This is a genomic window from Enterobacter cloacae complex sp. SHL018 (assembly GCF_049237905.1).
Taxonomy (GTDB): domain Bacteria; phylum Pseudomonadota; class Gammaproteobacteria; order Enterobacterales; family Enterobacteriaceae; genus Enterobacter; species Enterobacter hormaechei_C.
The window spans coordinates 226,799-341,786 of record NZ_JBMKJE010000005.1; the positions used below are offsets into that span (position 1 = coordinate 226,799).

The window sequence follows — 114,988 nt, forward strand, 5'->3', positions numbered from 1 at the left end:
TCGTTTGACCTTCAGCACGACTATAATCCCTGTAAAAACAACAGGTAATGTCGAATTTGTCGCGGTTGATTCGCTTCAGAAGCTCAAGCATACTGTTGGTACCTCCCCCCCATTCTTTGCCCGTGTCCAGGAGGAGGATTTTACGTTTTTGCGGCATGTCTGAATCCGTATACTACCCTTCATCTGACCGCATTATAAAGAATTTACTGAAATAAAATAGATTTTTTGTATTCATTTGCCTTTTTATAAGCAAAGGTTTTAAACACGCTTATTTTAAAAGTGCGATTTAAGACTTTAATCGCCTCTTCTCAATTCGATAGTATGAGTGCAAAAATTTTATGTCGTTATTGAGAGAGTGAAAATATGTTTAAAATAACGGTCTGCTTATTAACGTTTAACTCCGAAAGAACGTTGCACGATGTTATTCCTCCTCTTTTAAAAATAGCAGATGAATTCGTTATAGTGGATTCCGGAAGTACAGACTCGACGATATATATTTGCCAGAGTTATGGATTGTCGCCCATATTCAAAAAATATAGCTGGCACGGCGAGCAGATGAACCATGCCGTATCCCATGTGCACAACGACTGGGTGCTGTGCATGGACAGTGACGAAATACTCGATCAAGAAACCGTTGATGCTATTTTAAAATTAAAAATGGGCGATGAACCCGAACCGGATATGGCGTGGCGGATATGTCGTCACTGGTTTGTTTTGGGAGAAAATGTCCGAACGATTTATCCCGTCTCATCACCGGATTATCCGGTGCGTCTTTTTAACCGTACGCAGTCGCGATTTAATAACCGGCCAGTAGACGATCAGGTTGAAGGTTTTCTCCGTTCTGAACGTATTCCAGGTTATGTCAGACATGATACGTTTTATTCGCTGCATGAACTTTTTAATAAATTAAACGGATATACCACTCGCCTGGTTCAATATCAGACGATACGTCCCTCTCTTGGTCGCGGCGCGATCAGCGCTATTGGCGCATTTTTCAAATGGTATCTGTTTAGCGGTGCGTGGCGTCAGGGCAAAGTAGGTGTGGTGACAGGGTTTTATGCCACGGCGTACAGTTTTTTGAAGTATTTCAAGGCCTGGTATCAGGATCGGGAAAAGAGAGAGTCCGTTGCAAAAGAGCAGTCGGACTCTTATCTGGCAGAATAGGCGTTAGCCGATCAGGCTTTTTTTCCCCAACCCTGCCACTGTTGCTGGACGTATTTAACCAGTGTACTGCTGCTGATGCTTTCGCCAATCACCGAGAAGAAGCGGGTTGCATAGACCGGTTCAGGCGGCTGTTTCAGCGTGCAGTTCTTCACGCCGCGGAATGGATTACGCGGCTGCGTTGCGGGTGGTTGCGCGCTACCCGGACGAGAAGTATCCACCTGAGGTTCATTGAGCAGATCGCTCGGACGCACCAGCGTAATATCGGCGGGTAAGCCCGACAACATTTGCTGCAAAACGCGAACGGTAGACGGATGCGGATGCCCAATGGCAATCGCCGAACCGTTACGGCGCGCCAGCTGTACCGCGCGGTTAAACTGCACGCGGATATCCGCTTCGTTCTGGGAGTCGTCCAGGAATACTTTGCGCTTGATCACTTTTACACCTGTCCCCTGAGCGGCACGCATCGCCTGGCTGTTGCCGATGGTCATGCTGTCGAGGAAATAGAGATTGTAACGCTCCAGCGCCTGCATCACTTTCAGCATACCGTACAGGCTGGAGGTCATCGCGCTGCCCATATGGTTATTCAGACCCACGGCATACGGCACTTTATTGTACGCATCGCGGATGATGCGATCGATCTCGTCGCTGCTCATGTCCGGGCGCAGGGTATCTTTTTCCAGCGGCTGCTTGCTGAGGGGGGCCATCGGCAGATGGATGAGGACCTGATGGCCGCCATTGTGCGCTTTAGTCGCCATTTCATGCGCATGAGGCGCATTAGGCAGGACGGCGACAGAGATGGCTGACGGCATCGCCAGCACCTGATTTTCATAGTGTGGTCGATAACCGAAGTCATCAATCACAATCGCGAGTTTGCCTGCATAAACCGGTGCAGCCAGCGCCAGTGCGCTGACTACGGAAACAACAATTCGACGAAATTGAAGCAAAACCTATCTTCCCAACCACGGCTGTGGATTGACCGCCTGACCCTGACGACGAATTTCGAAATAGAGTGACGGGCGGCCCTGACCGCCACTGCTGCCCACAAGGGCAATGGGTTGACCCGCGCGCACCTGGGTGCCAACGCTGACCAGCGCGCTCTGGTTGTAGCCGTAAAGACTCATATCGCCTTTACCGTGTTCAACCACCACCACGAGCCCATAACCCTGTAGCCAGTCGGCCAGGATCACGCGGCCATCGGCGATGGCTTTCACTTCGCTACCTTCAGACGCACCGATAACGATCCCCTTCCAACGTAGCTCACCCTGCAACTGTTCGCCATAGCGATGCAGGATCGTACCGCGAACGGGCCAGTAAGCCTGACCACGCGGGGAGCCGAGGCCGCCGGTACGCGACATCAGGGAACGTTCATTTTCAGTCGGTTTGTAGGTGGTGCCTTTCCGGGAGGCTTCCTGCTGCTTATTACGCACCGCCTGCGCTTCGCGCGCTTCTTTTTCGGCGCGCGCTTTGGCCGCGGCTTCTGCCCGGGCAATGCTGTTACGCAGTCTGGATTCGTTGGCGCGCATTTCGCTCAGCTGGCTTTGTCCTGCCTGGATAGAGGACTCCAGCCCGGCGAGCGTCTTCTTACGCTCATTGCGCGCCTGCTCAAGCTTCTCCTGCTGCGCCTGCTGATCGTAGAGCAGCGTTTGCTGCTGGCTCTGCTTCTCTTCCAGCTCGGCTTTTTGCGTGGTGACTTCTTCGCGCGTCTGTTTCAGCTGCGCAATGGTCTCCTGACGCGCCTGGTTTAGATAGCCGAAATAGGCCTGTAAACGCTGACCACGCTGGCTCTCTTCACCGCTGAGGATCAGCTGAAGGCCTGTGTGCTCACCCTGACGGAAAGCAGCATCAAGCTGTGCAGCAAGGTTCCGCTCCTGGGCATCGCGCTGACGCTCCAGTCTCGCAATCGACGCGTTCATTTCATCGATTTGCTTATTGAGCTGGGCAAGGGTGTTTTGTGTTTCACGCAGCTTACGCGCGGCGGCGGAAATGGCCTCTTCCTGCTTTTTAAGCTGGGCGAGCAGGGTGGCGCGCTGCTGTTGCTGCTGACGTACCGCACGCTCTTTGGCGGCGATATCGGCCTGAATGGATTTAAGCTGATCGCGGTCATCCGCGTGGGCGGATGCGGCGCACAGCAATACGCCAGCGCTGAGTGCGCTGGCGCAAAGCAGAGGTCTGACTGATAACCGAAGCGGCTTCACGACCCATGTGATTGAAAAAATCGCCTTTCCCCTCATGGGGAGCGATTATTCCACGATGAACAGCGGCTTGCCAGTCATCTCTTCAGGGATTTCCATACCCATCAGCGACAACATGGTTGGCGCGATGTCGGAAAGCTTGCCGCCTTCCACAGCTTTCACTGATTTATCACCTACATAAATCAGTGGAACAGGCAGGTTGGTATGGGCGGTATGCGCCTGACCGGTTGCCGGATCACGCATCTGTTCTGCGTTACCGTGGTCAGCAGTGATCAGCAGCTGGCCGCCCACGGATTCAACCGCTTTCGCGACCTGCTCAACGCAGTGGTCCAGCGCTTCAACCGCTTTAACGGCTGCTTCCATCACGCCGGTGTGGCCCACCATGTCGCCATTCGGATAGTTACAGATGATGGTGTCGTATTTACCGCTTTCGATCGCGGCCACCAGTTTTTCGGTCAGCTCCGCAGAGCTCATTTCTGGCTGGAGATCGTAAGTGGCGACTTTCGGCGAGTTAATCAGGATGCGGTCTTCGCCTTTAAACGGCTCTTCTACGCCACCGTTAAAGAAGAAGGTCACGTGCGCATACTTCTCAGTTTCGGAGATGCGCAGCTGCGTTTTATCGTTTTTCGCCATCCACTCGCCGAAGGTATTTTCCAGGGAAGCGGGTGGATACGCGCATGGGGCTTTGATATCCGCTGCATACTCGGTCAACTGGATGAAATCGATCTTCGCCACTTTCTTACGGGCGAAACCGTCGAAATCGCTGTTGACGAAGGCGCGGGTGATTTCGCGCGCGCGGTCAGCACGGAAGTTCATGAAGATCAGCGCATCGGCATCTTCCATGGCGGCATCGGCCTGGCCTTCAGCGCGGATCACGGTTGCCTTCACAAATTCGTCGTTTTCATCACGCGCGTAAGCCGCTTCCAGGCCTTCAACGGCGGTCGGGAACTGGAACTCGCCTTTTGCCAGGGTCAGCAGATCATAGGCTTGCTCAACGCGGTCCCAGCGGTTGTCGCGGTCCATGGCATAGTAACGGCCAATGATGGACGCCACGCGGCCTTTGCCCAGTGCGGCAAATTTATCTTCAAACGCTTCAAGAGAACCTTTTGCGCTGCGTGGCGGCGTATCGCGACCATCCAGGAAGGCGTGCAGATAGATTTTTTCCGCACCGCGCTCAGCGGCCAGTTCTACCATCGCCATGATGTGATCTTCGTGGCTGTGAACGCCGCCCGCAGAGAGCAGACCCATAATGTGAACGGCCTTACCTGCGGCAACGGCTTTATCAACCGCTCCGGTGAGCGTTGGGTTGGCAAAGAATGTACGTTCTTTGATTTCAACGTCCAGGCGCGTCAGGTCCTGATAAACGATACGGCCCGCACCCAGGTTAACGTGACCCACTTCTGAGTTGCCCATCTGACGATCCGGCAGACCCACTTCCAGGCCAGACGCATCAATCAGGGTGTGGGGACGTTTTGCCCATAGCGCATCCATCACCGGGGTTTTGGCGTTGAAAATGGCGTTATCCTGTTGATCTTCACGGTAGCCATAGCCATCCAGAATCACCAGTACCATAGGTTTTTTAGAAACCGACATTGCGACAACCTCATGCTCAAGAGACAAAAAATTTGCGTAATTTTACTACAGCTGAATCGATAAAATAGCCGCAGAAGATCAAAGAAAGCGCGGGGGCAAGGCTGTTCTCAGGCCATTTTGAGGCTTTTTTTACGTGGCATGCCGCAGAAAATAGATTAGCTTTATGTCGCTGGCTGTATTTGCCACAGCGCACAGGTATACTCCTGTCCTGGTTTTTTTAATCACTTAGTCGGGAGTTGTTACCCCCCATGCAAGAAATTATGCAATTCGTTAGCCGCCACCCGGTTCTGAGCATCGCGTGGATTGGCCTGCTGGTCGCTGTACTGTTCACCACATTTAAGGGACTGACGTCTAAAATTAAGGTGATCACCCGCGGTGAAGCGACACGTCTGATCAACAAAGAGGACGCCGTGGTTGTCGATCTGCGTCAGCGCGACGATTTCCGCAAGGGTCACATCGCAGGTGCTATCAACCTGCTGCCCGCGGAAATTAAAGCGAACAACATTGGTGAGCTGGAGAAGCATAAAGCCCAGCCGATTATTGTTGTTGACGGCACTGGCATGCAGGCGCAGGAATCTGCCAGCGCACTGCATAAAGCAGGCTTTGAAAACGTAACGGTGCTGAAAGAAGGCATCTCCGGCTGGAGCGGGGAGAATCTTCCTTTAGTGCGCGGTAAATAAGGAGTTAAGTGATGGCCAATATTGAGATCTACACCAAAGCAACGTGCCCGTTCTGCCACCGAGCGAAAGCGCTGCTGTCCAGCAAAGGCGTAACGTTCAAGGAACTGCCGATCGATGGTGACGCGATTAAACGCGAAGAGATGATCCAACGCAGTGGTCGCACAACGGTTCCACAGATTTTTATTGATGCGCAGCACATTGGCGGCTGTGATGACTTGTATGCGCTCGACGCTCGTGGCGGACTCGATCCGCTGCTGAGCTAGAGACTTTAGGACAATTAAAAAGGGTTTTTCCATGTCAGAACAAAACAACACCGAGATGACTTTCCAGATCCAGCGCATCTACACCAAGGATGTCTCTTTCGAAGCGCCAAATGCGCCGCACGTTTTCCAGAAAGACTGGCAGCCAGAGGTTAAACTTGATCTGGATACCGCATCCACCCAGCTGGCGGATGATGTGTATGAAGTCGTACTGCGTGTCACCGTGACCGCCTCTCTGGGCGAAGAAACCGCATTCCTGTGCGAAGTTCAGCAGGGCGGTATCTTCTCCATCGGCGGCATCGAAGGCAACCAGATGGCGCATTGCCTGGGTGCATACTGCCCGAACATCCTGTTCCCGTATGCCCGTGAATGCATCACCAGCCTGGTTTCTCGCGGTACATTCCCGCAACTGAACCTTGCGCCAGTAAACTTTGATGCGCTGTTCATGAACTATCTACAGCAGCAGGCTGGCGAAGGTACCGAACAACATCAGGATGCCTGATGAGCACTGTTAATGCGTCAATGACTGTGATCGGTGCCGGCTCTTACGGCACCGCTCTTGCCATCACCCTGGCAAGAAATGGTCACGACGTGGTCCTGTGGGGCCACGATCCAAAACATATCGCGACGTTGCAACACGACCGCTGCAATGTGGCGTTTCTCCCGGACGTTCCGTTCCCTGACTCCCTGTATCTGGAAAGCGACCTCGCGACCGCGCTGGCGGCCAGCCGCAATATTTTGATTGTGGTGCCAAGCCATGTGTTTGGCGAAGTCCTGCGTCAGATTAAGCCGCTGATGCGTGCGGATGCGCGTATTGTGTGGGCGACGAAGGGGCTGGAAGCGGAAACCGGACGTCTGTTGCAGGACGTTGCCCGCGAAGCGCTGGGAACAGCGATCCCGCTGGCGGTGATCTCCGGGCCGACGTTTGCCAAAGAGCTGGCTGCGGGCTTGCCGACGGCGATTTCGCTGGCGTCCACCGACCAGGCATTTTCCGACGATCTTCAGCAACTGCTGCACTGCGGCAAAAGCTTCCGCGTGTACAGCAACCCCGATTTTATCGGCGTGCAGCTGGGCGGCGCGGTGAAGAACGTCATTGCCATCGGGGCCGGGATGTCTGACGGCATCGGTTTCGGCGCGAATGCGCGTACTGCGCTGATCACCCGTGGCCTGACCGAAATGTCCCGCCTGGGCGAAGCGCTGGGTGCCGATCCGGCCACCTTTATGGGAATGGCAGGGCTGGGCGACCTGGTGCTGACCTGCACCGATAACCAGTCGCGTAACCGCCGCTTTGGCATGATGCTCGGACAGGGCAGCGATGTAAAAAGCGCGCAGGAGAAGATTGGTCAGGTGGTTGAAGGCTATCGCAATACCAAAGAAGTTCGCGAACTGGCGCACCGTTTCGGTGTTGAAATGCCAATAACCGAGGAAATTTATCAGGTATTGTATTGCGGAAAAAATGCGCGCGAGGCAGCATTGACCTTATTAGGTCGTGCGCGCAAGGACGAGCGCAGCAGCAATTAGCCGGGAAGTATCGTCACCTGAATGACCCAGCCAGCGCAGAACTGGCTGGTCATTAACTATCGTCTGGAGCAAGCAATGCCGTGTGAAGAACTGGATATCGTCTGGAATAATATTAAAGCCGAAGCCCGAGCGTTGGCCGACTGTGAGCCCATGCTGGCCAGTTTCTATCACGCGACGCTACTTAAGCACGAAAATCTCGGCAGCGCCCTGAGCTATATGCTCGCCAATAAACTGGCTTCCCCTATCATGCCTGCTATTGCGATTCGCGAGGTGGTGGAAGAGGCCTACGCCGCAGATCCGGAGATGATTGCTTCTGCCGCCTGCGACATCCAGGCTGTGCGCACGCGAGACCCGGCGGTGGATAAATATTCCACGCCGCTGCTGTATCTCAAAGGCTTCCATGCCTTACAGGCGTACCGCATCGGCCACTGGTTATGGAATGAGGGACGCCGCGCGCTGGCCATCTTCCTGCAAAACCAGGTTTCCGTGACCTTCCAGGTCGATATTCACCCGGCGGCGAAAATTGGCCGCGGGATCATGCTCGATCACGCCACCGGCATTGTTGTTGGTGAAACGGCGGTGATCGAAGATGACGTGTCGATCCTGCAATCCGTTACGCTGGGCGGTACCGGTAAAACCAGCGGCGATCGCCATCCGAAAATTCGTGAAGGGGTGATGATTGGCGCGGGCGCTAAAATCCTCGGCAATATTGAAGTCGGACGCGGCGCGAAGATTGGCGCGGGGTCGGTTGTGCTCCAGCCTGTACCGCCGCACACCACCGCCGCTGGCGTCCCGGCGCGCATCGTCGGTAAGCCAGACAGCGATAAGCCGTCAATGGATATGGATCAGCACTTCAACGGTATTCACCACACCTTCGAATACGGCGACGGCATTTAAACGCGGGTACAGCCAGATAAAAAAGCCCGGTGAGTCAATGCACCGGGCTTTTGATTAGTTGCGGTATAACACTTTGATAATGTGATAGCCGAATTGTGTGTGCAGTGGGCCAGTTGGCTCCAGCACCGGGCAGGAGAAGACCACTTTATCAAACGCCGGGACCATCTGGCCCTGGCGGAACTCGCCTAAGTCACCACCGCGTTTGCCTGACGGGCAAATCGAGTGTTTCTTCGCCAGTTTGCCGAAGTCGGCGCCGTTTTTAATCTGTTCGAGGAGATCCTGTGCCAGTTTCTCTTCTTTAACAAGGATATGCAGTGCTGCTGCTGTTTTTGCCATGATCGTGCCTTGAGTCGACTAGTTTACGATCGGTATACTACCACGCGTTTTTCCTCCTCTCCCGACTTTCATTGAGTGATCATTTATGCGTTTAAACCCCGGACAACAACAAGCTGTCGAATTCGTCACCGGACCCTGCCTGGTGCTGGCGGGAGCGGGATCCGGTAAAACACGCGTGATCACCAACAAAATCGCCCACTTAATTCGGGGTTGTGGATACCAGGCGCGCCATATCGCGGCGGTCACCTTTACCAACAAAGCGGCGCGTGAGATGAAAGAGCGCGTCGGCCAGACGCTGGGCCGTAAAGAGGCGCGCGGGCTGATGATCTCCACCTTCCACACGCTGGGTCTGGATATTATCAAGCGCGAATACGCGGCGCTGGGCATGAAGTCCAACTTTTCTCTCTTCGATGACACCGACCAGGTGGCGCTGCTTAAAGAGCTGACGGAAGGGCTGATCGAAGATGACAAAGTGCTGTTGCAACAGCTGATCTCGACGATCTCGAACTGGAAAAACGATCTGATGACGCCGGCCCAGGCAGCGGCAAGCGCCAAAGGCGAGCGCGACCGCATCTTTGCCCACTGCTACGGACTGTACGACGCGCATATGAAAGCCTGCAACGTCCTGGATTTCGACGATCTGATCCTGCTGCCGACGCTGCTGCTTCAGCGGAATGAAGAGGTACGCGAGCGCTGGCAGAACAAAATTCGTTACCTGCTGGTGGATGAATACCAGGATACCAACACCAGCCAGTACGAGCTGGTGAAGCTGCTGGTAGGGCAGCGTGCGCGCTTTACCGTCGTAGGCGATGACGATCAGTCGATTTACTCATGGCGTGGCGCGCGTCCGCAAAACCTGGTGCTACTGAGCAAAGACTTCCCGGCGTTGCAGGTGATTAAACTGGAGCAGAACTACCGTTCTTCCGGGCGTATCCTGAAGGCGGCGAACATCCTGATTGCCAATAACCCGCACGTCTTTGAGAAGCGCCTGTTCTCCGAACTGGGTTACGGCACCGAGCTGAAAGTGCTCAGCGCCAACAACGAGGAGCACGAAGCGGAGCGCGTAACGGGCGAGCTGATTGCCCATCACTTCGTCAACAAAACTGAATACAAGGATTACGCGATCCTCTATCGCGGAAACCACCAGTCGCGCGTCTTTGAAAAGATGCTGATGCAGAACCGCATCCCCTACAAAATCTCCGGCGGTACGTCGTTCTTTTCGCGTCCCGAAATCAAGGATCTGCTGGCCTATCTGCGCGTGCTGACCAACCCGGATGACGACAGCGCTTTCCTGCGCATCGTGAACACGCCGAAACGCGAGATTGGCTCTGCGACGCTGCAAAAACTGGGTGAATGGGCGATGACCCGCAACAAAAGCCTGTTCACCGCCAGCTTCGATATGGGGCTGAGCCAGACCCTGACCGGGCGCGGCTATGACGCCTTAACCCGCTTTACCCACTGGCTGGGTGAGGTGCAGCGTCTGGCAGAGCGCGAGCCTGTGGCGGCAGTACGCGATCTGATCCACGGCATTGATTACGAATCCTGGTTGTATGAAACCTCTGCCAGCCCGAAAGCAGCCGAGATGCGGATGAAAAACGTGAACCAGCTCTTCAGCTGGATGACCGAAATGCTTGAAGGATCTGAGATTGACGAGCCCATGAACCTGACGCAGGTGGTCACCCGCTTCACGCTGCGCGATATGATGGAGCGCGGCGAAAGCGAAGAAGAGGCCGATCAGGTTCAGCTGATGACGTTACATGCCTCGAAAGGGCTGGAGTTCCCCTATGTCTATCTGGTGGGGATGGAAGAGGGCTTATTGCCGCACCAGAGCAGCATTGATGAAGATAACGTCGACGAAGAGCGCCGTCTGGCCTACGTGGGGATCACACGTGCGCAGAAAGAGCTGACGTTTACGCTGTGCAAAGAGCGCCGCCAGTATGGTGAGCTGGTGCGCCCGGAGCCGAGCCGTTTTCTGCTGGAGTTGCCTCAGGACGATCTTATCTGGGAGCAGGAGCGTAAAGTCATAACCGCTGAAGAGCGTATGCACAAAGGGCAGGCAAACGTGGCAAACATTCGCGCGATGCTGGCAAAAGCCAAAGAGAAGGGATAACTATTTGCAGGCCGGGTAAGGCGAAGCCGCCACCCGGCACGCTTCAAAGGGTCACTTCACATCAAGCGCCCAGTGCACATAGCTCTGCCACTGGTACTCCTGCTCAATCAGTTCCGCCCCAAGCGGATGATCCTCAAGCCAGTTTTCCGGTAGCGTCAGCGTCAGTTTCTCATCGTCTGCCGCCAGCGTAATGGCTGGCAGCAAATCATCACGACGCCGGCTGGCAAACAGGATCGCCAGGCGAAGCAGACGACACAGATGCTCCGCCACGCGCGGCGGTACAGCGTTCTGCTGGTGAAGGGAAGAGAGATCGACGGCGTTAGTCTGATTTAGCAGCAGGGTGGCCAGCAGCTTCTTCTGGGCGGGCGTATAGCCCGGCAAATCGAGATTACGCACCAGCCAGGCCGCGTGCAGCGGTGCCTGCTTGTACTCCACGCTGAGACCAATTTCATGTAGCGCACAGGCGCTTAGCAGCAGATCGCGGCTTAACGGTTCAATATCCCAGCTTTTTTTCACCTGATCGGCAAACAGTGACGCCAGTTGACTCACTCTGTGTGCCTGGTCGATATCAACAATAAAGCGGCGCTGAACGTTACGCAGCGTACGGCTACGGATGTCCTGATCGACCGACTGGTGCAGCATTCCGTAGACCAGACCTTCGCGCAGCGCACCGCCTGCCAGGGTCATACACTGGATATTCAGTTCAGTAAAAATGGCGATCAGAATGGCGAGCCCACTGGGGAAAACCAGCGCGCGTTCGAGCGTCAGCCCTTCTATTTCAAGCTCTTCCAGACGACCACACTGGATAGCGCGCTGTTTAAGCTGCTGGAGTTTGGCAAGCGTGATCCGCTCGTCCATTCCCTGTGCCATCATGATTTCCTGCAACGCCTGAACGGTTCCGGACGCGCCGACACACACTTTCCAGCCGTGATAGCGCAGTTCGTCCATAACCGGGCGCAAGACCGCACGCGCCGCGTTTTCCGCCTCGTCAAAATTCTCTTTGGCAAGGTTTCGATCGGTAAAGTAACGTTCCAGCCAGGTCACACAGCCCATCGACAGGCTGAACAGTGACGTCGCCTGCGCGCCTGTGCCCGTGACCAGTTCGGTACTGGCGCCACCGATATCGACCACCAGACGACGATCGTCGCCGCCGGTCGTGTGCGCCACACCCTGATAAATCAGACGCGCTTCTTCTTCACCGCTGATGACCTGCACCGGGCAGCCCAGAATTTCCTGTGCTCTGGCAATGAAATCGCCAGCGTTAACCGCCAGACGAAGGGTCGCCGTGGCAACAACGCGAATTTGACTGAGCGGGATATCCTGCAAACGTTCTGCAAACAGACGCAGACACTGCCAGCCACGTTCCATGGCTTCCGGGGAGAGGTGATTATCGCTGCTCAGGCCCGCCGCGAGGCGGACCTTGCGCTTAATGCGCGTCAGCGTTTGTATGCTTCCCGCCACCTCGCGCACAACCAGCATATGAAAACTATTCGAACCGAGATCAATTGCCGCATAAAGCGAGGTGGAGCTGAGCATATTTTTTAACCTGAACGACGACGATTACGCGGTGCACCGCCGGAACGACGCGGACCATTGCCGGAGCGTGGACGGGTAAGGCGCTTAGGTGGCGGCAGCTCGCTCAACAGCGCGTCCGGATTGTATTTGCTCTGTGGAATAGAGTGACCGATGTAGGTCTCAATGGCCGGAAGATTCAGCGCATACTCTTCACACGCAAGGCTGATGGAGTGACCGCTTGCGCCGGCACGACCGGTACGACCGATACGGTGTACGTAGTCTTCACAGTCATCTGGCAGGTCATAGTTAAAGACGTGCGTCACGGCTGGAATGTGCAGGCCACGGGCCGCCACGTCGGTCGCGACCAGAATATCAAGGTCGCCACGAGTAAATTCGTCGAGAATGCGCAGGCGTTTTTTCTGCGCCACGTCGCCGGTCAGCAGGCCCACACGGTGACCATCTGCCGCCAGGTGACCCCAGATATCTTCACAGCGGTGTTTGGTGTTCGCGAAGATAATCGCGCGATCCGGCCACTCTTCTTCGATCAGGGTTTGCAGCAGGCGCATTTTCTCTTCATTAGAAGGATAGAAAAGCTCTTCTTTAATGCGGTGCCCGGTTTTCTGCTCCGGTTCTACTTCCACATATTCCGCATTGTTCATCTGCTCGAATGCGAGTTCACGTACGCGGTATGACAGGGTTGCGGAGAACAGCATGTTCAGACGCTGGTTTGCCGCAGGCATACGGCGGAACAGCCAGCGGATGTCTTTAATGAAGCCCAGATCGTACATACGGTCTGCTTCATCCAGCACCACGACCTGGATTGCGCCGAGGTTGATATGGTTCTGTTTGGCGTAGTCGATAAGACGGCCGGTGGTCCCAATCAGGATATCGACGCCGCTTTCCAGCACTTTCAGCTGTTTATCGTAGCCGTCGCCGCCATAGGCCAGGCCAAGTTTCAGGCCGGTGGCTTGCGCCAGGGGCTCAGCGTCTGCGTGGATCTGTACCGCCAGTTCTCGCGTCGGGGCCATAATTAGCGCGCGCGGCTGGTTAACTTTGCGGTCTGCAATCGCCGGGTGAGAAAGTAAATAATGAAACGTTGACGTTAAAAACGCCATCGTTTTGCCAGTACCGGTTTGCGCCTGCCCTGCAACGTCGCGACCGGCCAGCGTCAGCGGCAGGGCGAGAGCCTGAATGGGCGTGCAGTTATGAAACCCTTTAGTTTCAAGGGCTTCGATCACCTTTGGGTGCAGGGCGAAGTCGGAAAACTTCTGTTCTGTTAAATGTGTTTTGCTCATAGTGTGGTAGAATATCAGCTTACTATTGCTTTACGAAAGCGTATCCGGTGAAATAAAGTCAACCTTTAGTTGGTTAATGCGACATCAACACGTCGTTGGTGGAGACAAAACCAACGTACCAGGCTTATTCCTGTGGAGTTATATATGAGCGATAAAATTATTCACCTGACTGACGACAGTTTTGACACGGACGTACTTAAAGCTGACGGGCTGATCCTCGTTGATTTCTGGGCTGAATGGTGTGGTCCTTGCAAAATGATCGCTCCGATTCTGGATGAAATCGCTGACGAATATCAGGGCAAACTGACCGTTGCCAAGCTGAACATCGACCAGAACCCGGGCACCGCGCCAAAATACGGTATCCGTGGCATCCCGACCCTGCTGCTGTTCAAGAACGGTGACGTGGCGGCGACCAAAGTGGGCGCACTGTCCAAAGGTCAACTGAAAGAGTTCCTGGACGCTAACCTGGCGTAAGGTTTCTCAGCCGAGCGTCCAGAACGCCTAATTAACGGCGAGCTCTGGACGCCCGGCTTTAGTCGTGCTAAGTTAGCTATGACTACGTTTTAAACATATCTTGTTGTTTGAATCTTGTTTTACCCGATACTTCCCGTTGTTAACTTAAACAGTGCGTGAAGTTGCTAGATTCCGGGCTTGTCACTCAATCCGTCTTGTCGTTTCAGTTCTGCGTTCTTTCCCTGTGACCAGACAGCGAACAGACATGAGGTGATGGCCGCTAAACAGGCATGGATGACCCTGCCATACCATTCACAACATTAAGTTCGAGAATCACCCCGAGTTTAAGAACCCACACCATTATGAATCTTACCGAATTAAAGAATACGCCGGTTTCTGAGCTGATCACTCTCGGCGAAAATATGGGACTGGAAAACCAGGCTCGTATGCGCAAGCAGGACATCATTTTCGCCATCCTGAAGCAGCACGCTAAGAGTGGCGAAGATATCTTTGGCGACGGTGTGCTGGAGATACTGCAAGACGGATTTGGTTTCCTCCGCTCCGCAGACAGCTCCTACCTCGCCGGCCCTGACGACATCTACGTATCCCCTAGCCAAATCCGCCGTTTCAACCTCCGCACTGGTGACACCATTTCAGGTAAGATTCGTCCTCCAAAAGAGGGTGAACGCTACTTTGCGCTGTTGAAGGTTAACGAAGTTAACTACGACAAACCGGAAAACTCCCGCAATAAGATCCTGTTCGAGAACTTAACGCCGCTGCACGCTAACTCTCGTCTGCGCATGGAGCGTGGTAACGGGTCTACTGAAGACTTAACCGCTCGTGTGCTGGATCTGGCATCGCCGATTGGTCGTGGCCAGCGTGGTCTGATTGTGGCGCCGCCAAAAGCCGGTAAAACCATGCTGCTGCAAAACATCGCGCAGAGCATTGCTTACAACCATCCAGACTGTGTGCTGATGGTGCTGCTGATTGACGAACGTCCGGAAGAAGTGACCGAGATGCAGCGTCTCGTGAAAGGGGAAGTGGTTGCGTCTACCTTCGACGAGCCTGCTTCTCGCCACGTTCAGGTTGCGGAAATGGTTATCGAGAAGGCGAAACGCCTGGTTGAGCACAAGAAAGACGTGATCATCCTGCTCGACTCCATTACCCGTCTGGCGCGTGCCTACAACACCGTGGTGCCGGCTTCCGGTAAAGTACTGACCGGTGGTGTGGATGCTAACGCCCTGCATCGTCCGAAGCGTTTCTTCGGTGCGGCGCGTAACGTGGAAGAGGGCGGTAGCCTGACCATTATCGCGACGGCGCTGATCGATACCGGCTCCAAAATGGACGAGGTTATCTACGAAGAGTTCAAAGGTACAGGCAACATGGAACTGCACCTTTCTCGTAAAATCGCAGAAAAACGCGTCTTCCCGGCGATCGACTACAACCGTTCCGGTACCCGTAAAGAAGAGCTGCTTACCACTCAGGAAGAGCTTCAGAAAATGTGGATCCTGCGTAAAATCATCCATCCAATGGGCGAAATCGACGCAATGGAATTCCTCATTAACAAACTGGCGATGACCAAAACGAACGACGATTTCTTCGACATGATGAAACGCTCGTAACGCAAATAATCCCAGTAAACGCCACGTTTTTACGTGGCGTTTTTTATTTATGGACTATACGCTATTACCACACACTCCCAATTTAGACCTGTCGGTGCGACAATAAGAAGGTTTGCACAGTCAAAGAAATAATTGATTGAAAAACATACAAAGGGAGTTGTGATGAGCCATCTTTAATCCTTCTGAGGCAGAGGCTTCATGGTTATACTTCCGGGACTAACATTTGTTGAGAGCAATCCATTGTGAATCTACTCACTGCTGTAACTGAGCTGATCAGTATTTTTTTATTCACAACCTGTTTTTTGTTCATTGCGCGCAAGGTAGCAAAAAGAATTGGGTTAGTGGACAAACCGAACTTCCGTAAACGTCATCAGGGGCTTATTCCGCTGGTGGGCGGCATTTCGGTATACGCAGGCATCTGTTTCACATTCGGGATCGCGGATTACTATATCCCCCATGCCGCACTCTACCTGGCATGTGCCGGTGTGCTGGTACTGGTCGGCGCCCTTGATGATCGTTTTGATATCAGCGTGAAGTTCCGCGCGACGGTACAGGCGGCCATTGGCATCATTATGATGGTGGTAGGCGGCCTCTATCTCAGAAGCCTGGGCTACGTGTTTGGTCCCTGGGAGCTGGTGCTTGGGCCATTCGGCTTCTTCCTGACGCTGTTTGCCGTGTGGGCGGCTATCAACGCCTTTAACATGGTTGACGGTATAGACGGTCTGCTCGGTGGGCTGTCCTCTGTTTCGTTTGGCGCTATCGGCATCATCTTATGGTTTGACGGCCAGTACAGCCTGTCAATGTGGTGCTTTGCCATGATTGCCGCCATTCTGCCTTACATCTGCCTGAATCTGGGTGTGTTAGGGCGTCGCTATAAAGTCTTTATGGGCGATGCGGGCAGTACCCTGATTGGCTTTACGGTTATCTGGGTCCTGCTGGAAACCACGCAGGGTAAAACGCACCCTATCAGCCCGGTAACGGCTCTCTGGATTATCGCCATCCCGCTGATGGACATGGTCGCTATAATGTACCGCCGTCTGCGTAAAGGGATGAGCCCGTTTTCTCCCGATCGGCAGCATATTCATCACCTGATTATGCGCGCCGGCTTCACGTCTCGTCAGGCATTTGTGTTGATTACGCTTGCGGCTGCTATTCTGGCTGCGATTGGCGTAGCCGCGGAATACGCACATTTCATTCCTGAATGGGTAATGTTGGTATTATTCTTGCTTGCATTTTTCATGTACGGTTACTGCATCAAGCGTGCATGGAAAGTCGCGCGTTTTATTAAACGTTTAAAACGCAGGATGCGTCGGAACAGTGGCAAAAACACAACATTAACTAAGTAAAACCGGGACTATGATGACTCAACCGTTGGCGGGAGCGAAATCAGTGGGCACTGAGAACGAGCTGGATATTCGTGGTTTGTTTCGCGTGTTATGGCAGGGCAAACTGTGGATTGTGGGGATTGCCCTGGGGTTCGCGCTGTTAGCGCTTGCCTACACCTTCTTTGCAAAACAAGAGTGGAGCGCCACGGCGATCACAGACCGACCAACGGTGAATATGCTTGGAGGCTACTACTCCCAGCAGCAATTCCTGCGTAATCTTGATATCAAGGCCAATCTGGCGACCCCGGATCAGGCTTCGGTGATGGATGAATCCTACAAAGAGTTTGTGATGCAGCTGGCGTCGTGGGATACACGTCGCGATTTCTGGTCCCAGACGGACTACTACAAGCAGCGTATGGTCGGTAACAGCAAAGCGGATGCCGCGCTGCTGGATGACCTGATTAATAACATTCAGTTTATGCCTGGCGATGTACTCCGTAACGTTAGCGACAGCGTGAAGCTGATTGCGGAAACGGCGCCGGACGCCAATAACCTGTTGCGTCAGTACGTTGCTTTTGCCAGCCAGCGCGCGGCCAGTCATCTGAATGACGAGCTGAAAGGCGCCTGGGCTGCGCGTACTATTCAGATGAAAGCGCAGGTCAAACGTCAGGAAGAGGTCGCTAAGGCTATCTTCGCCCGTCGCGTACATAATATTGAGCAGGCGCTGAAGATTGCGGAACAGCACAATATTTCCCGTAGCGAAACGGATGTTCCGGCTGACGAACTCCCGGATTCAGAAATGTTCCTTCTTGGTCGCCCAATGCTTCAGGCACGTCTGGAAAATATCCAGGCCGTTGGCCCTGACTTTGACCTTGATTACGACCAAAACCGCGCCATGCTCAATACGCTCAACGTCGGTCCAACGCTGGACCCGCGTTTTCAGACCTATCGTTATTTAAGAACGCCTGAAGAGCCTGTAAAACGCGATAGTCCGCGTCGCGCATTCCTGATGATCATGTGGGGGATTGTGGGCGCACTGACTGGCGCTGGCGTAGCGTTATTGCGTCGCCGCACAAACTAAGAACGCCGTCTACGATGAAGGCTGCGGCCTTCATCGTCTAATCGAAGAGAATCGATGTGAAAGTACTAACCGTATTTGGCACCAGGCCGGAGGCCATCAAGATGGCGCCTCTGGTTCATGCGCTGGCCAGAGATCCTGATATTGAAGCGAAAGTGTGCGTGACTGCCCAGCACCGTGAGATGCTCGATCAGGTCTTAACCCTCTTTTCTATCGTCCCGGATTACGATCTCAATATAATGAAACCGGGACAGGGACTGACGGAAATCACCTGCCGTATTCTGCAAGAATTAAAGCCTATTCTGGAGTCGTTCAAGCCGGATGTGGTGCTGGTGCACGGCGACACCACCACCACCGTGGCGACCAGCCTGGCCGCGTTCTATCAGCGTATCCCCGTTGGTCATATAGAAGCGGGTCTGCGTACCGGCAATCTCTATTCCCCGTGGCCGGAAGAGGCCAACCGTACGCTCACCGGTCACCTGGCGATGTACCATTTTGCGCCAACCGAGAACTCACGTCAGAACCTGCTGCGCGAAAATATCAGCGACAGCAAGATCTTCGTCACCGGCAATACGGTCATTGATGCGCTGATTTGGGTGCGTGACCGCGTGCTGGCTAACAGCGAGCTTCAGGCAGAACTTGCTGCGCGCTATCCGTTCCTGAACAACGGCAAGAAAACGATTCTGGTGACGGGCCACCGCCGCGAAAGCTTTGGCCGTGGCTTTGAGCAAATTTGCCACGCGCTGGCTGAAATCGCCGCGCAGAACGAGGATGTGCAGATTGTCTATCCGGTGCACCTCAACCCGAACGTCAGCGAACCGGTCAACCGTATCCTGGGCCACGTGGAAAACGTGCTCCTGATCGAGCCGCAGGACTATTTGCCATTTGTCTGGCTGATGAACCACGCCTGGCTGATCCTGACCGATTCTGGCGGCATTCAGGAAGAGGCGCCCTCCCTCGGTAAGCCGGTACTGGTGATGCGTGAAACCACCGAGCGCCCGGAAGCGGTTACTGCCGGTACCGTGCGTCTGGTGGGAACGGATCCGCGTCGTATTGTCGAAGAGGTCACGCGCTTACTGCATGACGATGAAGAGTATCAGGCGATGAGCCGGGCCCACAATCCGTACGGTGACGGGCAGGCTTGTGGTCGTATTTTGCACGCACTTAAACACAATCGGGTAACGCTATGAGTTTTTCTACCATCTCTGTTGTTGGTCTTGGCTATATCGGGCTGCCTACTGCGGCGGCCTTTGCCTCTCGTCAAAAGCAGGTCGTTGGCGTAGATATCAACGCGCACGCGGTGGAAACCATCAACCGTGGCGAAATTCATATCGTGGAGCCCGATCTCGATCGTGTGGTGAAAAAGGCGGTGGACGGTGGCTTCCTGCGCGCCAGCACCACGCCGGTAGAAGCCGATGCGTACCTGATTGCGGTTCCAACGCCCTTTAAAGGCGATCATGAGCCTGACATGGTTTACGTCGAGGCGGCGGCAAAATCCATTGCGCCTGTGCTGAAGAAAGGGGCGCTGGTTATTCTTGAGTCCACTTCACCTGTTGGGGCTACCGAGCAGATGGCGCAGTGGCTGGCCGAGGCGCGTCCCGATCTTAGCTTCCCGCAGCAGGCGGGCGACCAGGCCGATATCAATATCGCCTACTGCCCTGAGCGCGTACTGCCCGGCCAGGTGATGGTGGAACTGATTAAAAATGACCGCGTGATTGGCGGCATGACCCCAGTCTGCTCCGCGCGCGCCAGCGAGCTGTATAAAATTTTCCTTGAAGGCGAATGTGTGGTGACCAACTCCCGCACCGCCGAGATGTGCAAACTGACCGAAAATAGCTTCCGTGACGTTAACATCGCGTTTGCGAATGAACTGTCGTTGATTTGCGCCGATCAGGGGATTAACGTCTGGGAACTTATTCGCCTTGCCAACCGTCACCCCCGCGTGAACATCCTTCAGCCGGGGCCGGGCGTGGGTGGGCACTGCATCGCGGTCGATCCGTGGTTTATCGTGGCGCAGAACCCGGAACAGGCACGCCTGATTCGCACCGCACGCGAGGTAAACGACCACAAACCGCACTGGGTCATCAACCAGGTCAAAGCCACGGTCGCGGATTGCCTGGCCGACAGCGGCAAACGCGCCAGTGAGCTGAAAATTGCCTGCTTTGGTCTGGCATTCAAACCGAATATTGACGATCTGCGCGAAAGCCCGGCGATGGAAATTGCCGAAATGATCGCTGCCTGGCACAGCGGTGAAACGCTGGTGGTTGAGCCGAATATTCATGCGCTGCCGGCAAAACTTGCCGGTCACTGCACCCTTACCGCCCTGGATGACGCGCTGGCGACGGCGGATGTGCTGGTGCTGCTGGTGGATCACAATGCGTTCAAAGCGGTTTCCGGTGATGCCGTACGTCAGCAGTATGTTGTTGATACCAAAGGCGTGTGGCGTTGAGTATCCTCAACGGCGTGCTGGAGTCCCTTGAGTGGGAAAGCGCATTCTTTGCGCGTCCCTCAGCGATAGTGCGTCTGCGCGACAATGCCCCTACGTTGCAGGAAGCAGACTTCAGCGCCTGGCAGCGCGTACAGGCTAAGATCCCGGCGGACCGCGCCGATCTGCTGGACGCCCTCCAGCAGCACGGATTCCGGCTGGTCGAGGGTGAGGTTGATCTCTCTGTTACCGTGGCTCTCCACACCTCACCGGGCGCGGAAATTGCAACGGAGCAGGATATCCCCGCGCTGCGCGAGATGGCGGCGCTGGCCTTCGCTCAGAGCCGTTTCCGGGCGCCCTGGTATGCGCCCGATGACTGCGGCCGCTTTTATGCCCAGTGGATAGAGAATGCGGTCAAAGGCACGTTTGACCACGTCTGTCTGGTGTTCCGTACTGCCGGGGGGCAGATTCAGGGTTTTGTTTCGCTTCGCAGGCTCAACGAGCACGAGGCGCGCATCGGATTGTTAGCCGGGCGCGGCATGGGCGAGAAACTCATGCAGGCGGCGCTGCACTGGGCGGAGCAACAACAGGTATCGACGCTGCGGGTCGCAACCCAGATGGGCAACACCGCTGCGCTTAAACGTTATATTGCGAGTGGTGCCAGCATCGACGCCACCGCCTACTGGTTATACAGGTGATAAGATGATTCCATTTAACGCGCCTCCCGTTGTGGGCACTGAACTTGATTACATGCAGTCTGCTATGGGCAGCGGCAAGCTCTGTGGCGACGGCGGTTTTACCCGCCGCTGCCAGCAGTGGATGGAGCAACGTTTTCACAGTGCCAAGGTACTGCTGACGCCGTCCTGTACCGCATCGCTTGAGATGGCGGCGCTGTTGCTGGATATCCAGCCCGGCGATGAAGTGATCATGCCGAGCTACACCTTCGTCTCCACGGCGAACGCGTTTGTCCTGCGCGGGGCGAAAATCGTGTTTGTGGATATCCGTCCGGATACTATGAACATCGACGAAACGCTGATTGAAGCGGCGGTCACCGATAAAACGCGGGCGATTGTGCCGGTGCATTACGCGGGCGTGGCCTGTGAGATGGACACCATCATGGCCATCGCTAAAAAGCACAACCTGTTTGTGGTGGAAGACGCCGCGCAGGGCGTGATGTCCACCTACAAAGGGCGCGCGCTGGGCACCATTGGTCATATCGGCTGCTTTAGCTTCCACGAAACCAAAAACTACACCGCAGGCGGCGAAGGCGGCGCGACGCTGATTAACGATCGTGCCCTGGTAGAGCGTGCGGAAGTGATCCGTGAAAAAGGGACCAACCGCAGCCAGTTCTTCCGCGGTCAGGTGGATAAGTACACCTGGCGCGATATCGGCTCAAGCTACCTGATGGCGGATTTGCAGGCCGCGTATCTCTGGGCGCAGCTGGAAGCGGCAGAGCGAATCAATCTGCAACGCCTCTCCCTGTGGCAAACCTACTACGACGCGCTGGAGCCGCTGGCAAAAGCCGGACGTATTGAACTGCCGACTATTCCGGCAGACTGCATCCACAACGCTCACATGTTCTACATCAAGCTGCGCGATAACGACGATCGCAGCAAGCTGATTGCCTGGCTGAAAGAGGCGGAAATTATGGCGGTATTCCACTATATTCCGCTGCACTCCAGCCCGGCGGGCGAAGCCTTCGGGATGTTTGCCGGTGAAGACCGCTACACCACCAAAGAGAGCGAACGTCTGCTCCGCCTGCCCCTGTTCTACAACCTCGCGCCGGTGAACCAGCGTACGGTGATCAATTCGCTTCTGAGTTATTTCGCCTGATATGTCTCTGGCAAAAGCGTCGGTGTGGACGGCAGCGTCCACGCTTGTAAAAATTGGCGCCGGGTTACTGGTCGTCAAGCTGCTGGCCGTCTCATTTGGTCCGTCAGGCGTTGGGCTGGCAGGGAACTTCCGCCAGCTGGTCACGGTGCTTGGCGTGCTGGCGGGAGCCGGGATATTCAATGGCGTCACCAAATACGTCGCGCAGCATCATGACGATGCCGAAAAGCTCCGCACGGTGGTGGGCACCTCCTCTGCTATGGTGCTGGGCTTCTCTACGTTGCTGGCCGTCGTCTTTTTGCTGGCGGCGGCACCCATCAGCCAGGGACTGTTCGGACACACACACTATCAGGGGCTGGTGCGCCTGGTGGCGCTCGTTCAGATGGGGATCGCCTGGGCAAACCTGCTGCTGGCGCTGATGAAAGGCTTCCGTGATGCCGCTGGGAATGCGCTGGCGCTGATCCTCGGCAGCAGCATCGGCGTTATCGCCTACTACTTTTGCTATCGGCTGGGCGGCTATGAAGGCGCGCTGCTGGGGCTGGCGCTGGTGCCTGCGCTCGTTGTCATTCCGGCAGCGTTTATGCTGATGCGCAGAGGCAATGTCCCGCTGAATTACCTGAAACCGCAGTGGGACAAGATGCTGGCGGGGCAGCTAGGAAAGTTTACCCTGATGGCGCTCATCACTTCGGTAACGCTTCCCGTTGCCTACGTGATGATGCGAAACCTGCTGGCAGCGCATTACAGCTGGGATGAAGTGGGGATCTGGCAGGGCGTGAGCAGCATTTCAGATGCTTACCTCCAATTTATTACGGCTTCCTTTAGCGTCTATTTACTGCCAACCTTATCGCGCCTGACTTCCAGGCAGGATATTACCCGCGAGATTTTTCGCTCCCTGCGTTTTGTATTGCCGGCGGTTGCGATCGCCAGCTTTACCGTCTGGTTACTGCGTGATTTCGCCATCTGGCTGCTGTTTTCGGCGAAGTTTACCGCCATGCGCGATCTGTTTGCCTGGCAACTGGTCGGCGATGTGCTGAAAGTGGGGGCATACGTTTTCGGCTATCTGGTGATTGCGAAGGCTTCGCTGCGGTTGTATATCCTGGCAGAGATCGGCCAGTTTGCGCTGCTGACGGCATTTTCTCACTGGCTGATCCCCACCCACGGTGCGCTGGGGGCGGCTCAGGCCTATATGGCAACTTATATCGTTTATTTCGCTGCCTGTTGCGGCGTATTTTTACTTTGGCGTAAACGCGCATGACTGCACTGATACACATACTGGGATCGGATATCCCGCATCATAACCAGACCGTTCTGCGGTTCTTCAACGATGAACTGGCATCCGGCACGCCCGATGCGCGCGAGTTTATGGTCGTTGGACGCGATAACGGCCTGAGCGCGGCGTGTCCGGCATTGCACATCACCATCTGGCCAGACAAAGCGGCCCTGACCAAAGCCGTTGTCGCGAAAGCCAAAGCGGACCGAAGCCAGCGTTTCTTCTTCCACGGACAATTCAATACCGGGCTGTGGCTGGCGCTGTTAAGCGGCGGGATAAAACCTTCCCAGTTCAGCTGGCATATCTGGGGAGCGGATCTCTACGAAGTCTCCCACGGCTGGAAGTTCCGTCTTTTCTATCCGCTGCGTCGTCTGGCGCAGGCGCGCGTGGGCTGCGTTTTTGCTACCCGTGGCGACCTCAACTATTTTGCTAAACAGCACCCGAAGGTTCGCGGGGAACTGCTCTATTTTCCGACCCGTATGGATCCGGCACTGAATACCATGGCGAATGACGCGGTTCGTGAAGGCAAACTGACCATCCTGGTGGGAAATTCCGGCGATCGCAGTAACGAGCATGTCGCGGCGCTGCGGGCGGTGCATCAACAGTTTGGCGATACGGTGAACGTGGTGGTGCCGATGGGCTATCCCGCCAATAACGACGCCTACATCGATGACGTTCGCCAGCAGGGGCTTGGGCTGTTTAGCGCGGAAAATCTGCACATTCTCAGCGATAAGCTGGAATTTGATGACTATCTCGCGCTGCTGCGAAAATGCGATCTGGGCTATTTCATCTTTGCCCGTCAGCAGGGGATTGGTACGCTGTGTCTGCTGATTCAGGCGGGCGTACCGTGCGTGCTCAACCGCGAAAACCCGTTCTGGCAGGACATGGCCGAACAGCATATTCCGGTGCTGTTTACCTCTGACACGCTTAATGTCGAGGTGGTACGGGAAGCGCAGCGTCAGCTCACGCTGGTGGATAAAAATAGCATCGACTTTTTCAGCCCGAACTATCTCACGCCGTGGCACCGCGCGCTGCGTATTGCTTCAGGAGACAACGCATGAGCCAGTTGCAATTTAGCGGCTTGCTGGTGGTCTGGCTGCTGAGTACGCTGTTTATCGCCACGCTCACCTGGTTTGAGTTCCGGCGCGTACGTTTTAACTTCAACGTATTCTTCTCGCTGCTGTTTTTGCTGACCTTTTTCTTTGGCTTCCCGCTGACCAGCATCCTCGTGTTCCGCTTTGATGTTGGCGTCGCTCCGCCGGAAATCTTGTTGCAGGCGCTGCTCTCTGCGACCTGCTTCTACGCGGTGTATTACGTCACCTATAAAACGCGCCTGCGCGCGGCGAAAGACACCACACCCCGTCGTCCGCTGTTTACCATGAACCGGGTAGAAACCCATCTGACGTGGGTTATGCTGATGACCATCGCCCTCGTCAGCGTGGCGATTTTCTTCATGCATAACGGCTTTTTACTGTTTAAGTTGCAGTCCTATAGCCAGATTTTCTCCGCCGAAGTCTCCGGCGTCGCGCTCAAGCGTTTCTTCTATTTCTTCATTCCGGCGATGCTGGTGGTCTTTTTCCTGCGTCAGGACAGCAAAGCCTGGCTGTTCTTCCTGGTCAGCACCGTCGCATTTGGCATTCTGACCTACATGATCGTCGGCGGCACCCGCGCCAACATCATTATCGCCTTCGCGATTTTCCTGTTTATCGGCATTATTCGCGGTTGGATCTCGCTGTGGATGCTGGCGGCGGCAGGCGTCTTTGGCATTGTGGGGATGTTCTGGCTGGCGCTGAAGCGCTACGGACTGAACGTGGCGGGCGACGAAGCGTTTTATACCTTCCTGTATCTGACGCGCGACACCTTCTCGCCCTGGGAAAACCTGGCATTGCTGCTGCAAAACTACGACAAAATCGAATTCCAGGGGCTGGCGCCGATTGTTCGCGATTTCTATGTCTTTATACCGACGTGGCTGTGGCCTGACCGTCCCGGTATTGTCCTGAACACGGCGAACTACTTTACCTGGGAAGTGCTGAACAACCATTCGGGCCTGGCGATTTCCCCAACCCTGATTGGCTCGCTGGTAGTGATGGGCGGAACGTGGTTTATCCTGCCGGGCGCGATCGCGGTCGGGCTGATAATAAAATGGTTCGACTGGCTATATACGCTGGGTAATCAAGAGACCAACCGCTACAAAGCCGCTGTTTTGCACAGTTTCTGTTTCGGTGCCATTTTCAATATGATCGTTCTGGCGCGCGAGGGACTGGATTCGTTCGTCTCACGCGTGGTGTTTTTTATGGTCGTTTTCGGTCTCTGTCTGCTGCTGGCAAAACTGCTGTACTGGTTGTTTGACAGTGTAGGGCTTGTGCACAGACGTGAGCCACAGGGCAGCACAACGCTGTCGCAAGTCTGAGTAGGGATTATCATGACGGATACAACTTCAGCCCCGCGTTATGCGCTGCGTGGGCTACAGCTTATTGGCTGGCGTGACATGCAACACGCGCTGGATTTCCTGTTCGCGGACGGGCAGATGAAATCGGGCACGCTGGTGGCCATCAACGCAGAAAAAATGCTGGCGGTTGAAGATAATGCGGAAGTGAAAAGCCTGATTGAAGCCGCGGAGTTTAAATATGCCGACGGTATTAGCGTGGTGCGTTCAATTCGTAAAAAGTTTCCTGACGCTAATGTGTCTCGCGTGGCGGGTGCTGACCTTTGGGAGCGACTTATGGAACGCGCAGGCGCTGAAGGCACGCCGGTATTTTTGATTGGCGGCAAACCAGAGGTGCTGGCGCAGACCGAACAAAAGCTGCGTAGCCAGTGGAATGTTAACATCGTGGGCAGCCAGGATGGCTATTTCAGGCCGGAAGAACGCCAGGCGTTATATGAGCGCGTGCGCGACAGCGGGGCGAAAATTGTCACTGTCGCCATGGGGTCGCCGCGGCAGGAAATTCTGATGCGCGATTGCCGTCTGGTCAGCCCGGATGCGCTCTATATGGGCGTTGGCGGCACCTACGACGTCTTTACCGGCCACGTTAAGCGGGCGCCCAAAGTCTGGCAAAACCTGGGGCTGGAGTGGCTCTACCGCCTGCTCTCTCAACCGACGCGTATCAAACGACAGATTCGTCTGCTGCGCTACCTCGCCTGGCACTACACCGGGAAAATGTAATCAATATGCAGCGCGATCTGCTGTTCGCGCTGCAGCCCCCCCTGTAAAACTGCTGGATTTCTGTACAATGCATTCATTTTTTTAATGCATTGTTTGCCATTTGCCAGAATTTAAGAAACCATTCGCTCCGTATTTCAGTACCCCTCAAAACAATACCCGGCAATAAGTCGGGAAACAGCAAACACAACCGAGGATTTATGGCAGAGAAAAAACCGGAGCTTCAGCGTGGGCTGGAAGCTCGACATATTGAATTGATCGCGCTGGGCGGGACTATCGGCGTTGGCCTGTTTATGGGCTCGGCAAGCACGCTGAAATGGGCGGGGCCTTCCGTCCTGCTGGCGTATATTATTGCCGGGCTGTTCGTCTTCTTCATCATGCGCTCAATGGGCGAAATGTTGTTTCTGGAGCCGGTAACGGGCTCTTTCGCCGTTTACGCCCACCGTTATATGAGCCCGTTCTTTGGCTATCTCACGGCCTGGTCGTACTGGTTTATGTGGATGGCCGTCGGGATTTCGGAGATCACCGCCATCGGGGTCTACGTGCAGTTCTGGTTCCCGGAGATGGCCCAGTGGATACCCGCGCTCATCGCCGTAGGGCTTGTGGCGCTGGCGAACCTTGCCGCCGTTCGCCTTTACGGTGAAATCGAGTTCTGGTTTGCGATGATCAAAGTCACCACCATTATCGTGATGATTGTTGTGGGTCTGGGTGTCATCTTCTTTGGTTTCGGTAACGGCGGGCACGCGATTGGTTTCGGTAACCTGACCGGACACGGCGGCTTCTTTGCCGGCGGCTGGAAAGGCTTCCTGACCGCACTCTGTATCGTTGTCGCCTCTTATCAGGGCGTTGAGCTGATCGGCATTACCGCAGGTGAGGCGAAAAACCCGCAGGTCACGCTGCGTAGCGCGGTAGGCAAGGTGCTGTGGCGTATCCTGATTTTCTATGTGGGCGCGATCTTCGTTATCGTGACCATTTTCCCATGGAACGAGATCGGCACCACCGGCAGCCCGTTTGTCTTAACCTTCGCTAAGATTGGCATCACGGCGGCGGCCGCCATTATCAACTTTGTGGTACTGACGGCGGCGCTCTCCGGCTGTAACAGCGGGATGTACAGCTGCGGGCGTATGCTTTACGCGCTCTCGCAAAACAAACAGCTGCCGGCGGTGATGGGTAAAGTCTCCCGCGTGGGTGTACCGGTGGCGGGCGTAGCGGTGTCGATTGTGATTCTGCTGATTGGCTCTTGCCTGAACTACATCATCCCGAATCCGCAGCGCGTGTTTGTTTACGTCTATAGCGCCAGCGTGCTGCCGGGAATGGTACCGTGGTTTGTCATTTTGATTAGCCAGCTGCGTTTCCGACAGGCGCACAAAAAAGCGATCGCCAGCCATCCGTTCCGCTCCATTCTGTTCCCGTATGCGAACTATTTGACGATGGCGTTCCTGATTTGCGTATTAATTGGAATGTACTTTAATGAAGATACCCGCATGTCGCTGTTTGTCGGGATGATCTTCCTGGCTGCCGTCACAGCTGCATATAAACTTTTTGGCCTGGGCCGCCGTGGCTCCGCCCATAAAGTGGAGGAATAAGCGGCAAAATGTGCAAACCATAACCAAACGCGCATTTTTTTCAAAAAAGCACTAGACAGCGGGGACGGAGGTACGTAATATCCAGCCCCGCAACGGCGCTAAGCGCCCGTAGCTCAGCTGGATAGAGCGCTGCCCTCCGGAGGCAGAGGTCTCAGGTTCGAATCCTGTCGGGCGCGCCATTTTAGTCCCGGCGCTAGAGCTGCGGTGGTCTGAGAAGTAGTCAGAACCGCGTGAAAGAATACAGTGGTGGCTATAGCTCAGTTGGTAGAGCCCTGGATTGTGATTCCAGTTGTCGTGGGTTCGAATCCCATTAGCCACCCCATTATTGAAAGAGTTGTGAATTGCGAAGGTGGCGGAATTGGTAGACGCGCTAGCTTCAGGTGTTAGTGTTCTTACGGACGTGGGGGTTCAAGTCCCCCCCCTCGCACCACGACTTTTAATGAGTTGAACTAAAAATTCAAAAAAGCAGTACATCGGCGAGTAGCGCAGCTTGGTAGCGCAACTGGTTTGGGACCAGTGGGTCGGAGGTTCGAATCCTCTCTCGCCGACCAATTTTGAACCCCGCTTCGGCGGGGTTTTTTGTTTTCTGCGTTTTTTATCCTGTAGCCTTTCCCCGACAACACGCTATATCCTTGTCGCGATTCAGCGACATATAACCCGTTAATATTTAAGAATTTATTATTTTACCTCTTAACCTGTCTCCTGGTGACGACATATCGCCGCCTTCAGCGCGATGTTGTATGGCTTCAGGCGGTTCTTAACAGCATAATTTCCTTTTATCTTAAAATGTTGCGCGATGTAAAAGTTCTGCGTGTAAACCTGGCACATTACATGCAATAATATGCGTGTAGATGCTCATTCCATCTCTTATGTTCGCCTTAAGGCCTCATAAACTCAGGAATGACGCAGAGCCGTTTACGGTGCTTATCGTCCACTGACAGATGTCGCTTCGGCCTCATCAGACACCATGGACACAACGTTGAGTGAAGCACCAAATATGTTGTCTTACAGACCTGTTTTAACGCCTGCTTTTATAGCAGGCGTTTTTTTATGGGCGTAAAAAAGGAGGCCATCTGGCCTCCTGTTAATTACTGCTGCGTTCCGTTATTTTGCAACGTCAATAACAGCCCATCACGGCGCATAGCTGCGGCCTCTTCCGGCTTATGCTGCTTGTCCAGCGAATCAGCAAGCCAGGCGTAATCAAATGCGTCCGGACGTTGCTTCAGCGCGGCGCGGAAGGCGAGACTCGCCTCCTGCCACTCGCCGTGTTTCATCAGAGACTGGCCCAGCGTACTCCACAGCAGCGGACGATCGCCCACGGTTTTGATCTGCTGGCGCAGTGCTTTTTCAATTTGTTCCGGATTGTTGGTTTTCAGACGCGGGATGACCATCACCAGGCGGTCATCATACTGTCGCTTGAGACCGTCGAGGAGGATCTCCTGCGCGGTGTCATGGTCGTCACACTCAATCAGATGTTCTGCCATCGCCACCTGAAGAGGAACCTGCTGGCGCGTTTTGCGGCTCTGGTTTTTCCACCAGGTTTTCAGGCCGTCGCTGCCGAGATCGGCGCGCGCCTGATCCATCAGGCCAATCCAGGCCAGACGCTGAAGTTCATCACGATGTTCATCATCGCCCACGTCGGCTTTCGCCATGGAAGGGATAATGTCCAGCAGCGAGCCCCAGGCACCGGTCCGAATATATGCCTGCTCAGCCAGACGCAGCACTTCCGGGTGACGAGGGGTAATTTCCAGCAGACGGTCAACGCCGTGACGGGCGGCATGGTTTTCATTGCGCGCCAGTTGCAGACGAACGCGGGTGATCTCAACCGGAATCGGATCTTTAGTAGAGAGCTCAGACGCGCGTTCAAGATGCTGATTGGCGCGGGCCTCATCGCCTCGCTGTTGCGCCGCCTCAGCGGCCAGCAGATAGTTAACAACCGGCTGTTCTGCATGGTCGGCATTTTTCGACATCAGCTTTTCAACCTGCTGATAGTCGCCTTCGGCCAGCTTCAGCAACGCTTGCTCGGTCTGCTTGCGGGCGCGACGGCGCTTACGGCCAACGAACCAGCCGCGCGTATGTACGCCGGTACGGAAAATACGACGCAGGAGCCACTCCACTGCCAGCAGAACGACCACACCCAGGATCAGAATAATTACCAGCCCTGTTACGCTGGTTTCGATATTGTAGTTATCGGTCTGGATCAATACATAACCCTGGTGACCCGCGAGCATCGGCCCCAGTACAATCCCGGCGATCAGCAGGATGAAGAGTAAGAAGACTTTTAGCATCATTACTCTCCTTGCGGCGCGCTTTCAGGCGCTGGCGCGGCGGCAGGTGCTTCAGCCGGACGCTCTGCCGGAACGCCCGGCTGGGCCAGCAGGTTACGCACGCGCGTCTGCATGAGCTTCTCCAGAATCGGCTGGCTTTCCAGCTTGTCCGGCACGTTCATGGTGATGTTTTGCTGGCTCAGCTTGTCGATATCCTCAAGGAACGCGGTCGTGGTTGCGTCATTGGTATCGTAGTAAGCACGTACCCAGGTTGAAACGTTATCCAGCGCCTGTTTGTAGGTCTCTTCCTGGTGACGCGGTACGGCCTGGGCAGCCACCAGCAGGCGGGAGCGGATGTTTTCACGCAGATAGACGTCCTGGTTCGGCGCCAGCAGCGGCACGGCAGTTTCATCACGGCGGCGAATGGTAATAAAGCTGTCCATAAAGTTCTGCCAGCTCTTTTGCAGGTTGATACGCCATTCGCTCAGGGAGCTGGACAGCTCGGTGCCGTCAGAATCCATCGGGGAGTCATCGTCGTTGTTATCGGCCAACTGAAGGTTATCAATCTGGTTGGAGAGCTGATTTACCTTAAGGATGATACCATCGTAATCGACCTGAGAAACCGCGGACAGGCTGGCGATATCTTCCGTAATAGCGCGGCGAGCGTTGATGAGGCTCGGATCGTTCATGTCCGCCAGGCTTGCGTCGGCGCTTTTCAGCAGCGCGGCGGCGGTGGTGACATCCTGATCGCTCCAGAGCTTGCGCCCGGCCAGTTTCACCAGAAAATCGGCCTGTGAAAGTAGCCAGGTTTTGGCATCGGTTCCCGAAATTGTGGCGACTTTTTCCTGCACTTCGCTCAGCTGTTTGGTCAACTCTTCACGTTTGCTGTTCGCGTCGGCGAGGGCGGCAGCCTGCTGTTTGATCACGCCTTCCAGCTCAGCTTTTTGCGTCTCCTGCGCTTTCTGTAGGGCAGTGATTTGGTTAACCAGCGCGTCGCTGGTGGCCGTCTGGTTGGTGCCTTGTTTCTTCACCAGTCCGTAGAGTCCCACGCCTGCGGCCAGCGCAATCGCGATGGCAATCACGCTCAGCGTGAGGCTGGTTTTGTTGCTGCCGTTTTTCTTCTCAACGGTTGTGTCTGTCGTCTCTGGCTGTGACGTGGTGTCCACAGTCTCCCTGGTCTCTTCAACCACGGCGGAGGATTTTTCGTGTTCCGTCATTATGGCTTCCCATTTGAGAGTTATTGTAATGCGCGCAGCAGCGCATCGTTGTCGGCGTTTTCAGCGATCCGAATATCCTGCCAGCCCAGTTCCCGGGCGTGGTTCGCCAGACGCTCACTGACGACCAGAAGCCGACAGCGGAGTAACCAGTTTTCGCGATACCAAAGCGGAATCAGCGACCAAAGCTGTTGTAACATTTCACCGCTGGTGACCACCAGCGTATTAATACCGCGGGCGTGCCAGCGCATTGCTTCTTCCGCGCCATCATAGTGTTTCGCACAGCGCTGATAGCACTCCACAAACGTCACGTCTGCGCCGCGTTCGCGCAGCGTTTCGCCCAGCAGTTCGCGGCCACCGTTGCCGCGCAAAATGAGCGCGCGCTTTCCGGCAATGGTTTGTAATTCAGGTAATTGTAGCAAGACTTCGCTGATTTCCCGATCTAACGGGTAACGAACATCGATTCCGCTCGCGGTATGTAAGGCCAGCGCCGTGGTGCGCCCGATGGCGAAATAGCGGGGGGCGTGAGGCCAGCTAACGGCATGCTGTTGCAGCTGCGCATGGGCAAACTCCACGGCATGCTGCGACAGCGCAAAGAGCAGATCGCCTTCCTGCAAGAGACGCATCTGGTCAGCGAGCTCAGGCAGCTCGCGACCGGGGGAGAATTCAATCAGCGGAAAACTCCAGGCCACCTGCCCCAGTGCGCGCAGACGGCTCACTAACTGCTCTCCTGCGGGAGAAGGGCGGGTGACAAGTATGCTCATGCAGGGGGCTCTCCGTTATAGACCTCAGCCAGAATTTCACGCGCGCCGTTATTCAGCAGCTCTTCCGCCAGCGATACGCCAAGTGCCTCGGCATCTTGCGGCTTGCCGCGACGTTCACCGCGAACCATCTGTGAGCCGTCCGGCGCGCCAACCAGCGCACGCAGCCACAGCTCACCGTCAGTTAATTCAGCATAGCTGCCAATTGGCACCTGACAGCCTCCTTCGAGGCGAGTATTCATCGCGCGCTCGGCTTTTACGCGAACGGCGGTATCGTCATGATTCAGCGGCGCGAGCAGTGCCTGAGTGCGCGCATCATCCAGACGACACTCAATGCCAACGGCACCCTGGCCGACGGCGGGCAGCGACAGCTCCGGCGGCAACGCGACGCGAATGCGTTCTTCCAGCCCCAGGCGTTTCAGGCCCGCAACCGCAAGAATAATGGCATCGTAGTCGCCGTTATCCAGCTTGCCAAGGCGTGTGCCGACGTTCCCGCGCAGCGAACGGATCACCAGATCCGGGCGACGTTCAGCCAGCTGACACTGGCGGCGTAAACTTGACGTGCCGACCACGCTGCCTGCTGGCAACGCATCGAGCGAGTCATAGCGATTAGAGACAAACGCATCGCGCGGATCCTCGCGCTCGCAGATGGTCACCAGCCCCAGCCCTTCCGGGAACTCAACGGGCACATCCTTCATCGAATGCACGGCGATATCGGCGCGGTTCTCAAGCAATGCCAGCTCCAGCTCTTTGACAAACAGACCTTTTCCGCCCACTTTGGCCAGCGGCGTATCCAGAATGACATCGCCACGTGTGACCATTGGCACCAGCTCAACGCGTAACCCGGTGTGGCAGGCTTCAAGGCGCTGCTTAACATAATGTGCCTGCCAGAGTGCAAGAGGACTTTGGCGTGTGGCAATTCTCAAAACATTGTCTAACATGCTTGTTACCGTCATTATCAATCGCTAACCATCCTAACATTGTTGACACTCGGATGGCAGTTTTACGGTTGATGAAGAGTGAGAGGGACAGGGCGGCGTACTCGTCAGCCATCGCCGTATTCAGGAATTTACACGTCAAGAACGGTGCTACACTTGTATGTAGCGCATCTTTCTTTACGGTCAACCGGCAAGGTGTTAAATTGATCACGTTTTAGACCATTTTTTCGTCTGTACCACCAGAAAAGCAAAAGGCGAAAAAAGGGTAACGGTTATTTTTTGAAATACTGCGGGTCCGCTGCTTTTTGTGTTCTGACTGGCGTGCGACACCCGGAAACATCAGGCGATACGTCTTGTACCTCTATATTGAGACTCTGAAACAGAGACTGGATGCCATCAATCAATTGCGTGTGGATCGCGCGCTTGCTGCCATGGGCCCTGCTTTCCAGCAGGTATACAGTCTACTGCCAACATTGTTGCACTATCACCATCCGCTGATGCCGGGTTACCTTGATGGTAACGTTCCCCAGGGCATTTGCCTCTTCACGCCTGATGAAACCCAACAGCATTACCTGACTGAACTTGAACTCTACCGTGGTATGCCGCCGCAGGATTCGCCGAAAGGCGAGCTGCCGATTACCGGGGTTTACTCCATGGGCAGCACGTCATCGGTTGGGCAAAGCTGCTCTTCTGACCTGGATATCTGGGTCTGCCATCAGTCCTGGCTCGACAATGAAGAGCGCCAGCTGTTGCAGCGTAAATGCAGCCTGCTGGAGAGCTGGGCGGCGTCGCTCGGCGTGGAAGTGAGCTTCTTCCTGATTGATGAAAACCGTTTCCGCCATAACGAAAGCGGCAGTCTGGGTGGTGAAGACTGCGGCTCGACTCAGCACATCCTGTTGCTGGATGAGTTTTACCGTACTGCCGTTCGCCTGGCCGGGAAACGTATTCTGTGGAATATGGTGCCGTGCGATGAAGAAGAGAATTATGACGACTACGTCATGTCGCTTTACTCGCAGGGCGTTCTGACGCCAAACGAGTGGCTGGATCTGGGCGGCCTGAGCTCCCTGTCCGCCGAAGAGTACTTTGGCGCAAGCCTCTGGCAGCTTTATAAGAGCATTGATTCACCGTACAAAGCGGTGCTGAAAACCCTGCTGCTGGAAGCCTACTCCTGGGAATACCCCACGCCGCGCCTGCTGGCGAAAGATATTAAACAGCGTCTGCACGACGGGGAGATCGTCTCCTACGGGCTTGATGCCTACTGCATGATGCTGGAGCGCGTCACCGAATACCTGACAGCCATTGAGGACGCCACGCGTCTTGACCTGGTGCGTCGATGTTTCTATCTCAAAGTCTGTGAAAAACTGAGCCGCGAACGCGCCTGCGTGGGCTGGCGTCGTGAAGTCGTCAGCCAGTTAGTCAAAGAGTGGGGATGGGACGAAGAGCGTCTCGCCATGCTCGACAACCGCGCCAACTGGAAGATCGATCAGGTGCGTGAGGCGCACAACGAACTGCTTGATGCGATGATGCAGAGCTACCGCAACCTGATCCGCTTTGCCCGCCGTAACAACCTTAGTGTTTCTGCCAGCCCACAGGATATCGGGGTGCTGACCCGCAAACTGTACGCCGCGTTTGAAGCGTTGCCGGGCAAGGTAACGCTGGTTAACCCACAGATTTCGCCTGACCTGTCTGAACCGAATCTGACCTTTATCTACGTACCGCCGGGCCGCGCGAACCGCACCGGGTGGTATCTGTACAACCGTGCGCCAAGCATGGATTCGATCATCAGCCATCAGCCGCTGGAGTATAACCGCTACCTGAACAAGCTGGTGGCCTGGGCCTGGTTTAACGGCCTTCTCACCTCACGCACCCGGTTGTTTATCAAAGGCAACGAGGTGGTCGATTTAGCCAAGTTGCAGGAGATGGTGGCGGATGTCTCGCACCACTTCCCGCTGCGTCTGCCTGCGCCGACGCCAAAAGCGCTCTACAGCCCGTGTGAGATTCGCCATCTGGCGATCATCGTCAACCTGGAATACGACCCGACGGCGGCCTTCCGCAATCAGGTGGTTCACTTTGACTTCCGCAAGCTGGACGTCTTTAGCTTTGGCGAGCAGCAAAACTGCCTGGTGGGCAGCGTGGATCTGCTGTACCGCAACTCGTGGAACGAAGTGCGTACCCTGCACTTTAACGGCGAGCAGGCGATGATCGAGGCGCTGAAAACGATCCTCGGCAAGATGCACCAGGACGCCGCGCCGCCGGACAGCGTGGAGGTGTTCTGCTACAGCCAGCACCTGCGCGGCCTGATTCGTACCCGCGTTCAGCAACTGGTGTCTGAGTGCATAGAACTGCGTCTCTCCAGCACCCGACAGGAAACCGGGCGCTTTAAAGCGCTGCGCGTCTCCGGCCAGACCTGGGGGCTGTTCTTTGAGCGCCTGAACGTGTCGGTGCAGAAGCTGGAGAACGCCATTGAATTCTACGGCGCGATTTCACACAACAAACTGCATGGCCTGTCGGTTCAGGTGGAAACCAACCACGTTAAGCTGCCGCAGGTGGTGGATGGCTTTGCGAGTGAAGGGATTATTCAGTTCTTCTTCGAAGAGTCGGGCGATAACGCCGGGTTTAACATCTACATTCTGGATGAAACCAACCGTGCCGAGGTGTATCACCACTGTGAAGGCAGCAAAGAGGAGCTGGTGCGCGACGTCAGCCGCTTCTATTCGTCCTCGCACGATCGCTTTACCTACGGCTCAAGCTTTATCAACTTCAACCTGCCGCAGTTCTACCAGATTGTGAATGTGGATGGGCGAGCGCAGGTGATCCCGTTCCGTACGCAGGCGATTACCCCTGCGGCGCCCGCTAACCAGGAAACTGCGCCGCTGTTGCAGCAGTATTTTTCCTGAGGCTTTTCGCCGGGTGGCGCTATCGCTTACCCGGCCTACGTTTGAGCCGCTGTTGCCGGGTGGCGCTATCGCTTACCCGGCCTACGGTTTGAGCCGCTGTTGCCGGGTGGCGCTGACGCTTACCCGGCCTACGGTTCGAGCCGTTGTAGGCCCGGTAAGGCGTAGCCGCCACCGGGCAACGCAACTACCTGAAACTCACTGCCTCGCCTGCCTGCGCCGTCGCCGCCTGCTCCAGCAGATCCCAGAACGTTTCGCCGCTGCGATCGCAGACCCACTCGTCACCTTTCAGATCAAAGTGATAGCCGCCCTGTTTCGCCGCCAGCCACACCTGGTGAAGCGGCTCCTGACGGTTAATAATAATCTTGCTGCCGTTTTCGAAGCTTAAGGTCAGGATCCCGCCGTTGATTTCACAATCGATATCGCTGTCGCCGTCCCAGTCGTCGATACGCTCTTCGATGGTCATCCACAGGGTATCGGCAAGGCGATGAAATTCACTGTCGTTCATGGTTTTATTCCTGTTTTTCGTGATGGCGGCAGTATAACGCTAAATAATTCCCGTTGCAGGAAAGCGGCAAACTCTTGCTTTTGTGTCTTCTCCTGCGATGATAGAAACAGATTTGAACTTACGGGCAACCTCTACATGAAAAACGTCTTCCGAACGCTTGTCGTTCTTGTCACTCTGTTTAGCCTGACCGGCTGTGGACTGAAGGGACCACTGTACTTCCCGCCAGAGGATAAAAACGCACCACCGCCGACAAAACCGGTGCAAAGTGGTATCGAGTCATCTACGCCGGATACCAACGATCGCGGCAATAACGGCGGCCCGACTCAGGTCAATCTCTGACAATTACGTTCTGTACCCGCGCAATGGAGCAAATGATGCAGTTCTCTAAAATGCATGGCCTTGGCAACGACTTTATGGTCGTCGACGCGGTAACGCAGAATGTCTTTTTCTCCCCGGAATTGATCCGTCGCCTGGCGGATCGACACGTGGGCGTGGGGTTTGACCAGCTGCTGGTGGTGGAGCCGCCTTACGATCCTGACCTGGATTTTCACTACCGCATTTTTAACGCCGACGGCAGCGAAGTTTCCCAGTGCGGCAACGGCGCGCGCTGTTTTGCCCGCTTTGTTCGGCTGAAAGGGCTGACCAACAAGCGCGATATACGCGTCAGCACCGCCAACGGCCGGATGGTGCTCAGCGTCACCGACGACGAACTGGTGCGCGTGAACATGGGCGAGCCGAACTTCGACCCCTCTGCCGTGCCGTTTCGCGCCAACAAAGCGGAAAAGACCTATATTATGCGTGCCGCCGAGCAGACAGTATTGTGCGGCGTCGTCTCAATGGGTAACCCGCACTGCGTGATTCAGGTGGATGATGTGCAAACCGCGGCGGTTGAAACGCTCGGCCCGGTGCTGGAAAGCCACGAGCGCTTCCCGGAGCGGGCGAACATCGGTTTCATGCAGGTGGTGAAGCGTGAACACATTCGCCTGCGGGTTTACGAGCGCGGCGCGGGCGAAACCCAGGCCTGCGGAAGCGGTGCCTGTGCGGCGGTGGCCGTCGGTATCTCACAGGGGTTACTGGCAGAAGAGGTTCGCGTGGAATTACCGGGCGGACGTCTTGATATCGCCTGGAAAGGAGCGGGTCATCCACTGTACATGACTGGCCCGGCGACACATGTTTATGACGGGTTTATCCATCTATGAAGCAACCAGGGGAAGAACTGCGGGAACCTGTAACGGAGCTGGACGACAGCGCTGTTGTGGATTACCTGCTGCACAATCCTGAGTTTTTTATCCGCAATGCACGCGTCGTCGAACGGATGCGCGTGCCGCATCCGGTTCGCGAGACCGTGTCGCTGGTTGAATGGCACATGGCGCGCTCGCGCAACCACATCAATCAGCTCGAAGAGAACATGACGCTGCTGATGGAGCAGGCCAGCAATAACGAAAGCCTGTTCTACCGTCTACTGCACCTTCAGGCGCGTCTGGCTTCCGCGCACAGTCTCGAAGTGTTCCTCAACCGCTTCCACCGCTGGGCGCGCGAGCTGGGGCTGGCAGGCGCGACGATCCGTCTCTTCCCTGACCGCTGGCGCATTGGCGCGCCGTCCGGGTTTACCCATCTGGCGCTGAGCCGTCAGGCGTTTGAGCCGCTGCGCATTCAGCGTCTGGGCCATGAGCACCACTATCTGGGGCCGCTTAACGGGCCAGAACTGCTGGTGGTGCTGCCGGAAGCCAAAGCTATCGGCTCGGTGGCGATGTCGCTGATGGGGCGCGATGGTGACCTGGGCGTGATGTTATTTACCAGCCGCGACGCGCATCATTATGAACAGGGGCAGGGCACGCAACTGTTGCAGGAGATCGCCCTGATGCTGCCTGAGCTGCTGGAGCGCTGGATTGAGCGCGTATGACGCACGGATTGCTCGCCACTGACGTCAACCGCTTTCTGCGCTATCTGGGCGTAGAACGCCAGCTCAGCCCTATTACGCTGCTCAACTATCAGCGTCAGCTTGATGCCATCATGCAGCTTGCCGATGAAATCGGCCTGAAAAGCTGGCAACAATGTGACGCCGCCACGGTACGCGGGTTCGTCGTGCGTAGCCGTAAAAAAAATCTCAGCCCGGCGAGCCTGGCGCTCCGGCTCTCTGCCCTGCGCAGTTTCTTCGACTGGCTGGTCAGTCAGGGCGGTCTGAAAGCCAACCCGGCAAAAGGGATCGCCAAGCCGAAAGCCCCGCGTCATCTGCCGAAAAATATCGACGTCGACGACGTAAACCGCCTGCTGGATATCGATCTTAACGATCCGCTGGCCGTGCGCGACCGCGCGATGCTGGAGGTGATGTACGGCGCGGGCCTGCGTCTCTCTGAGCTGGTGAACCTCGACTTAAAGCACCTCGATCTGGAGTCCGGCGAGGTGTGGGTAATGGGCAAGGGCAGCAAAGAGCGCCGCCTGCCGATCGGCCGCAATGCGGTCTCCTGGATTGAGCACTGGCTGGACCTTCGCGGGCTGTTTGGCGCCGACGAAGATGCGCTGTTCCTGTCGAAACTCGGCAAGCGGATCTCGGCGCGTAACGTGCAGAAGCGCTTTGCGGAGTGGGGCATTAAGCAGGGGCTGAACAGCCACGTTCACCCCCACAAGCTGCGCCACTCCTTTGCGACGCACATGCTGGAATCAAGCGGCGACCTGCGCGGCGTACAGGAGCTGCTTGGTCACGCGAATCTGTCGACCACCCAAATCTATACCCACTTAGACTTCCAACACCTTGCCTCGGTGTATGACGCGGCGCATCCACGCGCCAAACGGGGGAAATAATGCGTTTTTACCGCCCACTCGGTCAGATATCAGCCCTGACGTTTGACCTTGATGACACTCTTTACGATAACCGCCCGGTGATCCTGCGTACCGAGCAGGAGTCGCTGGCGTTTGTGCAGAACTACCATCCTGCGCTGAAAGCGATGCAGAACAAAGACTTCCAGCAGCTGCGTCAGTCCCTGCGGGAAACCGAACCGGAGATTTACCACGACGTGACCGAATGGCGCCGCCGTGCGGTTGAGCAGGCGATGCTCAACGCCGGCCTGAGCGCGCAGGATGCGGCCACGGGGGCCGAAGCGGCCATGGAAAACTTCGCCAAATGGCGCAGTCGGATCGACGTGCCGCAGGAGACCCACGACACGCTGGCGAAGCTCGCCGAAAAGTGGCCGCTGGTGGCCATCACCAACGGCAACGCTCAGCCTGAACTGTTTGGTCTGGGGAACTATTTTCAGTTCGTGCTGCGCGCGGGCCCGCACGGACGCTCGAAGCCGTTCAACGATATGTATCATCTGGCAGCGGAAAAACTGGATTTGCCGCTCGGTGAGATCCTGCACGTGGGCGACGACCTGACCACGGACGTCGCCGGGGCGATCCGCTGCGGCATGCAGGCCTGCTGGATCAAGCCGGAAAATGCCGATCTGATGACTACCCCGGATAGCCGTCTTCTGCCGCACGTGGAAATTTCACGGTTGGCATCCCTCACGACGCTGATATAATCATCAATTGTTCTGTATAAATTAACAGGGTTTTGGCGAATGGAAACATTTGCCTGCCCGACATGACGTGACGGTGCCAATGGACGTTTCTTACCTGCTCGACAGCCTTAATGATAAACAGCGTGACGCGGTTGCCGCCTCGCGTACAAACCTGCTGGTACTGGCTGGAGCGGGCAGTGGTAAGACGCGCGTGCTGGTTCACCGTATCGCCTGGCTACAGAGCGTGGAGAACTGCTCGCCGTACTCGATTATGGCCGTGACGTTCACCAACAAGGCGGCGGCGGAGATGCGCCACCGTATCGCGCAGCTGATGGGCACCAGCCAGGGCGGCATGTGGGTTGGCACCTTCCACGGCCTGGCGCACCGTCTGCTGCGCGCGCACCATATGGACGCTAACCTGCCGCAGGATTTCCAGATCCTCGACAGCGAAGATCAGCTGCGCTTGCTGAAACGCCTGATCAAGGCGATGAACCTCGATGAGAAGCAGTGGCCGCCGCGTCAGGCGATGTGGTACATCAACGGTCAGAAAGACGAAGGGCTGCGTCCGCATCATATTCAGAGCTTCGGTAACCCGGTCGAGCAGACCTGGCAGAACGTCTACAAGGCCTATCAGGAAGCGTGCGATCGCGCCGGTCTGGTGGATTTCGCCGAGCTGCTGCTGCGCGCCCACGAGCTGTGGCTGAACAAACCGCATATCCTGCAACACTACCGTGAACGCTTTACCAACATCCTGGTGGACGAATTCCAGGATACCAACAACATCCAGTACGCCTGGATCCGCCTGCTGGCCGGGGATACCGGCAAGGTGATGATCGTAGGCGATGACGATCAGTCTATCTACGGCTGGCGCGGCGCGCAGGTGGAGAACATCCAGCGCTTCCTCAACGATTTCCCCGGCGCGCAAACCATCCGTCTGGAGCAGAACTACCGTTCTACCAGCAACATTCTGAGCGCGGCCAACGCCCTGATTGAGAACAACAACGGGCGCCTGGGTAAAAAGCTGTGGACCGATGGCGTCGACGGCGAACCGATTTCGATTTACTGCGCCTTCAACGAGCTCGACGAAGCCCGCTTCGTGGTGAACCGCATTAAAACCTGGCAGGAGAACGGCGGCGCGCTGGAGCAGTGTGCCATTCTCTATCGCAGCAACGCCCAGTCGCGCGTGCTGGAAGAGGCGCTGTTGCAGGTGAGCATGCCGTACCGCATTTATGGCGGTATGCGCTTCTTCGAACGTCAGGAGATCAAAGATGCGCTCTCGTATTTGCGTCTGATTGCCAACCGTAACGACGATGCGGCGTTTGAGCGCGTGGTGAACACGCCGACGCGCGGCATCGGCGATCGTACGCTGGACGTGGTGCGTCAGGCCTCGCGCGATCGTCAGCTCACGTTGTGGCAGGCGTGCCGCGAGCTGTTACAGGAAAAAGCCCTTGCCGGGCGCGCCGCCAGCGCATTGCAGCGCTTCCTGGAGTTAATCGACGCGCTGGCGCAGGAAACGGCCGACATGCCGCTGCACGTCCAGACCGACCGGGTGATCAAAGATTCCGGCTTGCGCACCATGTACGAGCAGGAAAAAGGCGAGAAGGGCCAGACCCGTATTGAGAACTTAGAGGAACTGGTGACGGCAACGCGCCAGTTCAGCTACAACGAAGAAGACGAAGACCTGATGCCGTTGCAGGCATTCCTCTCTCACGCCGCGCTGGAGGCGGGTGAAGGGCAGGCCGATACCTGGCAGGATGCGGTTCAGCTGATGACCCTGCACTCCGCAAAAGGTCTGGAGTTCCCGCAGGTGTTCATCGTCGGGATGGAAGAGGGGATGTTCCCGAGCCAGATGTCGCTGGATGAAGGCGGGCGTCTGGAAGAGGAGCGTCGTCTGGCCTACGTGGGCGTGACCCGTGCGATGCAGAAACTGACCCTGACCTACGCGGAAACCCGCCGCCTGTACGGGAAAGAGGTGTATCACCGTCCGTCGCGCTTTATCGGCGAACTGCCGGAAGAGTGTGTGGAAGAGGTGCGCCTGCGCGCCAGCATCAGCCGTCCGGTCAGCCATCAGCGTATGGGCTCGCCGATCTCTGAAACCGACACCGGTTACAAGCTGGGCCAGCGCGTGCGCCACTCGAAGTTTGGCGAAGGCACCATCGTCAACCTGGAAGGCAGCGGCGAGCACAGCCGTTTGCAGGTAGCGTTCCAGGGGCAGGGGATCAAATGGCTGGTGGCAGCCTATGCCAAGCTGGAAAGTGTGTAACTTTCAGAAAAATATCACTATTTTGTAATAATCTGCTAGCCTTATACGTTGAAGGTCAATTAATGCCCTTCAGCGTTCCGTTGCGTGTTGACGCCACAGTTATTGCTGGCGTAACATGCGCGCACGATTACGCTAAGAGGACATTCGCCTTGGACACACCCAGTAGATACTGGCTCAATTCCCTGTCATCCAGGAACAACTCCTAAGGCTATCTCCTCTTGCTGATGGCCTTAGTGGTTGTCAGCGACTGCATCATTCCCGTCGCGCTGAGTCAGGCTGTTTAATGGTCTGAAACCCAATTTGTTTCTGTGTGCCCACCGAACTGTCCGATATTTTTTGCATTGGGAGTCCCGGTCATGTTGAGCGCATTTCAACTCGAAAATAACCGACTGACTCGGCTTGAAGCCGAAGAGTCACAGCCCCTCATTGATGCCGTATGGGTGGATCTGGTCGAGCCGGACGACGATGAGCGCCTTCGCGTACAATCTGAACTGGGGCAAAGCCTGGCGACACGCCCGGAACTGGAAGACATCGAAGCATCCGCCCGTTTTTTTGAAGACGAAGACGGCCTGCACATTCACTCCTTCTTCTTTTTCGAAGATGCCGAAGACCACGCGGGGAACTCCACCGTGGCGTTTACCATCCGCGATGGCCGCCTGTTCACCCTGCGCGAGCGCGAACTGCCTGCGTTTCGTCTCTACCGTATGCGTGCCCGCAGCCAGGCGATGATGGACGGCAACGCTTATGAGCTGCTGCTGGATCTGTTCGAAACCAAAATCGAACAGCTGGCGGATGAAATCGAAAACATCTACAGCGACCTGGAAAAGCTGAGCCGCGTGATCATGGAAGGCCATCAGGGCGATGAGTACGACGAAGCGTTGTCCACGCTGGCTGAGCTGGAAGATATCGGCTGGAAGGTGCGTTTGTGTCTGATGGATACCCAGCGCGCGCTGAACTTCCTGGTGCGCAAGGCGCGTCTGCCGGGCGGTCAGTTGGAGCAGGCGCGTGAGATCTTACGCGATATCGAATCCCTGCTGCCGCACAACGAATCCCTGTTCCAGAAGGTCAACTTCCTGATGCAGGCGGCGATGGGCTTTATCAACATCGAGCAGAACCGCATCATCAAGATCTTCTCGGTGGTGTCCGTGGTGTTCCTGCCGCCGACGCTGGTGGCGTCCAGCTACGGGATGAACTTCGAGTTTATGCCGGAGCTGAAGTGGAGCTTTGGCTACCCGGGGGCGATTATCTTTATGATCCTCGCCGGGCTGGCGCCGTATCTGTACTTCAAGCGGAAGAACTGGCTGTAAAAATCTGGCGGGTGGCGCTGCGCTTACCCGCCCTACGATCGAATTCCCTCTCCCTGTGGGAGAGGGTTCCCCACAAAATAATGCCTGCACAGACGGCCCCCTCTCCCTTGAGGGAGAGGGCTGGGGTGAGGGGGAACATACGGCTCTGGTGGTCATTCCGTTCACTTTATGTTCCTTGCTACTCTGTCACGACATGACCGGTGAACGTGCCAGGGTGGCTCAGTCGCCACCACCCTGGCGACCCGGGCTTCCGGCGGAAAATCGCCGCTTCGCGGTGCCTTCGGCTTATTCCTTCCGGCTTATCGGGGACGGGCGGAGGTAACATCCCTGTAAAGCCCTCAGTTATTCTGAGGCAACGTTATCGCTTTTGCTTTCAAATTACTGGGGAACCCTCTCCCCTGTGGGAGAGGGTTAGGGTGAGGGCAACATCACAGCCCTTTGCGCACCCTGCGCTGGGTATAAATCGCATCCGCAACAAAGATGGCCAGCGCCACCCAGATAAAGGCGAACGTCACCATCTTATCCGCACCCGGCACCTCGCCGTAAAACACCACCGCCAGCAGGAACATCAGCGTGGGGCCAATGTACTGGAAGAAGCCCAGCGTGGAGAGGCGCAGACGCGTTGCCGCGCCGGTAAAGCACAGCAGGGGGATCGTTGTGACCACGCCTGCGGCCATCAGCATCAGGTTCAGCGACCATGGGTTGCTGCCCATGTGGCTGGTGGCGCTGTCGGCAATACCGAACAGGTAGATCGCGGCGACAGGCAGCAGCCACAGGGTTTCAAATAGCATTCCCGTCTGCGCTTCCACGGCAATTTTTTTACGCACCAGGCCGTAGAAGGCAAAGCTGAACGCCAGCCCCAGGGCGATAACCGGCAGTGAGCCGAAGGTCCACAGCTGTACCAGCACGCCGCAGAAGGCCAGAATCACCGCCACCCACTGCATCCGGCGAAAGCGCTCACCAAGGAAAATCATCCCCAGCAAAATATTGACCAGCGGGTTAATAAAGTAGCCCAGGCTGGCTTCGAGCATGTGATGGTTATTCACCGCCCAGATAAACAGCAGCCAGTTTCCGCCAATCAGCACCGCAGAGAGAGCGAGCAGGAAGACCTTCTTCGGGGTTTTCAGCAGCGTTTTGACGCCTGACCACTGACGGCTGATACTCATCAGCGCAATCATGAAGAAAAAGGACCAGATGACGCGGTGAGTGAGGATCTCGTCCGCCGGGACATAGGCGATAAGTTTGAAGTACGCCGGTGCGATACCCCAAATAAAATAAGCGGCAAGGGCGAGTAAAACGCCCTGCCGCGTCTGTTTAGCATCCATCGGGAAAATCCGTTACAAAAAAGTGAAGTAATTTTACCCGAATTTGCCGTCTCAACCCACCATATAAGTGGCGGTTGCGCTGGCGATATAAACCTGCTCCTCGTTATGCAGCTCAACGCGGGCGACGGCAACTTTATTCCCGGCGCGCAGCAGGCTGCTGGTGCAGGTGAAGCGGTTTCCGCGTCCCGGACGCAGATAGTCGACGCGTAAATCGATGGTGCCCATGCGCGACAGGCGCTGGCGTAACTCATCTTCGTTGATGGTGTCATGGCGCGTCAGCGTGCTGCCCACGCACACCAGACCGGCCGCCACGTCCAGCGCGGAGGCAATCACCCCGCCGTGCAAAATGCTTTGCGCCCAGTTACCGACCATCATTGGCTGATTATTGAAACTCAGCTGAGCGAAGTCTTTTTCGTATCGCTCCAGCTCAAGACCCAGTGCACGGTTGAACGGCATGTGGTACACAAAAATCTCGCCCACGAGCTTTAAGGTTTCTTCGGCAGTGAGTGTGGCTGACATCTGACGTGGCATCCTTGTTGTTAACAAAATGTTGATTTTATGCTTCAGGATAAAGGAATGCCACTTTAAGAAACGAGGAAGCGGAAGTTATCGCAGAAGTCTGTAGAATGCCCGGACAAAACTATTCATTAAATGTCACCATTTCAGGAGAACACCACCGATGCGGACGTATCTGGGTTGGTTACTGGCGGCGGTTGCGCTGCCCCTCACAGCATATGCGCAGGAAGCGACGATCAAAGAGGTGCATGATAAACCTGCCGTTAAGGGCAGCATCATCGCCAATATGCTTCAGGAGCATGACAATCCGTTCACGCTGTACCCGTATGACACAAACTACGTGATCTACACCCAGACCAGCGATCTCAACAAAGAGGCGATAAGCTCCTATAACTGGTCTGATAATGCGCGTAAAGATGAGGTGAAGTTCCAGCTCAGCCTCGCCTTCCCGTTCTGGCGCGGCATCCTGGGGCCGAACTCGGTACTTGGCGCGTCTTACACGCAGAAGTCATGGTGGCAGCTCTCCAACAGCGGGGAATCTTCACCGTTCCGCGAAACCAACTATGAACCGCAGCTGTTCCTCGGTTTCGCCACCGATTATGAGTTTGCAGGCTGGACGCTGCGAGACGTGGAGGTGGGCTATAACCACGATTCCAACGGTCGTTCCGACCCAACCTCACGCAGCTGGAACCGCATCTATACGCGTCTGATGGCGCAGAACGGCAATTTCATGGTGGAAGTGAAGCCGTGGTACGTGGTGGGCAGCATCGATGATAATCCAGATATCACCAAATATATGGGCTACTATCAGCTTAAAGTGGGCTATCAGCTGGGTGACGCGGTGCTGAGCGCCAAAGGCCAGTACAACTGGAATACTGGCTACGGCGGTGCAGAGCTGGGCCTGAGCTACCCGGTAACGAAACACGTTCGTCTCTATACTCAGGTGTATAGCGGGTATGGTGAATCGCTGATCGACTACAACTTCAACCAGACCCGCGTCGGTGTGGGCGTGATGCTGAACGATATTTTCTAAGCTGCTCGAATGTTTTTGCGTTAAACGTTGAAGTTTCTCTCTCAGGCGCTGAAAATAGCGCCTGTTTCATTTCTGGCATATGGGGTTAACGTGGCGCAGGCGGAAGTATTGAATCAGGAATCGCTGGCTAAACAGGTTTTGCAGGAAACCTTTGGCTACCAGCAGTTCCGCCCTGGCCAGGAAACCATCATTGAAACCGTGCTGGAAGGCCGCGATTGCCTGGTGGTCATGCCGACCGGCGGCGGAAAATCGCTCTGCTATCAGGTGCCCGCGCTGGTGCTTAATGGCCTGACGGTCGTGGTATCGCCCCTTATTTCCCTGATGAAAGACCAGGTCGACCAGCTGCTTGCCAACGGCGTGGCGGCGGCCTGCCTGAACTCGACGCAGACCCGCGAGCAACAGCAAGAGGTAATGACCGGGTGCCGCACCGGGCAGATCCGCCTGCTGTATATCGCGCCAGAACGCCTGATGCTGGACAACTTCCTCGATCATCTGGCGCACTGGAATCCGGTGCTGCTGGCGGTGGATGAAGCGCACTGTATCTCCCAGTGGGGGCACGATTTCCGCCCGGAATACGCCGCTCTTGGCCAGCTTCGTCAGCGCTTCCCCGAGCTGCCGTTTATGGCGCTTACCGCCACGGCGGACGACACCACGCGTCAGGACATCGTTCGCCTGCTGGGGCTAAACGACCCGTATATTCAGGTCAGCAGCTTCGACCGCCCGAACATCCGCTATATGCTGATGGAGAAGTTCAAGCCGCTGGATCAGCTCTTACGCTACGTGCAGGAGCAGCGCGGAAAGTCCGGCATCATCTACTGCAACAGCCGGGCGAAGGTGGAAGACACCGCCGCGCGTCTGCAAAACCGTGGCTTTAGCGCCGCGGCCTATCACGCCGGGCTGGAGAACCATATCCGCGCCGACGTGCAGGAGAAATTCCAGCGCGACGACCTGCAAATCGTGGTCGCAACGGTGGCGTTCGGGATGGGGATCAACAAGCCCAACGTGCGCTTTGTGGTGCATTTCGACATTCCGCGCAATATCGAATCCTACTATCAGGAAACCGGCCGCGCCGGGCGTGACGGCCTGCCTGCGGAAGCGATGCTGTTTTACGATCCGGCGGATATGGCGTGGCTGCGCCGCTGTCTCGAGGAGAAACCGCAGGGGCAGTTGCAGGATATCGAACGCCACAAGCTTAACGCGATGGGGGCCTTCGCCGAAGCGCAAACCTGCCGCCGTCTGGTGCTGCTCAACTACTTTGGTGAAGGGCGTCAGGCACCGTGCGGCAACTGCGATATCTGCCTCGACCCGCCGAAGCAGTACGATGGCCTGATGGACGCGCGCAAAGCGCTCTCGACTATCGGACGCGTGAACCAGCGCTTCGGGATGGGCTACGTCGTTGAAGTGCTGCGCGGGGCTAACAACCAGCGTATCCGCGATATGGGTCACGACAAGCTGCCGGTTTATGGCATCGGGAAAGACCAGAGCCACGAGCACTGGGTGAGTATCATCCGCCAGCTGATCCATCTCGGCTTTGCCACGCAGAACATTGCCCAGCATTCTGCGCTTCAGCTGACCGAAGCGGCGCGACCGGTCCTGCGTGGCGAGGTTGAACTGAAGCTCGCCGTTCCTCGCGTTGTCGCCCTGAAGCCGCGCGTGATGCAGAAATCCTACGGCGGTAACTACGATCGCAAGCTGTTCGCCAAGCTGCGTAAGCTGCGTAAAGCCATTGCGGATGAAGAGAACATCCCGCCATACGTGGTGTTCAACGACGCGACGCTTATCGAGATGGCCGAGCAAATGCCGCTCAGCGCCAGCGAGATGCTCAGCGTCAACGGCGTTGGCACGCGTAAGCTGGAGCGCTTTGGTAAAGAGTTTATGGCGCTCATCCGTTCCCACGCTGATGGTGATGATGAGGAGTAGTCAGCCGGGCGAAAAAGTGCCAGGATGGTGACTCACTGTATTATTTCCCCGCGAGCTAATTATGTTAATGCTATTTCTCACCGTGGCGTTAGTGCACATCGTTGCGCTGATGAGCCCTGGCCCTGACTTTTTCTTCGTGTCACAAACGGCCGTCAGCCGCTCCCGCAAAGAGGCAATGATGGGTGTGCTCGGTATTACCATGGGCGTCATGGTCTGGGCGGCGGTTGCGCTGCTCGGTCTGAACCTGATCCTGGCGAAAATGGCGTGGCTGCATAACATCATCATGGTCGGCGGCGGTCTGTACCTGTGCTGGATGGGCTACCAGATGCTGCGCGGGGCGCTGAAGAAAGAAGAGAAAAAGCCGGAAGAGCCAAAGGTTGAGCTGGCAACGGGCGGCCGTAGCTTTGTGAAAGGGCTGCTGACCAACCTGGCGAACCCGAAAGCGATTATCTACTTCGGCTCTGTGTTCTCGCTGTTTGTAGGGGATAACGTCGGCGCGGGCGCGCGCTGGGGGATCTTCCTGCTGATCGTTGTTGAGACGTTCGCCTGGTTTACCGTTGTGGCAAGCCTGTTTGCCTTACCGGCGATGCGTCGCGGCTACCAGCGCATCGCGAAGTGGATCGACGGCTTTGCCGGCGCGCTGTTCGCCGGCTTCGGCATTCATCTCATCATTTCTCGCTAAGCATGACGCGCTGACGCAAGCAGCGCGCCAACCAGCATAAACAGCGAACCAAAGACTTTGTTCAGGGCCTTCATCTGTTTAGGCCCTTTGATCCACGCCGCAATTCGCTGCGCCAGCGTCGCGTAACCAATCATCACAATGATATCGACAATAATGGTGGTCGCGCCCAGCACCACGTACTGCATCACCTGTGGCTGATGCGGCACGATAAACTGCGGGAACAGGGCGGCGAGGAACACGATGCTTTTCGGGTTGGTCAGGTTAACGAACACCGCGCGTTTAAACAGGTGGCCGCGTGTTTGCGTCCGGGAGAGCGTATGCAGATCAATCGAGCCTGCGGCGCGCCACTGCTGAATACCCAGCCAGATAAGATACGCTGCGCCAGCCCATTTCAGCACCTCGAAGGCCAGCACCGAACGGGAGAACAGCGTGCCCAGACCAATCCCCACCAGCACAATATGAATGCCAAGCCCGGTCTGTAAACCGGCGATTGACGCCGCCGCGCCGCGATAGCCGTGATTAATGGAGGTGGTCATGGTGTTGATTGCGCCCGAGCCAGGTGAAAGGCTGAGGATGATGGATGTCAGCAGGTAGGCGAACCACCATTCGAAGGTCATTTGAAACTCCCGGATCGTCTGTTTTTATGCCACAATACGCTATTGTTGAGTCATTTTGTGACCGGTGACGAAAAAAACGATATTCCCTGAATTACGGGGGGTGGAAACCCAATGTTTCAGCAGAAAAAGGACTGGGAAACACGAGAAAACGCATTTGCTGCTTTCTCCATGGGGCCGCTGACCGATTTCTGGCGCCAGCGTGAGGAAGATGAGTTTATGGGCGTCGGGGAAATCCCGGTGCGCTTCGTTCGTTTCCGTGATGAAAAAAATGACCGGGTGATTGTGGTCTGCCCCGGGCGCATCGAAAGCTATATCAAATATGCCGAGCTGGCGTATGACCTGTTCCATCTGGGCTTTGATGTGTTAATTATCGACCATCGCGGGCAGGGGCTTTCCGGCCGGATGTTGCCGGATACCCATCGCGGCCACGTGGATAACTTCAGCGATTACGTCGACGATCTGGCCGCGTTCTGGCAGCAGGAAGTGCAGCCCGGACCGTGGCGCAAGCGTTATATTCTTGCCCACTCCATGGGGGGGGCGATCTCGACGTTGTTTTTGCAGCGCCATAAGCACCAGTGTGACGCCATTGCGCTGACCGCGCCGATGTACGGCATTGTGATACGTTTTCCTGACTGGATGGTGCGCCATCTTCTCGACTGGGCTGAGGGCCATCAGCGCATTCGAGAAGGCTATGCCATCGGAACAGGACGCTGGCGGGCATTGCCATTTGCCATCAACGTGTTAACCCACAGCCGGCAGCGTTATCGCCGCAACCTGCGTTTTTATGCCGATGAACCGCGTCTGCGGGTCGGCGGCCCCACCTGGCACTGGGTGCGGGAAGGTATTCATGCCGGTGAGCAGGTGCTGGCGGGCGTAGGCGATGATGACACGCCGACGCTCCTGATCCAGGCGGAAGAAGAGCGTGTGGTGGATAACCGCATGCATGACCGCTATTGTGAACTTCGCGCCGCTGCGGGCCATCCCTGTGAAGGGGGTAAACCGCTGGTCATCAACGGTGCGTACCATGAGATCCTTTTTGAAAAGGACGCTATGCGCTCAGTCGCGCTCAACGCCATTGTTGAATTTTTCAACAGGCATAACTGATTATTGTTTTCCACCAGAGGTTGAAATCCCTATGTACCAGGTTGTTGCATCTGATTTAGATGGCACGCTGCTTTCTCCCGACCACACCCTGTCGCCTTATGCGAAAGAGACCCTAAAACTCCTGACTGCCCGTGGCGTGAACTTTGTGTTCGCCACCGGTCGCCACCACGTGGACGTGGGACAGATCCGCGATAACCTGGAGATCAAGTCGTACATGATCACCTCTAACGGTGCGCGCGTACATGACACGGACGGCAACCTGATTTTTACCCATAATCTCGATCGTGACATCGCCACCGATTTGTTCGGCATTGTGCATAACAACCCGGATATCGTGACTAACGTTTACCGCGACGACGAGTGGTTTATGAACCGCCATCGCCCGGAAGAGATGCGCTTCTTCAAGGAAGCCGTATTCCAGTACTCACTGTACGAGCCGGGTCTGCTGGAGCCGGAAGGGATCAGCAAGGTATTCTTCACCTGTGTAAATCATGAGGAGTTACTGCCGCTGGAGCAGGCGATCAACGCCCGCTGGGGCGACCGCGTGAACGTGAGCTTCTCCACGCTGACCTGTCTGGAAGTGATGGCGGGCGGGGTGTCCAAAGGTCACGCGCTGGAAGCGGTAGCGAAACGGCTGGGCTTTGATCTGAAAGACTGTATCGCCTTTGGCGATGGCATGAACGATGCCGAGATGCTCTCCATGGCGGGCAAAGGCTGCATCATGCAGAACGCGCACCAGCGCCTGAAAGATCTGCACCCGGAGCTGGAAGTGATCGGCACCAACGGCGATAACGCCGTGCCTAAGTATCTGCGCAAACTGTTCCTTGAATAATCTTCAATTGATTGTTTATTGTTCAGATGTCAACTAAAGAGTTCGCTACAATGCCTCTCCTTCTTTCTGAGAGACAAGCATTGTGGCGCTACTCATTATCACCACTATTCTGTGGGCCTTCTCCTTTAGTCTGATTGGCGAATACCTTGCCGGATCGGTCGACAGCTACTTCTCGGTACTGATGCGCGTGGGGCTGGCGGCGCTGGTGTTCCTGCCGTTCCTGCGTACCCGCGGGCAGTCGCTAAAAACGATACTGCTGTACATGCTGGTAGGCGCGATGCAGCTCGGCATCATGTACCTGTTCAGCTTCCGGGCCTACGTTTACCTGTCCGTCTCGGAATTTCTGCTCTTCACCGTGCTGACGCCGCTCTACATCACGCTGATTTATGACTTGCTCAGCAGGCGCCGTTTGCGCTGGGGATATCTGCTGAGCGCTGCGCTGGCAGTCATTGGCGCGGCGATTATTCGCTATGACAAGGTAAGCGATCACTTCTGGACCGGGCTGATGTTCGTCCAGCTCGCTAATATCAGCTTTGCCATCGGGATGGTGGGTTACAAACGTCTGATGGAGACCCGCCCGATGCCGCAGCATAACGCGTTTGCGTGGTTCTATATGGGCGCGGCGATTGTCGCGGTAGCGGCGTGGTTTCTGCTCGGCAATCCGCAAAAGCTGCCGACTACCTCCGTGCAGTGGAGCGTTCTGGTCTGGCTGGGCGTGGTGGCGTCGGGGCTGGGCTATTTTATGTGGAACTACGGCGCTACGCAGGTAGACGCCGGAACGCTGGGGATCATGAACAACGTGCACGTGCCGGCGGGGCTACTGGTGAACCTCGCCATCTGGCAGGAGCAGCCGCACTGGCCGAGTTTCCTTATTGGGGGAACGGTGATCCTGGCTTCGCTGTGGGTACATCGCCGCTGGGTCGCTCCGCGCTCCGCACAAACGGAAGATGGTCGCACGCGTGGTTCCGCGCTGAGCGAATAAACGCTTCCGTAATCGGCTGACGCTGCTCGCCGTCACGCACGGCGGCGTACAGCCGGCTCCACAGTCCTTCACCCAGAGTTTTGGTGACCACCAGACCCTGGCGTTCAACCGTCTCGACCACCCAGTGCGGCAGCGCCGCAATCCCCATTCTGGCCGCCACCATCTGAATTAACAGCAGCGTGTTATCCACGCTTTTCAGCTGTGGGCTGATGCCCGCGGGTTGCAGGAAATGGCGCCAGATATCCAGACGACTGCGCTGTACCGGGTAAATCAGCAGCGTCTCCGTTGCCAGATCTTCCGGCGTGATACGCGTTTTAGCGGCCAGCGGATGGTCCGGGGCCAGCACCAGACGCACCTCAAAATCAAACATTGGCGAATAGTGCAGACCGCTGCGCGGCAGAATATCTGAGGTCATCACCAGATCCAGCTCACCCTGCTGAAGCGACGGCTGTGGATCAAACGTGACGCCGGATTTGAAGTCCATCTCCACCTGCGGCCACTTCTGGCGGAAGTTCTCAAGCGCGGGGGTCAGCCACTGAATACAGCTGTGACACTCAATGGCGATGCGCAGGGTGGTCTGCTGCGGCTCGTTGCAGGACTGCAACGCGCTGGCAATCTGCGGCAACACCTGGTTCGCCAGCTGAAGCAAAATTTCGCCCTGCGGCGTAAAGCGCAAAGGCTGGCTCTTACGCACAAAAAGACGAAAGCCGAGGCGTTGTTCCAGATCGCTGAACTGGTGAGAAAGGGCAGACTGAGTCTGGTGCAGCGTGGCCGCTGCCGCCGCAAGAGAACCGCAGTTCCGCAACGCTTGTAGCGTTTTCAGGTGTTTTATCTCGATCATGAAAGTCCTTCACTTCGCCATGAACATTTTGCGCTTGAGGAATATACAGTACCTGCCAATTATAGAAGTGTAAACATCTGGACGTCTAAATAACGAATTTCTACAAGGGGTATGCCATGACAATCCGCACTCACACTCTCGGTTTCCCTCGCGTTGGTCTGCGTCGCGAGCTGAAAAAAGCGCAAGAAAGCTACTGGGCGGGTAACGCCACCCGCGAAGAACTGCTGGCGGTGGGGCGCGAGCTGCGCGCGCGTCACTGGGATCAGCAAAAACAGGCGGGCGTAGACCTGCTGCCGGTGGGCGATTTCGCCTGGTACGACCATGTTCTGACCACCAGCCTGCTGCTTGGCAACGTGCCGGCTCGTCATCAGAACAACGATGGATCGGTGGATATCGATACCCTGTTCCGCATCGGCCGTGGCCGCGCGCCAACGGGTGAGCCAGCGGCAGCGGCGGAAATGACCAAGTGGTTTAACACTAACTATCACTATATGGTGCCGGAGTTCGTTAAGGGCCAGCAGTTCAAACTGACCTGGACCCAGCTTCTGGATGAAGTGGACGAAGCGCTGGCGCTGGGTCACCAGGTGAAACCCGTGCTGCTGGGGCCGGTCACCTACCTGTGGCTGGGCAAAGTGAAAGGCGAGCAGTTCGACCGCCTCAGCCTGCTGAACGATATTCTGCCGGTTTATAAGCAGGTGCTGATTGAGCTGGGCAAACGCGGTATTCAGTGGGTGCAAATCGATGAACCGGCGCTGGTGCTTGAGCTGCCACAGGCGTGGCTGGATGCCTTCAAACCGGCGTATGACGCGCTCACGGGCCAGGTGAAGCTGCTGCTGACCACCTATTTCGAGGGCGTAACGCCGAACCTCGACACCATTACCGCGCTGCCGGTTCAGGGTCTGCACGTTGATCTCGTTCACGGCAAAGACGATGTGGCAGAGTTGCACAAGCGTCTGCCTGTGGAGTGGCTGCTCTCTGCCGGTCTGGTGAATGGTCGTAACGTCTGGCGTGCCGATCTCACCGGGAAATATGCACAAATCAAGGACATTGTCGGTAAACGTGAATTGTGGGTAGCCTCTTCCTGTTCCCTGCTGCACAGCCCGATCGACCTGAGCGTGGAGACCCGACTCGACCCTGAGGTGAAAAGCTGGTTTGCCTTTGCCCTGCAAAAGTGTGAGGAGCTGGCTCTGCTGCGCGACGCGTTGAACAGCGGCGACACGGCAGCGATTACCGACTGGAGCGCCCCGATCCAGGCGCGCCGTCACTCGACGCGCGTGCATAACCCGGCGGTGGAAAAACGTCTGGCAGCCATCACTGCCCGGGACAGCCAGCGCCAGAGCCCGTATGAAGTGCGCGCCGAAGCCCAGCGTGCACGCTTTAACCTGCCCGCGTGGCCGACCACAACCATCGGCTCCTTCCCGCAGACTACCGAGATCCGCGGCCTGCGCCTGGACTTCAAAAAAGGCAATCTGGATGCGAATCACTACCGCACCGGCATTGCGGAGCACATCAAACAGGCGATCGTCGAGCAGGAACGTCTGGGTCTGGACGTGCTGGTGCACGGCGAGGCCGAGCGTAACGATATGGTGGAATACTTCGGTGAACACCTGGACGGCTTTGTCTTTACCCAGAACGGCTGGGTGCAAAGCTACGGCTCCCGCTGCGTGAAGCCGCCGGTGGTGATCGGTGACGTCAGCCGCCCGGAAGCGATCACCGTGGAGTGGGCGAAGTATGCGCAGTCTCTGACCGACAAACCGGTAAAAGGCATGCTGACGGGGCCGGTGACCATTCTCTGCTGGTCGTTCCCGCGTGAAGATGTATCCCGGGAAACCATCGCCAAACAGATCGCCCTGGCGCTGCGTGATGAAGTGGCGGATCTGGAAGCGGCGGGGATTGGCATCATTCAGATCGACGAACCGGCGCTGCGTGAAGGCTTGCCGCTGCGTCGCAGCGACTGGGATGCTTATCTGACGTGGGGCGTGGAGGCGTTCCGCCTCAACGCGGCCGTCGCGAAGGACGACACGCAGATCCACACCCACATGTGTTACTGCGAATTTAACGACATCATGGACTCCATTGCCGCGCTCGACGCCGATGTGATCACCATCGAGACCTCGCGTTCAGACATGGAGCTGCTGGAGTCGTTCGAAGAGTTCGACTACCCGAACGAAATCGGGCCGGGCGTGTATGACATTCACTCCCCTAACGTGCCGAGCGTGGAGTGGATTGAATCGCTGCTGCAAAAAGCCGCTCGGCGCATTCCGGCGGAACGCCTGTGGGTAAACCCGGACTGCGGCCTGAAAACTCGCGGCTGGCCTGAAACCCGCGCGGCGCTGGCGAACATGGTGCAGGCGGCGCAGAATTTTCGTCAGGCGTAGTGGGGCTGGATTGCCCGGTTGGCGCAGCCGCCACCGGGCTTTTTGTATTACGCTTTCTTCCCGCCGTACTGGCTGAACCACGCCAGCATTCTCTGCCAGCCATCTTTCGCCGATTCTGCGTGATAGCTCGGACGATAATCGGCATTAAACGCGTGTCCCGCATCCGGGTACACCACGATTTCGGCCTTCGCGTTTGCCGCCCGCAGCGCGTGGCGCATGGTCTCGACGGTATCAAGCGGAATGCCGGTATCCTGGCCGCCATACAGCCCTAGCACCGGGGCATTTAAATCGGTGGCGATATCAACTGGATGTTTCGGCGAGTTCAGGGTCTTTTCACCCACCAGTTTACCGTACCAGGCCACAGCGGCTTTCAGCTGCGGATTGTGCGCGGCATACAGCCAGCTAATGCGTCCGCCCCAGCAGAAGCCGGTCACCATCAGACGGTGCGGGTCGCCACCGTTGCGCGCCGCCCAGCTGGCAACGTGGTCGAGATCGGCCAGCACCTGCGCGTCCGGCACTTTGCTGACCAGGTTGCTGAACAGCGTCGGGATGTCGCTGTAATCATTCGGATCGCCCTGACGGAAGTAGAGTTCCGGCGCAACGGCCAGGTAACCTTCCAGCGCCAGACGGCGGCAGAGGTCGCGAATATGTTCATGAACGCCAAATATTTCCTGCACCACGATCACGATGGGCAGCGGGCCATCGGCAGATTTTGGCCGCGCGTGGTACGCTGGCATGTTCTCCCCCTGGGAGGGAATGGAGGTCTCGCCTGCGGTAATGGCCTCTTCAGGGGTTGAGACGATGGTTGAAGCATGCGGGGCCGCAGCAGGTGCAAAACCGGTTTTTTCAGTCATGGCATTCTCCGTACCAATGAATGGATTAGCGCAAAGATAAATATAGACACCAGGTTAACAATCCACAGTGCCTTATAGCGTCTATCTTTTGTGCAGCACCCGGCGATATAACTTGTTAATGTGATGTGAATCACTATTTTATGGAAATTAACTGCAATCATTTTCATTCATGGTGAGGTGTGTCACGAAATAATGCACATTGCTTCTGTAAAGTACCGTTTTACTTCTTCTGACAAACCGACCCACAGAGGAGTCACCTATGTCTAAGTCTGATGTTTTTCATCTCGGCCTCACTAAAAACGATTTACAAGGGGCTACGCTTGCTATCGTCCCTGGCGATCCTGAGCGTGTGGAAAAGATCGCCGCGCTGATGGATAAGCCGGTTAAGCTGGCAGCGCATCGCGAATTCACCACCTGGCGCGCAGAGCTGGACGGTAAAGCGGTGATCGTGTGCTCTACCGGTATTGGTGGCCCGTCTACCTCTATCGCCGTTGAAGAGCTGGCGCAGCTGGGCATTCGTACTTTCCTGCGCATCGGCACCACAGGCGCCATTCAGCCGCACATCAACGTGGGCGACGTGCTGGTTACCACCGCATCCGTGCGTCTGGACGGGGCAAGCCTGCACTTTGCACCGATGGAATTCCCGGCAGTGGCCGATTTCGAATGCACCACCGCGCTGGTTGAAGCCGCGAAGTCCGTGGGCGCAACCACCCACGTGGGCGTAACTGCCTCTTCCGATACCTTCTACCCGGGCCAGGAGCGTTACGACACCTTCTCTGGTCGCGTGGTGAGCCGTTTCAAAGGCTCCATGGAAGAGTGGCAGTCGATGGGCGTCATGAACTACGAAATGGAATCTGCGACGCTGCTGACCATGTGCGCAAGCCAGGGTCTGCGTGCCGGTATGGTGGCGGGCGTTATCGTCAACCGTACTCAGCAGGAGATCCCGAACGCTGAAACCATGAAGCAGACTGAAAGCCATGCGGTGAAAATCGTGGTTGAAGCGGCGCGCCGCCTGATCTAATTCTCTCTTCAGTGCTGAAAGGCCGACATGCTCGGCCTTTTCTTTTTGCGTAACGCCTCGCAGGAAAACCCTTTCAAACTGGACGTTCATACAGCACAATTCTATTTTGTGCGGTAATACGTTGATGCAGGGGGCATTGTGGATATCTCAATCCTGATTTATGCAGTGATTGCGCTGGTGAGCGTGGGAATTGGCTGGCTCATTTCCGGCTACCAGCATGCGCAGCAGAAAGCCGAACAGCTGGCAGAGCGCGAGGAGATCGTCGCTGAACTTAGCGCGACGAAACAACAGCTTGCGCTGAGTGACCACTGGCGCGACGAATGCGAACTGCTCAATAACGAACTGCGCAATCTGCGTGATATCAATACCTCGCTGGAGGCCGATCTCCGTGAAGTGACCACCCGTCTTGAGTCCACCCAACTGCACGCCGAAGACAAAATCCGTCAGATGATCAACAGCGAGCAGCGTCTTAGCGAGCAGTTTGAGAACCTCGCGAACCGCATTTTTGAGCACAGCAATCGCCGTGTGGATGAGCAGAACCGCCAGAGCCTGAACAGCCTGCTGACGCCGCTGCGTGAACAGCTGGACGGCTTTCGCCGTCAGGTACAGGACAGCTTTGGTCAGGAGGCCCGCGAACGCCACACGCTGGCGCATGAAATTCGTAATCTCCAGCAGCTGAATGCGCAGATGGCGCAGGAGGCGGTTAACCTGACGCGCGCACTGAAAGGTGATAACAAAGCGCAGGGAAACTGGGGCGAAGTGGTCATGACGCGTGTGCTGGAGGCCTCTGGCCTGCGCGAAGGATACGAATACGAAACGCAGGTCAGCATTGAGAACGATGCGCGCTCGCGGATGCAGCCGGATGTCATTGTTCGTCTGCCACAGGGCAAAGATGTGGTTATCGACGCCAAAATGACGCTGGTGGCCTATGAGCGCTACTTCAACGCGGAAGATGACTACACCCGCGAAACAGCGTTGCAGGAGCACATCGCCTCCGTGCGTAACCATATCCGTCTGCTGGGCAGAAAAGATTATCAGCAGTTGCCGGGGCTGCGATCGCTGGATTATGTGCTGATGTTCATTCCGGTCGAGCCTGCGTTCCTGCTGGCGCTCGACAGACAGCCCGAACTGATCACCGAAGCGCTGAAAAATAACATTATGCTGGTCAGCCCCACCACGCTACTGGTGGCGTTACGTACCATTGCCAACCTGTGGCGCTATGAGCACCAAAGCCGTAACGCGCAGCAGATTGCCGATCGCGCCAGCAAGCTGTACGACAAAATGCGGCTGTTTGTGGACGATATGTCCTCGGTGGGGCAAAGCCTGGATCGCGCGCAGGATAACTACCGCCAGGCGATGAAAAAACTCTCCTCCGGGCGTGGCAATTTGCTGGCGCAGGCGGAGGCGTTTCGCAGCCTGGGGGTGGAAGTTAAACGCGAGATTAATCCGGAACTGGTGGAGCAGGCTACCGCTCAGGACGAAGAGTTTCGTCTGCGTGAAGGCGACGGTAAGCAAAATAGCCGCAATGAAGACAACGATTTAGCGGCGAGTTTATCCCCCGAAGCGCAGCCGGCGCGTTTCTTTCACGGTGGTTGAAACGTAGGGCAAATGCGCCCAATCTGTTACACTTCACGAACATTTGACTGATTAGCAGGCTCTGAGATGGTTGACGATTCACAAGACACAACGCACTTTGGCTTTCAGACTGTCGCCAAAGCGCAGAAAGCTGACATGGTGGCCCACGTATTTCATTCCGTGGCGGCGAAGTACGATGTGATGAATGATTTGATGTCATTTGGCATTCATCGCTTGTGGAAGCGCTTCACTATTGATTGCAGCGGCGTGCGCCGTGGACAAACGGTGCTGGATTTAGCCGGAGGCACAGGGGATCTGACCGCTAAATTCTCCCGTCTGGTTGGCGAAACCGGCCGCGTGGTGCTGGCGGATATCAACGACTCAATGCTGAAAATGGGACGCGAAAAGCTGCGTAATATCGGCGTGGTAGGCAACGTTGAATATGTTCAGGCCAATGCCGAAGCGCTGCCGTTCCCGGATAATACGTTCGACTGCATCACCATCTCTTTCGGTCTGCGTAACGTGACCGATAAAGATAAAGCGCTGCGCTCCATGTACCGCGTGCTTAAGCCGGGCGGTCGACTGCTGGTACTCGAGTTTTCTAAACCGATTATCGACCCGCTGAGCAAAGCTTACGATGCTTATTCCTTCCACGTTCTGCCGCGCATCGGCGAGCTGGTGGCAAACGATGCAGAAAGTTACCGTTATCTGGCCGAGTCCATCCGAATGCACCCGGATCAGGACACGCTGAAAGCGATGATGCAGGATGCGGAGTTTGAAAACGTGGAATACTTCAATATGACGGCGGGTGTCGTCGCGCTGCATCGTGGTTACAAGTTCTGAGTGGAGGTTTCCCGTGCCCATTAAACCCTTAGTCACCGCTGGCATCGAGAATGTGCTGAATGCTTTTCTGTATCGCGCTCCGGCGCTGAAAACCGCACGTCAGCGGCTTAACGGAAAGGTGCTGCGCATCGTTTTAAAGGAGTTCTCGACGCCGCTTGTGCTGGTCTTCAGCGAACGCCAGCTTGACGTTCTGGGGGAGTGGGAAGGCGAGGGTGACTGCTCGGTGATTACGCACATGAGCGTATTGCCAAAACTGCGTGACCGTCAGCAGATGACGGCGCTTATTCGCAGCGGTGAGCTGGAGGTCGAAGGCGATATTCAGGTGGTACAGAACTTCGTTGCACTTAGCGATCAGGCTGAATTCGACCCGGCGGAACTGCTGGCGCCCTATATCGGCGACATCGCGGCTGAAGGTATAAGCAAAACGCTGCGCACGGGTTCCGCTTTCCTGCGTAAAGGTCTGCTCCGTCAACAGCGCTACGCTGCCGAGGTGCTGACCGAAGAGTGGCGTATGGCGCCGGGGCCTTTAGAAGTCGCCTGGTTTGCAGAAGAGACCGCGGCAGTTGAGCGCGCAGTTGATGCGTTAACCAAACGGCTGGAAAAACTGGAGGGCAAATGACGCCTGGTGAAATTCGGCGCCTCTATTTTATCGTTCGCACCTTTTTGAGCTACGGGCTCGACGAGCTTATCCCCAGAATGCGTATCACCCTGCCGCTTCGGCTTTGGCGTCGCACGCTGTTCTGGATGCCGAATCGCCATAAGGATCAGGAGCTGGGCGCACGCCTGCGTCTTGCGTTACAGGAGCTGGGCCCGGTCTGGATCAAGTTTGGGCAGATGCTCTCAACACGTCGCGACCTTTTCCCACCGCAGATTGCCGATCAGCTCGCGCTATTGCAGGACCGCGTTGCTCCGTTTGACGGAGAGAGAGCGAAGAAACAAATCGAAGAAGCGATGGGCAATATCCCCATCGAGACCTGGTTTGATGATTTCGATATTCAGCCCCTGGCCTCTGCCTCTATTGCGCAGGTTCACACCGCGCGCCTGAAGGAAAATGGCAAAGAGGTGGTCATCAAAGTGATTCGTCCGGATATCCTGCCGGTTATCAAAGCAGACATGAAGCTGATTTATCGCCTGGCTCGCTGGGTGCCGCGTCTGTTGCCGGATGGTCGCCGTCTGCGTCCGCTGGAAGTGGTTCGGGAATACGAAAAAACGCTGATTGACGAGCTTAACCTGCTGCGTGAATCGGCGAACGCCATTCAGCTGCGTCGAAACTTTGAAGACAGCCCGATGCTGTATGTTCCTGAAGTCTATTCTGACTATTGCAGTCAGAACATGATGGTGATGGAACGTATCTACGGTATTCCGGTCTCGGACGTGGCGGCGCTGGAAAAACAGGGCACCAACATGAAGCTGCTGGCCGAGCGTGGCGTGCAGGTCTTCTTTACTCAGGTTTTTCGCGACAGCTTCTTCCATGCAGACATGCATCCGGGCAACATCTTCGTCAGCTATGAGCACCCGGAAGATCCGAAATACATCGGCATCGACTGCGGTATTGTCGGCTCGCTGAATAAAGAGGATAAGCGCTACCTCGCAGAGAACTTTATCGCTTTCTTCAATCGCGACTACCGTAAGGTGGCCGAGCTGCACGTGGATTCAGGCTGGGTTCCGCCAGATACCAACGTGGAAGAGTTTGAATTTGCGATCCGCACCGTCTGTGAGCCGATTTTTGAAAAGCCGCTCTCGGAGATCTCTTTCGGACACGTCCTGCTCAACCTGTTCAACACCGCACGCCGTTTCAATATGGAAGTGCAGCCACAATTAGTTTTACTTCAGAAAACATTACTTTACGTTGAGGGCGTAGGCCGCCAGCTCTATCCTCAGTTAGACTTGTGGAAAACCGCGAAACCGTTCCTCGAATCCTGGATTAAGGATCAGGTCGGTATTCCAGCCCTGGTTCGCTCGCTTAAAGAGAAAGGCCCGTTCTGGATTGAAAAAATGCCTGAAATTCCTGAACTGGTTTACGACAGTTTGCGTCAGAGCAAGAACCTTCAGCACAGCATGGATAAAATCGCGCACGAGCTTCAATCCAGTCGCGTGCGTCAGGGGCAGTCCCGCTATCTCTTCGGAATTGGCGCGACGCTGCTGATAAGCGGCACGTTGCTGTTGATCAATCGTCCGGACTGGGAAATGATGCCAGCCTGGATTATGGCTGCCGGTGTGGTTGTCTGGCTTGCTGGCTGGCGAAAAACGCGCTGAATTAGCGTCGCTATCGAGAGATTGCATACGTATAATGCGATCTGACTAATTAATCATCTATCACTGGGGAACACGCATGGGTGGTATCAGTATCTGGCAGTTAGTGATCATTGCCGTCATCGTTGTGCTGCTGTTTGGCACGAAAAAACTCGGATCGATTGGTTCCGACCTGGGCGCGTCAATCAAAGGCTTCAAGAAAGCCATGAGCGATGATGAGAATAAGCAGGAAAAAACCAGTCAGGATGCTGATTTTACCGCTAAATCCATCGCCGATAAGCAGGACGAAGCCAAAAAGGAAGAGGCTAAACGTCACGATAAAGAGCAGGTGTAATTCGTGTTCGACATTGGTTTTGGTGAGTTACTGCTGGTCTTTGTGATTGGTCTGATTGTGTTGGGGCCGCAGCGTTTACCCGTTGCGGTGAAAACCGTCGTGGGCTGGGTGCGGGCGCTTCGCTCGCTGGCAACTACCGTGCAGAACGAGCTGGCGCAGGAGCTGAAGCTTCAGGAATTTCAGGACAGCCTGAAAAAGGTTGAAAAGGCGAGCATGGACAACCTGACGCCGGAGCTGAAAGCATCAATGGATGAGTTGCGCGAAGCGGCGGAATCCATGAAGCGTTCTTACAGCATTAACGATCCTGAGAAGGCGAGCGATGAAGCAAACACCATCCACAATCCGGTGGTGAAGGGTAGCGAAGAGCAGCGCGAGGGTGTAACGCCTTCCAGCGCGGAGCATCAGGCTGCTTCGCCAGAGCAATCGCCGCAGGAGCCCGAAGTGAAAAAGCAGGTGCCGCCGGAAGAGCCCGTGGTCAAAACGGCTGAGGTAAAACCCGCCGCGCCCGTTTCCGAATCATCCCCCTCGTCGAGTGATAAAGCGTAAACATGGCAGTAGATGATACTCAACCGCTTATTACGCACCTCATTGAGCTGCGTAAGCGCCTGTTAAACTGCATTATTGCGGTTTTCCTCATTTTTTTATGTCTGGTCTATTTTGCCAACGATATCTATCAGGTGGTTTCCGCGCCGCTGATTAAACAGATGCCTCTGGGCGCGACGATGATTGCAACAGACGTTGCTTCACCGTTCTTTACCCCGATCAAACTGACCTTCTGGGTGTCGTTGATTGCCTCTGCGCCGGTCATTCTGTATCAGGTCTGGGCATTTGTGGCGCCCGCGCTGTACAAGCATGAACGCAAGCTGGTTATTCCGCTGCTGGTGTCCAGTTCGCTGCTGTTTTATATCGGCATGGCGTTCGCCTACTTCGTTGTCTTCCCGCTGGCCTTCGGCTTCCTGACGCATACCGCACCGGAAGGGGTACAGGTGTCGACGGACATCGCCAGCTACCTCAGCTTCGTGATGGCGCTGTTTATGGCCTTTGGTGTCGCCTTCGAGGTGCCCGTAGCAATTGTCCTGCTCTGCTGGGTGGGGGTGACCACGCCTGATGATCTGCGTAAGAAGCGCCCGTACATCCTGGTGGGGGCATTTGTCGTAGGTATGCTGTTAACGCCACCGGACGTCTTCTCGCAAACCTTACTGGCGATACCTATGTACTGCCTGTTTGAAGTCGGCGTGTTCTTCGCTCGTTTCTACGTCGGAAAGGGGCGTACCCGGGACGAAGAAGACGAGCCGTCTGAAGAGACTACTAAAGAATAAAACCAACCGCCCGTCAGGGCGGTTGTCATATGGGGATACGTATGTTTGATATCGGGCTTAACCTCACCAGCGCCCAGTTTGCGAAAGACCACGATGAGGTGGTGGCGCGCGCCTTTGCCGCCGGCGTGGGTGGGCTGCTACTGACGGGAACGAATCTGCATGAGAGTGAGCAGGCACGGCAGCTGGCGCAACGCTATCAACACTGCTGGTCCACCGCAGGCGTGCATCCTCATGACAGCAGCCAGTGGACGCATGAAAGCGCTGAGGCGCTTCATCGTCTGGCACAAACGCCAGAAGTGGTTGCCATTGGCGAATGCGGGCTTGATTTCAACCGTAACTTCTCGACGCCTGAAGAGCAGGAGAAGGCATTTACCGCCCAGCTCGCGCTGGCAGCAGAGCTGGAGATGCCGGTGTTTATGCACTGTCGCGATGCGCATGAACGTTTTATGGCGCTACTGGAACCCTGGCTGGAGAAACTGCCGGGCGCGGTGTTGCACTGCTTTACGGGCTCCCGTCAGGAAGCGCTGGACTGCCTGAACCGCGGGCTGTATTTGGGTATCACTGGCTGGGTCTGCGATGAGCGTCGTGGGCTGGAACTGCGTGAGCTGTTACCCGTTATCCCGGCCGATCGTTTGCTGCTGGAAACGGATGCGCCGTATCTGTTGCCCCGGGATATGCAGCCCAAACCGCCATCACGACGTAATGAACCGGCCTACCTGCGGCATATTGCTGAGCGAGTGGCGCACTGGCGCGGAGAAGATGCCCAGTGGCTGGCAGCACAAACCGATGATAACGTGCGTCGTCTGTTCGGCGTGCAGTTCTAAACTTTGCGGAAATCGGTGTTTTTAACGCTCTGCAACACCTCTTTGTTCAGCAGGTTGAGCAGCAGCATGGAGCGCGCTTCACCGTCCGGCTCAGCGAAGATGGCCTGTAACCCTTCAAAGGCGCCTTCGGTGATCACCACGCTGTCGCCGGCATAAGGGGTTTCCGGATCGGTAATATCTTCAGGCTGCTGGTAGACAGAAAGCTGATGAATAACCGATGACGGTACTCTTGCCGGATGAGCGCCAAAACGCACAAAATGGCTGACGCCGCGCGTGGCGCTGATCGTCGTGGTGTGGATCACTTCGGGGTCGAACTCGACGAACAGATAGTTCGGGAACAGAGGCTCACTGACGGTCGTGCGTCTTCCACGCTGCATTTTTTCAAGCGTGATCACGGGTGTCAGGCAGTTAACAGACTGACGTTCAAGATGTTCCTGCGCGCGCTGAAGTTGCCCGCGTTTGCAATACAGTAAATACCAGGCCTGCATAATCACTCTTCCCATTGTTCGGGGCGCAAGCATACCAAAACCCTGGCGGGATCGCTAAGGTGATTATAATGGCGAAAAAGAGAGTAAGTCGTGGAAGTTCACGCTAATTTAACAAAATTACAGCATCACGCGGTCTTACGCCGTATAATGAAGCGCTTACAGAGAGGCCATGATTAACTGCATGAAATACCACGATCTACGCGACTTCCTGGCGCTGCTGGAAAAGCAGGGCGAACTCAAACGCATTACGCTTCCTGTTGATCCGTATCTGGAAATGACAGAAATCGCTGACCGCACCCTGCGCGCGGGCGGCCCGGCGTTGCTGTTTGAAAACCCAAAAGGCTACGCCATGCCGGTGCTGTGCAACCTGTTTGGCACACCTCGCCGCGTGGCGCTGGGGATGGGACAGGAAGATGTCACGGCGTTACGTGAAGTGGGTAAACTGCTGGCCTTTCTTAAAGAGCCGGAGCCGCCAAAAGGGTTCCGCGACCTGTTCGACAAGCTGCCGCAGTTTAAGCAGGTGCTGAACATGCCCACCAAACGCCTGCGCGGTGCGCCGTGCCAGCAAAAAGTGCTGGAAGGCGATGCGGTGGATCTGACCAAAATTCCCATCATGCAGTGCTGGCCTGACGATGCCGCACCGCTGATCACCTGGGGCCTCACCGTGACGCGTGGGCCGCATAAAGAGCGTCAAAACCTCGGCATTTACCGCCAGCAGCTGATTGGCAAAAACAAGCTCATCATGCGCTGGTTGTCCCATCGCGGTGGGGCGCTGGATTTCCAGGAGTGGTGCGCGGCCCATCCGGGCGAACGCTTCCCGGTTTCCGTCGCGCTGGGTGCCGATCCGGCAACCATTCTGGGCGCGGTGACGCCTGTTCCTGATACGCTGTCTGAATATGCCTTTGCAGGGCTGCTGCGCGGCACCAAAACCGAAGTGGTGAAGTGCATCTCTAATGACCTGGAAGTACCGGCCAGCGCAGAGATCGTGCTGGAAGGTTACATTGAACAGGGCGAGCTGGCACCCGAAGGGCCGTACGGCGACCACACCGGCTATTACAACGAAGTGGATAACTTCCCGGTGTTCACCGTCACCCACATTACCCAGCGTGAAGATGCCATCTATCACTCCACCTATACCGGCCGTCCACCGGATGAACCGGCGGTGCTTGGCGTGGCGCTGAACGAAGTGTTTGTGCCGATCCTGCAAAAGCAGTTCCCGGAAATTGTTGATTTTTATCTGCCGCCGGAAGGGTGTTCGTATCGCCTGGCGGTGGTGACGATGAAGAAGCAGTATGCCGGTCACGCTAAGCGCGTGATGATGGGCGTATGGTCTTTCCTGCGCCAGTTTATGTATACCAAGTTTGTGATTGTCTGCGATGATGACGTCAATGCCCGCGACTGGAATGACGTCATCTGGGCCATCACCACGCGTATGGATCCGGCGCGTGATACGGTGTTAGTGGAAAACACGCCGATTGATTATCTGGACTTTGCCTCGCCGGTTTCCGGACTTGGCTCAAAAATGGGACTGGATGCCACGAATAAATGGCCTGGCGAAACCGACCGTGAATGGGGTCGCCCGATCGAAAAAGATCCTGCCGTGACCGCGCGAATTGACGCGATCTGGGACGAGCTGGCCATAATGAATAACGGTAAGGCAGAATAAGACCGTTTAGCCCTATAGACTTCCCGACAGAGAGAGCGAATGACAACCTTAAGCTGTAAAGTGACGTCGGTAGATGCTATTACCGACACCGTATATCGCGTCCGTTTGGTTCCTGAAGCGGCCTTCTCATTCCGTGCCGGTCAGTACCTGATGGTCGTGATGGACGAGCGTGATAAGCGTCCTTTCTCTATGGCCTCAACGCCAGCAGAGAAGGAATTTATTGAGCTGCATATTGGTGCGTCTGAGCTTAACCTGTACGCGATGGCCGTGATGGACCGCATCCTGAAAGAGCGTGAAATCGTGGTCGATATTCCTCATGGCGAGGCCTGGCTGCGTGAAGACGAAGACCGTCCGCTGATCCTGATTGCCGGTGGCACGGGCTTCTCTTATGTCCGCTCTATTCTGCTGACCGCGCTGGCGCGCAACCCGAATCGCGATATCACCATCTACTGGGGCGGTCGTGAAGAGAAGCATCTTTACGATCTGTCTGAGCTGGAAGCGCTGAGCGTAAATCATCCAAACCTGCGCATCGAGCCGGTTGTCGAGCAGCCGGAAGAGGGCTGGCGCGGGCGCAGCGGTACGGTGCTGACTGCGGTATTGCAGGATCACGGGACGCTGGCCGGGCACGATATCTATATTGCCGGTCGCTTTGAAATGGCAAAAATTGCCCGCGACCTGTTCTGCAACGAGCGTGACGCGCGGGAAGATCGTCTGTTTGGCGATGCGTTTGCGTTTATCTGATTGAGAGACCCGCTTCGGCGGGTTTTTTACGCTCGGGCATTAGCCTGGCGAAAATTTAACCTTGAAATGGGCGGCGCATTGCCGTTATTCTTGTTCCCGTTAAATTTCGCCCTCAGGAGCGCCCCCCAAAAATGAACAAACACGACTGATGAATTTCGATCCTTGCTCAACGCACCGCGTCGGCAGGGGATGTTTTGATTTCATTCAGGAGTGCTTATGGCTCATTTTGCGCAGTCCCCCTCTTTTATTTTGCATCAGGTCACCTGTCAGTTTGCGACGGGCGATATCCTTTTTGGTCCGCTGAATCTTTCTCTGGATGCGTCAGTGTGCGCGCTGGTTGGCCGCAACGGCAGCGGTAAAACACGTCTTCTGCGGCTGCTGGCAGGGGTTGATGAACCCGCCAGCGGTCATATTGAGCGCTTTGATACACACGTCTATGTGGCGCAGCAGCAGGATATTTCTGCGGATACGACTCTTGCCGGACTGCTTGGTTACGACGCGATCTTTGCGGCGCGCACGCGCATCGACAGCGGTCATTATGAACCCGACGATCTCGATACGCTCGACGGTTACTGGGATCTGGCTGAACGGCTGAGCCAGGCTTTTATCGCTGCAAAACTTCCCCCTTTTGACCCGAATAAACGCGCGGCAGAGCTGAGCGGCGGCGAGCGCATTCGTGCCTTGCTGTGCGGCGCATTCGCCGCAGATGCTGATTACCTGCTGCTGGACGAACCGACCAACCACCTCGACAGGCAAGGCCGCGTATGGTTCTACGAGCAGCTTTCCCGGTATCAGGGCGGGGTGCTGGTGGCCTCTCACGACCGTGAGTTGCTGGCCCAGGTACCGCGTATCCTTGAACTGAGCGCGTTGGGCTTGCGCAGCTACGGGGGGAATTATGCTGACTATCGAACCCAGCGTGATGCTGAGCAGCTGGCTGCCCGCGCCGCGCTGGAGCATGCTGCCACCGAACGCAAGCGTACCCGCGCCCGTATGCATAAAGAGCATGACGACAGCCTGCGGCGTTCAGCCAAAACGCTTCGCACGGTCGACAGCCTTAACATCGCCTCGTTTGAACGGGTCAAATACAAAGGGGCGGCGAAAGAGCGTATTGGTTCCTGGAAAAAACAGCATAGCGATCAAAATCATGCTCTGAACGCTGCGGTCAACCAGGCACGCGAGCGGGTTGAAGAGGATAACGCGGTGATGTTTACCCTGCCGGGCAGTGAAATCCCGGAAGGAAAACAGGTGCTGGCGCTGGAAGAACTGGTGCTTCCGCACGTGCCTGTCTCCCCGATAAACTGGCGAATGGATGGCCCGATGCGCGTGGCGCTACGCGGGCCGAACGGCTGTGGAAAATCCACGCTGTTGAAAGTGATGTTGGGCGAAACAGCCCCTGTCACGGGAATCTGTAAGGTCTCTGTCAGGTGTGCGTATCTCGATCAGCATCTTTCCCGGCTAGATCTGTCGCAGTCGGTGATGACACACCTTAGCCTGGGCAATACGCCGCTCGAAGAAGGGGCGCTGCGTACCCGTTTAGCGCAGCTTCAGCTGGGCGCAGAGAAAGTGACACTACCACTGGCCGAACTGAGTGGCGGCGAGCGCCTGAAGGCCGCGCTGGCCTGCGTATTGTGGCGTGAAGCGGCAACGCAGCTGTTGCTTCTGGATGAGCCAACCAACCATCTTGATCTGGCCTCTGTTCAGGCTATAGAAGCGGCCTTAGCCGATTACCCCGGCGCGCTGCTGGTGGTGTCGCATGATGAAGCCTTTCTGGCAGGGCTGAAGTTGACGCATGAACTGGTGTGGGAAGAGACGGGATGGCGATGTGAAAGCCTGTAAACACAAGCCCCCGCAAGGGCGGGGGCAAACAAACTTTATCAGGCTAACTGCTTGCGAAGGTCAGGGTTTGCCTGGATCAGGCGCATCAGCTTTAGCTCGGCTGGGGTAGGTTTTTCACGTTTTGACTCCCACTCCAGCACCATCGCTACGCTGACACCCATCGCTCTTGCGAATTCATCTGTTTTCAGGCCCGATCCTTTGCGTAAACGCTCAAATTCACTAAAAGGATTGGACTTTTGATTCAGGGTAACCGTCGGCGGTACATCTTTAAAAATAATCTGTTCCAGGCTGCTCAGCAGCTCAAACTCAGGATCTTTTAATTCCATTGAGAACTCCTCATAAATCACACATCGGGATCATGAACATCAGAGAGCCTGTTAAGAATAGTCCCTAAACCAGACACAGGATCGTCACGGCTGTGATTAATTGTGCGATAACGATCGCTTTACGCGTTTCAGCTATATGGATAGTTATGCTAATTACCTGATTAGTCATATGTAGGGATGCACAGGTATTTTTTTGTAAATAGTCAGTACAAAAACGGGAATACCCGTTTTGCATGAAAACTCTATCTTGCAAGGCTGACCTGGACTATCCTTGTCAGCGTTGGGCACGCGTGTGCCGGTGTGCGCTTTTTGGGTGAAAGGAGTAATAAAATGGCGACAGGAAAGTCCTGCTCTCGCTGGTTTGCGCCTATTGCGGCGTTGTTGATGGTTGTTAGCCTGAGTGGGTGTTTCGATAAAGAAGGCGATCAGCGCAAAGCGTTTATCGATTTTCTACAGAATACAGTGATGCGTAGCGGCGAGCGTTTACCAACGCTGACTGCGGATCAGAAAAAACAGTTTGGTCCATTCGTGTCGGATTACGCCATTCTGTATGGCTATTCACAGCAGGTAAGCCAGGCGATGGATTCCGGTATTCGCCCGGTAGTGGATAGCGTGAATGCCATCCGCGTTCCACAGGATTATATGACCCAGCGCGAACCGCTGCGCCAGTCAAATGGCGCGCTTGGGGTACTGAGCCAGCAGCTGCAAAATGCCAAAATGCAGGCTGATGCGTCGCGTTCCGCGTTGAAGCAGGGCGAGGATCTCAAACCGGTCTATGACCAGGTGTATGAGAAAGTCGTGACCAAGCCGTCAAACGCCTTGCAACCGCTGATCCCGGCGGCGCAGGTCTTTACTCAGCAGCTGGTTCAGGTGGGTGACTTTATTAGTGAACAAGGTACGCAGGTGAGCTTCGTCTCTAACGGTATCCAGTTCCCGACCTCCCAGCAGGCGAGCCAGTATAACGCGCTGATCGGGCCGCTCGCGTCCCAGCATCAGGCCTTTAGCCAGGCATGGAGCGCAGCGGTCGCTGCTACGGAATAAGAAAAACCCCCGCTTCGGCGGGGTTTTTTTTATGCTTGATGAAAATAACGCTTGTCATTCATCTACCACATCGGTATAACTATGTTCGTCGGTTTGTTACACAGACCTAAAGCAGTTTAGTAAAGCAGTCCAGATTGTTATCCATAGATACCCTTCGTAGTGACCCTTCCTTCATCGCTTAAAAATCTGTAACGCAATCCATCAAGCCGGAAGGCACAATATATTTGTTAATAAGGTAATTTCTATGTCTGCTAAAATGACTGGTCTGGTAAAATGGTTCAACGCTGATAAAGGTTTCGGCTTCATCACTCCTGACGATGGCTCTAAAGACGTGTTCGTACACTTCTCTGCTATCCAGAACGATGGCTACAAATCTCTGGATGAAGGTCAGAAAGTTTCCTTCACCATCGAAAGCGGCGCTAAAGGCCCAGCAGCTGGTAACGTTGTAAGCCTGTAAGCTTCCAGCCCAGTAGCACAAAATTCAAAAACCCGCCTTCTGGCGGGTTTTTTCGTATCTACTGTTGTATCTGCGGGTTAACGCAGTTTTTATCCACTTTACCGCCGAGCGCGGCAATCAGGTTATCCACGGCGGTCGCCGCCATATTGTAGCGTGTTTCATGAGTGGCAGAGCCGATGTGAGGCAGGGCGACGACGTTCGGCATGGTCAGTAGCGGAGAATCCACCGGCAGCGGCTCCTGTTCAAACACGTCCAGACCAGCGGCGTGGATCTCACCGTTTTGCAGTGCCTCAATCAGCGCATTCTCATCGACCACCGGACCACGACCCGCGTTGATGAAAATGGCCGATTTCTTCATCTTTTCAAACGCCGCTTTGCCGATGAGATGACGCGTTTCATCCGTCAGCGGCAGGATCAGGCAGACAAAGTCGGCTTCCCGCAACAGCGTATCAAGCTCGCAGTAGCGGGCATTGAAACGTTCTTCGGCTTCAGTGTGGTGACGGCGTGCGTTATACAGAATGGGCATGCTGAAGCCGAAATGCGCGCGCTGTGCCAGCGCCAGACCGATGCGGCCCATCCCAACAATCCCCAGCGTTTTGCCATGAACGTCCACGCCGAACCAGTCCGGGCCAATGCTTTTCGTCCATTCGCCCGCTTTCACGCGCTCGGCCACTTCCACCACGCGACGCGCGGTACTGAGCACCAGCGCCATCAGCGTGTCGGCGACGGTCTCCGTCAGGGCATGCGGCGTGTGCATCAGCAGGATGTTGCGCGCGTTTAGCGCATCCACGTCGAAATTGTCGTATCCCACCGAAACGGTTGAGGTAGCACGAAGCTTCGGCATTTTCTCCAGCAGCGCTGCATCCACCTTTTCGCTCGAACCCAGCAGGCCCTCGGCGCTGGCAAACGCGTCGGCGTGCTGTGCCACGGTTTCCGGGCTGAGGTTCTTGACCCGGGTAACGGTAAAGTGTTCCTCCAGGCGTTTTTGCAGGTCTTCAGGCAGTGCTTTGTACAAAATGACGGACGGCTTCATGCTAATCTCCGTTGATTTTAAAAAGATTCAGGCGTGGCGTGCGCCGACGGGTAGCTGTTGATTATTAGCAGGCTTAACAATCAGAGTAAGCCATACCGAGGCAAAAAGCGCCACCCCCATAAAGATGTAAGAGGCCGACGGGCTGCCGGTGGCGCCGTTCAGATAGCCCACAAACCACGAGCCAAAGAACGAACCCAGCGCGCCCATACTGTTGATCAACGCCATCGCGCCCCCTGCGACGTTACGCGGCAGCATTTCCGGGATGATGGCAAAGAACGGACCATACGGGGCATACATGGCCGCACCCGCAATCACCAGCAGAGTGTACGAGACCCAGAAGTGGTTTGCGCCTACGGCCCAGGAGCCAATGAAGGCAAAAGCAGCGATCAGCAGCAGCGGCCAGACGAACAGCTTACGGTTTTGCAGCTTGTCCGATGCCCAGGAGACGATAACCATCGCGATGGTCGCAGCCAGGTAAGGCACCGATGACAGCCAGCCCACTTCCACCATGCCAAGGTTTTCACCGCCGCTGCGGATAATCGACGGTAGCCACAGCACAAAGCCGTACACGCCAATACTCCAGGTAAAATACTGTGCGCACAGCAGAATAACGTTCCGGGAGCGGAAGGCTTCACCGTAGTTACGCACCGCTTTCAGCCCCTGCTGCTCTTTATCCAGCTGCGCCTGGAGTGCGGCTTTTTCGTCCTCAGAAAGCCATTTTGCCTGGGCTGGCTTATCTTTCACCAGCACCCACCAGCAGAAGGCCCAGATAATCGCGGGAACCCCTTCGATGATGAACATCTCGCGCCAGCCGAAGGACTGGATCAGGTAGCCGGAAACCACCGACATCCACAGCACGGTGACCGGGTTACCGAGTATCAGGAACGTATTGGCACGTGAACGCTCAGATTTTGTGAACCAGTTGCTGATATAAATCAGCATTGCTGGCATGACGGCCGCCTCAACCACGCCGAGAATAAAGCGAATAGCCGCCAGAGCAGGAATGTTATTCACCACGCCAGTAAGCGACGCACAGGCACCCCATAAGATCAGGCAGATGAAAATGAGCTTTCGCACGCTGCGGCGTTCAGCGTAAATCGCGCCGGGGATCTGGAAGAAGAAATAACCCAGGAAGAAGAGGGCACCCAGCAGGGAGGAGACCCCTTTGGTGATCCCGAGGTCTTCGTTGATCCCGGCGGCGGATGCGAAACTGAAGTTGGCACGATCCAGGTACGCCAGGCTGTACGTGATAAACACGATTGGCATGATGTACCACCAGCGTTTTACTGCATTGGTCGAACTGTTCATAGGCTTGCCTCTGTTGTTGAGGTTGTTGCCGCCGTTGTCTGTAGGGTACACGGTGGCTTAATTATCTGGTGCGGATTGCTGCCCTCACCCTGGCCCTCTCCCACAGGGAGAGGGAATTTAGACGCCGAGCTCTGCTCGTGTTGGTAATCCTTCGCTGTCGCCCTGCACCTGAATCGCCAGCGAACCAATTTTGTTGCCTCGCGCCACGGCCTGCGACAGCGGTTTGCCCTCCAGCAGAGCGCTGATGACTCCGACGGCAAACCCATCGCCCGCGCCCACGGTATCGACCACGTTGTCGACTTTTACCGCAGCGACGGCACCTTGCTCGCCGTCGGCAGTTTTAAACCATGCGCCGTCGGCACCGGTTTTCAGCACCACGGCTTTTACCCCTTTGTTGAGGTAAAAATCGGCAATGCCTTCGGGCGTGCTTTCGCCAGTAAGGATCATTCCCTCTTTTATGCCAGGCAGAACCCAGTCCGCCTGAAACGCCAGTCGGTTGAGTTTCTCAGCCATCTCCGCTTCGCTTTTCCACAGCACCGGGCGCAGGTTAGGATCGAAAGAGATCGTTTTGCCCTGTGCTTTCATTGCCGAAGCCGCGTGATCCAGTAAATCGTACGAGCTGGCCGAGAGCGCCGCCGCCACGCCGCTCAGGTGCAGGTGGCGCGCGGAGGAGAAATACGCGGCGTGATAATCATCCACGGAGAGATGGCTTGCCGCTGAGCCTTTGCGGAAATACTCCACGATGGGATCGGTTCCATTTTCAACTTTAGATTTCAGCTGAAAGCCCGTCGCAAAGCGTCCGTCGAGGGTCACGCCTGCGGCATCAATGCCCTCTTTTTTCAGCGAGTCGAGAACAAAATGGCCAAAGCTGTCATTTCCCACGCGGCTTACCCAGCCGACATTCAGCCCCAGCCGCGCAAGTCCGGTAGCAACATTCAGCTCGGCACCTGCCACGCGTTTAATGAAGTGCTCCACTGCGCTCAGCTCGCCCGTTTCGGTGGCGACAAACATCGCCATGGCCTCGCCAATGGTGATGACATCCAGCGTCTTGTGCATGGTTTACTCCTCGCGCAGCAGGTTGACGTAATGGCGGGTGACGGCGGTGAGATCCGTCCCTTCCAGCGGAAATTCGATACCGCGTGGCGCATCGGCAGGGAGTTGATTAAGCAGATCCCGCCAGCGAGAATCGGTCTGATCCGGTGCGACGGCGCGGAACTGCGCCTTATGCGGGACTGCGGCCTTCACATGAATATAGCTCACGGCGGGAGCCAGCTGACGTGCAGCCTCTTCCGGGGAGTCGCCAACCCACAGCCAGTTGCCCATATCGAACGTCAGCGTGACCGGCAGCGCCATTACCCGGCAGGCGGCTTTGAAGCGCTGCATCGGCGCGAGCTGCCCGCAGTCGGTCTGGTCGTTTTCCACCACCAGCGTCATGCCGCTTTCATCCAGCAATGCGCGCAGGGCTTCAAGGGGTTGTTTGTCGCTGAAATGACCCAGCGAGACTTTAAGCCACAGCGCGTTCAGGGCGCTGGCTTCGCTAAGGTAGCGCGGGAGATCCGGGTTGAGGGTGCCATCGGGCATAAACAGGGGGGCCGGGGCGGAGTAGCACGCCAGTAAACCCAGCAGTTCAATGGACTCGCCGAGCGCAGGCAGGGCCATTAACTCGTCGTTGTTGAAGAGCTCGCGGCGGATTTCAACGCCATCAGCCCCTGCGCCGGCAATAACGGGAAGCATCGCCCGTTGACCGCCTGCCTGTCGCACCTGGTCCGCGCCATACGCGGCGGTGACCACCATAATTTTCCTGCTCATTTCCTGACTCCAGAGCGTAATCGATAGTATTACGCTAGATGGAACCGGTTCCAAAGAAAAGTTCGGGATGCTGAATTTATGATCGCTGTCACGAAGGGGAAATTAACGGGCAGTAGAGCCGCGAACGATCAGCTCGCCGGAAAAAACCTGCTCGCGTACGGCGTCGCGGGTGCCTTCAATGCGGCGAACCACTTGTTCAACCGCGGCATAGCCGATCTGCCAGGTGGGTTGTTTGAGGGTGGTGATGCCTACGCCAGCCAGTTCTGCCCACTCCAGTTCATCAAAGCCAAGTAAGCCGATGTCGCTGCCCCAGTGCAGGCCAATGCGTTTAAGCGAGCGGGCAACCTGAAGCGTCAGCGCCCCGTTCGCGGAGATCACCGCTTTACGCATACCCCGATGACGGGTATGGAACTGGCGCAGGGTATTATCCAGCTGCCCGGCTTCATGCAGGGGGATTTCGGCATTTTCGGCGATCACGCCGGGATAACGCGCCAGCGTGGCACGAAATGCCGCCAGGCGGTCGCGGCGGGTGTTAACCATGCCCAGCGGTTCGCTCAGGAACAGAATGGCTTCGAAACCCTGTTCAATCAGGTGCTCGGTGGCAGTGGTGGCCGCCTGGGTGTTATCCAGTCCGACCACATCGCAGGCAAATTCCGGGATTTTGCGGTCAATAAGCACCATCGGCAGAGACGATTGTTGCAGACGATTTAGCCCCTCTTCTCGCATCCCGACGGCATTCACCACAATCCCTTCCACCTGATAGCTGCGCAGCAGATCGAGGTAATGCAGCTCCTGATCAACCTCGTTATTGGTGTTACAGACCAGCGGGGTAAAGCCTTTTTCACGGCACGCCGCTTCGATGCCGCTGAGGACGTTTACGGAGTAGGGGTTGGTGATATCGGCGATGATGAGGCCAATCAGACGGGTGCGGCCCCGCTTGAGGCCGCGCGCCATCAGGCTAGGACGGTAGTCGAGATCGGCAATGGCCTGTTCGATTCGTGCCAGCAGCGCATCGGAAAGCAGGTGTTTCTCGCCGTTGAGGTAGCGTGAAATGCTGGTTTTACCGGTTTTGGCGGCTTTCGCCACGTCGCTGATGGTGGCCCGGGTTGGTTTGATCATCGCTGATTTCCCTGAATTTAGTGAGAATACCTTAGCGGGAAAATCTGGCGAATCAAGCTATTTGCCGGGTGGCGCTGCGCTTACCGGAGGTTGCGGTCTGATGCCCTCACCCCAACCCTCTTCCACGGGAGAGGGCGCAAACACTAAAAACGGCAACGGGGTTGCCGTTTTGCTTTTACCTACTGTACCGGGCTTAACGTAATCTCAACGCGGCGGTTCTGCGCTTTGCCTTCCGCCGTGCTGTTGCTGGCGATCGGGTTAGCCGGACCCATGCCGCTGGTGCGGATGCGGTTCGCTTCTACGCCCTGGGCGATCAGCGAACTGGCCACGGAATCGGCGCGCTGTTGGGACAGACGCATGTTCAGATCCTGGCTGCCGGTGCTGTCGGTGTAACCAATCACGTTCACGGCAGTTTTATTGTACTCTTTCAGCACTGCGGCCACGCCGGTCAGGGTGTTCGCGCCTGCGGGTTTCAGCGTCGCGCTGCTGCTGTCAAAGGTCACGTTGTTTGGCATGTTCAGGATGATGTTGTCACCGCTGCGCGTCACGCTCACGCCCGTACCTTTCATTTTGTCACGCAGTTTTGCTTCCTGCACGTCCATGTAATAACCCACGCCGCCGCCCAGGGCTGCGCCTGCCGCTGCGCCAATCAGCGCACCTTTGCCGCGATCTTTCTTGGAGGAGGAGAGTACGCCAACGCCAGCGCCCACCAGGGAACCAATACCCGCGCCAATGCCGGATTTGCCCGCTTCGCGTTCACCGGTGTAAGGGTTGGTTGTGCAGCCAGAAACAGCCAGTGCGCCGCTCACCAGAGCGGCAATAACGAGTACGCGTTTTTTCATCTTATTTCCTTAATCCTTTTTATTCTTTGCCACGATGGACGTGGCAGTGGATTATGACGTCCGGATACGGAGAAAATTCAGTGTATAACTCTGAAATTTGTCACAAACGATAAACTGCCTCAATGAAAGGCCGAAACACCTGCACGCAACCAGGAGCGCACGCTTTGAGCACCTCAACAAAAACCATTCTGACCGCCGCCCACTGGGGGCCGATGCTGGTCGAAACCGATGGCGACACTGTGCTGTCGTCTCGCGGGGCTTTGCCTTCGCGCCATCTCAACTCTTTACAGACCGTCGTTCGCGATCAGGTACACAGTAAAACCCGCGTCCGCTGGCCGATGGTGCGTAAAGGCTTTCTGGCGTCACCGGATAAGCCGCAGGGTATTCGTGGGCAGGATGAGTTCGTACGCGTGAGCTGGGACGACGCGCTGGCGCTGATCCATACCCAGCATAAACGCATTCGCGACAGCTATGGCCCGTCGTCCATTTTTGCCGGCTCCTATGGCTGGCGCTCGAACGGCGTGCTACATAAGGCCGCAACCCTGCTGCAACGCTATATGAGCCTGGCCGGAGGATACACCGGCCATCTGGGCGATTACTCGACCGGCGCGGCGCAGGCAATCATGCCGTATGTCGTGGGCGGGAATGAGGTTTATCAGCAGCAGACCAGCTGGCCGCTGGTGCTGGAGCATGCGGAGGTGGTGGTGCTCTGGAGCGCCAACCCGCTCAATACCCTGAAAATTGCCTGGAATGCGTCCGACGAGCAGGGCGTTTCCTACTTTGATGCGCTGCGCAAAAGCGGCAAGCGCATCATCTGTATCGATCCGATGCGTTCTGAAACGCTGGATTTCTTCGGCGACAGCGCCGAGTGGATCGCGCCGCATATGGGCACCGACGTGGCGATGATGCTGGGCATCGCCCACACCCTGGTGGAGAACGGCTGGCACGATACGGAATTTCTAGCGCGCTGCACCACGGGCTTCGATAAATTTGCCGACTACCTGACGGGACAAACCGACGGTATCGCCAAAACCGCAGAGTGGGCTGCGGCGATTTGCGGCGTTGATGCCGTTAAAATCCGCGAACTGGCGACGTTATTCCATAGCCGTGTCACGATGCTCATGTCCGGCTGGGGGATGCAGCGCCAGCAGTTTGGCGAGCAGAAGCACTGGATGCTGGTTACGCTCGCCGCGATGCTCGGGCAGATTGGCACACCCGGCGGCGGTTTTGGGCTTTCCTATCACTTTGCTAACGGCGGCAACCCGACGCGAAAAGCGGCGGTGCTGGCCTCCATGCAGGGCTCGGTGCAGGGTGGCGTGGACGCGGTAGATAAAATTCCGGTGGCACGCATTGTTGAAGCCCTGGAGAACCCTGGCGGGTTTTATCAGCACAACGGCCAGGATCGGCATTTCCCGGATATTAAGTTTGTCTGGTGGGCGGGTGGGGCCAACTTCACCCATCACCAGGATACTAACCGCCTGATCCGCGCCTGGCAGAAACCGGAGCTGGTGGTGATCTCGGAGTGCTTCTGGACCGCGTCAGCGAAACATGCTGATATCGTTTTGCCCGCCACGACCTCGTTCGAGCGTAACGATCTCACCATGACGGGGGATTACAGTAATCAGCATATGGTGCCGATGAAGCGCGTCGTGGCTCCCCGGGATGAAGCGCGGGATGATTTTGATGTCTTTGCCGACCTGAGTGAAATGTGGGAAGCGGGCGGTCGGGAGCGTTTCACCGAGGGCAAAACCGATCTGCAATGGCTGGAAACGTTTTACCAGATTGCCAGCCAGCGTGGGGCTGCGCAGGGCGTGACGCTGCCGCCATTCGCTGAGTTCTGGGAGGCGAATCAACTCTTCGAAATGCCGGAAAGCGAGCAGAATGCGCGGTTTGTGCGCTTTGCTGACTTCCGTCGCGATCCGGAGAATCATCCGTTAAAAACCGAAAGCGGGAAGATTGTGATCTACAGCGAACGCATCGCCAGCTTTGGCTACGCGGACTGTCCGCCGCATCCGGCGTGGCTGGAGCCGGACGAATGGCATGGCAATGCGCAGCCGGGGCAGCTTCAGCTGCTGTCTGCCCATCCCGCCCATCGTCTGCACAGCCAGCTCAACTATTCGGCTTTGCGCGAGCAGTATGCGGTGGCGGGTCGTGAGCCGATTGCGCTGAACAGCGATGACGCAAAGGCGCGGGGGATTAACCACGGCGACCTCGTTCGGGTCTGGAACGCGCGCGGGCAGGTGCTGGCAGGCGCCGTGGTGAGTGACGGGATCCGCCCTGGCGTTTTCTGCATTCATCAGGGCGCATGGCCGGATCTGGCGCTGGACGAGGGCGGTATTTGTAAGAACGGCGCCGTAAACGTGCTGACCAAAGATCTCCCCAGCTCGAAGCTGGGGAATGGCTGCGCGGGGAATACGGCGCTGGCATGGGTGGAGAAATATGAGGGGCCGGCGCTTACCCTTACGGCGTTTGATCCGCCTGCCAGCTCATGATCCACGTCGGGTGTTGGGTATCATCCTGCCAGGCGCTGTCTTCGATGCGAAAACCCTGAGCATGATAGAAATTCACCGCCCGCACGTTTTTCTGATACACCTCCAGAGTTAAATACGGATAGTGCTGCTGAACGTGGTTCAGCAGCGCACGCCCGATCCCCTTTCCGATGAACGCCGGGGCGATAAACAACGCCCCCACGAACTGGAACTGCATGACGCTGATAAAACCGCACAGGGTACCGTTTTCTTCCCAGACCCAGGTCTCGGCGGCGGGAAGGTATTCATCCCGCACTACCGCTTCATTCGCTTGCCAGTAACTTGCGTCGATAAACGGATGCGCCTCGGTGGTGCTCTCCAGCCACAGACTCAAAAGCGGAGCGGTGTCCTCACTTTGCCATTTGCGGATCATGGTGGCCCTCCGGATGGCAGAAGCAGCCCGTAATGTGGTCATTGACCAGCCCGCAGGCCTGCATAAAGGAGTAACAGATGGTGGTGCCCACAAACTTAAAGCCGCGTTTTTTCAGCGCTTTCGACAGGGCATCTGAGGCGGGGGTCGACGTTGGGATCTCTGCAAGCGTGGCGGCCTGCGTCACCTTCGGCTCGTTATCCACAAACGACCAGACGAATGCTGAGAAGGGTTCGCCGTTTTGCTCCATCGCCAGATAAGCACGCGCGTTACCAATAATGGCCTGAATTTTACCGCGATGGCGGATGATACCGGTATCCAGAACCAGCCTTTCCACGTCGTCGTCGGTCATGGCGGCAACCGCAGCCGGATCGAACTGGTGGAAGGCTTTGCGATAGTTCTCACGCTTTTTCAGAACGGTGATCCACGACAGTCCGGCCTGCTGGCCTTCAAGGCAAATCATTTCAAACAGTTTTTTACCGTCGGTTTCCGGTACGCCCCATTCCTTGTCGTGATAATCGATATAAAGCTGATCCTGGCTTACCCAGCCGCAACGTTGCATAGGTCATCTCCCTTCCTGATACGGTAAACGCAAAAATTTCAATCTGCCCGGCTTGACGTGTCTGCTAAAGAGACAATAGTTAATACAGGGCTATACGCCCTAATACCTCTTCGAACAATGACATATATCGCCGAACTCGGCTCTTTCTGGAGTCGCTTTGATGATGATAAAAAAAATCAGTGGTCGCCATGCTGCTTCTGGCCTGGTGGGTGTTTCAGTCTGCCTGCTTTTTTGTAACACCGCTTTTGCGTGGCAACAGGAATATATCGTTTCAGATGCTCAAAGTAATACGATGGAACGCTATACATGGGACGCCGATCACCAACCTCGTTATGAAGATATTCTCGCGGAGCGTATTAACCGCACGCAGAATGCTGCGGGGTTTACCCTGAACGATCCCTCCGGTTCGGATGCGGAAACCGTTCTGAGCGTTGGCTGGAATTTTCCCGTGGCGGGACATTTCACCACCGGGCCCGTAATGGCGTGGCGCACTGATGGCGCTCCCTCCGCACCAGTGAATGCGTTTGAGGATACAACCACCACGCAGTCGCTTACCGATCCACTCTGGCATGCCAGCGTGAACTCATTGGGGTGGCGTGTCGATACGCAGTATGGTGATTTACACCCCTGGGCGAAGATCAGCTATAACCAGCAAACTGAAGAAGAATATTTATATACGCTGGGATTGAGCGCCAAATTTTAAAGGGTTGTCACTTTTTTAAACGCTGCGGTAACATATTTAATACAATAACGGCGAGGACTGTAGCGATAGTGATCGCTCACCTTTGACCTTTTTCTTCTCCGGCAAGGTCATTCATTCCCGCTTCCAGGCATTTCATTCCGTTTCTCCTGCATTTCATGCCGTTTTACCCCTGGCGTTATGGGGTTTTGTTTATCGTGTCCTCAGCGAATTTCCTTAATTTATCTTGCAGGACACTGCCATGAACACATCAACTTATAACCGCACGCGTTGGCTGACGCTATTCGGCACCATCGTTACCCAGTTCGCACTGGGATCGGTCTATACCTGGAGCCTGTTTAACAGCGCCCTGTCTGATAAGATCGGCGCGCCGATAAGCCAGGTGGCGTTCTCCTTCGGCTTGCTGAGTCTTGGGTTAGCAATTTCCTCTTCCGTGGCGGGCAAACTTCAGGAGCGCTTCGGCGTGAAGCGTGTAACCATGGCCTCCGGGATCTTGCTGGGCGTGGGCTTCTTCCTGACGGCATATTCCGACAACCTGATGATGCTGTGGCTGAGCGCCGGGGTGCTGGTGGGGCTGGCGGACGGGGCAGGTTACCTGCTGACGCTGTCTAACTGCGTGAAGTGGTTCCCGGAGCGTAAAGGGCTTATCTCCGCGTTTGCCATTGGTTCATATGGCCTGGGCAGCCTTGGCTTCAAATTCATCGATGCGCATCTGCTGGCCTCGGTGGGGCTTGAGAAAACCTTTATGATCTGGGGCGTGATTGTGCTGGTGATGATCCTCTTCGGCGCAACGCTGATGAAAGACGCGCCGCAGCAGGAAGTGAAAACCGTTAACGGTGTGGTGGAGAATGATTTCACCCTTGCACAGTCCATGCGTAAACCGCAGTACTGGATGCTGGCGGTGATGTTCCTGACGGCCTGCATGAGCGGTCTGTATGTCATCGGCGTGGCGAAAGATATCGCGCAGGGAATGGTGAAACTGGACGCGGCGACGGCGGCGAACGCGGTAACGGTCATCTCCATTGCTAACCTCTCGGGTCGTCTGGTGCTCGGTATCCTGTCTGACAAAATCGCCCGCATCCGCGTGATTACGCTGGGGCAGGTCATCTCTCTGGTGGGCATGGCGGCGCTGCTGTTTGCACCGCTGAACGAAGCGACATTCTTTGCGGCGATAGCCTGCGTAGCCTTTAACTTTGGCGGTACCATTACCGTCTTCCCGTCGCTGGTGAGCGAGTTCTTCGGCCTGAACAATCTGGCGAAAAACTACGGTGTGATTTATCTCGGCTTCGGTATCGGCAGTATTTGCGGGTCGCTGATTGCCTCGCTGTTTGGTGGCTTCTACGTGACATTCTGCGTGATATTTGCCTTGTTGATTATTTCACTGGCGCTGTCCACCACGATTCGTCAGCCGCAACGCGAGGTCTATAAAGAAGCGCATGCATGATTCGATAAAAAGGGGCCGCAGGGCCTCTTTTTTTATCGCAATATCACTTCCGGACTTGTTATTTTGTAAAAATTTTCATCGATTCACATTCTCTGCTGCCACTTTTCTTCCTCGCTGTGGTCTACTTATCGCGCTTGTAGACGTTTCTGATAACGGTTTATCTCGCACCTACTTACTCTGTCTGCTTTCTCAATGAGATTCGGCGGGTCTTTATACCCCTTCCCCCAGGGTTGTTTGCATGAAATATATCAGGTCTCTTACCCAGCAAAGATTGTGTCTGATGCTGGCTGTCTATATCGGTTTGTTTCTGAATGGCGCGGTGCTGTTCAGAAGAGTGGAAGGTTATTTTGAACACCTCACCGTAAGAAACGGGATTTTCGCCGCGATTGAAGTGTTTGGCTCAATTCTGGCAACCTTCTTCCTGCTACGTCTGCTCTCGCTTTTTGGCAGACGTACATGGCAGGTTCTGGCCTCGCTGGTGGTGATTATCTCTGCCGCCGCAAGCTATTACATGACATTCATGAATGTGGTCATTGGCTACGGTATTGTGGCCTCGGTGATGACCACGGACATCGACCTCTCGAAAGAGGTGGTGGGGCAAGGGTTCATCATGTGGACGATTTTGACCTGCCTGATCCCGCTCTTCTTTATCTGGAGTAATACCTGTCGCTATACCCTGTTACGCCAGCTGCGTACCCGTGGGCAACGCATCCGCAACGTCGCCGTCGTTCTTCTGGCGGGTCTGCTGGTATGGGCGCCTATTCGCCTGATGGAAAAACAGCAAAAGCGGATCGAAAAAGCGACAGGCGTAGATATGCCAAGCTACGGCGGCGTGGTGGCTAACTCGTATCTGCCGTCTAACTGGCTGTCGGCGCTAGGTCTCTATGCCTGGGCTCAGGCGGACGAATCCAGCGATGTGAAATCGCTGATTAACCCGACCAAAAAGTTCACCTACCAGGCTCCGGCTGACGGACTGGATGATACTTACGTGGTCTTCGTTATCGGCGAAACGACGCGCTGGGATCATATGGGTATTCTCGGTTATGACCGCGATACCACCCCGAAACTGGCGCAGGAAAAGAACCTGGTGGCATACCGCGGCTACTCCTGCGATACCGCCACGAAGCTCTCGTTGCGCTGTATGTTTGTTCGTGAGGGCGGTGCGAGTGATAATCCTCAGCGCACTCTCAAAGAGCAAAACGTGTTTGCTGTTCTGAAGCAGCTTGGATTTAGCTCCGATCTGTTCGCCATGCAAAGTGAGATGTGGTTCTACACCAACACCATGGCGGATAACATCGCCTACCGCGAGCAGATTGGCGCCGAGCCGCGTAACCGCGGAAAGAACGTTGATGACATGCTGCTGCTCTCTGAGATGGAACAGTCGCTGAAAAACCATCCGCAGGGTAAGCACCTTATTGTTCTGCATACCAAAGGGTCACATTACAGCTACTATCAGCGTTACACGCGCGATTTCGCTAAATGGACGCCTGAGTGCGTCGGCATTAACAAGAACTGTAGCAAGCAGGAGCTGATCAATGCCTATGATAACTCGATTCTGTATGTGGATACCTTCCTCAGCCGGGTGATCGACCAGCTTCGCGATAAGAAAGCGATTGTGATTTACGCGGCCGACCACGGCGAGTCCATCAACGAGAAAGAGCATTTACACGGCACGCCGCGTAAGCTGGCCCCGCCTGAGCAGTTCCGCGTGCCGATGATCATGTGGATGTCGGATAAGTACCTGGAAAACCCGGACAAAGCCAAAATGTTTGCCCATCTGAAACAGCAGGCAGAGATCAAGGTACCGCGCCGTCACGTTGAGCTGTACGACACCATTATGGGTTGTCTCGGCTATACCTCACCGAACGGTGGGATTAACGAAAACAACAACTGGTGTAAACTCCCTGATAACACCACAAAAGCCGCGCAGTAGCTGGTCTGGCGAGAATATCGCCAGTTGAATGGCTTTTTGAAAATAAGGGATTGACGGGGGCGCACCTCAGCAGTAAGATGCGCTCCGCATTCGGCGAGTAGCGCAGCTTGGTAGCGCAACTGGTTTGGGACCAGTGGGTCGGAGGTTCGAATCCTCTCTCGCCGACCACATTCTAAAAAGGGCTAACCGCAAGGTTAGCCCTTTTTGCATTAACGCGTTACCCCGCACGAGTCCTCAAAATACCCCTTAGCCCTGCTTCCCCCTGCCTGCTTGCGGTTTTGTGACATAATCCATTGTATTTTTTTATATATAGTTTGATCTTTTTTCGCGTTGCTTATGGATAACCTCAGCATTTTTCGCTGTGCGTTTTAACGTTCGCGGTATTTAGTGCTCAGATAATCACCATTCTGTAAGAAAATTTACCCATTCTGAATAAAACTTAATCACTGAGTGTTGCGAAATATGAAGATAATTGTGCTGCATCATGGCGAGTAGCATAAATTTCTCTGCTGAAAACTCACGGTCAGGGTTTTTTTAATCTTTGTTTGCGGTTTCTCACACTCCACGTAAATCCCCGCCACCTGTATTGACGTTTTCACATTCTGTTGACAGATTGTAGGGCACGAGGGGCATTTCAGGGAGGATCTGCGCTGCAACTCAAACGCTCTTCTGAAAGGATTCTCTATCCCTTTTAACGCCTTCGGGCATCACCGACCGGACCGGGTAAAAAATAAATAAAGGTCAGGCGGCGTAACACAACAAAGCAAAACATCACATTGGAGCACAATAATGAGTATTTCCTTGAAGAAGTCAGGGATGCTGAAGCTTGGTCTGAGCCTGGTGGCCATGACCGTTGCAGCAAGCGTACAGGCAAAAACCCTGGTTTACTGTTCTGAAGGCTCTCCGGAAGGCTTTAACCCACAGCTCTTTACCTCTGGTACGACTTACGACGCAAGCTCTGTACCGATCTATAACCGTCTGGTTGAATTTAAAACCGGCACCACGGAAGTAATTCCTGGCCTGGCTGAAAAGTGGGATGTCAGCGAAGACGGTAAAACCTATACCTTCCACCTGCGCCAGGGCGTGAAGTGGCAGGACAGCAAAGAATTTAAACCTACGCGCGACTTTAACGCCGACGACGTTGTGTTCTCCTTCGACCGTCAGAAAAATGCCCAGAACCCGTACCATAAAGTGTCTGGCGGCAGCTATGAATACTTCGAAGGGATGGGTCTGCCAGACCTGATCGCTGAAGTGAAAAAAGTGGACGATAAAACCGTTCAGTTTGTGCTGACGCGTCCGGAAGCGCCATTCCTGGCTGACCTGGCGATGGACTTCGCCTCGATTCTCTCTAAAGAGTACGCGGACAACATGCTGAAAGCCGGCACGCCGGAAAAAGTGGACCTGAACCCAATCGGTACCGGCCCGTTCCAGCTGCTTCAGTACCAGAAAGATTCCCGTATTCTGTATAAAGCCTTCCCGGGCTACTGGGGCACCAAGCCGCAGATCGACCGTCTGGTCTTCTCCATCACGCCTGACGCATCCGTGCGTTACGCAAAATTGCAGAAAAACGAATGTCAGGTGATGCCGTATCCAAACCCGGCTGACATCGCGCGCATGAAGCAGGACAAAAATATCAACCTGCTGGAGCAGGCGGGCCTGAACGTGGGTTATCTCTCCTTCAACACCGAGAAGAAACCGTTCGATGACGTGAAAGTGCGCCAGGCGCTGACTTACGCGGTGAACAAAGAAGCGATCATCAAAGCCGTTTACCAGGGCGCGGGCGTTGCGGCCAAGAACCTGATCCCACCAACCATGTGGGGCTATAACGACGACATTAAGGACTACACCTACGATCCTGAGAAAGCGAAAGCGCTGCTGAAAGAAGCGGGCCAGGACAAAGGCTTCACCGTCGAGCTGTGGGCGATGCCGGTACAGCGTCCTTACAACCCGAACGCACGTCGTATGGCGGAAATGGTTCAGGCTGACTGGGCGAAGATTGGCGTACAGGCCAAGATTGTGACCTACGAGTGGGGCGAGTACCTGAAGCGCGCCAAAGCGGGCGAACACCAGGCGGTCATGATGGGCTGGACCGGCGACAACGGGGATCCGGACAACTTCTTCGCGACCCTGTTCAGCTGTGCGGCAGCGAAAGACGGTTCTAACTACTCTCGCTGGTGCTACAAGCCGTTTGAAGACCTGATCCAGCCGGCGCGTGCGACCGACGATCACAACAAACGTATTGAACTGTACAAGCAAGCGCAGGTTGTTATGCACGATCAGGCCCCGGCGCTGATTGTTGCTCACTCCACCGTGTACGAGCCAGTGCGTAAAGAAGTGAAGGGCTACGTGGTTGATCCACTGGGCAAACACCACTTCGAAAACGTATCTGTTGAATAATAAGTAGGGTGTTCTCCCTCTCCCTGTGGGAGAGGGCAGGGGTGAGGGGCGTGCATGCATCCCCTCATCCTAACCCTCTCCCACAGGGAGAGGGAATTTACATTTGTGAGCAATACAGACGTCACGCCACTGGGCGTGCGTCATCAGAGAGAATCCGGGTTATGTTGCAGTTCATCCTCCGACGTCTGGGACTGGTTATCCCGACGTTTATCGGTATCACCCTTCTCACTTTTGCCTTCGTCCATATGATCCCGGGTGACCCGGTAATGATTATGGCGGGCGAGCGTGGTATCTCCCCTGAACGTCATGCGCAACTGCTGGCTGAACTCGGCCTTGATAAGCCGATGTGGCAGCAGTATCTCCACTATATCTGGGGTGTGTTGCACGGCGATTTAGGGATTTCACTGAAAAGCCGTCTTCCGGTGTGGGACGAGTTCGTACCGCGCTTTAAAGCGACGCTGGAACTCGGTATCTGCGCCATGATCTTCGCGACCGCGGTAGGGATCCCCGTTGGCGTACTGGCTGCCGTTAAGCGTGGCTCTATTTTCGACCACACCGCTGTTGGCCTGGCACTGACCGGCTACTCCATGCCTATCTTCTGGTGGGGCATGATGCTGATCATGCTGGTCTCGGTGCAGTGGAACCTGACGCCGGTCTCCGGACGCGTCAGCGACATGGTTTTCCTTGACGACACCAACCCGTTAACCGGCTTTATGCTGATTGATACGGCGATCTGGGGCGAAGAGGGCAACTTCATTGATGCGGTTGCGCACATGATCCTGCCTGCAATGGTGCTGGGCACCATCCCTCTGGCGGTGATCGTGCGTATGACCCGTTCCTCCATGCTGGAAGTGCTGGGCGAGGATTATATTCGTACTGCCCGCGCTAAAGGCCTGACCCGTATGCGCGTCATCATCATTCATGCCCTGCGTAACGCTATGCTGCCGGTGGTAACCGTTATCGGTTTGCAGGTCGGTACGCTGCTGGCGGGGGCGATCCTGACCGAAACCATCTTCTCCTGGCCGGGTCTTGGACGCTGGCTGATTGATGCGCTGCAACGCCGTGACTATCCGGTTGTGCAGGGCGGTGTACTGCTGGTCGCGACGATGATTATCCTCGTCAACCTGCTGGTCGATTTGCTGTACGGCGTGGTGAACCCGCGTATTCGTCATAAGAAGTAAGGGGCCATCATGTCACAAGTTACTCAAAATAAAGTGGTCACCGCACCGGTGCCAATGACGCCGATGCAGGAGTTCTGGCACTACTTCAAGCGCAACAAAGGCGCGGTCGTCGGGCTGGTGTATGTTTCCATCATGATCCTGATTGCGGTGTTTGCGAACTTCCTTGCGCCGTATAACCCGGCTGATCAGTTCCGCGATGCGCTGCTGGCACCTCCTGCATGGCAGGACGGCGGAAGCCTGACGCACCTGCTGGGCACCGACGACGTGGGCCGCGATGTGCTGTCGCGCCTGATGTACGGCGCACGCCTGTCGCTGCTGGTTGGCTGCCTCGTTGTCGTACTGTCGCTGATCATGGGGATCGTACTCGGCCTGGTGGCAGGCTACTTCGGCGGCATTGTTGATAACATCATCATGCGCGTCGTCGACATTATGCTGGCATTGCCAAGCCTGCTGCTGGCGCTGGTGCTGGTGGCGATCTTTGGTCCGTCGATTGGTAACGCCGCGCTTGCGCTGACGTTTGTTGCGCTACCGCATTACGTGCGTCTGACCCGTGCGGCGGTGCTGGTGGAAGTGAACCGGGACTACGTTACCGCCTCTCGCGTGGCGGGTGCCGGTGCTATGCGTCAGATGTTTATCAATATCTTCCCAAACTGCCTTGCGCCGCTGATTGTTCAGGCGTCGCTCGGTTTCTCTAACGCCATTCTTGATATGGCCGCTCTTGGCTTCCTTGGCATGGGTGCGCAGCCGCCAACACCGGAGTGGGGCACCATGCTCTCCGACGTGTTGCAGTTCGCGCAAAGCGCCTGGTGGGTCGTCACCTTCCCGGGTCTGGCGATTCTGCTGACGGTGCTGGCATTTAACCTGATGGGTGACGGTCTGCGTGATGCACTTGATCCCAAACTGAAGCAGTAAGAGGCACGAGATGGCGTTATTAAATGTAGATAAATTATCCGTGCACTTTGGCGACGAAGGCACACCGTTTCGCGCCGTGGACCGCATCAGCTACAGCGTTAATCAGGGCGAAGTGGTCGGGATTGTAGGAGAGTCGGGCTCCGGTAAGTCAGTGAGTTCGCTGGCGATTATGGGGCTGATTGACTACCCCGGTCGCGTGATGGCGGAAAATCTGGAGTTCAACGGTCAGGATCTGAAGCGCATTTCCGAAAAACAGCGCCGCCAGCTGGTGGGCGCGGAAGTGGCGATGATCTTCCAGGACCCCATGACCAGCCTGAACCCATGCTACACCGTCGGTTTCCAGATTATGGAAGCCATTAAGGTGCATCAGGGCGGGAATAAGAAAACCCGTCGCCAGCGTGCTATCGATCTGCTGAACCTGGTGGGGATACCTGACCCAGCATCGCGTCTGGACGTTTACCCGCATCAGCTTTCCGGCGGCATGAGCCAGCGCGTGATGATCGCCATGGCGATTGCCTGTCGACCAAAACTGCTGATTGCGGATGAACCAACTACCGCGCTGGACGTAACCATCCAGGCGCAAATCATCGAGCTGCTGCTGGAGTTGCAGCAGAAAGAGAATATGGCGCTGGTGCTGATTACGCACGACCTGGCGCTGGTGGCGGAAGCGGCACACAAAATCATCGTGATGTATGCGGGTCAGGTAGTGGAGACCGGAAGTTCGCACGATATCTTCCGCGCGCCGCGTCACCCGTATACGCAGGCGTTACTGCGCGCGCTGCCGGAGTTTGCCCAGGACAAAGCGCGTCTGGCGTCACTGCCGGGTGTGGTTCCGGGTAAATATGACCGTCCGCAGGGCTGCCTGCTGAATCCGCGCTGCCCGTATGCGACGGATAAATGCCGCGCCGAGGAGCCAGAGCTGAATCTGCTGGCCGATGGTCGGCAGTCAAAATGCCACTACCCACTCGATGATGCCGGGAGGCCAACACTATGAGTACGCACGAGGCCACCACGCAACAGCCGCTGTTGCAGGCTATCGACCTGAAAAAACATTACCCGGTGAAGAAGGGGATTTTTGCCCCCGAGCGCCTGGTAAAAGCGCTGGACGGCGTCTCCTTCAGCCTTGAACGCGGTAAAACGCTGGCGGTCGTCGGGGAGTCGGGCTGTGGAAAATCCACGCTGGGCCGTCTGCTGACGATGATCGAAACGCCAACCGGCGGCGAGCTTTACTATCAGGGCCAGGATCTGCTCAAGCACGATCCGCAGGCGCAGAAGCTGCGTCGTCAAAAAATCCAGATTGTGTTCCAGAACCCGTACGGTTCTTTAAACCCGCGTAAAAAAGTGGGGCAGATTCTGGAAGAGCCGCTGCTGATTAACAGCAATCTGAGCAAAGAGCAGCGTCGTGAAAAAGCGCTGGCGATGATGGCGAAGGTGGGGCTTAAAACCGAGCATTACGATCGCTACCCGCATATGTTCTCTGGCGGTCAGCGTCAGCGTATTGCCATCGCCCGTGGGCTGATGCTTGACCCGGACGTGGTGATTGCCGATGAGCCGGTCTCAGCGCTTGACGTGTCCGTACGTGCGCAGGTGCTTAACCTGATGATGGATTTACAGCAGGATCTGGGACTGTCGTACGTCTTCATCTCCCATGACCTGTCCGTGGTTGAGCACATTGCCGATGAGGTGATGGTGATGTATCTGGGACGCTGCGTGGAGAAGGGGACGAAAGATCAGATCTTTACTAACCCGCGTCATCCGTATACGCAGGCGCTGCTGTCTGCAACGCCGCGGCTGAACCCGGATGACCGCCGGGAGCGCATTAAGCTGACCGGCGAGTTGCCAAGCCCACTTAACCCGCCGCCGGGATGTGCGTTCAACGCCCGTTGCCGTCGCCGCTTCGGCCCGTGCACGCAGTTGCAGCCACAGCTGAAGGATTATGGCGGACAGCTGGTGGCCTGCTTCGCGGTCGATCAGGATGAAAACGGCGAAAAGCCGCAGGCATAAATAAAAAAACCGGCGTTAAGCCGGTTTTTTTTACGTCTGAGGTCTACTTCCGTAAACGAATCTGGTCGACGGCGTGTTTCTCACTCTTGGTGAGGATCAGGCTTGCGCGTTCGCGCGTCGGCAGGATGTTCTCTTTGAGGTTGACGTAGTTGATCTCATTCCACAGCCCGGTCGCCACGCTGATAGCCTCTTCTTCAGAGAGCTGGGCGTAGTTGTGGAAGTAGGAATCCGGGTCGGTGAACGCGCCTTCGCGGAACTTCAGGAAGCGGTTGATATACCAGCGTTGCAGCAAATCTTCCGGCGCATCGACATAAATTGAGAAATCGACAAAGTCAGAGACAAACACATGATGCGGATCGTGAGGATAATCCATCCCGCTTTGCAGGACGTTTAAGCCTTCCAGAATCAGGATGTCGGGCTGCACAACCGTTTTGTCGCCATCCGGGATGCGGTCGTAGATCAGATGCGAGTAAACCGGCGCGGTAACGTGAGGTACGCCCGATTTTAGATCTGAAACAAACTTTACCAGGCGGTGCATATCATAAGAGAGCGGGAAGCCCTTCTTTTTCATCAGGCCGCGTTCTTTCAACACCTCGTTGGGATGCAGGAAGCCGTCGGTGGTGATCAGCTCCACGCTGCGGTGTTCCGGCCAGCGGCTCAGCAGCGCCTGTAGCACGCGCGCGGTGGTACTTTTACCCACTGCCACGCTGCCCGCAATACTGATGATATAAGGAATACGTTGACCGTTCGTGCCGAGGAACTGTTCCAGTACGGCCTGACGGCGCAAATTGGAGCTGATATAGAAGTTAAGCAAGCGAGAAAGGGGGAGATAGATTTCTGCCACCTCTTCCAGGGAGAGATCTTCGTTTATCCCTTTTAGCCGTGCGATTTCACCTTCCGTCAGTGTCATAGGGACGGAGTCACGCAGGGCTGCCCACTGGCTACGGTTAAACTGAAGATAGGGCGTCATTAACGTTTGCTCTTTTTTGCTCATAAGCATGCTTCTGTGAACCATCACGAAACGGCGGGTGCGGGCTCATCACATAGTTAATTTTGGACAATGGGCAGGAGGTTAACACCAGATGAGAGGAATAATAAGAAAAAATATGGGAAAGCGATGCTTAACCGGGCAGGCATCACCTGGGGCTATAGCGTGCCGAAATCAGGCGTTCATGTTGAATTTTTAACCGTGAGCGGATGAATTTACAGCGGTTAGCCCTGGTTTCGAATAAAATGTGAGCGAAAGAACGTTTTATGCAATTTTTTAGTTGCATGACTGCGCAGGTCTCCATAGAATGCGCGCTACTTGATGCCGACTTAGCTCAGTAGGTAGAGCAACTGACTTGTAATCAGTAGGTCACCAGTTCGATTCCGGTAGTCGGCACCATCAAGTCCGGTGGGGTTCCCGAGCGGCCAAAGGGAGCAGACTGTAAATCTGCCGTCACAGACTTCGAAGGTTCGAATCCTTCCCCCACCACCACTTTCTGGCAGCGTCAACGCCGCCGGAGCTGGTTGGAAAAATTGACCAGCTCGAACAGAAAAGAGAGAAATCTCTTTTTTTGTTACAGAAAGAACTGGGTAGCCGAGTTTCAGGATGCGGGCATCGTATAATGGCTATTACCTCAGCCTTCCAAGCTGATGATGCGGGTTCGATTCCCGCTGCCCGCTCCAATACGTGCTGATATGGCTCAGTTGGTAGAGCGCACCCTTGGTAAGGGTGAGGTCCCCAGTTCGACTCTGGGTATCAGCACCACTTCACTTCTCCCTCCCTTTCTCTCTGTTTCAATGTAAATGTATTCAACAGTTCAGGCATTTTCGCCTGGTTGATGTGGTGATATCACCGATTTATCCGTGTCTTAGAGGGACAATCGATGTCTAAAGAAAAGTTTGAACGTACAAAACCGCACGTTAACGTCGGTACTATCGGCCACGTTGACCATGGTAAAACAACGCTGACCGCTGCAATCACTACCGTACTGGCTAAAACCTACGGCGGTGCTGCTCGTGCTTTCGACCAGATCGATAACGCACCAGAAGAAAAAGCTCGTGGTATCACCATCAACACCTCTCACGTTGAGTATGACACCCCGACTCGCCACTACGCACACGTAGACTGCCCAGGCCACGCCGACTATGTTAAAAACATGATCACCGGTGCTGCGCAGATGGACGGCGCGATCCTGGTTGTTGCTGCGACTGACGGCCCTATGCCTCAGACTCGTGAGCACATCCTGCTGGGTCGTCAGGTAGGCGTTCCTTACATCATCGTGTTCCTGAACAAATGCGACATGGTTGATGACGAAGAGCTGCTGGAACTGGTAGAGATGGAAGTTCGTGAACTGCTGTCTCAGTACGATTTCCCAGGCGACGACACTCCAATCGTTCGTGGTTCCGCGCTGAAAGCGCTGGAAGGCGACGCAGAGTGGGAAGCGAAAATCATCGAACTGGCTGGCTACCTGGATTCTTACATCCCAGAACCAGAGCGTGCGATTGACAAGCCATTCCTGCTGCCAATCGAAGACGTATTCTCCATCTCCGGTCGTGGTACCGTTGTTACCGGTCGTGTAGAGCGCGGTATCATCAAAGTGGGTGAAGAAGTTGAAATCGTTGGTATCAAAGAGACTGCGAAGTCTACCTGTACTGGCGTTGAAATGTTCCGCAAACTGCTGGACGAAGGCCGTGCTGGTGAGAACGTTGGTGTTCTGCTGCGTGGTATCAAACGTGAAGAAATCGAACGTGGTCAGGTTCTGGCGAAGCCAGGCTCAATCAAGCCACACACCAAATTCGAATCTGAAGTGTACATTCTGTCCAAAGACGAAGGCGGCCGTCATACTCCGTTCTTCAAAGGCTACCGTCCACAGTTCTACTTCCGTACAACTGACGTGACCGGTACCATCGAACTGCCAGAAGGCGTAGAGATGGTAATGCCAGGCGACAACATCAAGATGGTTGTGACGCTGATCCACCCAATCGCGATGGACGACGGTCTGCGTTTCGCAATCCGTGAAGGCGGCCGTACCGTTGGCGCGGGCGTTGTTGCTAAAGTTCTCGGCTAATCGCTGATAACATTTGACGCAATGCGCAATAAAAGGGCATCATTTGATGCCCTTTTTGCACGCTTTCACATCAGAACCTGGCTCATCAGTGATTAATTTTGTCATAATCATTGCTGAGACAGGCTCTGCGGAGAGCGTATAATACGAAAAGCGAATAGCATTTCGATTGGTTTGCCTCGCACTCGCGGGGTGAAAATGTTTGTAGAATACTTCTGACAGGTTGGTTTATGAGTGCGAATACCGAAGCTCAAGGGAGCGGGCGCGGCCTGGAAGCGATGAAATGGGTAGTTGTAGCCGTGCTGCTGATTATGGCGATTGTCGGCAACTATCTTTATCGTGACATGATGCTGCCGCTACGCGCGCTTGCAGTGGTAATTCTGATTGCTGCGGCGGGTGGTGTCGCGCTGTTGACGACGAAAGGCAAAGCGACCGTTGCGTTTGCCCGCGAAGCGCGTACCGAAGTCCGCAAGGTCATTTGGCCGACTCGCCAGGAAACATTGCACACCACGCTGATTGTAGCGGCGGTAACCGCTGTAATGTCACTGATCCTGTGGGGACTGGATGGTATTCTGGTTCGCCTGGTATCCTTTATCACTGGCCTGAGGTTCTGAGATGTCTGAAGCCCCTAAAAAGCGCTGGTACGTCGTTCAGGCGTTTTCCGGTTTTGAAGGCCGCGTAGCTACGTCGCTGCGTGAGCATATCAAATTACACAATATGGAAGAGTTATTTGGCGAAGTTATGGTTCCGACCGAAGAAGTGGTTGAGATCCGTGGCGGCCAACGTCGCAAAAGCGAGCGTAAATTCTTCCCGGGTTACGTGCTGGTTCAGATGGTGATGAACGACGCGAGCTGGCACCTGGTGCGCAGCGTACCACGCGTGATGGGCTTTATCGGCGGCACATCTGACCGTCCGGCGCCAATCAGCGACAAAGAAGTTGATGCGATTATGAACCGCCTCCAGCAGGTTGGTGATAAACCGCGTCCGAAAACGCTGTTTGAACCGGGTGAGATGGTTCGTGTTAACGACGGTCCGTTTGCTGACTTCAATGGCGTCGTCGAAGAAGTGGACTACGAGAAGTCCCGCCTGAAAGTTTCCGTTTCTATCTTTGGTCGTGCGACCCCGGTAGAGCTGGACTTTGCTCAGGTAGAAAAAGCCTAAGCAGCGATCAAAAAAGCGACGATTTAATCGTTGCACAGGGCGCGAGATTGGAATACAATTTCGCGCCTTTTGTTTTTATGGGTCCCGACCCGTAAAACGAATTTTATTCACGGGGAGCCTCTCCGAGGCGTTATTACCCAATCAGAGGATTTTAGAATGGCTAAGAAAGTACAAGCCTACGTCAAGCTGCAGGTTGCAGCAGGTATGGCGAACCCAAGTCCACCAGTTGGTCCAGCTCTGGGTCAGCAGGGTGTGAACATCATGGAATTCTGTAAAGCGTTCAACGCCAAAACTGAATCCATGGAAAAAGGTCTGCCAATCCCAGTTGTAATCACTGTTTACGCTGACCGTTCTTTCACTTTCGTTACCAAAACCCCTCCAGCAGCAGTTCTGCTGAAGAAAGCAGCGGGCATCAAGTCTGGTTCCGGTAAGCCGAACAAAGACAAAGTGGGTAAAATTTCCCGCGCTCAGTTGCAGGAAATCGCGCAGACCAAAGCTGCCGACATGACTGGTTCCGACATTGAAGCGATGACTCGCTCCATCGAAGGTACTGCACGTTCCATGGGCCTGGTAGTGGAGGACTAAGAAATGGCTAAACTGACCAAGCGCATGTCCGTGATCCGTGACAAAGTTGATGCGACCAAACAGTACGACATCAACGAAGCTATCGCTCTGCTGAAAGAACTGGCAACTGCTAAGTTCGTTGAAAGCGTTGACGTTGCCGTTAACTTGGGCATCGACGCTCGTAAATCCGATCAGAACGTTCGTGGCGCAACTGTACTGCCACACGGTACTGGCCGTTCCGTACGCGTAGCTGTATTTGCTCAGGGTGCAAACGCTGAAGCTGCTAAAGCTGCCGGCGCTGAACTGGTAGGTATGGAAGATCTGGCTGATCAGATCAAGAAAGGCGAAATGAACTTTGACGTTGTTATTGCTTCTCCAGATGCAATGCGCGTTGTTGGCCAGCTGGGCCAGGTTCTGGGTCCACGCGGCCTGATGCCAAACCCGAAAGTGGGTACTGTAACGCCTAACGTTGCTGAAGCGGTTAAGAACGCTAAAGCAGGTCAGGTTCGTTACCGTAACGACAAAAACGGCATCATCCACACCACCATCGGTAAAGTGGACTTTGACGCTGACAAACTGAAAGAAAACCTGGAAGCTCTGCTGGTTGCGCTGAAAAAAGCAAAACCAACTCAGGCGAAAGGCGTGTACATCAAGAAAGTTAGCATCTCCACCACCATGGGTGCAGGTGTTGCAGTTGACCAGGCTGGCCTGAGCGCTGCTGCAAACTAATGCCTTTACGTGGGCGGTGATTTTGTCTACAATCTTACCCCCACGTTTGCTAACAAAAGTTAGCGGCTAAAAGAATTGTTCGTTGGAGCCTGGCCTATCCAGGCCTCCGTCGAAGACCGCAGGTGTTTCGCAAGAAACTTAATCCCCTGCGTAGACGGTGACAGAACGCTAAGATTATTTTAAATACTCTGGCTTGTTTCTGCTCACCGTATTAAGACGCTCTTCCCGTTGGGTCGAGTGAAGTGAGTTCCGGAACATGAGTTCCGGCAAACATCCAGGAGCAAAGCTAATGGCTTTAAATCTTCAAGACAAACAAGCGATTGTTGCTGAAGTCAGCGAAGTAGCCAAAGGCGCGCTGTCTGCAGTAGTTGCGGATTCCCGTGGCGTTACTGTAGACAAAATGACTGAACTGCGTAAAGCAGGTCGTGAAGCTGGCGTATACATGCGTGTTGTTCGTAACACCCTGCTGCGTCGCGTAGTTGAAGGTACTCAGTTCGAGTGCCTGAAAGACACGTTTGTTGGTCCGACCCTGATTGCATACTCTATGGAACACCCGGGCGCTGCTGCTCGTCTGTTCAAAGAGTTCGCGAAAGCGAATGCAAAATTTGAGGTCAAAGCTGCAGCCTTTGAAGGTGAGTTGATCCCGGCATCGCAAATCGATCGCCTGGCAACCCTGCCGACCTACGAAGAAGCAATTGCACGCCTGATGGCAACCATGAAAGAAGCTGCGGCTGGCAAACTGGTTCGCACTCTGGCTGCTGTACGCGATGCGAAAGAAGCTGCTTAATCGCAGTTATCTTTATAAAGCATTTGCTTACGTATAAACTTATTCTGATTTTCAGGAACAATTTAAATGTCTATCACTAAAGATCAAATCATTGAAGCAGTAGCAGCTATGTCCGTAATGGACGTTGTAGAGCTGGTTTCTGCAATGGAAGAAAAATTCGGTGTTTCTGCTGCTGCTGCTGTAGCTGTAGCTGCGGGCCCGGCTGAAGCTGCTGAAGAAAAAACTGAATTCGACGTAATTCTGAAAGCTGCTGGCGCGAACAAAGTTGCTGTAATCAAAGCAGTACGTGGCGCAACTGGCCTGGGTCTGAAAGAAGCTAAAGACCTGGTAGAATCTGCTCCAGCTGCGCTGAAAGAAGGCGTGAGCAAAGACGACGCAGAAGCACTGAAAAAATCTCTGGAAGAAGCTGGCGCTGAAGTTGAAGTTAAATAAGCCAACTTTTCTGGTTGCAGCCTAAGCAATTAGGCTGATGGCTGGTGACTTTTTAGTCACCAGCCTTTTTGCGCTGTAAGCATCAGCAGCATTTCACACTGTTTGACTGCTGGTTGTCCTGACAATGCTTGTTTCTATCGACGACTTAATATACTGCGACAGGGTGCGCGCTCTGTGTAAATCGCAATGAAATGGTTTAAGCGTGATAGCAACAGGTATTGCGGAAAGTATTCAATTTTCCGGTCCACAAAATGGTGTTGCACAAACTGTCCCTTCGTCGGACAGATGGGTCGACTTGTCAGCGAGCTGAGGAACCCTATGGTTTACTCCTATACCGAGAAAAAACGTATTCGTAAGGATTTTGGTAAACGTCCACAAGTTCTGGACATTCCATATCTCCTTTCTATCCAGCTTGACTCGTTCCAGAAGTTTATCGAGCAAGATCCTGAAGGGCAGTACGGCCTGGAAGCAGCCTTCCGTTCCGTGTTCCCGATTCAGAGCTACAGCGGTAATTCCGAGCTGCAGTACGTCAGCTACCGCCTTGGCGAACCGGTGTTTGACGTTCAGGAATGTCAGATCCGTGGCGTGACCTATTCCGCACCGCTGCGCGTAAAACTGCGTCTGGTGATCTACGAGCGCGAAGCGCCGGAAGGCACCGTAAAAGACATTAAAGAACAAGAAGTCTACATGGGTGAAATTCCACTCATGACGGACAACGGTACTTTCGTTATCAACGGTACTGAGCGTGTTATCGTTTCCCAGCTGCACCGTAGCCCGGGCGTCTTCTTCGACAGCGATAAAGGTAAAACGCACTCTTCCGGTAAAGTACTGTATAACGCACGCATCATTCCTTACCGTGGTTCATGGCTGGACTTCGAATTCGATCCAAAAGACAACCTGTTTGTCCGTATCGACCGTCGTCGTAAGCTGCCTGCAACCATCATTCTGCGTGCACTGAACTATACCACTGAGCAGATCCTGGACCTGTTCTTTGAGAAAGTGATCTTTGAAATCCGCGACAACAAGTTGCAGATGGAGTTGGTGCCGGAACGTCTGCGTGGTGAGACCGCGTCGTTCGACATCGAAGCCGACGGCAAAGTGTATGTGGAAAAAGGTCGCCGTATCACCGCGCGCCACATCCGCCAGCTGGAAAAAGATGATATCAAACACATCGAAGTTCCGGTTGAATACATTGCAGGAAAAGTAGCCGCGAAAGATTACGTTGATGAATCAACTGGCGAGCTGATCTGCCCGGCGAACATGGAGCTGAGCCTGGATCTGCTGGCTAAGCTGAGCCAGTCTGGCCACAAACGTATCGAAACGCTGTTCACCAACGATCTGGACCACGGTCCGTACATCTCTGAGACTGTACGCGTCGACCCAACCAACGATCGTCTGAGCGCGCTGGTCGAAATCTACCGCATGATGCGTCCTGGTGAGCCACCAACTCGCGAAGCGGCTGAAAGCCTGTTCGAGAACCTGTTCTTCTCCGAAGACCGCTACGATCTGTCCGCGGTTGGTCGTATGAAGTTCAACCGTTCTCTGCTGCGCGACGAGATCGAAGGTTCCGGTATCCTGAGCAAAGACGACATCATTGAAGTGATGAAGAAGCTCATCGATATCCGTAACGGTAAAGGCGAAGTGGACGATATCGACCACCTCGGCAACCGTCGTATCCGTTCCGTAGGCGAAATGGCGGAAAACCAGTTCCGCGTTGGCCTGGTACGTGTAGAGCGTGCGGTGAAAGAGCGTCTGTCTCTGGGCGATCTGGATACCCTGATGCCTCAGGATATGATTAACGCGAAGCCGATTTCTGCGGCAGTGAAAGAGTTCTTCGGTTCCAGCCAGCTGTCTCAGTTCATGGACCAGAACAACCCGCTGTCTGAGATCACGCACAAACGTCGTATCTCCGCACTCGGCCCAGGCGGTCTGACCCGTGAACGCGCAGGCTTTGAAGTTCGAGACGTACACCCGACTCACTACGGTCGCGTATGTCCAATCGAAACGCCTGAAGGTCCAAACATCGGTCTGATCAACTCCCTGTCCGTGTACGCACAGACGAACGAATACGGTTTCCTCGAGACCCCGTATCGTAAAGTGACCGACGGTGTTGTTACTGACGAAATTCATTACCTGTCTGCTATTGAAGAAGGCAACTACGTTATCGCTCAGGCGAACTCCAATCTGGATGACGAAGGCCACTTTGTAGAAGATCTGGTTACCTGCCGTAGCAAAGGCGAATCCAGCTTGTTCAGCCGCGACCAGGTTGACTACATGGACGTATCCACCCAGCAGGTGGTATCCGTCGGTGCGTCCCTGATCCCGTTCCTGGAACACGATGACGCCAACCGTGCATTGATGGGTGCGAACATGCAACGTCAGGCCGTTCCAACTCTGCGTGCTGATAAGCCGCTGGTTGGTACCGGTATGGAACGTGCTGTTGCCGTTGACTCTGGTGTTACAGCAGTTGCTAAGCGTGGCGGTACCGTTCAGTACGTTGACGCATCCCGTATCGTTATCAAAGTTAACGAAGACGAGATGTATCCGGGCGAAGCGGGTATCGACATCTACAACCTGACCAAATACACCCGTTCTAACCAGAACACCTGTATCAACCAGATGCCATGTGTGTCTCTGGGTGAGCCAGTTGAGCGCGGCGACGTGCTGGCAGACGGTCCGTCCACCGACCTCGGTGAACTGGCGCTCGGTCAGAACATGCGCGTAGCGTTCATGCCGTGGAACGGTTACAACTTCGAAGACTCCATCCTCGTCTCCGAGCGTGTGGTTCAGGAAGATCGTTTCACCACCATCCACATTCAGGAACTGGCATGTGTGTCCCGTGACACCAAGCTGGGGCCAGAAGAGATCACCGCTGACATCCCGAACGTGGGTGAAGCTGCGCTCTCTAAACTGGATGAATCCGGTATTGTTTACATCGGCGCGGAAGTGACCGGCGGTGACATTCTGGTTGGTAAGGTCACGCCGAAAGGCGAAACCCAGCTGACGCCAGAAGAGAAACTGCTGCGTGCTATCTTCGGTGAGAAAGCGTCTGACGTTAAAGACTCTTCTCTGCGCGTACCAAACGGTGTTTCCGGTACGGTTATCGATGTTCAGGTCTTCACCCGTGACGGCGTTGAGAAAGATAAGCGTGCGCTGGAAATCGAAGAGATGCAGCTCAAACAGGCTAAGAAAGACCTGTCTGAAGAACTGCAAATCCTCGAAGCAGGTCTGTTCAGCCGTATCTATGCGGTGCTGGTTGCCGGAGGCGTTGAAGCTGAGAAGCTCGACAAACTGCCACGCGATCGCTGGCTGGAACTGGGCCTGACCGACGAAGAGAAACAGAATCAGCTGGAACAGCTGGCTGAGCAGTATGACGAACTGAAACACGAGTTCGAGAAAAAACTCGAAGCGAAACGCCGCAAAATCACTCAGGGCGACGATCTGGCACCAGGCGTGCTGAAGATTGTTAAGGTGTATCTGGCTGTTAAACGTCAGATCCAGCCTGGTGATAAGATGGCAGGTCGTCACGGTAACAAGGGTGTTATCTCTAAGATCAACCCGATCGAAGATATGCCGCACGATGCTAACGGTACGCCGGTAGATATCGTACTGAACCCACTGGGCGTACCGTCTCGTATGAACATCGGTCAGATTCTGGAAACCCACCTGGGTATGGCTGCGAAAGGTATCGGCGATAAGATCAACGCCATGCTGAAACAGCAGCAGGAAGTCGCGAAACTGCGCGAGTTCATCCAGCGTGCCTACGATCTGGGTACCGACGTTCGTCAGAAAGTCGACCTGAACACCTTCAGCGATGAAGAAGTGCTGCGTCTGGCAGAGAACCTGCGCAAAGGTATGCCAATTGCAACGCCGGTATTCGACGGTGCAAAAGAAGCTGAAATTAAAGAGCTGCTGCAACTGGGTGGTCTGCCAACGTCTGGTCAGATTACGCTGTTTGACGGCCGTACCGGTGAACAGTTCGAGCGTCCGGTAACCGTAGGTTACATGTACATGCTGAAACTGAACCACCTGGTCGACGACAAGATGCACGCTCGTTCTACCGGTTCTTACAGCCTGGTTACTCAGCAGCCGCTGGGTGGTAAGGCTCAGTTCGGTGGTCAGCGCTTCGGGGAGATGGAAGTGTGGGCGCTGGAAGCATACGGCGCAGCATACACCTTGCAGGAAATGCTCACCGTTAAGTCTGATGACGTGAACGGTCGTACTAAGATGTATAAGAACATCGTAGACGGCAACCATCAGATGGAACCGGGCATGCCAGAATCCTTCAACGTACTGTTGAAAGAGATTCGTTCGCTGGGTATCAACATCGAACTGGAAGACGAGTAATTCTCGCTCAAACAGGTCACTGCTGTCGGGTTAACGCCCGACAGCAGAGTGTGCTAACTCCGACGGGAGCAAATCCGTGAAAGACTTATTAAAGTTTCTGAAAGCGCAAACTAAAACCGAAGAGTTTGATGCGATCAAAATTGCTCTGGCTTCGCCAGACATGATCCGTTCATGGTCTTTCGGTGAAGTTAAAAAGCCGGAAACCATTAACTACCGTACGTTCAAACCTGAGCGTGACGGCCTTTTCTGTGCGCGTATTTTCGGGCCAGTAAAAGATTACGAGTGCCTGTGCGGTAAGTACAAGCGCCTGAAACACCGTGGTGTGATCTGTGAGAAGTGCGGCGTTGAAGTGACCCAGACCAAAGTACGCCGTGAGCGTATGGGCCACATCGAGCTGGCGTCTCCGACCGCTCACATCTGGTTCCTGAAATCTCTGCCGTCCCGTATCGGTCTGCTGCTGGATATGCCGCTGCGCGATATCGAACGTGTTCTGTACTTCGAATCTTATGTGGTTATCGAAGGCGGGATGACCAATCTGGAACGTAACCAGATCCTGACCGAAGAACAGTATCTGGACGCGCTGGAAGAGTTCGGTGACGAATTTGACGCGAAGATGGGTGCGGAAGCTATCCAGGCCCTGCTGAAGAGCATGGATCTGGAGCAAGAGTGTGAAACTCTGCGCGAAGAGCTGAATGAAACCAACTCCGAAACCAAGCGTAAAAAGCTGACCAAGCGTATCAAACTGCTGGAAGCGTTCGTTCAGTCTGGTAACAAACCAGAGTGGATGATCCTGACCGTTCTGCCGGTTCTGCCGCCAGATCTGCGTCCGCTGGTTCCGCTGGATGGTGGTCGTTTCGCAACGTCGGATCTGAACGATCTGTACCGTCGCGTGATCAACCGTAACAACCGTCTGAAACGTCTGCTGGATCTGGCTGCGCCGGACATCATCGTACGCAACGAAAAACGTATGCTTCAGGAAGCAGTCGATGCCCTGTTGGATAACGGTCGTCGTGGTCGTGCGATCACCGGTTCTAACAAACGTCCTCTGAAATCTTTGGCCGACATGATCAAAGGTAAGCAGGGTCGTTTCCGTCAGAACCTGCTCGGTAAGCGTGTTGACTACTCCGGTCGTTCTGTAATCACCGTAGGTCCATACCTGCGTCTGCATCAGTGCGGTCTGCCGAAGAAAATGGCACTGGAGCTGTTCAAACCGTTCATCTACGGCAAGCTGGAACTGCGTGGCCTCGCCACCACCATCAAAGCCGCGAAGAAAATGGTTGAGCGTGAAGAAGCTGTCGTTTGGGATATCCTGGACGAAGTGATCCGCGAACACCCGGTACTGCTGAACCGTGCACCAACTCTGCACCGTCTGGGTATCCAGGCCTTTGAGCCAGTCCTGATCGAAGGTAAAGCGATCCAGCTGCACCCGCTGGTTTGTGCGGCCTATAACGCCGACTTCGATGGTGACCAGATGGCTGTTCACGTACCGCTGACGCTGGAAGCCCAGCTCGAAGCGCGTGCGCTGATGATGTCTACCAACAACATCCTGTCTCCAGCGAACGGTGAACCTATCATCGTTCCTTCTCAGGACGTTGTACTGGGTCTGTACTACATGACCCGTGACTGTGTTAACGCCAAAGGCGAAGGCATGGTGCTGACTGGCCCGAAAGAAGCTGAGCGTATTTATCGCGCTGGCCTGGCCTCTCTGCATGCGCGCGTTAAAGTGCGTATCACCGAATACGAAAAAGATGAAAACGGCGAGTTCGTTGCGCACACCAGCCTGAAAGACACGACCGTTGGCCGTGCCATTCTGTGGATGATCGTACCGAAAGGTCTGCCTTTCTCCATCGTCAACCAGGCGCTGGGCAAGAAAGCGATCTCCAAAATGCTGAACACCTGTTACCGCATTCTGGGTCTGAAGCCGACCGTTATCTTCGCTGACCAGACAATGTACACCGGCTTTGCTTATGCAGCGCGTTCAGGTGCATCTGTTGGTATCGATGACATGGTCATCCCAGAGAAGAAACACGAGATCATCTCTGAAGCGGAAGCTGAAGTTGCTGAGATCCAGGAGCAGTTCCAGTCTGGTCTGGTAACCGCAGGCGAACGTTACAACAAAGTTATCGATATCTGGGCTGCGGCGAACGATCGTGTATCTAAAGCGATGATGGATAACCTGCAAACCGAAACCGTGATTAACCGTGACGGCGTAGAAGAGCAGCAGGTCTCCTTCAACAGCATCTACATGATGGCCGACTCCGGTGCGCGTGGTTCTGCGGCACAGATTCGTCAGCTGGCAGGTATGCGTGGTCTGATGGCGAAGCCAGATGGCTCCATCATCGAAACGCCAATCACTGCGAACTTCCGTGAAGGTCTGAACGTACTCCAGTACTTCATCTCCACGCACGGTGCGCGTAAAGGTCTGGCGGATACCGCACTGAAAACGGCGAACTCCGGTTATCTGACGCGTCGTCTGGTTGACGTTGCGCAGGATCTGGTCGTCACCGAAGACGATTGTGGCACCCTCGAAGGTATCACCATGACCCCGGTTATCGAGGGTGGTGATGTTAAAGAGCCGCTGCGCGATCGCGTACTGGGTCGTGTGACCGCGGAAGACATTCTGAAGCCGGGCACCGCAGACATTCTGGTTCCACGCAACACCCTGCTGCACGAACAGTGGTGTGACCTGCTGGAAGCGAACTCTGTTGACTCCGTGAAAGTGCGTTCCGTTGTATCCTGTGACACCGACTTTGGTGTGTGTGCGCACTGCTACGGTCGTGACCTGGCGCGTGGCCACATCATCAACAAAGGTGAAGCTATCGGCGTTATCGCGGCACAGTCCATCGGTGAGCCGGGTACACAGCTGACGATGCGTACGTTCCACATCGGTGGTGCGGCATCTCGTGCGGCTGCTGAATCCAGCATCCAGGTGAAAAACAAAGGTAGCATCAAGCTCAGCAACGCGAAGTCGGTTGTGAACTCCAGCGGTAAACTGGTTATCACTTCCCGTAACACCGAGCTGAAGCTGATCGACGAATTCGGTCGTACCAAAGAGAGCTATAAAGTGCCTTACGGTGCGGTTATGGCGAAAGGTGATGGCGAGCAGGTTGCTGGCGGTGAAACCGTTGCAAACTGGGATCCACACACCATGCCGGTTATCACCGAAGTAAGTGGTTTCATCCGCTTCACTGACATGATCGACGGCCAGACCATTACTCGTCAGACCGACGAGCTGACCGGTCTGTCTTCTCTGGTGGTTCTGGATTCTGCTGAACGTACTACCGGCGGTAAAGATCTGCGTCCTGCACTGAAAATCGTTGATGCTCAGGGTAACGACGTTCTGATCCCTGGTACCGATATGCCTGCGCAGTACTTCCTGCCGGGTAAAGCGATTGTACAGCTGGAAGATGGCGTACAGATCAGCTCTGGTGACACCCTGGCGCGTATTCCTCAGGAATCCGGCGGTACCAAGGACATCACCGGTGGTCTGCCACGCGTTGCGGACCTGTTCGAAGCACGTCGTCCGAAAGAGCCTGCGATCCTGGCTGAAATCAGCGGTATCATCTCCTTCGGTAAAGAGACCAAAGGTAAGCGCCGCCTGGTTATTACGCCAGTAGATGGCAGCGAGCCGTACGAAGAGATGATTCCTAAGTGGCGTCAGCTCAACGTGTTCGAAGGTGAACGCGTAGAACGTGGTGACGTGGTTTCCGATGGTCCAGAAGCGCCGCACGACATCCTGCGTCTGCGTGGTGTGCATGCTGTTACCCGTTACATTGTTAACGAAGTACAGGACGTATACCGTCTGCAAGGCGTTAAGATTAACGATAAACACATTGAAGTTATCGTTCGTCAGATGCTGCGTAAAGCAACCATCGAAAACGCGGGCAGCTCCGACTTCCTGGAAGGCGAGCAGGTTGAATACTCACGCGTTAAGATCGCTAACCGCGATCTGGAAGCGAACGGCAAAATCGGTGCGACCTTCGCACGCGATCTGCTGGGTATCACCAAAGCGTCTCTGGCAACCGAGTCCTTCATCTCTGCTGCATCGTTCCAGGAAACCACTCGTGTCCTGACCGAAGCGGCTGTTGCAGGTAAACGTGATGAACTGCGCGGTCTGAAAGAGAACGTTATCGTGGGTCGTCTGATCCCGGCCGGTACCGGTTATGCGTACCACCAGGATCGTATGCGTCGTCGCGCAGCGGGCGAACTGCCAGCTGCACCGCAGGTGACTGCCGAAGATGCATCCGCGAGCCTTGCAGAACTGCTGAACGCAGGTCTGGGCGGTTCCGACAACGAGTAATCGTTGATGCCGTAAATAAAAAACCCGCCGAGGCGGGTTTTTTTACATCTGTATGTCTTCAGTTCACTAACGGGATACGTCGATAAAGCTCAATCATATCGCCCGCCAGATCCTGAATAACCATCGCGTTCATCAGGTGATCCTGAGAGTGAACGGTGATCAGGTTAACCGGAAGTTTCCCGGTCCCTTCATCAAGACCGATAAGCTGCGTCTGGATCGTATGCGCATGTTTCACATATTCACGCGATTCTTCCATCGCTTTCTCGGCTTCATCAAAGTCGCCTTTTCGCGCCATCTGCAACGCCGTCAGGGCCGCGCTGCGCGCTGCGCCTGCGTTGACAAGCAGTTCCATAATCGTGGTTTCTAAGTCTTCCATTATGACTCCAGAAGTTTGAGCGCTTTTTCCAGTACGGCATCACCTTTCATCATGCCGTAATCCATCATGTCGATGACCGCAACCTTTTTTCCGAGCGGATCGGCCTGCGCCTGGAGTTTTGCCTGTTCGTATTTAACCTGTGGCCCCAGTAATACGATATCAGCCGTCGCGATGTTATCTTTAAACTCCGCGACCGGAACGGCTTTAATGGTTACTTCGACTCCTTTTTTCTGCGCGGCATCTTTCATACGTTGAACCAGCATGCTGGTTGACATTCCCGCTGCACAGCATAAAACGATGTTCTTCATAGTCAGCCTCGATCTACATGTGTTTATTGATAATTATCCCGTGCAGACCGCTTCAACAACCGCTTTACCGTGATTGTGTGTCAGGCATCACAAAGAAATCGGCATTTTCCTGAAACCGGTTACAATTTTACAGCGGAGAGCATTCTGCCCGTCAGATCGGGCAGAATTTGAGGAAGGGTATTATCGGCTGGCCGTGCTTACGATGCGGTTTTTACCCTGTTGTTTAGCGGTATACAGCGCTTCATCTACGCTACCGATAAATTGTTCCAGCGGTTCGAAGTGCCACTCCCCCATCCCGGCGCTGAAGGTCACTCGCAGATTCTCTTCCCGCCAGGTCCGCTTTTCAACGGCGGTGCGCCAGGCTTCCAGTAGCGCGTGCGCGGAGTTCATCAGCTCGGCCGGGAATATCACGCCGAACTCTTCTCCACCGTAGCGGTAAACGGAAACGTGGTGCGGCTGCATGATCTGAATACCTTCCCGCGCCACGTTGCGCAGCACAATATCCCCGCTCAGGTGGCCCCAGGTGTCGTTAATGGATTTGAAGTTATCGATGTCGATCAGCGCCAGAACGAAGGGTTGATGAGCGGTCAGCAGCTCATCCACATCGTTATCGAACGCACGGCGATTTTTGCAACCTGTCAGCGCATCATGGGTGGCCTGACGGACATAGGCCAGCTCGCGTTCTTTATTGGTTCGAATGGTATGGCTGAGCATCGCCTCAAGGCGTGGTGCCTGGTTGACGTCGCCGGTTTTGATGGCGTTGATAATGTTCATCAGCACAGAACGCGAGGCATGACGAAGGTAAAGCCCGAACAAAATGATGATGATTGCCGCCAGCGCAAATCCCCAGCCGACGACGGTGGTTTCATGCCGGGTGATGACGTTAAGCGTGGCATCGGAGACCCGATAAATCACAAACCAGTCCGGATTGGTGAAAGAGTAGTAGTAATACCAGGTTTTACTTTTGGGGTCGAAAAGATGGCCTTCGCCGCTGGTCATTTTGTCCATCAGCGCTTCGCTTACGTACTGCTTAAAGAGCGCCCCCGTGTCCGGATGCAGCACAACGGCGCCGTCACGCTCCACGACAAAAAACTCACCCTGAACAGGCGCCACCATCTGGCGCAGGGTATACCCCATGGACGTTAAATCAAGATGGAAAGCGAGCGTGCCCTTCAGACGGCCTTCCGGTGAAATGACCGGCTTATAGAGGGTGACAGTAGGATGTTGGGTGAAATAGTCCAGATAGGGGCGGGTGTAGTGAGGAAAGTTGCTGGCTTCCGCTTGCCCGACAAACCATGGGCGGGTTCTGGCGTCGAACGACTTACTTTTCTCCGTTGGCAGCACTTCCGGCGCGCGCAGATGGCGCCCTTCTGTGTCCGCCAGAGAGATAGACGACACCGTCGGCATCAGGTTCTGCAAATGCATCAACATCTGCAAACCGTGTGTCGGATCGATATTTATTGTCTGATTTACTCTGTCGTTACGGGCGAAGTACATCGCAGCGCGACCAAGAATATAGTCATTTTCTCGCAGGATGGATTCGGTATAGTTCACCGCCAGATTATGGGTGAAATTACCATTAATTTTATGATAATCCTCAAGAAAATCCTTTCTCTGTGAAAGGATGACCAGGACGGCGATCAGCGCGAAACTGAACAGGATCCCCGCGAAGCTGACCATAATTGGCCGGGTAAAAGAGAGCTTTTTACTGTGGAGTGCCATGAGTTGTACATCAATCCAGATGGTAGACGCGTTGCGTCTGTCGATACCCTCAGCATAGTCGCTGTCCGGTTGCTGGTAGTAAATTATACAGAAGGCGATTACCGACGAGATGATTTATCTTAAGCGTAGATAAGAAACGACGTATTTATTGTATCAATTGAATTTTGTTTAAGAGGCGGAGGGCAGGGCGAAACGAGGAAGAAGCATTTTCACCCTGGTCAGCGTCCGTTGCTGACGTGGTTAAGCATAAGAAAACCGGGCAGATCGCCTCAATCGCCCGGTTATGATCTTACGAGCCGCCTCGTAACCTTTTCGCATTTTTGCAGACAGTTTCAGCGCTAATGCGAGGCTCTTCCCAGCCAGCTATCCCAGTCTTTCCACACCGGCTGTAGCCCCTGCGCAGTCAGGGCTTCCGCCACCGCTTCGGGCCGTCGGCCGTCGTGCGGTGCAAACTGTTCCAGTTCCGGGTGATCGTCCGCGTAACCGCCCGGCTGCGTTTTGGAAAAGGCGCTGACGTTATTGATCGCCAGCGGGATCGCGCGGTCGCGAAACGCGGGGGATTCACGCGTGGAGAGCGACAATTCCACTTCCGGCGCGAACAGGCGAAATGCACACAGGGTTTGCACCAGCTGGCGCTCATCCATCAGCGAGGCGGGTTCAACGCCTCCCGTACAGGGACGCAGTCGCGGGAAAGAGATGGAATAGCGGCTTTGCCAGTACTGCTGCTGTAGCCACAGCAGATGCTCCGCCACCATATAGCAGTCCACCCGCCAGCTGTCGGACAGACCGATAAGCGCGCCCAGCCCAATTTTATCGATACCGGCGCGCCCCAGCCTGTCCGGCGTTTCCAGCCGGAAGATGAAATCCTGCTTCTTCCCTTTCAGGTGATGCCGGGCATAGGTCGCCTCATGGTAGGTTTCCTGATAAACCATTACGCCGTCCAGCCCGAGGGTTTTCAGCTCCGCATATTCCTCCTGCGACAGAGGCTGCACTTCCATTTGCAACGAGGCAAATTCGCGGCGGATGGCCGGAAGATGCTGGCGAAAATAGTCCATCCCCACTTTGCCCTGATGTTCACCCGTCACCAGCAGGAGATGTTCAAAACCCATCTCACGAATAGCCGCACACTCGCGGGCGATCTCATGCTCATCCAGCGTTTTACGCTTAATACGGTTGCTCATGGAGAAACCACAGTAGGTGCAGTCATTGGCGCACAGGTTAGAAAGATAGAGCGGCACGTAAAAGCTCACCGTGTTGCCAAAACGCTGGCGGGTGAGGCGTTGCGCGCGCTGGGCCATCGGTTCAAGGTACGCGCTGGCTGCCGGAGAAAGCAGGGCCATCAAATCCTCGCGCGTCAAATGGTTGGCTGTTAATGCCCGCTCTACGTCCGCAGAGGTTTTACTGTTGATGCGTAAGGCAATATCGTCCCAGTTAAGCTGACGCCAGCGATCGGTAAAGGTAGCCATCAGAGCGCCTCCAGAAAATCGGTCAGCGGGCTGGTGGCCTGCGCCTGAACACTGCGCGAGCCGGGGCCGGACTGCCGAGCCAGCAGACCGGACTCCACGGCAAGGCGGAACGCACGCGCCATCATCACCGGGTCGTCGGCCACCGCAATCGCGGTATTGACCAGCACCGCATCGGCCCCTATCTCCAGCGCCTGCGCGGCGTGACTGGGTACGCCGATGCCCGCATCCACCACCACGGGCACGGTCGCCTGCTCAATAATGATTTCCAGCATCGCGCGGGTCTCCAGCCCCTGGTTGGAGCCAATGGGGGCGCCCAGCGGCATTACGGCCGCGCAGCCGACCTCTTCCAGACGCTTACAGAGCACGGGGTCGGCACCACAGTAGGGCAGAACGGTGAATCCCTGCTGCACCAGCTTCTCTGCCGCTTTCAGGGTTTCGATCGGATCGGGCAACAGCCAGCGGGCGTCCGGGTGAATTTCCAGCTTCAGCCAGCGGGTGCCGAGCGCTTCCCGCGCCAGTTGCGCAGCGAAAATTGCTTCCTCGGCCGTTTTTGCACCGGAGGTATTCGGTAAGAGCGTCACGCCTGCCTCCAGTAACGGCGCAAGTATGGCATCGTTGTGCTGACGCAAATCCACGCGCTTCATCGCCAGCGTCACCAGCTGGCTGCCGCTTTCACGAATGGCATCCACCATCAGTTGCGGGGAGGCGAATTTTCCGGTTCCGGTAAACAGATGTGAATCAAAGACTTTGTCGGCAATACGTAACATCTCAGCCCCCTGCGATAACCTGAAACAGCAGGATCTGGTCGCCCTCATTGACCTGCTGATGTTCCCACCGCTCGCGCGGCAGGATCTGTTGATTGAGCGCCAGCGCCGTTCCCGGCTTCAGCTGGCGCAGCATGTCGAGCAGGGCGGCAACGGTGAGATCGTCGTCGCACGTCATCGGCTCATCGTTAAACAGAATGCGCATTGCGGCCTCCGCATACCGGGCAGTGGCTGGCACGGTTTAACGCCAGATGACGCCAGCCGCTGGAGCGGGCGTCGAACAGCCGCAGCGTGTTGCGTTCTGTCTCCATGCCGCTGAGCAACTTGATGGCCTCCAGCGCCTGAAGAGTACCCATCACGCCCACCACCGGGCCCAGAATGCCTGCCGTGCGGCAGTTACGCTCCGGTTCAGCCTCGTCCGGCCACAGGCAGCGGTAGCAGCCCTGTGCCCACGGCGGCGTAAGCACCATTATTTGCCCACCGAAACCGACCGCGCTGGCGGTGATCAGCGGCGTGTTCTGCGCAACACAGGCCGCGTTGATGGCCTGACGTGTCGCCATATTGTCCGTACAGTCCAGCACCACGTCGGCAAGGGCCACTTCGCGTTGCAGATCTTCCCCGCTCAGCCGCGTCTGGAGTGCGACCAGTTCGATATCGGGGTTAAGCTGGTTCAGCCGCTGGCGCGTAACGTGCGCTTTAGGCTGGTTGATATCTTCTGTCGTAAAGAGAATTTGCCGTTGCAGATTGCTGAGATGTACCTCGTCGTCATCGGCCAGCACCAGCGTGCCCACGCCCGCGCCGGCCAGATACAGCGCGGCGGGGGTGCCTAATCCGCCCAGACCGACAATCAGTACCCGGCTGGCGAGCAGCTTTTGCTGCCCCTCGATGGCGATATCCTCCAGCAGGATCTGGCGGCTGTAACGCATAAAATCACGATCTTTCATCACCTGCTCCTGCCAGTTGTAAAAGCTGCGCGGTGGCGGCCTGCCAGTCTGCCGCCTGGGTGATAGCGCTGACGACGGCGATACTGCCGACGCCGGTCTCCAGCACCGCGGGCGCACGTTCAAGGCTGATCCCGCCGATGGCGACGGTGGGGTAATCGGCAAGGCGCTTAACGTGGGCCGCCAGCTGCGTCAAACCCTGTGGAGCGGACGGCATCTGTTTGGTTTGCGTCGGGAAAACGTGCCCGAGCGCGATATAAGAGGGGCGGGCCGCCAGCGCCACGTCGATCTCCATATCGTCGTGGGTGGAGACGCCCAGCCGCAGACCGGCGTCACGGATCGCGTTGAGATCGGTCGTTTCCAGATCTTCCTGTCCCAGATGCACGCCGTACGCCTGGTGTTTAACCGCCAGCCGCCAGTAGTCGTTGATAAACAGGCGGGCGTGGTAGCGACGTCCCAGCGCGATAGCGGCGACCACGTCGGCCTCCACCTCTTCATCGCGTTTATCCTTGATGCGTAGCTGGAGGGTGCGAACGCCAGCTTCCAGCAGGCGGGCGATCCACGCCACGCTGTCCACCACCGGGTAAAGCCCTAAGCGGAAGGGGACAGGGGGGAAATCAGGCTGGTACATTATGCCTCCTCTTTTTTGAGGTAGATTTCGCCGCCTTTCGCGCGGAAGGTTTCCGACATGTCCGCCATGCCGACTTCAATGGTCTGCGCGGCGGCATAATCACGTACTTCCTGGCTGATTTTCATCGAGCAGAATTTAGGTCCGCACATGGAGCAGAAGTGCGCCACTTTGCCCGATTCCTGCGGCAGGGTTTCGTCGTGATAGGCGCGGGCGGTGAACGGATCGAGGGCCAGGTTAAACTGGTCTTCCCAGCGGAATTCAAAGCGCGCTTTGGACATGGCGTTGTCGCGGATTTGCGCGCCCGGATGGCCTTTCGCCAGATCCGCCGCGTGGGCGGCAATCTTGTAGGTGATCAGCCCCTGCTTCACGTCCTCTTTGTTTGGCAGCCCGAGGTGCTCTTTCGGCGTCACGTAGCAGAGCATGGCGCAGCCGAACCAGCCGATCATCGCCGCGCCAATGCCTGACGTGAAGTGGTCGTAGCCCGGCGCAATATCGGTGGTCAACGGCCCCAGGGTGTAGAACGGTGCTTCGTGGCAGTGCTCCAGCTCCTCGGTCATGTTGCGACGGATCATCTGCATCGGCACATGGCCCGGGCCTTCAATCATCACCTGCACATCGTACTCCCAGGCGATTTTGGTCAGCTCGCCCAGCGTGTGCAGCTCGGCAAACTGCGCCTCGTCGTTAGCATCGCGGATGGAGCCAGGACGCAGGCCGTCGCCCAGCGACAGGGAGACGTCGTACGCGGCGCAAATTTCGCAGATTTCGCGGAAGTGTTCGTAGAGGAAGTTTTCCTGATGATGGGAAAGGCACCATTTCGCCATAATCGAACCGCCGCGTGAGACGATACCGGTCAGACGTTTCGCCGTCATCGGCACGTAGCGCAGCAGCACGCCCGCGTGGATGGTGAAGTAGTCCACGCCCTGCTCGGCCTGCTCCAGCAGCGTGTCGCGGAACGCTTCCCAGGTGAGGTTTTCGGCGATGCCGTTGACCTTCTCCAGCGCCTGATAAATCGGGACGGTGCCAATCGGCACCGGGCTGTTACGCAGGATCCACTCGCGGGTCTCATGAATATAGCGGCCAGTGGAAAGGTCCATCACCGTGTCCGCGCCCCAGCGCGTCGACCAGACCAGCTTTTCCACCTCTTCTTCGATGGATGACGTCACCGCTGAGTTGCCGATGTTGGCGTTGACCTTCACCAGGAAGTTGCGGCCGATAATCATCGGCTCGGATTCCGGATGGTTGATATTGGCGGGGATAATGGCGCGCCCGGCGGCCACTTCGTCACGCACAAATTCCGGCGTGATGTTTTCCGGCAGGCGAGCGCCAAACCCTTCACCAGGATGCTGGTGGCGCAGCACTTCGCTGCGGATGCGCTCGCGGCCCATGTTTTCGCGGATGGCGATGAACTCCATCTCCGGCGTGACGATACCCTGGCGCGCGTAGTGCAGCTGGGTGACGCATTTGCCCGCTTTAGCGCGTTTTGGCGTCAGAAGGCC

General features: G+C 55.6%; 105 protein-coding genes and 9 tRNA genes (2 of these 114 cut by a window edge). 77 read left to right on the forward strand and 37 right to left on the reverse strand.

Going from position 1 to position 114,988, the window contains the following annotated elements; genetic code table 11:
* Window positions 1-157 carry the 5' portion of a glycosyltransferase gene (locus ACOTY5_RS18690; protein ID WP_017383609.1) on the reverse strand. 1,049 nt of this gene lie to the left of the window's left edge, so only the first 157 of its 1,206 coding nucleotides appear in the window; it begins with the start codon at window positions 155-157; the stop codon falls past the left edge of the window.
* Window positions 158-363: 206 nt separating this feature from the next.
* Between ACOTY5_RS18690 and ACOTY5_RS18695 the strand changes: the two genes are divergently transcribed.
* Window positions 364-1,164 carry a glycosyltransferase family 2 protein gene (locus ACOTY5_RS18695; RefSeq protein ID WP_421631992.1) on the forward strand — a complete coding sequence of 267 codons (801 nt, stop codon included), beginning with the start codon at window positions 364-366 and terminating at the stop codon, window positions 1,162-1,164.
* A gap of 11 nt (window positions 1,165-1,175) precedes the next feature.
* On the opposite strand, the gene ACOTY5_RS18700 is transcribed toward ACOTY5_RS18695, so the two are convergent.
* From ACOTY5_RS18700 to gpmM, 3 genes are read right to left on the reverse strand one after another with little or no spacing between them, the layout of a single operon-like run.
* Complete coding sequence (locus tag ACOTY5_RS18700; RefSeq protein ID WP_045142438.1) at window positions 1,176-2,108, reverse strand: divergent polysaccharide deacetylase family protein; 933 nt, start codon at window positions 2,106-2,108, stop codon at window positions 1,176-1,178.
* 3 nt (window positions 2,109-2,111) lie between these two features.
* Window positions 2,112-3,371 (reverse strand): murein hydrolase activator EnvC, encoded by a 1,260-nt coding sequence (gene envC / locus ACOTY5_RS18705; protein ID WP_230373259.1) that lies wholly within the window; start codon window positions 3,369-3,371, stop codon window positions 2,112-2,114.
* 33 nt (window positions 3,372-3,404) lie between these two features.
* On the reverse strand, window positions 3,405-4,949 hold the full coding sequence (gene gpmM / locus ACOTY5_RS18710) for a 2,3-bisphosphoglycerate-independent phosphoglycerate mutase (RefSeq protein ID WP_045142440.1): 1,545 nt from the start codon (window positions 4,947-4,949) through the stop codon (window positions 3,405-3,407).
* Window positions 4,950-5,197: 248 nt separating this feature from the next.
* Here gpmM and ACOTY5_RS18715 point away from each other — a divergent pair, with 248 nt between their 5' ends.
* The 5 genes from ACOTY5_RS18715 to cysE all read left to right on the forward strand — a co-directional run bounded on the left by ACOTY5_RS18715 (window position 5,198) and on the right by cysE (window position 8,307).
* Window positions 5,198-5,629, forward strand: coding sequence for a rhodanese-like domain-containing protein (locus tag ACOTY5_RS18715; protein WP_017383604.1), 432 nt, complete (start codon window positions 5,198-5,200; stop codon window positions 5,627-5,629).
* A gap of 11 nt (window positions 5,630-5,640) precedes the next feature.
* On the forward strand, window positions 5,641-5,892 hold the full coding sequence (gene grxC / locus ACOTY5_RS18720) for a glutaredoxin 3 (RefSeq protein WP_003860837.1): 252 nt from the start codon (window positions 5,641-5,643) through the stop codon (window positions 5,890-5,892).
* 31 nt (window positions 5,893-5,923) lie between these two features.
* Window positions 5,924-6,391, forward strand: a complete 468-nt coding sequence (secB, locus tag ACOTY5_RS18725; RefSeq protein ID WP_014168079.1) for a protein-export chaperone SecB — start codon at window positions 5,924-5,926, stop codon at window positions 6,389-6,391.
* Window positions 6,391-7,410, forward strand: coding sequence for an NAD(P)H-dependent glycerol-3-phosphate dehydrogenase (gpsA, locus tag ACOTY5_RS18730; protein ID WP_006812398.1), 1,020 nt, complete (start codon window positions 6,391-6,393; stop codon window positions 7,408-7,410). Before secB ends, gpsA begins: the two co-directional genes overlap by 1 nt.
* Before the next feature lie 75 nt (window positions 7,411-7,485).
* A complete protein-coding gene (cysE, locus tag ACOTY5_RS18735; protein ID WP_022646641.1) occupies window positions 7,486-8,307 on the forward strand; it encodes a serine O-acetyltransferase in 822 nt (273 codons plus the stop codon).
* 54 nt (window positions 8,308-8,361) lie between these two features.
* Here cysE and ppiC read toward each other — a convergent pair whose 3' ends face one another.
* Window positions 8,362-8,643, reverse strand: coding sequence for a peptidylprolyl isomerase PpiC (gene ppiC / locus ACOTY5_RS18740; protein ID WP_006812396.1), 282 nt, complete (start codon window positions 8,641-8,643; stop codon window positions 8,362-8,364).
* A gap of 85 nt (window positions 8,644-8,728) precedes the next feature.
* On the opposite strand from ppiC, the gene rep reads away from it, so the two are divergent.
* Complete coding sequence (rep, locus tag ACOTY5_RS18745; protein ID WP_045142441.1) at window positions 8,729-10,753, forward strand: DNA helicase Rep; 2,025 nt, start codon at window positions 8,729-8,731, stop codon at window positions 10,751-10,753.
* 51 nt (window positions 10,754-10,804) lie between these two features.
* Here rep and gppA read toward each other — a convergent pair whose 3' ends face one another.
* Both gppA and rhlB read right to left on the reverse strand, forming a co-directional pair.
* Window positions 10,805-12,289: a guanosine-5'-triphosphate,3'-diphosphate diphosphatase gene (gene gppA / locus ACOTY5_RS18750; RefSeq protein ID WP_017383602.1), complete on the reverse strand. Its 1,485-nt coding sequence runs from the start codon at window positions 12,287-12,289 to the stop codon at window positions 10,805-10,807.
* Between the two features lie 5 nt (window positions 12,290-12,294).
* The gene (gene rhlB, locus ACOTY5_RS18755) at window positions 12,295-13,563 is read right to left on the reverse strand and encodes an ATP-dependent RNA helicase RhlB (RefSeq protein ID WP_006812393.1); all 1,269 of its coding nucleotides are present in this window, start codon (window positions 13,561-13,563) and stop codon (window positions 12,295-12,297) included.
* Window positions 13,564-13,707: 144 nt separating this feature from the next.
* On the opposite strand from rhlB, the gene trxA reads away from it, so the two are divergent.
* The 17 genes from trxA (at window position 13,708) to ACOTY5_RS18840 (ending at window position 28,863) form a co-directional block, all read left to right on the forward strand.
* Window positions 13,708-14,037 carry a thioredoxin TrxA gene (gene trxA / locus ACOTY5_RS18760; RefSeq protein ID WP_006812392.1) on the forward strand — a complete coding sequence of 110 codons (330 nt, stop codon included), beginning with the start codon at window positions 13,708-13,710 and terminating at the stop codon, window positions 14,035-14,037.
* Window positions 14,038-14,378: 341 nt separating this feature from the next.
* Window positions 14,379-15,638, forward strand: coding sequence for a transcription termination factor Rho (gene rho / locus ACOTY5_RS18765; protein WP_001054528.1), 1,260 nt, complete (start codon window positions 14,379-14,381; stop codon window positions 15,636-15,638).
* Window positions 15,639-15,880: 242 nt separating this feature from the next.
* On the forward strand, window positions 15,881-16,984 hold the full coding sequence (gene wecA, locus ACOTY5_RS18770; RefSeq protein ID WP_001050933.1) for a UDP-N-acetylglucosamine--undecaprenyl-phosphate N-acetylglucosaminephosphotransferase: 1,104 nt from the start codon (window positions 15,881-15,883) through the stop codon (window positions 16,982-16,984).
* Between the two features lie 13 nt (window positions 16,985-16,997).
* Window positions 16,998-18,044, forward strand: a complete 1,047-nt coding sequence (gene wzzE, locus ACOTY5_RS18775; RefSeq protein WP_017693953.1) for an ECA polysaccharide chain length modulation protein — start codon at window positions 16,998-17,000, stop codon at window positions 18,042-18,044.
* Window positions 18,045-18,100: 56 nt separating this feature from the next.
* Window positions 18,101-19,231, forward strand: a complete 1,131-nt coding sequence (gene wecB / locus ACOTY5_RS18780; RefSeq protein WP_006812390.1) for a non-hydrolyzing UDP-N-acetylglucosamine 2-epimerase — start codon at window positions 18,101-18,103, stop codon at window positions 19,229-19,231.
* The gene (gene wecC, locus ACOTY5_RS18785) at window positions 19,228-20,490 is read left to right on the forward strand and encodes a UDP-N-acetyl-D-mannosamine dehydrogenase (protein ID WP_015570020.1); all 1,263 of its coding nucleotides are present in this window, start codon (window positions 19,228-19,230) and stop codon (window positions 20,488-20,490) included. Before wecB ends, wecC begins: the two co-directional genes overlap by 4 nt.
* The gene (rffC, locus tag ACOTY5_RS18790) at window positions 20,487-21,164 is read left to right on the forward strand and encodes a dTDP-4-amino-4,6-dideoxy-D-galactose acyltransferase (RefSeq protein ID WP_045142442.1); all 678 of its coding nucleotides are present in this window, start codon (window positions 20,487-20,489) and stop codon (window positions 21,162-21,164) included. The genes wecC and rffC overlap by 4 nt, the downstream gene beginning before the upstream one ends.
* A 4-nt stretch (window positions 21,165-21,168) precedes the next feature.
* Window positions 21,169-22,299 carry a dTDP-4-amino-4,6-dideoxygalactose transaminase gene (gene rffA / locus ACOTY5_RS18795; protein WP_015570019.1) on the forward strand — a complete coding sequence of 377 codons (1,131 nt, stop codon included), beginning with the start codon at window positions 21,169-21,171 and terminating at the stop codon, window positions 22,297-22,299.
* Between the two features lies 1 nt (window position 22,300).
* A complete protein-coding gene (wzxE, locus tag ACOTY5_RS18800) occupies window positions 22,301-23,551 on the forward strand; it encodes a lipid III flippase WzxE (protein WP_045142443.1) in 1,251 nt (416 codons plus the stop codon).
* Window positions 23,548-24,627, forward strand: a complete 1,080-nt coding sequence (locus ACOTY5_RS18805) for a TDP-N-acetylfucosamine:lipid II N-acetylfucosaminyltransferase (RefSeq protein WP_045142444.1) — start codon at window positions 23,548-23,550, stop codon at window positions 24,625-24,627. The genes wzxE and ACOTY5_RS18805 overlap by 4 nt, the downstream gene beginning before the upstream one ends.
* Window positions 24,624-25,976, forward strand: coding sequence for an ECA oligosaccharide polymerase (gene wzyE, locus ACOTY5_RS18810; protein WP_045142445.1), 1,353 nt, complete (start codon window positions 24,624-24,626; stop codon window positions 25,974-25,976). Before ACOTY5_RS18805 ends, wzyE begins: the two co-directional genes overlap by 4 nt.
* A gap of 12 nt (window positions 25,977-25,988) precedes the next feature.
* Complete coding sequence (gene wecG / locus ACOTY5_RS18815; protein ID WP_045142446.1) at window positions 25,989-26,729, forward strand: lipopolysaccharide N-acetylmannosaminouronosyltransferase; 741 nt, start codon at window positions 25,989-25,991, stop codon at window positions 26,727-26,729.
* 197 nt (window positions 26,730-26,926) lie between these two features.
* A complete protein-coding gene (thrP, locus tag ACOTY5_RS18820) occupies window positions 26,927-28,312 on the forward strand; it encodes a bifunctional threonine/serine APC transporter ThrP (RefSeq protein WP_017693946.1) in 1,386 nt (461 codons plus the stop codon).
* Between the two features lie 102 nt (window positions 28,313-28,414).
* Window positions 28,415-28,491: transfer RNA gene (locus tag ACOTY5_RS18825), tRNA-Arg, on the forward strand.
* Between the two features lie 67 nt (window positions 28,492-28,558).
* Window positions 28,559-28,634, forward strand: a tRNA-His gene (locus ACOTY5_RS18830).
* Between the two features lie 21 nt (window positions 28,635-28,655).
* Window positions 28,656-28,742, forward strand: a tRNA-Leu gene (locus ACOTY5_RS18835).
* Between the two features lie 44 nt (window positions 28,743-28,786).
* A tRNA-Pro gene (locus ACOTY5_RS18840) sits at window positions 28,787-28,863 on the forward strand.
* Between the two features lie 537 nt (window positions 28,864-29,400).
* Here the strand turns inward: ACOTY5_RS18840 and hemY are convergent.
* The 4 genes from hemY to hemC are packed head-to-tail and all read right to left on the reverse strand — an operon-like array spanning window position 29,401 to window position 33,495.
* Window positions 29,401-30,600, reverse strand: coding sequence for a protoheme IX biogenesis protein HemY (hemY, locus tag ACOTY5_RS18845; RefSeq protein WP_026080629.1), 1,200 nt, complete (start codon window positions 30,598-30,600; stop codon window positions 29,401-29,403).
* 2 nt (window positions 30,601-30,602) lie between these two features.
* Complete coding sequence (gene hemX / locus ACOTY5_RS18850; protein WP_015570012.1) at window positions 30,603-31,796, reverse strand: uroporphyrinogen-III C-methyltransferase; 1,194 nt, start codon at window positions 31,794-31,796, stop codon at window positions 30,603-30,605.
* A 20-nt stretch (window positions 31,797-31,816) separates the two neighbouring features.
* Window positions 31,817-32,557, reverse strand: coding sequence for a uroporphyrinogen-III synthase (hemD, locus tag ACOTY5_RS18855; RefSeq protein WP_017383593.1), 741 nt, complete (start codon window positions 32,555-32,557; stop codon window positions 31,817-31,819).
* Window positions 32,554-33,495, reverse strand: coding sequence for a hydroxymethylbilane synthase (gene hemC, locus ACOTY5_RS18860; protein ID WP_023305227.1), 942 nt, complete (start codon window positions 33,493-33,495; stop codon window positions 32,554-32,556). Before hemC ends, hemD begins: the two co-directional genes overlap by 4 nt.
* Window positions 33,496-33,845: 350 nt before the next feature.
* On the opposite strand from hemC, the gene cyaA reads away from it, so the two are divergent.
* Window positions 33,846-36,389 (forward strand): class I adenylate cyclase, encoded by a 2,544-nt coding sequence (cyaA, locus tag ACOTY5_RS18865; RefSeq protein WP_017383591.1) that lies wholly within the window; start codon window positions 33,846-33,848, stop codon window positions 36,387-36,389.
* A gap of 184 nt (window positions 36,390-36,573) precedes the next feature.
* Here the strand turns inward: cyaA and cyaY are convergent, their stop codons facing one another.
* Window positions 36,574-36,894 carry an iron donor protein CyaY gene (cyaY, locus tag ACOTY5_RS18870; protein WP_006812374.1) on the reverse strand — a complete coding sequence of 107 codons (321 nt, stop codon included), beginning with the start codon at window positions 36,892-36,894 and terminating at the stop codon, window positions 36,574-36,576.
* A gap of 135 nt (window positions 36,895-37,029) precedes the next feature.
* Between cyaY and lptM the strand changes: the two genes are divergently transcribed.
* From lptM to corA, 8 genes are all read left to right on the forward strand, one after another.
* On the forward strand, window positions 37,030-37,233 hold the full coding sequence (lptM, locus tag ACOTY5_RS18875; RefSeq protein WP_003860815.1) for an LPS translocon maturation chaperone LptM: 204 nt from the start codon (window positions 37,030-37,032) through the stop codon (window positions 37,231-37,233).
* 35 nt (window positions 37,234-37,268) lie between these two features.
* Window positions 37,269-38,093 carry a diaminopimelate epimerase gene (gene dapF, locus ACOTY5_RS18880; protein WP_017383590.1) on the forward strand — a complete coding sequence of 275 codons (825 nt, stop codon included), beginning with the start codon at window positions 37,269-37,271 and terminating at the stop codon, window positions 38,091-38,093.
* Entirely contained in the window at window positions 38,090-38,797 is a 708-nt protein-coding gene (locus ACOTY5_RS18885) for a DUF484 domain-containing protein (protein ID WP_045142448.1), read from the forward strand. The genes dapF and ACOTY5_RS18885 overlap by 4 nt, the downstream gene beginning before the upstream one ends.
* A complete protein-coding gene (xerC, locus tag ACOTY5_RS18890; protein ID WP_045142449.1) occupies window positions 38,794-39,696 on the forward strand; it encodes a tyrosine recombinase XerC in 903 nt (300 codons plus the stop codon). Before ACOTY5_RS18885 ends, xerC begins: the two co-directional genes overlap by 4 nt.
* Complete coding sequence (yigB, locus tag ACOTY5_RS18895) at window positions 39,696-40,412, forward strand: 5-amino-6-(5-phospho-D-ribitylamino)uracil phosphatase YigB (RefSeq protein ID WP_017383587.1); 717 nt, start codon at window positions 39,696-39,698, stop codon at window positions 40,410-40,412. Before xerC ends, yigB begins: the two co-directional genes overlap by 1 nt.
* 79 nt (window positions 40,413-40,491) lie before the next feature.
* Window positions 40,492-42,654, forward strand: coding sequence for a DNA helicase II (gene uvrD, locus ACOTY5_RS18900; RefSeq protein ID WP_017383586.1), 2,163 nt, complete (start codon window positions 40,492-40,494; stop codon window positions 42,652-42,654).
* Window positions 42,655-42,803: 149 nt separating this feature from the next.
* The gene (gene ysgD / locus ACOTY5_RS18905) at window positions 42,804-42,860 is read left to right on the forward strand and encodes a YsgD/CorL family protein (protein ID WP_212743980.1); all 57 of its coding nucleotides are present in this window, start codon (window positions 42,804-42,806) and stop codon (window positions 42,858-42,860) included.
* 150 nt (window positions 42,861-43,010) lie between these two features.
* Window positions 43,011-43,961 (forward strand): magnesium/cobalt transporter CorA, encoded by a 951-nt coding sequence (corA, locus tag ACOTY5_RS18910; protein WP_003860807.1) that lies wholly within the window; start codon window positions 43,011-43,013, stop codon window positions 43,959-43,961.
* A gap of 428 nt (window positions 43,962-44,389) precedes the next feature.
* On the opposite strand, the gene rarD is transcribed toward corA, so the two are convergent.
* Window positions 44,390-45,286, reverse strand: coding sequence for an EamA family transporter RarD (gene rarD / locus ACOTY5_RS18915; protein ID WP_017694744.1), 897 nt, complete (start codon window positions 45,284-45,286; stop codon window positions 44,390-44,392).
* Window positions 45,287-45,337: 51 nt separating this feature from the next.
* Window positions 45,338-45,805 carry an acyl-CoA thioesterase YigI gene (gene yigI, locus ACOTY5_RS18920; RefSeq protein WP_006812366.1) on the reverse strand — a complete coding sequence of 156 codons (468 nt, stop codon included), beginning with the start codon at window positions 45,803-45,805 and terminating at the stop codon, window positions 45,338-45,340.
* Window positions 45,806-45,965: 160 nt separating this feature from the next.
* Between yigI and pldA the strand changes: the two genes are divergently transcribed.
* The 3 genes from pldA (at window position 45,966) to rhtC (ending at window position 49,437) form a co-directional block, all read left to right on the forward strand.
* Window positions 45,966-46,835 (forward strand): phospholipase A, encoded by an 870-nt coding sequence (gene pldA, locus ACOTY5_RS18925; RefSeq protein ID WP_421631993.1) that lies wholly within the window; start codon window positions 45,966-45,968, stop codon window positions 46,833-46,835.
* 90 nt (window positions 46,836-46,925) lie between these two features.
* Complete coding sequence (gene recQ, locus ACOTY5_RS18930) at window positions 46,926-48,755, forward strand: ATP-dependent DNA helicase RecQ (protein ID WP_032620661.1); 1,830 nt, start codon at window positions 46,926-46,928, stop codon at window positions 48,753-48,755.
* 61 nt (window positions 48,756-48,816) lie between these two features.
* Entirely contained in the window at window positions 48,817-49,437 is a 621-nt protein-coding gene (rhtC, locus tag ACOTY5_RS18935) for a threonine export protein RhtC (RefSeq protein ID WP_006179256.1), read from the forward strand.
* Here rhtC and rhtB read toward each other — a convergent pair.
* On the reverse strand, window positions 49,434-50,054 hold the full coding sequence (rhtB, locus tag ACOTY5_RS18940) for a homoserine/homoserine lactone efflux protein (protein ID WP_006812363.1): 621 nt from the start codon (window positions 50,052-50,054) through the stop codon (window positions 49,434-49,436). The genes rhtC and rhtB overlap by 4 nt on opposite strands.
* 111 nt (window positions 50,055-50,165) lie before the next feature.
* Between rhtB and pldB the strand changes: the two genes are divergently transcribed.
* From pldB to ACOTY5_RS18955, 3 genes are all read left to right on the forward strand, one after another.
* On the forward strand, window positions 50,166-51,158 hold the full coding sequence (gene pldB, locus ACOTY5_RS18945; protein ID WP_015570002.1) for a lysophospholipase L2: 993 nt from the start codon (window positions 50,166-50,168) through the stop codon (window positions 51,156-51,158).
* A gap of 31 nt (window positions 51,159-51,189) precedes the next feature.
* The gene (gene yigL / locus ACOTY5_RS18950; RefSeq protein WP_015570001.1) at window positions 51,190-51,990 is read left to right on the forward strand and encodes a sugar/pyridoxal phosphate phosphatase YigL; all 801 of its coding nucleotides are present in this window, start codon (window positions 51,190-51,192) and stop codon (window positions 51,988-51,990) included.
* A gap of 82 nt (window positions 51,991-52,072) precedes the next feature.
* The gene (locus ACOTY5_RS18955) at window positions 52,073-52,972 is read left to right on the forward strand and encodes a carboxylate/amino acid/amine transporter (RefSeq protein ID WP_023295736.1); all 900 of its coding nucleotides are present in this window, start codon (window positions 52,073-52,075) and stop codon (window positions 52,970-52,972) included.
* Here ACOTY5_RS18955 and metR read toward each other — a convergent pair.
* The gene (metR, locus tag ACOTY5_RS18960) at window positions 52,860-53,813 is read right to left on the reverse strand and encodes an HTH-type transcriptional regulator MetR (protein ID WP_015570000.1); all 954 of its coding nucleotides are present in this window, start codon (window positions 53,811-53,813) and stop codon (window positions 52,860-52,862) included. The genes ACOTY5_RS18955 and metR overlap by 113 nt on opposite strands.
* A gap of 116 nt (window positions 53,814-53,929) precedes the next feature.
* Between metR and metE the strand changes: the two genes are divergently transcribed.
* Window positions 53,930-56,191, forward strand: a complete 2,262-nt coding sequence (gene metE / locus ACOTY5_RS18965; RefSeq protein ID WP_421631994.1) for a 5-methyltetrahydropteroyltriglutamate--homocysteine S-methyltransferase — start codon at window positions 53,930-53,932, stop codon at window positions 56,189-56,191.
* A gap of 47 nt (window positions 56,192-56,238) precedes the next feature.
* On the opposite strand, the gene ACOTY5_RS18970 is transcribed toward metE, so the two are convergent.
* On the reverse strand, window positions 56,239-57,045 hold the full coding sequence (locus ACOTY5_RS18970) for a dienelactone hydrolase family protein (protein ID WP_003860793.1): 807 nt from the start codon (window positions 57,043-57,045) through the stop codon (window positions 56,239-56,241).
* Between the two features lie 259 nt (window positions 57,046-57,304).
* Here ACOTY5_RS18970 and udp point away from each other — a divergent pair, with 259 nt between their 5' ends.
* The 9 genes from udp (at window position 57,305) to tatD (ending at window position 65,214) form a co-directional block, all read left to right on the forward strand.
* A complete protein-coding gene (gene udp, locus ACOTY5_RS18975) occupies window positions 57,305-58,066 on the forward strand; it encodes a uridine phosphorylase (protein ID WP_003860792.1) in 762 nt (253 codons plus the stop codon).
* 138 nt (window positions 58,067-58,204) lie between these two features.
* Window positions 58,205-59,662 (forward strand): DNA recombination protein RmuC, encoded by a 1,458-nt coding sequence (rmuC, locus tag ACOTY5_RS18980; protein WP_017383581.1) that lies wholly within the window; start codon window positions 58,205-58,207, stop codon window positions 59,660-59,662.
* A gap of 66 nt (window positions 59,663-59,728) precedes the next feature.
* Complete coding sequence (ubiE, locus tag ACOTY5_RS18985) at window positions 59,729-60,484, forward strand: bifunctional demethylmenaquinone methyltransferase/2-methoxy-6-polyprenyl-1,4-benzoquinol methylase UbiE (RefSeq protein ID WP_003860790.1); 756 nt, start codon at window positions 59,729-59,731, stop codon at window positions 60,482-60,484.
* A 13-nt stretch (window positions 60,485-60,497) separates the two neighbouring features.
* Entirely contained in the window at window positions 60,498-61,103 is a 606-nt protein-coding gene (ubiJ, locus tag ACOTY5_RS18990; protein ID WP_045142452.1) for a ubiquinone biosynthesis protein UbiJ, read from the forward strand.
* Complete coding sequence (gene ubiB, locus ACOTY5_RS18995) at window positions 61,100-62,740, forward strand: ubiquinone biosynthesis regulatory protein kinase UbiB (protein ID WP_017694740.1); 1,641 nt, start codon at window positions 61,100-61,102, stop codon at window positions 62,738-62,740. Before ubiJ ends, ubiB begins: the two co-directional genes overlap by 4 nt.
* A 76-nt stretch (window positions 62,741-62,816) precedes the next feature.
* Entirely contained in the window at window positions 62,817-63,071 is a 255-nt protein-coding gene (gene tatA, locus ACOTY5_RS19000) for a Sec-independent protein translocase subunit TatA (RefSeq protein ID WP_003860787.1), read from the forward strand.
* Between the two features lie 3 nt (window positions 63,072-63,074).
* Window positions 63,075-63,617, forward strand: coding sequence for a Sec-independent protein translocase protein TatB (tatB, locus tag ACOTY5_RS19005; RefSeq protein ID WP_003860783.1), 543 nt, complete (start codon window positions 63,075-63,077; stop codon window positions 63,615-63,617).
* A gap of 2 nt (window positions 63,618-63,619) precedes the next feature.
* Window positions 63,620-64,390 carry a Sec-independent protein translocase subunit TatC gene (gene tatC, locus ACOTY5_RS19010; protein WP_015569997.1) on the forward strand — a complete coding sequence of 257 codons (771 nt, stop codon included), beginning with the start codon at window positions 63,620-63,622 and terminating at the stop codon, window positions 64,388-64,390.
* A 41-nt stretch (window positions 64,391-64,431) separates the two neighbouring features.
* Window positions 64,432-65,214, forward strand: coding sequence for a 3'-5' ssDNA/RNA exonuclease TatD (gene tatD, locus ACOTY5_RS19015; RefSeq protein WP_045142453.1), 783 nt, complete (start codon window positions 64,432-64,434; stop codon window positions 65,212-65,214).
* Here the strand turns inward: tatD and rfaH are convergent.
* A complete protein-coding gene (gene rfaH / locus ACOTY5_RS19020; protein ID WP_003860779.1) occupies window positions 65,211-65,702 on the reverse strand; it encodes a transcription/translation regulatory transformer protein RfaH in 492 nt (163 codons plus the stop codon). The two genes, tatD and rfaH, sit on opposite strands and share 4 nt — an antisense overlap.
* Window positions 65,703-65,871: 169 nt before the next feature.
* Here rfaH and ubiD point away from each other — a divergent pair, with 169 nt between their 5' ends.
* From ubiD to ACOTY5_RS19035, 3 genes are all read left to right on the forward strand, one after another.
* Window positions 65,872-67,368 (forward strand): 4-hydroxy-3-polyprenylbenzoate decarboxylase, encoded by a 1,497-nt coding sequence (gene ubiD / locus ACOTY5_RS19025; protein ID WP_023295742.1) that lies wholly within the window; start codon window positions 65,872-65,874, stop codon window positions 67,366-67,368.
* A gap of 39 nt (window positions 67,369-67,407) precedes the next feature.
* Window positions 67,408-68,109 carry an NAD(P)H-flavin reductase gene (gene fre / locus ACOTY5_RS19030; RefSeq protein ID WP_003860778.1) on the forward strand — a complete coding sequence of 234 codons (702 nt, stop codon included), beginning with the start codon at window positions 67,408-67,410 and terminating at the stop codon, window positions 68,107-68,109.
* Between the two features lie 216 nt (window positions 68,110-68,325).
* Window positions 68,326-69,945 (forward strand): ABC-F family ATP-binding cassette domain-containing protein, encoded by a 1,620-nt coding sequence (locus ACOTY5_RS19035; RefSeq protein ID WP_045142454.1) that lies wholly within the window; start codon window positions 68,326-68,328, stop codon window positions 69,943-69,945.
* A 38-nt stretch (window positions 69,946-69,983) separates the two neighbouring features.
* Here the strand turns inward: ACOTY5_RS19035 and ACOTY5_RS19040 are convergent, their stop codons facing one another.
* Window positions 69,984-70,271, reverse strand: a complete 288-nt coding sequence (locus tag ACOTY5_RS19040) for an HTH-type transcriptional regulator (RefSeq protein ID WP_003860776.1) — start codon at window positions 70,269-70,271, stop codon at window positions 69,984-69,986.
* Between the two features lie 330 nt (window positions 70,272-70,601).
* On the opposite strand from ACOTY5_RS19040, the gene ACOTY5_RS19045 reads away from it, so the two are divergent.
* Together ACOTY5_RS19045 and cspE are read left to right on the forward strand one after the other, a co-directional pair.
* Window positions 70,602-71,312, forward strand: coding sequence for a DUF3053 domain-containing protein (locus ACOTY5_RS19045; protein WP_017383576.1), 711 nt, complete (start codon window positions 70,602-70,604; stop codon window positions 71,310-71,312).
* A gap of 244 nt (window positions 71,313-71,556) precedes the next feature.
* The gene (gene cspE / locus ACOTY5_RS19050) at window positions 71,557-71,769 is read left to right on the forward strand and encodes a transcription antiterminator/RNA stability regulator CspE (RefSeq protein WP_003860775.1); all 213 of its coding nucleotides are present in this window, start codon (window positions 71,557-71,559) and stop codon (window positions 71,767-71,769) included.
* 58 nt (window positions 71,770-71,827) lie between these two features.
* Here cspE and ghrB read toward each other — a convergent pair whose 3' ends face one another.
* The 6 genes from ghrB to ACOTY5_RS19080 all read right to left on the reverse strand — a co-directional run bounded on the left by ghrB (window position 71,828) and on the right by ACOTY5_RS19080 (window position 77,880).
* Window positions 71,828-72,802, reverse strand: coding sequence for a glyoxylate/hydroxypyruvate reductase GhrB (gene ghrB / locus ACOTY5_RS19055; RefSeq protein ID WP_045142455.1), 975 nt, complete (start codon window positions 72,800-72,802; stop codon window positions 71,828-71,830).
* A gap of 27 nt (window positions 72,803-72,829) precedes the next feature.
* Entirely contained in the window at window positions 72,830-74,110 is a 1,281-nt protein-coding gene (locus tag ACOTY5_RS19060) for an MFS transporter (protein ID WP_045142456.1), read from the reverse strand.
* 117 nt (window positions 74,111-74,227) lie between these two features.
* Entirely contained in the window at window positions 74,228-75,166 is a 939-nt protein-coding gene (locus tag ACOTY5_RS19065) for a sugar kinase (RefSeq protein ID WP_045142457.1), read from the reverse strand.
* Window positions 75,167-75,169: 3 nt separating this feature from the next.
* Window positions 75,170-75,919: a sugar phosphate isomerase/epimerase family protein gene (locus ACOTY5_RS19070; RefSeq protein WP_045142458.1), complete on the reverse strand. Its 750-nt coding sequence runs from the start codon at window positions 75,917-75,919 to the stop codon at window positions 75,170-75,172.
* Between the two features lie 102 nt (window positions 75,920-76,021).
* Entirely contained in the window at window positions 76,022-77,038 is a 1,017-nt protein-coding gene (locus tag ACOTY5_RS19075; RefSeq protein ID WP_015569988.1) for a LacI family DNA-binding transcriptional regulator, read from the reverse strand.
* A gap of 179 nt (window positions 77,039-77,217) precedes the next feature.
* Entirely contained in the window at window positions 77,218-77,880 is a 663-nt protein-coding gene (locus tag ACOTY5_RS19080; protein ID WP_045142459.1) for an OmpA family lipoprotein, read from the reverse strand.
* A 122-nt stretch (window positions 77,881-78,002) separates the two neighbouring features.
* Here ACOTY5_RS19080 and ACOTY5_RS19085 point away from each other — a divergent pair, with 122 nt between their 5' ends.
* Entirely contained in the window at window positions 78,003-80,372 is a 2,370-nt protein-coding gene (locus ACOTY5_RS19085; protein ID WP_044488942.1) for a molybdopterin guanine dinucleotide-containing S/N-oxide reductase, read from the forward strand.
* Here the strand turns inward: ACOTY5_RS19085 and ACOTY5_RS19090 are convergent.
* Window positions 80,341-80,781, reverse strand: coding sequence for an N-acetyltransferase (locus ACOTY5_RS19090; protein ID WP_015569985.1), 441 nt, complete (start codon window positions 80,779-80,781; stop codon window positions 80,341-80,343). The two genes, ACOTY5_RS19085 and ACOTY5_RS19090, sit on opposite strands and share 32 nt — an antisense overlap.
* Window positions 80,759-81,340, reverse strand: a complete 582-nt coding sequence (gene tag, locus ACOTY5_RS19095) for a DNA-3-methyladenine glycosylase I (RefSeq protein WP_017383572.1) — start codon at window positions 81,338-81,340, stop codon at window positions 80,759-80,761. Before tag ends, ACOTY5_RS19090 begins: the two co-directional genes overlap by 23 nt.
* A gap of 160 nt (window positions 81,341-81,500) precedes the next feature.
* On the opposite strand from tag, the gene ACOTY5_RS19100 reads away from it, so the two are divergent.
* The 9 genes from ACOTY5_RS19100 to dppF all read left to right on the forward strand — a co-directional run bounded on the left by ACOTY5_RS19100 (window position 81,501) and on the right by dppF (window position 91,911).
* On the forward strand, window positions 81,501-82,043 hold the full coding sequence (locus tag ACOTY5_RS19100) for a hypothetical protein (RefSeq protein ID WP_015569983.1): 543 nt from the start codon (window positions 81,501-81,503) through the stop codon (window positions 82,041-82,043).
* Between the two features lie 238 nt (window positions 82,044-82,281).
* Window positions 82,282-83,484 (forward strand): L-lactate MFS transporter, encoded by a 1,203-nt coding sequence (locus ACOTY5_RS19105; protein ID WP_015569982.1) that lies wholly within the window; start codon window positions 82,282-82,284, stop codon window positions 83,482-83,484.
* 238 nt (window positions 83,485-83,722) lie between these two features.
* The gene (eptB, locus tag ACOTY5_RS19110) at window positions 83,723-85,417 is read left to right on the forward strand and encodes a kdo(2)-lipid A phosphoethanolamine 7''-transferase (protein ID WP_017383570.1); all 1,695 of its coding nucleotides are present in this window, start codon (window positions 83,723-83,725) and stop codon (window positions 85,415-85,417) included.
* 91 nt (window positions 85,418-85,508) lie between these two features.
* Window positions 85,509-85,585 (forward strand) — tRNA-Pro (locus tag ACOTY5_RS19115).
* 621 nt (window positions 85,586-86,206) lie between these two features.
* Window positions 86,207-87,814, forward strand: coding sequence for a dipeptide ABC transporter periplasmic-binding protein DppA (dppA, locus tag ACOTY5_RS19120; RefSeq protein WP_006177809.1), 1,608 nt, complete (start codon window positions 86,207-86,209; stop codon window positions 87,812-87,814).
* Between the two features lie 161 nt (window positions 87,815-87,975).
* Entirely contained in the window at window positions 87,976-88,995 is a 1,020-nt protein-coding gene (gene dppB, locus ACOTY5_RS19125) for a dipeptide ABC transporter permease DppB (protein WP_006810536.1), read from the forward strand.
* A gap of 9 nt (window positions 88,996-89,004) precedes the next feature.
* Window positions 89,005-89,907, forward strand: a complete 903-nt coding sequence (gene dppC / locus ACOTY5_RS19130) for a dipeptide ABC transporter permease DppC (protein WP_017383569.1) — start codon at window positions 89,005-89,007, stop codon at window positions 89,905-89,907.
* Window positions 89,908-89,917: 10 nt separating this feature from the next.
* Complete coding sequence (gene dppD, locus ACOTY5_RS19135) at window positions 89,918-90,901, forward strand: dipeptide ABC transporter ATP-binding protein (RefSeq protein ID WP_015569978.1); 984 nt, start codon at window positions 89,918-89,920, stop codon at window positions 90,899-90,901.
* Window positions 90,898-91,911, forward strand: coding sequence for a dipeptide ABC transporter ATP-binding subunit DppF (gene dppF / locus ACOTY5_RS19140; RefSeq protein WP_017383568.1), 1,014 nt, complete (start codon window positions 90,898-90,900; stop codon window positions 91,909-91,911). Before dppD ends, dppF begins: the two co-directional genes overlap by 4 nt.
* Before the next feature lie 43 nt (window positions 91,912-91,954).
* Here dppF and coaA read toward each other — a convergent pair whose 3' ends face one another.
* On the reverse strand, window positions 91,955-92,905 hold the full coding sequence (gene coaA, locus ACOTY5_RS19145; RefSeq protein ID WP_015569977.1) for a type I pantothenate kinase: 951 nt from the start codon (window positions 92,903-92,905) through the stop codon (window positions 91,955-91,957).
* A 317-nt stretch (window positions 92,906-93,222) separates the two neighbouring features.
* Here coaA and ACOTY5_RS19150 point away from each other — a divergent pair.
* The 13 genes from ACOTY5_RS19150 (at window position 93,223) to rpoC (ending at window position 107,284) form a co-directional block, all read left to right on the forward strand.
* Window positions 93,223-93,298 (forward strand) — tRNA-Thr (locus tag ACOTY5_RS19150).
* Window positions 93,299-93,306: 8 nt separating this feature from the next.
* Window positions 93,307-93,391 (forward strand) — tRNA-Tyr (locus ACOTY5_RS19155).
* A gap of 116 nt (window positions 93,392-93,507) precedes the next feature.
* Window positions 93,508-93,582, forward strand: a tRNA-Gly gene (locus tag ACOTY5_RS19160).
* Between the two features lie 6 nt (window positions 93,583-93,588).
* Window positions 93,589-93,664, forward strand: a tRNA-Thr gene (locus ACOTY5_RS19165).
* A gap of 118 nt (window positions 93,665-93,782) precedes the next feature.
* Complete coding sequence (tuf, locus tag ACOTY5_RS19170) at window positions 93,783-94,967, forward strand: elongation factor Tu (protein WP_014885484.1); 1,185 nt, start codon at window positions 93,783-93,785, stop codon at window positions 94,965-94,967.
* Window positions 94,968-95,194: 227 nt separating this feature from the next.
* Window positions 95,195-95,578 (forward strand): preprotein translocase subunit SecE, encoded by a 384-nt coding sequence (secE, locus tag ACOTY5_RS19175; RefSeq protein ID WP_045142462.1) that lies wholly within the window; start codon window positions 95,195-95,197, stop codon window positions 95,576-95,578.
* Window position 95,579: 1 nt separating this feature from the next.
* Window positions 95,580-96,125, forward strand: a complete 546-nt coding sequence (nusG, locus tag ACOTY5_RS19180) for a transcription termination/antitermination protein NusG (protein ID WP_003862341.1) — start codon at window positions 95,580-95,582, stop codon at window positions 96,123-96,125.
* Between the two features lie 156 nt (window positions 96,126-96,281).
* Window positions 96,282-96,710, forward strand: a complete 429-nt coding sequence (rplK, locus tag ACOTY5_RS19185; protein ID WP_003862340.1) for a 50S ribosomal protein L11 — start codon at window positions 96,282-96,284, stop codon at window positions 96,708-96,710.
* A gap of 3 nt (window positions 96,711-96,713) precedes the next feature.
* A complete protein-coding gene (gene rplA, locus ACOTY5_RS19190; RefSeq protein ID WP_006810530.1) occupies window positions 96,714-97,418 on the forward strand; it encodes a 50S ribosomal protein L1 in 705 nt (234 codons plus the stop codon).
* A 289-nt stretch (window positions 97,419-97,707) separates the two neighbouring features.
* Window positions 97,708-98,205, forward strand: a complete 498-nt coding sequence (gene rplJ, locus ACOTY5_RS19195) for a 50S ribosomal protein L10 (RefSeq protein WP_003862338.1) — start codon at window positions 97,708-97,710, stop codon at window positions 98,203-98,205.
* 66 nt (window positions 98,206-98,271) lie between these two features.
* Window positions 98,272-98,637 carry a 50S ribosomal protein L7/L12 gene (rplL, locus tag ACOTY5_RS19200; RefSeq protein ID WP_002445276.1) on the forward strand — a complete coding sequence of 122 codons (366 nt, stop codon included), beginning with the start codon at window positions 98,272-98,274 and terminating at the stop codon, window positions 98,635-98,637.
* Window positions 98,638-98,955: 318 nt separating this feature from the next.
* Window positions 98,956-102,984 (forward strand): DNA-directed RNA polymerase subunit beta, encoded by a 4,029-nt coding sequence (rpoB, locus tag ACOTY5_RS19205; RefSeq protein ID WP_015569976.1) that lies wholly within the window; start codon window positions 98,956-98,958, stop codon window positions 102,982-102,984.
* A 76-nt stretch (window positions 102,985-103,060) separates the two neighbouring features.
* Complete coding sequence (rpoC, locus tag ACOTY5_RS19210) at window positions 103,061-107,284, forward strand: DNA-directed RNA polymerase subunit beta' (RefSeq protein WP_017384083.1); 4,224 nt, start codon at window positions 103,061-103,063, stop codon at window positions 107,282-107,284.
* Window positions 107,285-107,342: 58 nt separating this feature from the next.
* On the opposite strand, the gene ACOTY5_RS19215 is transcribed toward rpoC, so the two are convergent.
* From ACOTY5_RS19215 to thiC, 9 genes are all read right to left on the reverse strand, one after another.
* Window positions 107,343-107,660, reverse strand: coding sequence for a PTS lactose/cellobiose transporter subunit IIA (locus tag ACOTY5_RS19215; protein ID WP_003862327.1), 318 nt, complete (start codon window positions 107,658-107,660; stop codon window positions 107,343-107,345).
* Complete coding sequence (locus ACOTY5_RS19220; RefSeq protein ID WP_010425948.1) at window positions 107,660-107,968, reverse strand: PTS sugar transporter subunit IIB; 309 nt, start codon at window positions 107,966-107,968, stop codon at window positions 107,660-107,662. Before ACOTY5_RS19220 ends, ACOTY5_RS19215 begins: the two co-directional genes overlap by 1 nt.
* 180 nt (window positions 107,969-108,148) lie before the next feature.
* Window positions 108,149-109,690, reverse strand: coding sequence for a sensor domain-containing diguanylate cyclase (locus tag ACOTY5_RS19225; RefSeq protein ID WP_045142463.1), 1,542 nt, complete (start codon window positions 109,688-109,690; stop codon window positions 108,149-108,151).
* Window positions 109,691-110,028: 338 nt separating this feature from the next.
* Window positions 110,029-111,156 carry a 2-iminoacetate synthase ThiH gene (gene thiH, locus ACOTY5_RS19230; RefSeq protein WP_045142464.1) on the reverse strand — a complete coding sequence of 376 codons (1,128 nt, stop codon included), beginning with the start codon at window positions 111,154-111,156 and terminating at the stop codon, window positions 110,029-110,031.
* Window positions 111,156-111,923 (reverse strand): thiazole synthase, encoded by a 768-nt coding sequence (gene thiG / locus ACOTY5_RS19235; RefSeq protein WP_015569972.1) that lies wholly within the window; start codon window positions 111,921-111,923, stop codon window positions 111,156-111,158. Before thiG ends, thiH begins: the two co-directional genes overlap by 1 nt.
* A 1-nt stretch (window position 111,924) precedes the next feature.
* A complete protein-coding gene (thiS, locus tag ACOTY5_RS19240; protein WP_015569971.1) occupies window positions 111,925-112,125 on the reverse strand; it encodes a sulfur carrier protein ThiS in 201 nt (66 codons plus the stop codon).
* Window positions 112,109-112,864: a thiazole biosynthesis adenylyltransferase ThiF gene (thiF, locus tag ACOTY5_RS19245; RefSeq protein WP_023302918.1), complete on the reverse strand. Its 756-nt coding sequence runs from the start codon at window positions 112,862-112,864 to the stop codon at window positions 112,109-112,111. Before thiF ends, thiS begins: the two co-directional genes overlap by 17 nt.
* Window positions 112,851-113,492, reverse strand: coding sequence for a thiamine phosphate synthase (thiE, locus tag ACOTY5_RS19250; RefSeq protein ID WP_017384079.1), 642 nt, complete (start codon window positions 113,490-113,492; stop codon window positions 112,851-112,853). Before thiE ends, thiF begins: the two co-directional genes overlap by 14 nt.
* A protein-coding gene (gene thiC / locus ACOTY5_RS19255) for a phosphomethylpyrimidine synthase ThiC (protein ID WP_023302919.1) crosses the window boundary here: on the reverse strand, window positions 113,492-114,988 show its 3' portion. It continues 399 nt past the right edge of the window; 1,497 of the gene's 1,896 nt are visible here — the last part of the coding sequence; its start codon lies off the right edge, out of view; the stop codon is at window positions 113,492-113,494. The genes thiE and thiC overlap by 1 nt, the downstream gene beginning before the upstream one ends.

Coding starts and splice junctions, on each gene's coding strand:
- ACOTY5_RS18695 (WP_421631992.1), top strand. CDS start 364: ATGTTTAAAATAACGGTCTGCTTATTAACGTTTAACTCCGAAAGAACG.
- gpmM (WP_045142440.1), bottom strand. CDS start 4,949: ATGTCGGTTTCTAAAAAACCTATGGTACTGGTGATTCTGGATGGCTAT.
- ACOTY5_RS18715 (WP_017383604.1), top strand. CDS start 5,198: ATGCAAGAAATTATGCAATTCGTTAGCCGCCACCCGGTTCTGAGCATC.
- grxC (WP_003860837.1), top strand. CDS start 5,641: ATGGCCAATATTGAGATCTACACCAAAGCAACGTGCCCGTTCTGCCAC.
- secB (WP_014168079.1), top strand. CDS start 5,924: ATGTCAGAACAAAACAACACCGAGATGACTTTCCAGATCCAGCGCATC.
- gpsA (WP_006812398.1), top strand. CDS start 6,391: ATGAGCACTGTTAATGCGTCAATGACTGTGATCGGTGCCGGCTCTTAC.
- cysE (WP_022646641.1), top strand. CDS start 7,486: ATGCCGTGTGAAGAACTGGATATCGTCTGGAATAATATTAAAGCCGAA.
- ppiC (WP_006812396.1), bottom strand. CDS start 8,643: ATGGCAAAAACAGCAGCAGCACTGCATATCCTTGTTAAAGAAGAGAAA.
- rep (WP_045142441.1), top strand. CDS start 8,729: ATGCGTTTAAACCCCGGACAACAACAAGCTGTCGAATTCGTCACCGGA.
- gppA (WP_017383602.1), bottom strand. CDS start 12,289: ATGCTCAGCTCCACCTCGCTTTATGCGGCAATTGATCTCGGTTCGAAT.
- rhlB (WP_006812393.1), bottom strand. CDS start 13,563: ATGAGCAAAACACATTTAACAGAACAGAAGTTTTCCGACTTCGCCCTG.
- trxA (WP_006812392.1), top strand. CDS start 13,708: ATGAGCGATAAAATTATTCACCTGACTGACGACAGTTTTGACACGGAC.
- rho (WP_001054528.1), top strand. CDS start 14,379: ATGAATCTTACCGAATTAAAGAATACGCCGGTTTCTGAGCTGATCACT.
- wzzE (WP_017693953.1), top strand. CDS start 16,998: ATGACTCAACCGTTGGCGGGAGCGAAATCAGTGGGCACTGAGAACGAG.
- wecC (WP_015570020.1), top strand. CDS start 19,228: ATGAGTTTTTCTACCATCTCTGTTGTTGGTCTTGGCTATATCGGGCTG.
- rffA (WP_015570019.1), top strand. CDS start 21,169: ATGATTCCATTTAACGCGCCTCCCGTTGTGGGCACTGAACTTGATTAC.
- wzxE (WP_045142443.1), top strand. CDS start 22,301: ATGTCTCTGGCAAAAGCGTCGGTGTGGACGGCAGCGTCCACGCTTGTA.
- ACOTY5_RS18805 (WP_045142444.1), top strand. CDS start 23,548: ATGACTGCACTGATACACATACTGGGATCGGATATCCCGCATCATAAC.
- wzyE (WP_045142445.1), top strand. CDS start 24,624: ATGAGCCAGTTGCAATTTAGCGGCTTGCTGGTGGTCTGGCTGCTGAGT.
- wecG (WP_045142446.1), top strand. CDS start 25,989: ATGACGGATACAACTTCAGCCCCGCGTTATGCGCTGCGTGGGCTACAG.
- thrP (WP_017693946.1), top strand. CDS start 26,927: ATGGCAGAGAAAAAACCGGAGCTTCAGCGTGGGCTGGAAGCTCGACAT.
- hemY (WP_026080629.1), bottom strand. CDS start 30,600: ATGCTAAAAGTCTTCTTACTCTTCATCCTGCTGATCGCCGGGATTGTA.
- hemX (WP_015570012.1), bottom strand. CDS start 31,796: ATGACGGAACACGAAAAATCCTCCGCCGTGGTTGAAGAGACCAGGGAG.
- hemD (WP_017383593.1), bottom strand. CDS start 32,557: ATGAGCATACTTGTCACCCGCCCTTCTCCCGCAGGAGAGCAGTTAGTG.
- hemC (WP_023305227.1), bottom strand. CDS start 33,495: ATGTTAGACAATGTTTTGAGAATTGCCACACGCCAAAGTCCTCTTGCA.
- cyaY (WP_006812374.1), bottom strand. CDS start 36,894: ATGAACGACAGTGAATTTCATCGCCTTGCCGATACCCTGTGGATGACC.
- lptM (WP_003860815.1), top strand. CDS start 37,030: ATGAAAAACGTCTTCCGAACGCTTGTCGTTCTTGTCACTCTGTTTAGC.
- dapF (WP_017383590.1), top strand. CDS start 37,269: ATGCAGTTCTCTAAAATGCATGGCCTTGGCAACGACTTTATGGTCGTC.
- ACOTY5_RS18885 (WP_045142448.1), top strand. CDS start 38,090: ATGAAGCAACCAGGGGAAGAACTGCGGGAACCTGTAACGGAGCTGGAC.
- xerC (WP_045142449.1), top strand. CDS start 38,794: ATGACGCACGGATTGCTCGCCACTGACGTCAACCGCTTTCTGCGCTAT.
- yigB (WP_017383587.1), top strand. CDS start 39,696: ATGCGTTTTTACCGCCCACTCGGTCAGATATCAGCCCTGACGTTTGAC.
- uvrD (WP_017383586.1), top strand. CDS start 40,492: ATGGACGTTTCTTACCTGCTCGACAGCCTTAATGATAAACAGCGTGAC.
- corA (WP_003860807.1), top strand. CDS start 43,011: ATGTTGAGCGCATTTCAACTCGAAAATAACCGACTGACTCGGCTTGAA.
- rarD (WP_017694744.1), bottom strand. CDS start 45,286: ATGGATGCTAAACAGACGCGGCAGGGCGTTTTACTCGCCCTTGCCGCT.
- yigI (WP_006812366.1), bottom strand. CDS start 45,805: ATGTCAGCCACACTCACTGCCGAAGAAACCTTAAAGCTCGTGGGCGAG.
- pldA (WP_421631993.1), top strand. CDS start 45,966: ATGCGGACGTATCTGGGTTGGTTACTGGCGGCGGTTGCGCTGCCCCTC.
- rhtC (WP_006179256.1), top strand. CDS start 48,817: ATGTTAATGCTATTTCTCACCGTGGCGTTAGTGCACATCGTTGCGCTG.
- rhtB (WP_006812363.1), bottom strand. CDS start 50,054: ATGACCTTCGAATGGTGGTTCGCCTACCTGCTGACATCCATCATCCTC.
- pldB (WP_015570002.1), top strand. CDS start 50,166: ATGTTTCAGCAGAAAAAGGACTGGGAAACACGAGAAAACGCATTTGCT.
- yigL (WP_015570001.1), top strand. CDS start 51,190: ATGTACCAGGTTGTTGCATCTGATTTAGATGGCACGCTGCTTTCTCCC.
- metR (WP_015570000.1), bottom strand. CDS start 53,813: ATGATCGAGATAAAACACCTGAAAACGCTACAAGCGTTGCGGAACTGC.
- metE (WP_421631994.1), top strand. CDS start 53,930: ATGACAATCCGCACTCACACTCTCGGTTTCCCTCGCGTTGGTCTGCGT.
- ACOTY5_RS18970 (WP_003860793.1), bottom strand. CDS start 57,045: ATGACTGAAAAAACCGGTTTTGCACCTGCTGCGGCCCCGCATGCTTCA.
- udp (WP_003860792.1), top strand. CDS start 57,305: ATGTCTAAGTCTGATGTTTTTCATCTCGGCCTCACTAAAAACGATTTA.
- ubiE (WP_003860790.1), top strand. CDS start 59,729: ATGGTTGACGATTCACAAGACACAACGCACTTTGGCTTTCAGACTGTC.
- ubiB (WP_017694740.1), top strand. CDS start 61,100: ATGACGCCTGGTGAAATTCGGCGCCTCTATTTTATCGTTCGCACCTTT.
- tatA (WP_003860787.1), top strand. CDS start 62,817: ATGGGTGGTATCAGTATCTGGCAGTTAGTGATCATTGCCGTCATCGTT.
- tatC (WP_015569997.1), top strand. CDS start 63,620: ATGGCAGTAGATGATACTCAACCGCTTATTACGCACCTCATTGAGCTG.
- tatD (WP_045142453.1), top strand. CDS start 64,432: ATGTTTGATATCGGGCTTAACCTCACCAGCGCCCAGTTTGCGAAAGAC.
- rfaH (WP_003860779.1), bottom strand. CDS start 65,702: ATGCAGGCCTGGTATTTACTGTATTGCAAACGCGGGCAACTTCAGCGC.
- ubiD (WP_023295742.1), top strand. CDS start 65,872: ATGATTAACTGCATGAAATACCACGATCTACGCGACTTCCTGGCGCTG.
- fre (WP_003860778.1), top strand. CDS start 67,408: ATGACAACCTTAAGCTGTAAAGTGACGTCGGTAGATGCTATTACCGAC.
- ACOTY5_RS19035 (WP_045142454.1), top strand. CDS start 68,326: ATGGCTCATTTTGCGCAGTCCCCCTCTTTTATTTTGCATCAGGTCACC.
- ACOTY5_RS19040 (WP_003860776.1), bottom strand. CDS start 70,271: ATGGAATTAAAAGATCCTGAGTTTGAGCTGCTGAGCAGCCTGGAACAG.
- ACOTY5_RS19045 (WP_017383576.1), top strand. CDS start 70,602: ATGGCGACAGGAAAGTCCTGCTCTCGCTGGTTTGCGCCTATTGCGGCG.
- cspE (WP_003860775.1), top strand. CDS start 71,557: ATGTCTGCTAAAATGACTGGTCTGGTAAAATGGTTCAACGCTGATAAA.
- ghrB (WP_045142455.1), bottom strand. CDS start 72,802: ATGAAGCCGTCCGTCATTTTGTACAAAGCACTGCCTGAAGACCTGCAA.
- ACOTY5_RS19060 (WP_045142456.1), bottom strand. CDS start 74,110: ATGAACAGTTCGACCAATGCAGTAAAACGCTGGTGGTACATCATGCCA.
- ACOTY5_RS19065 (WP_045142457.1), bottom strand. CDS start 75,166: ATGCACAAGACGCTGGATGTCATCACCATTGGCGAGGCCATGGCGATG.
- ACOTY5_RS19070 (WP_045142458.1), bottom strand. CDS start 75,919: ATGAGCAGGAAAATTATGGTGGTCACCGCCGCGTATGGCGCGGACCAG.
- ACOTY5_RS19075 (WP_015569988.1), bottom strand. CDS start 77,038: ATGATCAAACCAACCCGGGCCACCATCAGCGACGTGGCGAAAGCCGCC.
- ACOTY5_RS19080 (WP_045142459.1), bottom strand. CDS start 77,880: ATGAAAAAACGCGTACTCGTTATTGCCGCTCTGGTGAGCGGCGCACTG.
- ACOTY5_RS19085 (WP_044488942.1), top strand. CDS start 78,003: ATGAAAGGCCGAAACACCTGCACGCAACCAGGAGCGCACGCTTTGAGC.
- ACOTY5_RS19090 (WP_015569985.1), bottom strand. CDS start 80,781: ATGATCCGCAAATGGCAAAGTGAGGACACCGCTCCGCTTTTGAGTCTG.
- tag (WP_017383572.1), bottom strand. CDS start 81,340: ATGCAACGTTGCGGCTGGGTAAGCCAGGATCAGCTTTATATCGATTAT.
- ACOTY5_RS19100 (WP_015569983.1), top strand. CDS start 81,501: ATGATGATAAAAAAAATCAGTGGTCGCCATGCTGCTTCTGGCCTGGTG.
- ACOTY5_RS19105 (WP_015569982.1), top strand. CDS start 82,282: ATGAACACATCAACTTATAACCGCACGCGTTGGCTGACGCTATTCGGC.
- eptB (WP_017383570.1), top strand. CDS start 83,723: ATGAAATATATCAGGTCTCTTACCCAGCAAAGATTGTGTCTGATGCTG.
- dppA (WP_006177809.1), top strand. CDS start 86,207: ATGAGTATTTCCTTGAAGAAGTCAGGGATGCTGAAGCTTGGTCTGAGC.
- dppB (WP_006810536.1), top strand. CDS start 87,976: ATGTTGCAGTTCATCCTCCGACGTCTGGGACTGGTTATCCCGACGTTT.
- dppC (WP_017383569.1), top strand. CDS start 89,005: ATGTCACAAGTTACTCAAAATAAAGTGGTCACCGCACCGGTGCCAATG.
- dppD (WP_015569978.1), top strand. CDS start 89,918: ATGGCGTTATTAAATGTAGATAAATTATCCGTGCACTTTGGCGACGAA.
- dppF (WP_017383568.1), top strand. CDS start 90,898: ATGAGTACGCACGAGGCCACCACGCAACAGCCGCTGTTGCAGGCTATC.
- coaA (WP_015569977.1), bottom strand. CDS start 92,905: ATGAGCAAAAAAGAGCAAACGTTAATGACGCCCTATCTTCAGTTTAAC.
- tuf (WP_014885484.1), top strand. CDS start 93,783: ATGTCTAAAGAAAAGTTTGAACGTACAAAACCGCACGTTAACGTCGGT.
- secE (WP_045142462.1), top strand. CDS start 95,195: ATGAGTGCGAATACCGAAGCTCAAGGGAGCGGGCGCGGCCTGGAAGCG.
- nusG (WP_003862341.1), top strand. CDS start 95,580: ATGTCTGAAGCCCCTAAAAAGCGCTGGTACGTCGTTCAGGCGTTTTCC.
- rplK (WP_003862340.1), top strand. CDS start 96,282: ATGGCTAAGAAAGTACAAGCCTACGTCAAGCTGCAGGTTGCAGCAGGT.
- rplA (WP_006810530.1), top strand. CDS start 96,714: ATGGCTAAACTGACCAAGCGCATGTCCGTGATCCGTGACAAAGTTGAT.
- rplJ (WP_003862338.1), top strand. CDS start 97,708: ATGGCTTTAAATCTTCAAGACAAACAAGCGATTGTTGCTGAAGTCAGC.
- rplL (WP_002445276.1), top strand. CDS start 98,272: ATGTCTATCACTAAAGATCAAATCATTGAAGCAGTAGCAGCTATGTCC.
- rpoB (WP_015569976.1), top strand. CDS start 98,956: ATGGTTTACTCCTATACCGAGAAAAAACGTATTCGTAAGGATTTTGGT.
- ACOTY5_RS19215 (WP_003862327.1), bottom strand. CDS start 107,660: ATGGAAGACTTAGAAACCACGATTATGGAACTGCTTGTCAACGCAGGC.
- ACOTY5_RS19220 (WP_010425948.1), bottom strand. CDS start 107,968: ATGAAGAACATCGTTTTATGCTGTGCAGCGGGAATGTCAACCAGCATG.
- ACOTY5_RS19225 (WP_045142463.1), bottom strand. CDS start 109,690: ATGGCACTCCACAGTAAAAAGCTCTCTTTTACCCGGCCAATTATGGTC.
- thiH (WP_045142464.1), bottom strand. CDS start 111,156: ATGGCTACCTTTACCGATCGCTGGCGTCAGCTTAACTGGGACGATATT.
- thiG (WP_015569972.1), bottom strand. CDS start 111,923: ATGTTACGTATTGCCGACAAAGTCTTTGATTCACATCTGTTTACCGGA.
- thiS (WP_015569971.1), bottom strand. CDS start 112,125: ATGCGCATTCTGTTTAACGATGAGCCGATGACGTGCGACGACGATCTC.
- thiF (WP_023302918.1), bottom strand. CDS start 112,864: ATGAAAGATCGTGATTTTATGCGTTACAGCCGCCAGATCCTGCTGGAG.
- thiE (WP_017384079.1), bottom strand. CDS start 113,492: ATGTACCAGCCTGATTTCCCCCCTGTCCCCTTCCGCTTAGGGCTTTAC.